Origin of the sequence: Mucilaginibacter dorajii, from assembly GCF_024808255.1 — a bacterium.
GTDB classification, from domain to species: Bacteria; Bacteroidota; Bacteroidia; order Sphingobacteriales; family Sphingobacteriaceae; genus Mucilaginibacter; species Mucilaginibacter dorajii.
On sequence record NZ_JANTYS010000011.1, the window covers coordinates 57,672 to 173,014 of the forward strand.

At 42.0% G+C, this 115,343-nt stretch carries 92 protein-coding genes (2 of these 92 cut by a window edge); 48 read left to right on the forward strand and 44 right to left on the reverse strand.

Features of this window, described 5'->3' with window-relative positions; translation table 11 throughout:
* Window positions 1–66 carry the 3' end of a Dph6-related ATP pyrophosphatase gene (locus tag FHS10_RS16105; RefSeq protein ID WP_259092368.1) on the forward strand. The gene continues 651 nt to the left of window position 1, outside the view, so 66 of the gene's 717 nt are visible here — the last part of the coding sequence; its start codon lies off the left edge, out of view; the stop codon is at window positions 64–66.
* Between the two features lie 229 nt (window positions 67–295).
* Here FHS10_RS16105 and FHS10_RS16110 read toward each other — a convergent pair whose 3' ends face one another.
* Together FHS10_RS16110 and FHS10_RS16115 are read right to left on the reverse strand one after the other, a co-directional pair.
* Window positions 296–544, reverse strand: a complete 249-nt coding sequence (locus tag FHS10_RS16110) for a hypothetical protein (RefSeq protein WP_259092370.1) — start codon at window positions 542–544, stop codon at window positions 296–298.
* 4 nt (window positions 545–548) lie between these two features.
* Window positions 549–1,187: a DUF3291 domain-containing protein gene (locus FHS10_RS16115; protein ID WP_259092371.1), complete on the reverse strand. Its 639-nt coding sequence runs from the start codon at window positions 1,185–1,187 to the stop codon at window positions 549–551.
* A 244-nt stretch (window positions 1,188–1,431) separates the two neighbouring features.
* On the opposite strand from FHS10_RS16115, the gene msrC reads away from it, so the two are divergent.
* The 6 genes from msrC to FHS10_RS16145 are packed head-to-tail and all read left to right on the forward strand — an operon-like array spanning window position 1,432 to window position 6,262.
* Entirely contained in the window at window positions 1,432–1,908 is a 477-nt protein-coding gene (gene msrC / locus FHS10_RS16120) for a free L-methionine (R)-S-oxide reductase MsrC (RefSeq protein ID WP_259092374.1), read from the forward strand.
* The gene (locus FHS10_RS16125; RefSeq protein ID WP_259092378.1) at window positions 1,908–2,558 is read left to right on the forward strand and encodes an alpha/beta hydrolase; all 651 of its coding nucleotides are present in this window, start codon (window positions 1,908–1,910) and stop codon (window positions 2,556–2,558) included. The genes msrC and FHS10_RS16125 overlap by 1 nt, the downstream gene beginning before the upstream one ends.
* Window positions 2,555–3,157 (forward strand): DNA-3-methyladenine glycosylase, encoded by a 603-nt coding sequence (locus FHS10_RS16130; protein ID WP_259092380.1) that lies wholly within the window; start codon window positions 2,555–2,557, stop codon window positions 3,155–3,157. The genes FHS10_RS16125 and FHS10_RS16130 overlap by 4 nt, the downstream gene beginning before the upstream one ends.
* Before the next feature lie 47 nt (window positions 3,158–3,204).
* A complete protein-coding gene (gene kynU, locus FHS10_RS16135) occupies window positions 3,205–4,491 on the forward strand; it encodes a kynureninase (protein ID WP_259092382.1) in 1,287 nt (428 codons plus the stop codon).
* A gap of 8 nt (window positions 4,492–4,499) precedes the next feature.
* Window positions 4,500–5,354 (forward strand): bestrophin family protein, encoded by an 855-nt coding sequence (locus tag FHS10_RS16140; protein ID WP_259092384.1) that lies wholly within the window; start codon window positions 4,500–4,502, stop codon window positions 5,352–5,354.
* A gap of 5 nt (window positions 5,355–5,359) precedes the next feature.
* Entirely contained in the window at window positions 5,360–6,262 is a 903-nt protein-coding gene (locus FHS10_RS16145) for a histone deacetylase family protein (RefSeq protein WP_259092386.1), read from the forward strand.
* Here FHS10_RS16145 and FHS10_RS16150 read toward each other — a convergent pair.
* From FHS10_RS16150 to FHS10_RS16165, 4 genes are read right to left on the reverse strand one after another with little or no spacing between them, the layout of a single operon-like run.
* A complete protein-coding gene (locus FHS10_RS16150; protein ID WP_259092389.1) occupies window positions 6,259–7,638 on the reverse strand; it encodes an MATE family efflux transporter in 1,380 nt (459 codons plus the stop codon). The two genes, FHS10_RS16145 and FHS10_RS16150, sit on opposite strands and share 4 nt — an antisense overlap.
* 52 nt (window positions 7,639–7,690) lie before the next feature.
* Entirely contained in the window at window positions 7,691–8,314 is a 624-nt protein-coding gene (locus FHS10_RS16155) for an AlbA family DNA-binding domain-containing protein (protein WP_259092392.1), read from the reverse strand.
* A 24-nt stretch (window positions 8,315–8,338) separates the two neighbouring features.
* On the reverse strand, window positions 8,339–8,782 hold the full coding sequence (locus FHS10_RS16160; RefSeq protein WP_259092395.1) for a GNAT family N-acetyltransferase: 444 nt from the start codon (window positions 8,780–8,782) through the stop codon (window positions 8,339–8,341).
* Between the two features lie 21 nt (window positions 8,783–8,803).
* A complete protein-coding gene (locus FHS10_RS16165; protein WP_259092398.1) occupies window positions 8,804–9,280 on the reverse strand; it encodes a DUF4442 domain-containing protein in 477 nt (158 codons plus the stop codon).
* Between the two features lie 205 nt (window positions 9,281–9,485).
* On the opposite strand from FHS10_RS16165, the gene FHS10_RS16170 reads away from it, so the two are divergent.
* The gene (locus FHS10_RS16170; RefSeq protein WP_259092400.1) at window positions 9,486–9,683 is read left to right on the forward strand and encodes a hypothetical protein; all 198 of its coding nucleotides are present in this window, start codon (window positions 9,486–9,488) and stop codon (window positions 9,681–9,683) included.
* A 65-nt stretch (window positions 9,684–9,748) separates the two neighbouring features.
* Here FHS10_RS16170 and FHS10_RS16175 read toward each other — a convergent pair whose 3' ends face one another.
* The 9 genes from FHS10_RS16175 to FHS10_RS16215 form a co-directional block, all read right to left on the reverse strand.
* Entirely contained in the window at window positions 9,749–10,543 is a 795-nt protein-coding gene (locus tag FHS10_RS16175; RefSeq protein ID WP_259092402.1) for an SDR family NAD(P)-dependent oxidoreductase, read from the reverse strand.
* Window positions 10,544–10,770: 227 nt separating this feature from the next.
* Window positions 10,771–12,018, reverse strand: a complete 1,248-nt coding sequence (locus FHS10_RS16180; RefSeq protein ID WP_259092404.1) for a tetratricopeptide repeat protein — start codon at window positions 12,016–12,018, stop codon at window positions 10,771–10,773.
* A 6-nt stretch (window positions 12,019–12,024) separates the two neighbouring features.
* Window positions 12,025–13,101 carry a tetratricopeptide repeat protein gene (locus FHS10_RS16185; protein ID WP_259092406.1) on the reverse strand — a complete coding sequence of 359 codons (1,077 nt, stop codon included), beginning with the start codon at window positions 13,099–13,101 and terminating at the stop codon, window positions 12,025–12,027.
* Window positions 13,102–13,149: 48 nt separating this feature from the next.
* Window positions 13,150–15,723, reverse strand: a complete 2,574-nt coding sequence (gyrA, locus tag FHS10_RS16190; RefSeq protein ID WP_259092407.1) for a DNA gyrase subunit A — start codon at window positions 15,721–15,723, stop codon at window positions 13,150–13,152.
* A gap of 163 nt (window positions 15,724–15,886) precedes the next feature.
* Window positions 15,887–16,285, reverse strand: coding sequence for a hypothetical protein (locus FHS10_RS16195; RefSeq protein ID WP_259092410.1), 399 nt, complete (start codon window positions 16,283–16,285; stop codon window positions 15,887–15,889).
* An 11-nt stretch (window positions 16,286–16,296) separates the two neighbouring features.
* Window positions 16,297–17,211: an oxygen-dependent coproporphyrinogen oxidase gene (hemF, locus tag FHS10_RS16200; RefSeq protein ID WP_259092413.1), complete on the reverse strand. Its 915-nt coding sequence runs from the start codon at window positions 17,209–17,211 to the stop codon at window positions 16,297–16,299.
* Between the two features lie 35 nt (window positions 17,212–17,246).
* The gene (locus FHS10_RS16205) at window positions 17,247–18,479 is read right to left on the reverse strand and encodes an MFS transporter (RefSeq protein ID WP_259092414.1); all 1,233 of its coding nucleotides are present in this window, start codon (window positions 18,477–18,479) and stop codon (window positions 17,247–17,249) included.
* A gap of 114 nt (window positions 18,480–18,593) precedes the next feature.
* Window positions 18,594–18,791, reverse strand: coding sequence for a cold-shock protein (locus tag FHS10_RS16210; protein WP_090650362.1), 198 nt, complete (start codon window positions 18,789–18,791; stop codon window positions 18,594–18,596).
* 134 nt (window positions 18,792–18,925) lie between these two features.
* Window positions 18,926–19,561 carry a peroxiredoxin gene (locus tag FHS10_RS16215; RefSeq protein WP_259092415.1) on the reverse strand — a complete coding sequence of 212 codons (636 nt, stop codon included), beginning with the start codon at window positions 19,559–19,561 and terminating at the stop codon, window positions 18,926–18,928.
* Between the two features lie 153 nt (window positions 19,562–19,714).
* Here FHS10_RS16215 and FHS10_RS16220 point away from each other — a divergent pair, with 153 nt between their 5' ends.
* Entirely contained in the window at window positions 19,715–21,499 is a 1,785-nt protein-coding gene (locus tag FHS10_RS16220) for a glycoside hydrolase family 15 protein (protein WP_259092416.1), read from the forward strand.
* A gap of 135 nt (window positions 21,500–21,634) precedes the next feature.
* On the opposite strand, the gene FHS10_RS16225 is transcribed toward FHS10_RS16220, so the two are convergent.
* Window positions 21,635–23,833, reverse strand: a complete 2,199-nt coding sequence (locus tag FHS10_RS16225; RefSeq protein ID WP_259092418.1) for a bifunctional alpha,alpha-trehalose-phosphate synthase (UDP-forming)/trehalose-phosphatase — start codon at window positions 23,831–23,833, stop codon at window positions 21,635–21,637.
* 183 nt (window positions 23,834–24,016) lie between these two features.
* Here FHS10_RS16225 and FHS10_RS16230 point away from each other — a divergent pair, with 183 nt between their 5' ends.
* The 4 genes from FHS10_RS16230 to FHS10_RS16245 all read left to right on the forward strand — a co-directional run bounded on the left by FHS10_RS16230 (window position 24,017) and on the right by FHS10_RS16245 (window position 29,265).
* Complete coding sequence (locus tag FHS10_RS16230) at window positions 24,017–25,666, forward strand: hypothetical protein (RefSeq protein ID WP_259092419.1); 1,650 nt, start codon at window positions 24,017–24,019, stop codon at window positions 25,664–25,666.
* A gap of 314 nt (window positions 25,667–25,980) precedes the next feature.
* Window positions 25,981–26,376 (forward strand): CPBP family glutamic-type intramembrane protease, encoded by a 396-nt coding sequence (locus tag FHS10_RS16235; protein WP_259092422.1) that lies wholly within the window; start codon window positions 25,981–25,983, stop codon window positions 26,374–26,376.
* A 125-nt stretch (window positions 26,377–26,501) separates the two neighbouring features.
* Window positions 26,502–28,289: a translation elongation factor 4 gene (gene lepA, locus FHS10_RS16240; protein WP_259092611.1), complete on the forward strand. Its 1,788-nt coding sequence runs from the start codon at window positions 26,502–26,504 to the stop codon at window positions 28,287–28,289.
* Between the two features lie 94 nt (window positions 28,290–28,383).
* Complete coding sequence (locus tag FHS10_RS16245) at window positions 28,384–29,265, forward strand: bifunctional 5,10-methylenetetrahydrofolate dehydrogenase/5,10-methenyltetrahydrofolate cyclohydrolase (RefSeq protein WP_259092424.1); 882 nt, start codon at window positions 28,384–28,386, stop codon at window positions 29,263–29,265.
* Between the two features lie 119 nt (window positions 29,266–29,384).
* Here the strand turns inward: FHS10_RS16245 and FHS10_RS16250 are convergent, their stop codons facing one another.
* From FHS10_RS16250 to FHS10_RS16260, 3 genes are read right to left on the reverse strand one after another with little or no spacing between them, the layout of a single operon-like run.
* The gene (locus FHS10_RS16250; RefSeq protein ID WP_259092426.1) at window positions 29,385–29,714 is read right to left on the reverse strand and encodes a Rieske (2Fe-2S) protein; all 330 of its coding nucleotides are present in this window, start codon (window positions 29,712–29,714) and stop codon (window positions 29,385–29,387) included.
* Between the two features lie 2 nt (window positions 29,715–29,716).
* Window positions 29,717–30,415 carry a hypothetical protein gene (locus FHS10_RS16255; protein WP_259092427.1) on the reverse strand — a complete coding sequence of 233 codons (699 nt, stop codon included), beginning with the start codon at window positions 30,413–30,415 and terminating at the stop codon, window positions 29,717–29,719.
* Window positions 30,416–30,440: 25 nt separating this feature from the next.
* Window positions 30,441–31,205, reverse strand: coding sequence for a hypothetical protein (locus tag FHS10_RS16260; protein WP_259092428.1), 765 nt, complete (start codon window positions 31,203–31,205; stop codon window positions 30,441–30,443).
* A gap of 211 nt (window positions 31,206–31,416) precedes the next feature.
* On the opposite strand from FHS10_RS16260, the gene FHS10_RS16265 reads away from it, so the two are divergent.
* The 4 genes from FHS10_RS16265 to FHS10_RS16280 all read left to right on the forward strand — a co-directional run bounded on the left by FHS10_RS16265 (window position 31,417) and on the right by FHS10_RS16280 (window position 35,221).
* Entirely contained in the window at window positions 31,417–32,040 is a 624-nt protein-coding gene (locus FHS10_RS16265) for a 7-carboxy-7-deazaguanine synthase QueE (protein ID WP_259092429.1), read from the forward strand.
* 39 nt (window positions 32,041–32,079) lie between these two features.
* Window positions 32,080–33,987, forward strand: coding sequence for an OmpA family protein (locus FHS10_RS16270; RefSeq protein ID WP_259092431.1), 1,908 nt, complete (start codon window positions 32,080–32,082; stop codon window positions 33,985–33,987).
* Window positions 33,988–34,068: 81 nt separating this feature from the next.
* Window positions 34,069–34,719 carry a carbohydrate-binding protein gene (locus FHS10_RS16275; protein WP_259092432.1) on the forward strand — a complete coding sequence of 217 codons (651 nt, stop codon included), beginning with the start codon at window positions 34,069–34,071 and terminating at the stop codon, window positions 34,717–34,719.
* A 22-nt stretch (window positions 34,720–34,741) separates the two neighbouring features.
* Entirely contained in the window at window positions 34,742–35,221 is a 480-nt protein-coding gene (locus FHS10_RS16280; RefSeq protein WP_259092433.1) for a hypothetical protein, read from the forward strand.
* An 82-nt stretch (window positions 35,222–35,303) separates the two neighbouring features.
* Here the strand turns inward: FHS10_RS16280 and recQ are convergent, their stop codons facing one another.
* Entirely contained in the window at window positions 35,304–37,496 is a 2,193-nt protein-coding gene (gene recQ, locus FHS10_RS16285; protein ID WP_259092612.1) for a DNA helicase RecQ, read from the reverse strand.
* 236 nt (window positions 37,497–37,732) lie between these two features.
* On the opposite strand from recQ, the gene FHS10_RS16290 reads away from it, so the two are divergent.
* Window positions 37,733–38,818 carry a mannose-1-phosphate guanylyltransferase gene (locus FHS10_RS16290; RefSeq protein ID WP_259092434.1) on the forward strand — a complete coding sequence of 362 codons (1,086 nt, stop codon included), beginning with the start codon at window positions 37,733–37,735 and terminating at the stop codon, window positions 38,816–38,818.
* Between the two features lie 114 nt (window positions 38,819–38,932).
* Here the strand turns inward: FHS10_RS16290 and rlmB are convergent, their stop codons facing one another.
* On the reverse strand, window positions 38,933–39,703 hold the full coding sequence (gene rlmB / locus FHS10_RS16295; RefSeq protein ID WP_259092435.1) for a 23S rRNA (guanosine(2251)-2'-O)-methyltransferase RlmB: 771 nt from the start codon (window positions 39,701–39,703) through the stop codon (window positions 38,933–38,935).
* Between the two features lie 294 nt (window positions 39,704–39,997).
* Between rlmB and dnaB the strand changes: the two genes are divergently transcribed.
* Window positions 39,998–41,560, forward strand: coding sequence for a replicative DNA helicase (gene dnaB, locus FHS10_RS16300; RefSeq protein ID WP_259092438.1), 1,563 nt, complete (start codon window positions 39,998–40,000; stop codon window positions 41,558–41,560).
* 130 nt (window positions 41,561–41,690) lie between these two features.
* On the opposite strand, the gene chrA is transcribed toward dnaB, so the two are convergent.
* Window positions 41,691–42,896: a chromate efflux transporter gene (gene chrA / locus FHS10_RS16305; protein WP_259092440.1), complete on the reverse strand. Its 1,206-nt coding sequence runs from the start codon at window positions 42,894–42,896 to the stop codon at window positions 41,691–41,693.
* A gap of 126 nt (window positions 42,897–43,022) precedes the next feature.
* Window positions 43,023–43,364, reverse strand: a complete 342-nt coding sequence (locus FHS10_RS16310) for a tetratricopeptide repeat protein (RefSeq protein ID WP_259092442.1) — start codon at window positions 43,362–43,364, stop codon at window positions 43,023–43,025.
* 46 nt (window positions 43,365–43,410) lie between these two features.
* Here FHS10_RS16310 and FHS10_RS16315 point away from each other — a divergent pair, with 46 nt between their 5' ends.
* The 4 genes from FHS10_RS16315 to FHS10_RS16330 all read left to right on the forward strand — a co-directional run bounded on the left by FHS10_RS16315 (window position 43,411) and on the right by FHS10_RS16330 (window position 47,473).
* Window positions 43,411–44,148 (forward strand): electron transfer flavoprotein subunit beta/FixA family protein, encoded by a 738-nt coding sequence (locus FHS10_RS16315; protein ID WP_259092444.1) that lies wholly within the window; start codon window positions 43,411–43,413, stop codon window positions 44,146–44,148.
* Window positions 44,149–44,183: 35 nt separating this feature from the next.
* Entirely contained in the window at window positions 44,184–45,161 is a 978-nt protein-coding gene (locus FHS10_RS16320; protein ID WP_259092445.1) for an electron transfer flavoprotein subunit alpha/FixB family protein, read from the forward strand.
* Window positions 45,162–45,187: 26 nt separating this feature from the next.
* Window positions 45,188–45,793, forward strand: coding sequence for a bifunctional nuclease family protein (locus FHS10_RS16325; RefSeq protein ID WP_259092446.1), 606 nt, complete (start codon window positions 45,188–45,190; stop codon window positions 45,791–45,793).
* 420 nt (window positions 45,794–46,213) lie between these two features.
* Window positions 46,214–47,473 carry a nucleoside permease gene (locus FHS10_RS16330; RefSeq protein ID WP_259092447.1) on the forward strand — a complete coding sequence of 420 codons (1,260 nt, stop codon included), beginning with the start codon at window positions 46,214–46,216 and terminating at the stop codon, window positions 47,471–47,473.
* Between the two features lie 100 nt (window positions 47,474–47,573).
* Here FHS10_RS16330 and FHS10_RS16335 read toward each other — a convergent pair whose 3' ends face one another.
* Window positions 47,574–48,287 carry a ThuA domain-containing protein gene (locus tag FHS10_RS16335; RefSeq protein ID WP_259092448.1) on the reverse strand — a complete coding sequence of 238 codons (714 nt, stop codon included), beginning with the start codon at window positions 48,285–48,287 and terminating at the stop codon, window positions 47,574–47,576.
* Window positions 48,288–48,496: 209 nt separating this feature from the next.
* On the reverse strand, window positions 48,497–50,206 hold the full coding sequence (locus FHS10_RS16340; RefSeq protein WP_259092451.1) for a GMC oxidoreductase: 1,710 nt from the start codon (window positions 50,204–50,206) through the stop codon (window positions 48,497–48,499).
* Between the two features lie 397 nt (window positions 50,207–50,603).
* Here FHS10_RS16340 and FHS10_RS16345 point away from each other — a divergent pair, with 397 nt between their 5' ends.
* From FHS10_RS16345 to FHS10_RS16380, 8 genes are all read left to right on the forward strand, one after another.
* Window positions 50,604–51,446, forward strand: a complete 843-nt coding sequence (locus FHS10_RS16345) for an MOSC domain-containing protein (RefSeq protein ID WP_259092454.1) — start codon at window positions 50,604–50,606, stop codon at window positions 51,444–51,446.
* Entirely contained in the window at window positions 51,443–51,721 is a 279-nt protein-coding gene (locus tag FHS10_RS16350) for an Rdx family protein (protein ID WP_259092455.1), read from the forward strand. The genes FHS10_RS16345 and FHS10_RS16350 overlap by 4 nt, the downstream gene beginning before the upstream one ends.
* Window positions 51,722–51,775: 54 nt before the next feature.
* Window positions 51,776–51,994 carry a hypothetical protein gene (locus tag FHS10_RS16355; protein WP_259092457.1) on the forward strand — a complete coding sequence of 73 codons (219 nt, stop codon included), beginning with the start codon at window positions 51,776–51,778 and terminating at the stop codon, window positions 51,992–51,994.
* Window positions 51,975–52,412 (forward strand): RrF2 family transcriptional regulator, encoded by a 438-nt coding sequence (locus FHS10_RS16360; protein WP_259092460.1) that lies wholly within the window; start codon window positions 51,975–51,977, stop codon window positions 52,410–52,412. The genes FHS10_RS16355 and FHS10_RS16360 overlap by 20 nt, the downstream gene beginning before the upstream one ends.
* Before the next feature lie 236 nt (window positions 52,413–52,648).
* Window positions 52,649–54,739 (forward strand): ferredoxin-like domain-containing protein, encoded by a 2,091-nt coding sequence (locus FHS10_RS16365; RefSeq protein ID WP_259092463.1) that lies wholly within the window; start codon window positions 52,649–52,651, stop codon window positions 54,737–54,739.
* Window positions 54,739–55,518: a uroporphyrinogen-III C-methyltransferase gene (gene cobA, locus FHS10_RS16370; protein ID WP_259092465.1), complete on the forward strand. Its 780-nt coding sequence runs from the start codon at window positions 54,739–54,741 to the stop codon at window positions 55,516–55,518. Before FHS10_RS16365 ends, cobA begins: the two co-directional genes overlap by 1 nt.
* Window positions 55,496–57,004 carry a siroheme synthase domain-containing protein gene (locus tag FHS10_RS16375; protein ID WP_259092466.1) on the forward strand — a complete coding sequence of 503 codons (1,509 nt, stop codon included), beginning with the start codon at window positions 55,496–55,498 and terminating at the stop codon, window positions 57,002–57,004. The genes cobA and FHS10_RS16375 overlap by 23 nt, the downstream gene beginning before the upstream one ends.
* Window position 57,005: 1 nt before the next feature.
* Window positions 57,006–57,716, forward strand: a complete 711-nt coding sequence (locus FHS10_RS16380) for a phosphoadenylyl-sulfate reductase (RefSeq protein ID WP_259092468.1) — start codon at window positions 57,006–57,008, stop codon at window positions 57,714–57,716.
* 329 nt (window positions 57,717–58,045) lie between these two features.
* Here FHS10_RS16380 and FHS10_RS16385 read toward each other — a convergent pair whose 3' ends face one another.
* Complete coding sequence (locus tag FHS10_RS16385; protein ID WP_259092470.1) at window positions 58,046–60,994, reverse strand: TonB-dependent receptor; 2,949 nt, start codon at window positions 60,992–60,994, stop codon at window positions 58,046–58,048.
* A 306-nt stretch (window positions 60,995–61,300) separates the two neighbouring features.
* Here FHS10_RS16385 and proB point away from each other — a divergent pair, with 306 nt between their 5' ends.
* The 9 genes from proB to FHS10_RS16430 all read left to right on the forward strand — a co-directional run bounded on the left by proB (window position 61,301) and on the right by FHS10_RS16430 (window position 77,944).
* Window positions 61,301–62,380, forward strand: coding sequence for a glutamate 5-kinase (proB, locus tag FHS10_RS16390; protein WP_259092472.1), 1,080 nt, complete (start codon window positions 61,301–61,303; stop codon window positions 62,378–62,380).
* 3 nt (window positions 62,381–62,383) lie between these two features.
* Complete coding sequence (locus FHS10_RS16395) at window positions 62,384–63,628, forward strand: glutamate-5-semialdehyde dehydrogenase (RefSeq protein WP_259092474.1); 1,245 nt, start codon at window positions 62,384–62,386, stop codon at window positions 63,626–63,628.
* Between the two features lie 1,990 nt (window positions 63,629–65,618).
* Window positions 65,619–66,707 carry a tRNA 2-thiouridine(34) synthase MnmA gene (mnmA, locus tag FHS10_RS16400; protein WP_259092476.1) on the forward strand — a complete coding sequence of 363 codons (1,089 nt, stop codon included), beginning with the start codon at window positions 65,619–65,621 and terminating at the stop codon, window positions 66,705–66,707.
* Window positions 66,708–66,967: 260 nt separating this feature from the next.
* Window positions 66,968–69,367: a type I DNA topoisomerase gene (gene topA, locus FHS10_RS16405; protein WP_259092477.1), complete on the forward strand. Its 2,400-nt coding sequence runs from the start codon at window positions 66,968–66,970 to the stop codon at window positions 69,365–69,367.
* Window positions 69,368–69,471: 104 nt separating this feature from the next.
* On the forward strand, window positions 69,472–69,876 hold the full coding sequence (locus FHS10_RS16410; protein ID WP_259092479.1) for a hypothetical protein: 405 nt from the start codon (window positions 69,472–69,474) through the stop codon (window positions 69,874–69,876).
* Window positions 69,877–70,181: 305 nt separating this feature from the next.
* Window positions 70,182–75,773 carry an alpha-2-macroglobulin family protein gene (locus FHS10_RS16415; protein WP_259092481.1) on the forward strand — a complete coding sequence of 1,864 codons (5,592 nt, stop codon included), beginning with the start codon at window positions 70,182–70,184 and terminating at the stop codon, window positions 75,771–75,773.
* Between the two features lie 132 nt (window positions 75,774–75,905).
* On the forward strand, window positions 75,906–76,490 hold the full coding sequence (locus FHS10_RS16420; protein ID WP_259092483.1) for a Crp/Fnr family transcriptional regulator: 585 nt from the start codon (window positions 75,906–75,908) through the stop codon (window positions 76,488–76,490).
* Window positions 76,491–76,561: 71 nt separating this feature from the next.
* Window positions 76,562–76,933, forward strand: coding sequence for a DoxX family protein (locus FHS10_RS16425; RefSeq protein ID WP_259092485.1), 372 nt, complete (start codon window positions 76,562–76,564; stop codon window positions 76,931–76,933).
* A 39-nt stretch (window positions 76,934–76,972) separates the two neighbouring features.
* Window positions 76,973–77,944, forward strand: coding sequence for a quinone oxidoreductase family protein (locus FHS10_RS16430; RefSeq protein ID WP_259092487.1), 972 nt, complete (start codon window positions 76,973–76,975; stop codon window positions 77,942–77,944).
* Between the two features lie 144 nt (window positions 77,945–78,088).
* Here the strand turns inward: FHS10_RS16430 and FHS10_RS16435 are convergent, their stop codons facing one another.
* The 6 genes from FHS10_RS16435 to FHS10_RS16460 form a co-directional block, all read right to left on the reverse strand.
* Window positions 78,089–78,979, reverse strand: coding sequence for a glycoside hydrolase family 16 protein (locus tag FHS10_RS16435; RefSeq protein WP_259092490.1), 891 nt, complete (start codon window positions 78,977–78,979; stop codon window positions 78,089–78,091).
* A gap of 97 nt (window positions 78,980–79,076) precedes the next feature.
* Window positions 79,077–80,132, reverse strand: coding sequence for a family 16 glycosylhydrolase (locus FHS10_RS16440; RefSeq protein WP_259092493.1), 1,056 nt, complete (start codon window positions 80,130–80,132; stop codon window positions 79,077–79,079).
* Between the two features lie 7 nt (window positions 80,133–80,139).
* On the reverse strand, window positions 80,140–81,036 hold the full coding sequence (locus tag FHS10_RS16445; RefSeq protein ID WP_259092494.1) for a PKD domain-containing protein: 897 nt from the start codon (window positions 81,034–81,036) through the stop codon (window positions 80,140–80,142).
* A gap of 11 nt (window positions 81,037–81,047) precedes the next feature.
* Window positions 81,048–83,144: a phage tail protein gene (locus FHS10_RS16450; protein ID WP_259092495.1), complete on the reverse strand. Its 2,097-nt coding sequence runs from the start codon at window positions 83,142–83,144 to the stop codon at window positions 81,048–81,050.
* A gap of 25 nt (window positions 83,145–83,169) precedes the next feature.
* Window positions 83,170–84,675 carry a RagB/SusD family nutrient uptake outer membrane protein gene (locus FHS10_RS16455; RefSeq protein WP_259092497.1) on the reverse strand — a complete coding sequence of 502 codons (1,506 nt, stop codon included), beginning with the start codon at window positions 84,673–84,675 and terminating at the stop codon, window positions 83,170–83,172.
* 18 nt (window positions 84,676–84,693) lie between these two features.
* Entirely contained in the window at window positions 84,694–87,816 is a 3,123-nt protein-coding gene (locus tag FHS10_RS16460; RefSeq protein WP_259092498.1) for a SusC/RagA family TonB-linked outer membrane protein, read from the reverse strand.
* A 408-nt stretch (window positions 87,817–88,224) separates the two neighbouring features.
* On the opposite strand from FHS10_RS16460, the gene FHS10_RS16465 reads away from it, so the two are divergent.
* Window positions 88,225–91,146: a triple tyrosine motif-containing protein gene (locus FHS10_RS16465; protein WP_259092500.1), complete on the forward strand. Its 2,922-nt coding sequence runs from the start codon at window positions 88,225–88,227 to the stop codon at window positions 91,144–91,146.
* On the opposite strand, the gene FHS10_RS16470 is transcribed toward FHS10_RS16465, so the two are convergent.
* Complete coding sequence (locus tag FHS10_RS16470) at window positions 91,136–92,008, reverse strand: LysR family transcriptional regulator (protein WP_259092501.1); 873 nt, start codon at window positions 92,006–92,008, stop codon at window positions 91,136–91,138. The genes FHS10_RS16465 and FHS10_RS16470 overlap by 11 nt on opposite strands.
* A gap of 86 nt (window positions 92,009–92,094) precedes the next feature.
* Here FHS10_RS16470 and FHS10_RS16475 point away from each other — a divergent pair, with 86 nt between their 5' ends.
* Window positions 92,095–93,066, forward strand: coding sequence for an alpha/beta fold hydrolase (locus FHS10_RS16475; protein WP_259092503.1), 972 nt, complete (start codon window positions 92,095–92,097; stop codon window positions 93,064–93,066).
* Between the two features lie 277 nt (window positions 93,067–93,343).
* Here FHS10_RS16475 and FHS10_RS16480 read toward each other — a convergent pair whose 3' ends face one another.
* From FHS10_RS16480 to FHS10_RS16510, 7 genes are all read right to left on the reverse strand, one after another.
* Complete coding sequence (locus FHS10_RS16480) at window positions 93,344–94,675, reverse strand: TldD/PmbA family protein (RefSeq protein ID WP_259092505.1); 1,332 nt, start codon at window positions 94,673–94,675, stop codon at window positions 93,344–93,346.
* A gap of 7 nt (window positions 94,676–94,682) precedes the next feature.
* On the reverse strand, window positions 94,683–96,320 hold the full coding sequence (locus FHS10_RS16485; RefSeq protein ID WP_259092509.1) for a TldD/PmbA family protein: 1,638 nt from the start codon (window positions 96,318–96,320) through the stop codon (window positions 94,683–94,685).
* Between the two features lie 32 nt (window positions 96,321–96,352).
* A complete protein-coding gene (locus FHS10_RS16490) occupies window positions 96,353–98,137 on the reverse strand; it encodes a hypothetical protein (protein WP_259092511.1) in 1,785 nt (594 codons plus the stop codon).
* 6 nt (window positions 98,138–98,143) lie between these two features.
* Window positions 98,144–100,261 (reverse strand): DUF4175 family protein, encoded by a 2,118-nt coding sequence (locus tag FHS10_RS16495; RefSeq protein ID WP_259092512.1) that lies wholly within the window; start codon window positions 100,259–100,261, stop codon window positions 98,144–98,146.
* Complete coding sequence (locus FHS10_RS16500) at window positions 100,254–101,765, reverse strand: BatA domain-containing protein (protein ID WP_259092514.1); 1,512 nt, start codon at window positions 101,763–101,765, stop codon at window positions 100,254–100,256. The genes FHS10_RS16495 and FHS10_RS16500 overlap by 8 nt, the downstream gene beginning before the upstream one ends.
* A 93-nt stretch (window positions 101,766–101,858) precedes the next feature.
* Window positions 101,859–102,737, reverse strand: a complete 879-nt coding sequence (locus FHS10_RS16505) for a DUF58 domain-containing protein (RefSeq protein WP_259092516.1) — start codon at window positions 102,735–102,737, stop codon at window positions 101,859–101,861.
* Window positions 102,738–102,885: 148 nt separating this feature from the next.
* The gene (locus FHS10_RS16510) at window positions 102,886–103,881 is read right to left on the reverse strand and encodes an AAA family ATPase (protein ID WP_259092518.1); all 996 of its coding nucleotides are present in this window, start codon (window positions 103,879–103,881) and stop codon (window positions 102,886–102,888) included.
* Window positions 103,882–104,045: 164 nt separating this feature from the next.
* Here FHS10_RS16510 and FHS10_RS16515 point away from each other — a divergent pair, with 164 nt between their 5' ends.
* On the forward strand, window positions 104,046–104,672 hold the full coding sequence (locus FHS10_RS16515) for a DUF4159 domain-containing protein (RefSeq protein WP_259092520.1): 627 nt from the start codon (window positions 104,046–104,048) through the stop codon (window positions 104,670–104,672).
* 184 nt (window positions 104,673–104,856) lie between these two features.
* Here FHS10_RS16515 and FHS10_RS16520 read toward each other — a convergent pair whose 3' ends face one another.
* Window positions 104,857–105,336 carry a hypothetical protein gene (locus FHS10_RS16520; RefSeq protein WP_259092522.1) on the reverse strand — a complete coding sequence of 160 codons (480 nt, stop codon included), beginning with the start codon at window positions 105,334–105,336 and terminating at the stop codon, window positions 104,857–104,859.
* Window positions 105,337–105,845: 509 nt separating this feature from the next.
* On the opposite strand from FHS10_RS16520, the gene FHS10_RS16525 reads away from it, so the two are divergent.
* The 4 genes from FHS10_RS16525 to FHS10_RS16540 all read left to right on the forward strand — a co-directional run bounded on the left by FHS10_RS16525 (window position 105,846) and on the right by FHS10_RS16540 (window position 110,593).
* A complete protein-coding gene (locus FHS10_RS16525; protein WP_259092524.1) occupies window positions 105,846–106,469 on the forward strand; it encodes an RDD family protein in 624 nt (207 codons plus the stop codon).
* 106 nt (window positions 106,470–106,575) lie between these two features.
* Window positions 106,576–108,210 (forward strand): TldD/PmbA family protein, encoded by a 1,635-nt coding sequence (locus FHS10_RS16530; RefSeq protein ID WP_259092527.1) that lies wholly within the window; start codon window positions 106,576–106,578, stop codon window positions 108,208–108,210.
* 6 nt (window positions 108,211–108,216) lie between these two features.
* The gene (locus FHS10_RS16535; RefSeq protein WP_259092530.1) at window positions 108,217–109,554 is read left to right on the forward strand and encodes a TldD/PmbA family protein; all 1,338 of its coding nucleotides are present in this window, start codon (window positions 108,217–108,219) and stop codon (window positions 109,552–109,554) included.
* 142 nt (window positions 109,555–109,696) lie between these two features.
* Window positions 109,697–110,593 carry an RpnC/YadD family protein gene (locus FHS10_RS16540; protein ID WP_259092531.1) on the forward strand — a complete coding sequence of 299 codons (897 nt, stop codon included), beginning with the start codon at window positions 109,697–109,699 and terminating at the stop codon, window positions 110,591–110,593.
* A 257-nt stretch (window positions 110,594–110,850) separates the two neighbouring features.
* Here FHS10_RS16540 and FHS10_RS16545 read toward each other — a convergent pair whose 3' ends face one another.
* On the reverse strand, window positions 110,851–112,542 hold the full coding sequence (locus FHS10_RS16545; protein ID WP_259092535.1) for a sodium:solute symporter family transporter: 1,692 nt from the start codon (window positions 112,540–112,542) through the stop codon (window positions 110,851–110,853).
* 392 nt (window positions 112,543–112,934) lie between these two features.
* Window positions 112,935–113,816 carry an inositol oxygenase family protein gene (locus FHS10_RS16550; RefSeq protein WP_259092537.1) on the reverse strand — a complete coding sequence of 294 codons (882 nt, stop codon included), beginning with the start codon at window positions 113,814–113,816 and terminating at the stop codon, window positions 112,935–112,937.
* Window positions 113,817–113,985: 169 nt separating this feature from the next.
* Here FHS10_RS16550 and FHS10_RS16555 point away from each other — a divergent pair, with 169 nt between their 5' ends.
* Entirely contained in the window at window positions 113,986–115,014 is a 1,029-nt protein-coding gene (locus FHS10_RS16555) for a LacI family DNA-binding transcriptional regulator (protein ID WP_259092539.1), read from the forward strand.
* Window positions 115,015–115,020: 6 nt separating this feature from the next.
* On the opposite strand, the gene FHS10_RS16560 is transcribed toward FHS10_RS16555, so the two are convergent.
* A protein-coding gene (locus tag FHS10_RS16560; protein WP_259092542.1) for a GNAT family N-acetyltransferase crosses the window boundary here: on the reverse strand, window positions 115,021–115,343 show its 3' portion. The gene runs 256 nt beyond the window's last position; the window shows 323 of its 579 coding nt (coding positions 257–579); its start codon lies beyond the right edge, outside the window; the stop codon is at window positions 115,021–115,023.

The following is a 115,343-nucleotide window of genomic DNA, read 5'->3' on the forward strand; positions in this document are numbered from 1 at the left end:
TCATGCGTTCCATCACAAGATCAAAAACCCTCCGGATTTTGGTATTACGACCTTTTACCGGCTTAACTTCCCATTTATTTGGCGAAATATTCGACAGAATAAGATTTTTTAATAGTTTATAACTAAAATGACTATCAGCATTTTATCATGATTTTACTTAACTAATAAATGACAGCCATCACGATTAATAGTTGCTATCGCACTCTAAAATGCAGTTTTTGCCAAATAAAATTCCGTTAACGAAATTTATGAAATTTAAAATACTATTAATCAATTACTTAATATATAAATCGTGTTAAAAATTATACCTGTAATAGCTATCCTTAAAGTCGGTGCGCATATCTATAAACCGGGTGCCAACCTTCTTTAAAAACTCGTCGTCGAGCAGTTCAAAAACACTGTTTACCCCATCGGTCAAATCCATTTCCGGGATCTTAAAAGTTTGCTCCAGGGTACCCTGTTCTATCTTGATAATAAACTTCTGGTTCATGCTTAGGATGGAGATCTTAAAATCGGGATGTGGTAGTTCGGCAATAATTCTCATATCGTTATTTATTCAATAGGTTATTCAAAGGATCCTGTCCGTTTAACGATCCAAAGCTGGCAATGAGCCTGAAACGGGCAAAAAGCTCTTCGCTATACCAGTTTTCGCTGCGGGTTAGTTTAATTACTTCAGCATGTTCGCGGCTCTTATAGGCAAAGTTTTTAACGTCATCTACACTCTCCCATATCGAGAAGGTAGCCTGTCTGTAAAAGGGAGCTTCACCTACGCCGAAAGAGGTTATATAGCCTGGTGCAGAGCTCATTATTCCAGCCACCTCATCTACATGGCTCCAAAAATTTTTCAATCGGCTAATCCTGATAGTCGCCCTGGTAAGCACCGCAACCGGCCCGGTATAATTTTGTGTATCGGGATTACCAAATGGCTCTTTACCATCCCATTTACCATGGCTTTGCAAAGGCTGGCACAATATGGTATATCCCTCATGACCAAGTACTTTCCACCAGTTAGCTATAAAAGAATGGTTATAAAACCGGTCAAAATCCTCTTTGGTTTCCCAGCAGGCCAGTAAACCCCATTGTTGCCAGTCGGGTTGCAGGTCAAAAGTGCCGTTTTTACCAGATCCAAGCAACTTGTAAAACGTGCAGCCCTTTTGTATTAGTAGTGGCAAGCGGTGTATAGCCATAGCTAAAAGCGCAAATGGGACAAACAATTTACGGTAACGAACGATAGTTAAACTAACAAACATGTACCGCTAAATAAAAGATTAAATGTGATATTTTGAGTATCAAGTATCAAGTAGTTAGTATCAAGTTCATAACAGCTTCATACTTTAATGAAGGTAGCGGTGCTTAGCCGGCTCTGTTATTCAACGGTAAAAAGAAAAATCTTGCTACCTGATACTCGTTGCTTGATACTATCTTTACACCATGGCAGAGGATTTAAACATAACTACATCAACCGATAAAACAGAACAGTATACCGCTTTAATCCCACAAATTGAAGCATTACTATACGGAGAGCCCGATCTTGTAGCCAATTTGGCTAACATCTGTGCCGCCCTAAAAGAGCAATTTAAATGGTTTTGGGTTGGCTTTTATATGGTGAAAAATGGTGAATTGGTTTTAGGCCCGTTCCAGGGACCTGTAGCCTGTACACGTATCAGCTTAGGCAAAGGTGTTTGCGGTACCGCATGGCAGAAGGCAGAAACATTGGTGGTACCTGATGTTGAAGCGTTTCCGGGGCATATAGCCTGCAGTTCGCTTTCGCAGTCGGAGATTGTAGTGCCTGTATTTCATAATGGCGAAGTTGTAGGTGTTTTGGATGTTGACAGCGAATTACTGGATCAATTTGATGAAACCGACGCGAAGTTCCTTGAGCAGGTCGTAAAGCTGATTCAGTTTTAATGAGTCGGATTTACCTCATAGCCGGCCTTGGTGCCGATACCAGGGTGTATAACAATATTGATCTTCAGGACCATGAAGTTATACCTGTAAATTGGATAGAACCCGACTTGCAGGATACTTTAGTTACTTACGCAAAAAAGCTTATTTATCAATATGATATAAAACCTAATTCAACTTTAATAGGTAATTCTTTAGGCGGAATTATTGCTGTTGAGATAGCCAAATTTATGCCTGTTAAAAAGGTGATCCTGATCTCCAGTATCAAAACCAATGACGAAGCCCCCGGCTATTTTAAGTTCTTCAGGAACTTACCAATTCAAAAGATCATCCCTGGTAAACTCTTTACTTCGGCAGGCTTTTTGGTGAAACCAATGTTTGGCCATATGAACGCCGAGGATGCCTGGCTGTTTAATGACATGCTAAAGCACACCTCGCCTGTGTTTGCAAAATGGGCTATGGATGCGGTGCTCCATTGGAAAAATGAGGTGATTCCTCCAAATCTTTACCACATAACCGGCGATAAAGACCTCGTATTTGACTATAAAAAGATCAAAAATGCAACCATTGTTAAAGGCGGTACGCACATCATGATCTTTGATAAGGCCAAAGAAATCAACAAATTACTCAAGCATATTCTCAACAAAAAATGAAATTAGGCGAGGATTATTACTTAGGCAACAATGTTGTAACTATCAGTAAAAACCTGTTAGGCAAGTATTTATTTACCTGTATTGATGGTGTAACTACAGGTGGCTATATTATTGAAACAGAAGCATATAATGGTGTCATAGATAAAGCATCACATGCCTATAGCAATCGCCTCACCACCCGAACCAAAACCATGTTTATGCAGGGTGGTATAGCTTACGTTTACCTCTGCTATGGCATCCACGAAATGTTTAATATCGTTACCTCTGTTGAGGGCGAGCCACATGCTATACTGATACGGGCCATTAATCCAACTGATGGCATCGAGACCATGCTGCAACGCCGTAATATGCTGATTGCAAAGCCAAACATTACCGCCGGCCCGGGTTCTGTAGCCCAGGCATTGGGAATTTCCAGGAATATTAACGCCATCAGTCTGCAAAGTGATACCCTTTGGATAGAAGACAGGGGGCTTTATTTTACGGATGATGAGATAACTATCGGCCCGCGGATAGGTGTTAGCTACGCCGGCGAGGATGCCTTTTTACCTTACAGGTTTTACGTAAAAGGTAATAAATTTGTAAGCAAGCCCAATAAATAAGCCTTTGCAGGCATGGATTAGCCACAAGCTTTTTGTAATATTGACCGATGGATTATCAAAATACCTTAGCGTTCGCGGTAGCGCAGGATGAACAAGATGTTTTAAAAGATTTCAGAAACCGCTTTTTTATACCAAAGCATAATGGCGAAGACGCTATATATCTTTGCGGCAATTCACTCGGCCTGCAGCCCAAATCATCTGCCCAATACCTTGCCGATCAGATGAAAAACTGGGAGAGTCTTGCTGTTGAAGGTTGGTTTCAGGGCGACGATCCCTGGCTGGAATATCACAAATCACTTTCAACGTCAATAGCCAGGATAGTAGGCGCTAATAAAAATGAAGTTTCCGTAATGAATTCACTTACAGTGAACCTTCACCTGTTAATGGTAAGTTTCTATAAACCAAATAGTAAGCGCTTTAAGGTCATCATGGAAGGTGGAGCTTTTCCATCAGATCAATATGCTGTAGAAAGCCAGGTAAAGTTTCACGGATTTGATCCAAAAGATGTTGTTATCGAGATCTTCCCGCGTGAGCGTGAGCTAACTTTACGCACAGAAGATATTCTGAAAACCATCGAAACCCACGCAGATGAACTGGCATTGGTTTTATTCAGTGGCATCAATTATTACACCGGTCAATTCTTCGATATTCAGGCCATCACCATAGCGGCACATCAAGCCGGGGCTTACGCGGGGTTCGACCTGGCTCATGCTGCCGGAAATGTGCCACTGCATCTCCACGAATGGGATGCCGATTTTGCCTGTTGGTGCTCATACAAATACATGAATTCCGGTCCGGGTGGCATTAGCGGCATTTTTGTACATGAAAAGCACTTTACAGATAGCGCGATGAACCGCTTTGCAGGTTGGTGGGGATACCGTGCCGACAAACGTTTTTTGATGGCTCCGGGCTTCGATCCCGCCTTAGGTGCAGATGGCTGGCAGGTTAGTACCAGTCCAATATTGCTCCTGGCCTTATTTAAGGCCTCTATGGCTATTTTTGATGAAGTAGGCAATATTGGTATGCTTCGAGAAAAAGGCGTGGCTCTGACAGGCTATTTGGAGTTTTTAATTAATGAGATAAATAAAACGAAAGGCGAGGAGGTATTCCGGATCATTACACCTGCTAATCCGGCAATCCGTGGCAGCCAGCTTTCGATAGTTTGTACACAAAATGCTAAAGCGATTTTTAAATACCTTGCCGAAAACGGCGTAATCGGCGATTGGCGCGAACCGGATGTGATCAGGTTGAGCCCGGTGCCTTTATATAATTCATTTAAAGATGTTTATAAAGCTGCAAAGCACCTTTCAGATGCCTTGGATGCTGTAAAATAATTATCGATATGGTTTATTACAATCCCAAAGAATGGTTTTCTTTCATATTTAAGATCAACAAGGCCGATACCTTGTGGGAGTTATTTCCGCTTATCTTATCGGTTGGCGCTTATGCAGGTGCGGTCACGTATCTGCTGATTGATTTTTGGCATCTGCCGGATACAAGCTTGCTCCGCAAGGTAAGCTTCATTCATCAAACTATCGGCTTTGTGTTTTCATTGTTGCTGGCTTTTCGCATCAATTCGGCTTATGATCGATGGTGGGAAGGCCGTAAAATTTGGGGCAGCATGGTAAACAACAGCCGCAACCTTGCTTTGAAACTTAAACATTTGGTTGATCCGACCGAGTATTCATTTTTTAGCTACGCCATACCCATGTATTCCCGGGTGCTTCGTGATCACCTGCGTGATGTTTATGTACATGAAGAACAGGATTTTATTGCTATCGACAGAAAAAAACATGTACCCAACCAAGTGGCATCGGCGATTATCGAAAACATTTACAGGTTAAATAAAGAAGGTAAGATCAACCCGGAACAATTATTTAGCATAACCGCCGAAATGGGGTCATTCACAGACAATTGCGGTGCTTGCGAACGCATCAGAAAAACGCCCATTCCTTACTCTTATAACGTATTTATCAAGAAATTCATTTTTACTTATATCATGACGCTGCCCTTTACCTGGGCATTTGATATGAAATATTTTACCATACCTATTATTGGTTTTGTGCTGTTTGTGTTTGCAAGTATCGAAATTCTGGCCGAGGAGATTGAAGACCCGTTTGGCTTTGATCCTAATGATCTGCCACTGGATAATATCTGCGAAAACATCCAAAAACACGTAGGGGAGATCCTCGGCTAATTGTTATGCTCAAAATAGCCTTCGACCCGATATACGCACACCCATTGCCTGAAGGTCACCGGTTTCCGATGCTAAAGTATGAATTGATACCCGCCCAATTACTGCACGAGGGTATCATCACCAAAGAAAACCTGTTTTCACCGGACCTGATCTCGGAGGATGTTATCCTTAAAACACATGAGCAGGAATATTGGCAACAGTTACGGGATCTTACTTTACCCGCAAAAGAGCAAAGGCGAATTGGCTTTCCATTATCTGCCCGACTTATTGAACGTGAAATGAGGATTGCAAAGGGGACAATTGATGGTTGTGAATTCGCTCTCGAAAATCGTGTTGCCTTTAACGTCGCTGGTGGTACCCATCATGCCGGATCAAATTGGGGCGAAGGTTTTTGTATGCTAAACGATCAGGCAATTGCTGCTAATTACCTGTTGGATAAAATTTCAGCTAAATCTATCTTAATTGTAGATTTAGATGTTCACCAGGGAAATGGTACGGCTCAGATCTTCGAAAACGAACTGAGGGTATTTACTTTTTCGATGCATGGCGATAAAAATTTCCCGTTTAGAAAGGAGCGGTCTGATCTGGATATCCCCTTAGCTGATGGCGTAGCTGATGAGGAATATCTTGATATATTAAAAAGGATATTGCCAGAGCTGATCAGCCGTCAACAGCCCGATTTTATATTTTACCTTGCCGGTGTAGATATTTTGAGTACAGACAAACTTGGTAAGCTGGCTTTAAGTAAAGAAGCTTGTAAAGAACGGGATAGGTTTGTTTTTCAGCAATGCATAAATAACAATATTCCTGTTCAGGTGAGTATGGGCGGCGGCTATTCGCCGCAAATAAAAGATATTGTAAATGCCCACTGCAATACGTTTAAAACAGCGACAGATCTCTATTTTTAATCATCTGCTAAAACTGAGAATGTTTTGTCCCGATGATGTTTGCTGATGATATTAAACCGAATAAACAGTAGGATAGAGGCAGTAACCAAGCCCAATACCAGGCCGTACCAAATGCCGCTCACACCCAAATTAAATTTAATACCAAGCACGTATCCAATCGGTAAACCAATTACCCAATAGGCTAAAAAGGTTATAAAAGTTGGAATGTTTACATCGCCCATGCCGCGCAAAATGCCAAGCCCTACAACCTGTGTGCCGTCAAACAACTGAAAGAATGCAGCAATGATAAGCAATTGACCTGCAATGTCAATTACGGTTTTATCCGAAGTGAAAATCCAGGGTAAGGCATGTCTTCCCAAGGCGAAAACTATCGCCGTAAAGGTCATAAATATTAATACGATGTGATAATTGGAAATAGCGCCAAGGCGTAAATTTTTATGATCGCCAATCCCAAAATAGTTTCCCGATTTTATGGCAGCAGCAGCACCTATACCGCTTGCCATCATGTAGGTCATCGATGCCATCGTAATAGTGATTTGATGGGCTGCCTGGCTCACATAGCCTATGGTACCAACCAATAACGCCGCGCCGCCGAAAGCGCTGATCTCAAAAGTGTACTGCATGGCTACCGGCGCGCCGATTTTTAATATATCAAGCGATCGTAATCTGTCGATATTTTTAATGGCAAAGTTTTTTAAGTAGGCTTTAAAATTTGCCGATCTGAATACATAAATCCCCATTACTGTTGCCATTAAACAGCGGTCTATTAATGTACTGTATCCAACACCTTTGATCCCCATAGGATGTACGCCAAACAGGCCTTTTACGAATACAATTCCTAAAAAGATATTGAGTACATTCCCCGCTACAGATATGATCATAGCTTGCATTGTAAAGCCCAGGCCTTCGGCAAACTGTTTAAATGTGTTAAATAGCAACAATGGAATGAGTGACAAACTAAGCAGTAGTAAATATGGCTTAGCCTCTTTGATAACCACCGGCGATTGATCAAGATGGCTGATTAAAAGTGTTGTGCCAAAATAGATGCCACAAAATAGAATCACTCCGCTAAGCATATTTAAAAACAAGCTGTTTGATAGCAATATGCCGCATTCTTTATAGTCCTTACGTCCATTGTTTTGGGCTATTAACGGAGTAAGTCCGTAAGATATACCCATGCCGATAACCAAAGGCATCATAAAAAGGCTATTTACAGTTGATATGGCGGCGAGAGATATCGTTCCTGCGAAATGACCAACAATAATAGTATCCGAAAGTTGAACCGTCATATGGCCCAGATTTGACAATACAACAGGGCCAGCCAGTTTTAAACTTTCATTGTAAAAGGTACGATATTTTTTATAAACGGCTTTCATGATTGATTTGCAGGGCTGCAAAAGTAATGATTAAGGCCGATAGTTGCTGTGATTAGCAAGCAGTATAGTATTCTTCTTTTTCGGTTGTGTTGATGCGAATAAGGCCGGAAAGTATCAAATCGACCAGGATTCGTTGTGTGCGCCGACGGCCCATTTTTAAAAGTTCACTACATTCTTTGATAGTAACACGTCCAACTTGCTCCAGGTGACTTAACAGCGTTTTTTCATTTTCAGAATATTCTATCAATACACCCTTGTCGCTGGCAGATCGTTTGAGAACTTCCAACACAATTTTGCTGGCAAGTACACTCTTGTCTTTTACCCTTACGTATGCCCACCATTTACCATCGTCGGCAAGTGCATAATGAGGTTTAAGATCGCTTGCCTGTGTGTTTACCACAAGCACCAATTTATCATCAACATAAATTTCTTCAAAGGTCGGCTCAAGAGCAGGTCGGGTAAACATATGGGCTGCACGGGTAATCATATAGCGCTCCTCATCTTCAGATTTTACGCCTTTAATAGTGCCGTCATCCGCCACGCCAATCAACAGCTTGCCCCCCTTGTTATTAGCAAAGGAAACCATTGTTCGTGCTATTTTTTCGCAGCTGGTAATTGTTTTTTTAAAGTCGAGTGTGACGCCCTCGCCCTCAAAAATTAGTTTTTTGATATTCATTATGGCTCCCTGTCCTTAAACTAATTATTGAGTTTTGTACGGTGTAAATATCTCCATCCATCGTTCGGGTTTTGTTATCTGGCTAAAACCAAACTGATTATATAAGCCCTGGGCATCTGCCGTGGCCAACGACCAGCGTCTTAATCCCCGCAGATCAGGATGATTAACAATGGTTTGAATTAACCATTTCGACAGTCCTTTTTTTCGGAAGCTTGTTAAAATAAATACGTCGCAAATGTAGGCAAAGGTGGCATTGTCTGTAACCACACGCGCAAAGCCGGCAAACTCATCACTCTCATATACCCCAAAACACATTGAATTGGCTATCGCCCTTTCTAATCTTTCACGTGGGATACCTTGCGCCCAGTAGGATTCATTATTTAAGTAGTTGTAAATTGTTTCAATATTTAACAAAGACTTATCGGTCGAGATCAGGAAGCCTTTTTTGAGAAAAGCTTCATCGTTCATAAAAGCAGCCATTAATTAAAATTACAAATTCGGATCGATAAAATCCAGGTTACGTACATAAACTTCGTTCATTAATGACACACAGATGTCGCCATTTTTGTCATAAATATCAATAGGGTGGTGCGCGGTATATTTACCGGTTGTATTTAATATATTTTCGGCGATTAAAATCTCTTCCTCACTTAACTTTATCCTGAAACTCAAATCGGTTAAGCTCGGCTTTAAGTATTTGATAGTTGCCGATTTTGACCAAACTTTAAGACGATAGCCCTTTTTGATAAATAACTGGTGGAATAACAGGGGGTAAAAAGGATCGGCGGCAGCAAAGAGCGTCCCGCCAAAAATAGATTTATTATAGTTTCTATTTAAAAAACTATTTTTGATCCTAACCTCAACACCCTTGTAGCCTTTATCAAAACCAACAACCCAGATGCGTTGAAACAGGAGAGGGGGGTAGATGCGCATTGCCCATTTTAACACTCCTTCTGATACTGCCATGGCGTTAAATATGCAAAAAATAAAATAAAACATCACTTACTTAAAGTCAAAAAAACGTTTTAATACTCTGGAAGGTGAATTAGATTAAAAAATAATTTCACGCCAATTATTTTACATAATAAGCAAACTCTTTTAAACAATACATTATAACTGTGGTTAATAGTATGTTCATTCGATAACGTTAAACAATCTATAACTCATAACTATGAAAAAGCAAATTTTAAATCTGGCACTTGTCGCGACAATGGTAGGTGCGATTGCAACCGGCTGTAGTTCAGAAAAAAAAGCAAGTAGCGGATCTGACAGCACTAAAATGGATTCGGCTTCAACAACGACCCCGGCAGCTACAACTGACACCGCCAAAACCGATACGATGAAAAAGGACACAGCTAAGAAAATGTAATTTTTTCAACGAAATAAAAAAGGTCTGGCTTAAAACCAGACCTTTTTTATTTGATTAATGTGTTATTAGAATGCTGTTTTGATAACACCGCCATCCGCCCGCAACGATGCGCCGTTGGTGGCAGCTGATAACGGACTGGCTATATAAGTTACCAGGTTTGCAATCTCGTCGGTTGTAATAAAGCGTTTTAAAATTGACGTGCCCCGCATATTGGCAAAAAAATCTTTTTCAATTTCGGCATTAGTCAAACCCTGATCTTTAGCTAATGATTCGATAAAATCGCCAACGCCCTCGGAAAGCGTTGGGCCTGGCAACACCGAATTTACAGTAACAGCTGTTCCTTTGGTGAGTTCGGCAAGGCCGCGTGCAACCGCAATCTGTGCCGTTTTTGTCATACCATAATGAATCATTTCAGCCGGAATCTGCAAGGCCGACTCACTTGAGATGAAAATTATCCGTCCCCAGTTTTTGCTGATCATTCGGTCAAAATAAGCACGTGAAAGGCGCACGCCGCTAAGTACATTTACTTCATAAAATTTAAACCAATCCTCATCGGTTATCGCTTTAAATTCTTTGGGTTCAAAAATACCTACATTATTTATTAAAATGTCAACTTCAGGTAGTTGCGTTATTAAATTTTCAATTTGTTTTTTATCCGAAAAATCGGCTGCGATTCCTTTAACATTTTTGTTGCCGGTTTCTTCAATGATTTTTTGGGCCGCTTTATCAACTTTATTCTGATCGCGACCATTAATGTACAACTGAACACCTTCGGTTGCTAATGACTTTGCTATAGCATAACCAATACCGGCGGTCGATCCGGTAACTAATGCGATTTTATTGTCTAATTTGAGATCCATGATTTTTGTTTATAAGTTTCAGTAATACCCACAACCTTGATACCGGGATCGGTGTTTGGCAGTATTTAAATATAAAGATTAAATCAGTTTGACAAATCTATGTATATCGTAGAAATGCAAGCCTTACAAATGTATTTTTTTATGTTAAATATATTTCTCATAATTAACATTATGTTAAATATGAGAAATAAAAGAAAAGGACTTTTTCAAGTCCCCTCTTATAATTTTTATTGTTTTGGTAAAGCGTCAATCTCCGCTTTCAACTTGGCAGCATTTGCATCATCTTTAACACCAAGGTAATAAGTTCTTAAATTTGTTAATGCATCAATTGATTTTGGATTTAACTCCTTAGCTTTTTGCAGATATGGTTTTGCAGCTTCAAACTGAAGTTTTGCTTTAGCAATGGCCGCATCGTATTCTTTTTGCTTGTTAGCTGGTAACTTATTGGCAGCGTTATATTCATCAATTGCCGGGTTAATAATAACGTAACCTAAATTGAGGTTAGCTTCAAAATAATTAGGGTCGATTTCCAACGCTTTTTTATACATTTCGGCTGCCTTGTTATAATTTTCTACCTTAGTTGCCTGTAGTTTGCTTTTAGCAGCGACATCTTTAGTTTTAGCTTGTTCTTTGATGATAGCCTCGGCAGTTTGTGAGTACGTTAAACCAGCGTAGTAATATAAAGTTTTGTTTTTAGGATCGGAGGCTAACGCGGTTTGAATTTTATCCAACACCTCTTTTTCTTTTCCTGTTTGCAGACTGATCTCTATTTCTCTTTTACGTAACTCAGAATTTGATGGGAATTTCGTTACCCCTTCAGAAACTGTTTTAAGTGCACTTGCGGTATCTGCTGTTAATAAATATACGGATGAAAGATCAAGGTATATGGTTTGTACCTTTGAAAATTTCATGGTAAGCAATTTATTATAGTTTGATATAGCAGCAGGATAATTTTTAGAGTTTGCCGCAGATAAGCCTGTGTAATAAATAGCATTGGTATCCTCTGGCAAAATGGTACGGTAATAATCAAATGATTTGTAGGCCAGGTCATATTTACCGTTACCATACTCGGCAACACCCTTAGTAAGCTGATATTGGGCCAGATTTAAATAAGCGGTTTCAATAATTTGTTTGTTTTCGCCTTTAGTATCAAGTTCTTTCGCTTTTTTCAACGCTTCTTCGGCAGTTGTAAATAAAGGCAATGATGTTGTTGCTACAGTATCAAGGTTAGCATAGGTTGAGTAAATCGCTCCCTTTAAAGCGTAAGTTTGAGGCAATAAAGCTGTTTTTTCATTAGCCGCTGCTTTGTCAATTGACTCTTTCGCAGTTGTAAGACTGGTTTTTGCTAAAGGTGTACCTCTTAAGCTTTCATACTTTTCATATTCTGTTTGCGCAGTTTTTAACTCGCCTTTTTGTGCAAACGTTGTTGCTGAAACGAAGCCCAAAAGGCCAGCCATCAAAAGTTTGATTTTCATGTTTTGTTAATTAGTAAGCTGTTTTAATTTATTGTTTATTCTGTCTAATTGATCTTTATTATTGGTTTTGGTATAAACCAATTGTAAGGCCTCCAGGCCTTTTATGTTATTTGGCGCTATCTCATTCGCTTTTTCAAGCCATTGAACTGCCATCCCTAAATTTCTGTTGCTTTCCCCCTCCTGCTTAGCAATCGCACTTTGTTTGAGATATAAAAGCCCTAAATTAAATGCTGGGTCATAAGCAGATACATTTAATTCAATGGTGCGCAAATAAAGTGATTCTGCCTGGTCGTATTTGTTTAAATGGTCATAACAATTGGCTGCAACAAATGCAATATCGGCGTTATTTGCATTAATATCAAGCAGTTGCCCCACCAATGGCTCTAAAGCTTTATAATCTTTTAAGTTATTGTAAATATTCGCTTCGTCCAGTAACAAAAATCTATCAGCAGGCAACAATCTCCTGCCTTTTTTTAAAATTTGAAGCGCTTTTGAAGTGTCGCCTAACGACTTATAGATGTTAGATGCGGTTTCGATATACTCCGTTTTAGTACTATCTATAGCTAAAAGATTGCTGTAATACTTCGCTGCATCAACAAGATTACCCATTTTATTATTTGAATACGCTATATAGTCGTTTATCTGGGTAAAGTTTGGAGCGTATTTTTTTGCATTTTCAAAAGACTGTCTGCCATTTGCAAAATCAGAGTGATTTACAAACTCAAAACCATTGCGAATATAGACATTGGCCAGGCAGCGCCTGGCATAGTCAATTTCGGGTTGATGATTATATATTTTAGCATTACCTGATAGCTTATCTATCAATGCAGCTGTTTGCGGCAGCAAAGTGGCCGGTTGACCTAAGGTATTTGCCGAATCAATATACAAGATACTTGCATTGATTAAAGCTCTGTAGGTATTCTTGGTTAAATCTGCCGAATCAGATTTGGTAACCACCAAGCTATCTGCCGACTTTTTTGCAGCTCTCAGATATTTCAGATCTTTTTTCTGTTTATAAAAAGCAAGATTATTTACCACAACTTTCAACGCTTCGGACTGAGCGAAGGCAAAAGTTGTGGTCATGAATGGTATTAAAATCGATAAAACAATTTTACGGCACTGCATAGTTATTTATTCAGTTGGTTCGTTAGTTGTTGGCTCCTCTCCTCCTTCAGTCGCTTCGCCTTCTTCGGTCGGGCTAATCTCGGCATTTTCATCAACTTCTTTCTCTTCGTCTTCGTCGTGCTCAATTTTTGCAACCGATGCAATTTCGTCGTTTCCTTTGAGGGTTATTAACCTTACGCCTTGTGTAGCCCTGCCCATTGTGCGTAGTTCGCTGATAGCAATACGGATAATGATGCCTGATTTATTGATGATCATTAAATCTTCTTTATCAGTAACACCTTTTATGGCAACAAGGTTTCCGGTTTTTTCAGTAATATTTAAAGTTTTTACACCTTTACCACCACGGTTGGTTACTCTGTAGTCGTCAATATCGGTACGTTTTCCATAACCTTTTTCAGATACTACCAATACTGTGGTTTCGGCGTCGTTAATACTGATCATACCTACAACCTCATCATTCTCATCGTCGAGCGTAATACCTCTAACACCTGTAGCGGTACGGCCCATCGGCCTAACAGTCGATTCGTTGAAGCGAATAGCCCTGCCCGATTTAAGCGCCATTACAATTTCGCTGGTGCCTGTAGTTAAAGTTGCCTCTAATAATGAATCGCCTTCATTGATATTAATTGCATTGATGCCGTTTGCACGCGGACGTGAATAGGCTTCTAACGAAGTCTTCTTGATGGTACCCTTTTTGGTACACATTATAATAAAGTTATTCTCCAGGTATTCTTTATCCTTAAGGCTGATTAGCTTGATGTAAGCTTTGATATTTTCCTCTTTAGGAATATTGATGATATTCTGAATGGCACGGCCTTTTGAGGTACGCGTTCCTTCCGGAATTTCAAATACACGCAACCAGTAACACTGGCCCGATTCTGTAAAGAACAACATGTAGTTGTGGTTTGATGCAACTAACAGGTGTTCAATAAAATCAGCATCACGACTGTTGCTGCCAATGGAACCTTTTCCACCTCTACCCTGGCGATGATATTCGGTTAAAGGCGTACGCTTAATGTAGCCTTCACGTGATATGGTGATTACTACATCCTCATCCTCAATAAAGTCTTCAGTTTGCATTTCTGCCGACGAGTGAACCATTTCGGTACGGCGCTCATCGCCATATTTTTCTTTGATCTCTGCAAGCTCATCTTTAATGATCTGCATTCTTAAGCCTTCGTCAGCTAAGATAGATTTCAAATAGTCAATCAGTTTCATCAACGCTGCGTATTCATCTTTGATCTTATCGCGCTCAAGTCCGGTTAACCGGCGTAGCGTCATATCTAAAATTGCACGGGCTTGTATGTCTGATAAACCAAACTGGGCTATCAATCCTTCCCTTGCCTCATCCGGCGTTTGTGAAGCACGGATCAGGCGAATCACCTCATCCAAATGATCCAAAGCGATCAATAAACCCTCCAGGATGTGAGCACGTTTCTCGGCTTCCGAAAGCTCAAATTTAGTACGGCGGACCACAACTTCATGCCTGTGTTCCACAAAGTGGTGGATCAGGTCCTTCAGGTTAAGCATCATTGGGCGGCCATTAACCAACGCAATGTTGTTTACACTAAATGAAGTTTGTAAGGCGGTGTATTTAAATAAGTTATTAAGTACGATAGCTGCATTAGCTTCGCGTTTTATCTCATAAACTATACGGATACCTTCCCTGCTTGATTCATCACGAATGGCAGATATACCTTCCAGTTTTTTGTCGTTAACCAATTCGGCAGTCCGCTCTATCATTAATGCCTTATTTACCTGGTAAGGTACTTCAGTAACAATAATGCGTTCCCTATCGTTACCATGGGTTTCAATTTCGGCGCGTGACCTGATCACAATTCTGCCACGGCCTGTTTCCAGTGCTTCTCTCGGGCCTTCAAAACCGTAAATGATGCCGCCTGTAGGAAAATCGGGACCTTTAACATATTTCATCAGTTCGGTAACCTCAATCTGGCGGTTGTCAATTAATGCAATGGTAGCATCAATAACTTCCGATAAATTGTGCGGGGCCATGTTGGTGGCCATACCTACTGCAATACCAGATGCTCCGTTAACCAAAAGGTTAGGGAATTTTGCAGGTAATACTGTCGGCTCCTCCAAGGAGTCGTCAAAGTTCAATTGAAAATCGATGGTATCCTTGTTGATATCAGCCAGCATTTCCTCGGCAAGTTTTTGTAAACGTGCTTCTGTATAACGCATTGCTGCAGGCTCATCGCCATCAATAGAACCATAGTTACCCTGTCCTTCAACTAACAGGTAACGTAAACTCCATTCCTGGGCCATACGTACCATGGTATCATAAACAGATTTATCACCATGTGGGTGATATTTACCCATTACCTCACCCACAATACGGGCAGATTTTTTGTAGGGTTTATTGGCATTTAAACCCAAATCAAGCATGCCGAATAAAACACGCCTGTGTACGGGTTTTAACCCGTCACGAACATCTGGTAATGCCCTTGATACGATAACCGACATTGAATAATCAATGTAGGCCGATCGCATTTCTTCATCAATATTTATCGAAATTATTCTGTCTTCCTTGTGTGAATTATCGTTTTCTGTTCCTTCGGCCATTTTTTATTTATTTGTGGAATCTTCTCTCTATAATTGCGCGTTAAAATTGATTTTTAAACGACCTGCGAAGTTAAGAAAATAGTTGATTAATGTGACAAACCGGCAAGGATAGCCATCTTTTTTTTATGCACATTAACTAAGTTGTTACCATTGCAGGTTAGTATTATTTGATCCTCACCCAGTGATCTTCTACTTTATTCCCGTTAGGCAAAATGCTGAGCAATTTAAGTGTATCATTACTAATAATATAAGTGTATTTTACGGTTTTATTAAGCAGATTAGAGGGTTGCAGGCTGTAGGTTTGGGTTTCGAAGCAGGTATCTCCCCTTAGCACATAATCTCCCTTTTCATAGATGACGTTTGCTTCGCCTTTTTCTTTTACAATGGCCTTATAGTGCTGCTTATCATAAGTGCGCTGCAAAATGTACCCAGCAGAGGCAGTATCGATCTTCCCATTAAACAGGCCTCCCCTATATTCCCAAACACCTTTTAAGGGGGCATCTCCGTTGTTAAATGAACATAAAACGGCAACAATTAAAACGGGTAGAATAAGCTTTTTCATAGGCAAAAGTTTTAAGCCCAATTGATACCTTTTTTTAATAAAGATAGGGTTTTTTCTTCTTCACTGCCGGCTGTAGGTTGGTAATTATATACCCATTTTGCTGTTGGCGGCAAACTCATTAAAATAGACTCAATGCGGCCGTTAGTTTCCAATCCAAATCGGGTACCTGCATCATAAACAAGATTAAATTCGGTATAACGACTGCGGCGCTGGTATTGCCATTGCTGATGGTTTTCAGTAAATGTTTTGATTCTGTTGCGATTTACCAGTTCGGTATAAATAGGGATAAATGACCGACCGAGCGCTTTTGAAAAATCAAAGATGTTTTCCCAGCTTAAGTCGTCGTTGGCTGTTAAGCGATCGTAAAAAACACCACCTATGCCCCTGGTTTCATTACGGTGTTTGATAAAGAAGTAATCATCGGCCCAAAGCTTAAAGCGATGATAAAAGTCGTGATAAAAAGCATCACAAACATCTTTGAGTCCTTTATGGAAGAATTTGGCATCTTCATCAATAACATAATGAGGCGTTAGGTCAATCCCCCCGCCAAACCATCTTATCGGTTTATCATTGCCGCCCATGGTAGATGGCATTTCAAAGTACCTGATGTTCATGTGAATGATGGGTACCATCGGGTGGTTGGGATGGATCACGATAGAAACGCCGGTAGCAAAAAAATCATCAGAATCAACCTGTAAGGCCCGTTTCATCGTATCTGGAAGCTGGCCATGTACCGCCGAAAAGTTAACTCCCCCCTTTTCAAAAATATCGCCGCTTTGAATGATACGTGTGCGACCGCCACCACCACCTTCCCGCTCCCACTTTTCTTCTTCAAACTTAGCTACACCATCGGTTTGCTCCAATGCTGCACATATCTCATCCTGTATCTGTTGGTAATCGGCAGCTATTTGTTCTTTGCTAATCATTACTGCAAATGTAATTTAATTTGAGAATTGGCAGATTAGCTTATTTCCACATAATCTAAATCCTTGCCGAACGACTCTTTTAATTGACTTAAAGACAATAGCGCAATAACAGTAAGTAATCCCATCATAACAAAGCCACTTGTTAACATCCCGTATCGCACGACAAATAAATTAAAAACAGAGTTTATCGGAATCAACGCACCACGCACAAAATTAGGTACTGTTGTTGTAACGGTTGAACGAATATTTGTACCGAATTGCTCTGCAGCAATAGTTACAAAAGTAGCCCAGTAACCAACGGTACATCCCATAAAAAAGCTCAGCCAAATAAACTGATGCGTGGTTATCCCTTTCGTTGTTAGATAAGCCGTTACGCTTACTACTGAAAGGAGTAAAAAAATCAGCATTGTTAATTTTCTTGATTTGGTTAACTGTGCTAAAAGTCCTGCAAATATATCACCAACTGCTATGCCTACATATGAATATAAAATGCCTTTGCCGGCACTTAAAACCTCAGGTGCACCTAATGCCTGGCCAAACTCCTTGGCTTGGGTTATTAGGATGCCTACCACATACCATAAAGGCGCTCCGATTAAAATACAATATAGGTATTTTAAAAAGCGCTTGCGGTCATTAAATAGCATCAGCAAATTTCCTTTTGATACATTGCTTTGTGCAACATTTTTATACATCCCAGATTCAAATGTGCCAATCCTTAGCAGTAGTAAAACTATACCAAGGCCTCCACCTACAAAATAAGCATTACGCCAACCATATGATGCAACATTTGCCGCAGCTACGGCACCAAAAAGACCAATAACCGCTACCACCATAGTTCCATATCCTCTTTTATCTTTACTTAAGGTTTCACTAACCAACGTAATACCTGCCCCTAACTCCCCAGCTAGTCCAATACCTGCAATAAACCGGATAATAGCGTAGGTATTAATATCATGCACAAGCCCGTTGGCGAAGTTTGCTATCGAGTATAAAAGTATCGATCCAAATAAAACTTTTATACGACCAAATTTATCGCCCACAACGCCCCAGATCAGACCTCCTAATAACAAGCCAAACATCTGCATGTTAATGATATACACGCCTTGAAGCCTGATAGCGGCCGCAGGAATACCTATTGCACCCAAACTTTCAACGCGTACTATAGAAAATAAAACAAGATCATATATATCAACAAAATAGCCAAGTGAAGCTACAAGAACCAGGAAAATCATGTTGCGGGTAGCTTTGGCAGCGGTAGTATCAGTCATAATTTAAAGTAATTGGTTGGCTAAAGTAGCAGAATTTTATATATAAAATCAAAAAAATGGCACAAAAAAAACCCCCACAATATGCAGAGGTCTCTTGCGAATAACTTTGGTTAACTATGCTTTTTTAACATTTACTGCCTGTAATCCTTTTCTGCCTTCTTCCACTTCGTAAGTAACGCTATCATTATCTTTGATGGCGTTTACGCCGCCCTGTACATCTTTGAAGTGTACAAAAAGATCTTTACCATCTTCGGTAACGATAAAGCCATAACCTTTTTGTGTGTTAAACCATTTTACTTTTCCAGTTTTCATAATTATTGTATTAAATTTTTGTTGTGAGATTAAAAACTAAAGCCAAACTGAAAATAAAATGGTTTTAATGTTCAGACGGAATAGATAACCCTATCTTTTTCAAATATATAAAATAATTAATAAACCAAATAAAATTATTTATTAGGTTGTGGAGTGGTGCGTAAATAGGGTTTAATGAGTGTAAAACCTTTTGGAAATTTGGCGGGGATGTCTTCTGTCTTGGTTGCTGGTACCACTACTACGTCTTCACCGTCTTTCCAATCAGCCGGGGTTGCTACTCCGTAATTGGCGGTCAATTGCAATGAGTCGATAACCCTTAAAATTTCCTGGAAATTACGACCTGTTGACGCGGGGTAAGTAATAATCAACTTAACAGCTTTATCGGGGCCTATGATAAACAACGAGCGCACAGTAGCATTTACTGAAGCATTTGGATGGATCATATCATAAGCTTCAGAAATTTTGCGGTCTTCGTCGGCTATGATTGGAAAGTTTACCTCTACACCTTGCGTTTCGTTAATATCGTTGATCCAGCCGGTGTGCGATTCAACAGAATCTACACTAAGAGCCAATACTTTAACATTGCGTTTAGCAAACTCATCTTTAAGTGCTGCCGTTTTTCCTAACTCGGTAGTACAAACAGGTGTATAATCGCCTGGATGTGAAAATAATACTGCCCAGCTATCACCAAGATATTTGTAAAAATCTATATCTCCTGCGGAGGTTTTTGCTTGAAAATTTGGGGCTTTATCGCCTAATCGTAAACTCATGACTTTTAAAATTTAAGTAGAATTAAAGTCTACTAAGTTAATATACATTAATTGACAAATCCAAATTAAACAGAAATTATGCAACAATTTACGCCAACATTACACAGGATATGTTGTTGAACAGTTTAATACGCTAAAAACGCAAGTATATATATGGAACGACATACCTACGATACCGGAATAATTGGAAATTGCGCCTTTCTGGCACACGTACATAAAAATACAAATGTGGAATGGCTTTGCTGGCCACGCTTTGACAGCACCTTCATTTTTGGAGGCCTGCTGGATAAAAAGAAAGGTGGTGAATTTTCCATACTCCCCGAAGGCGAATACACATCGCACCAGTATTACCTGGAAAACACCAATGTACTGATCACCGAAATAAGCCCGGCAAGTGGTGGTATGTACCGGGTTACTGATTTTGCGCCCCGTTTTTACCAGCACCAACGCTATTACAAACCGCTGATGCTAATCAGGAAAATTGAGGCTGTTGTTGGCTCGCCCCGGGTAAAAGTTAAATGCGAGCCGGTTTCTGAATACGGAGCGGTTAAATTAAAAGTTAACCGCGGTAGCAACCATATTCAATATTTAGGTGGCGAAGAAAATATCAGGCTTACTACTAATATCCCTATAAGTTATGTGTTTGATGAGCAGCCTTTTGTGCTTAATGAAATTAAGTATCTGGCCCTCACCTATGGCGAACCTTTGGAAGCACCTTTAAACTCGACAGCCGAGCATTTTCTGGCCGAGACTATTCATTACTGGCGTACATGGATCAAGCACTCGTCCATTGCTACCTATTTTCAACCTTACGTAATTCGCTCGGGCCTGGCCTTGAAAATACACCAGTTTGAAGATACAGGGGCCATTATTGCTGCAAGCACTACCAGTTTGCCGGAATCGCCCGGAAGTGGGCGTAACTGGGATTACAGGTACTGCTGGCTGCGCGATACCTACTATGTGATCACCGCGCTAAACCACATCGGGCATTTTGAAGAAATGGAGAAATATTTTAGCTATGTGACTGATATTTCATTTTCTGAAGATGAGCGTTACCAGCCGCTGTATGGCATTACCGGCAAAAAAGACCTGGTAGAAGAGATCCTGACCGATTTGGAAGGTTATATGGGCAACCAGCCGGTGCGGATTGGCAACCAGGCATCAGAACATATCCAGAACGATATTTACGGGCAGGTAATGATCTCGCTGCTCCCACTATATACAGATCATCGTTTTGTGTTTTCGGAGCGAAAGGATTCGGTTAAATGGATCGAATTTCTGTTAAGCAAGATAGAGCGTACGATCGACGAAAAGGACGCCGGCATCTGGGAGTTCAGGAATATGGCTAATATTCATTGCTACAGCAACCTTTTCCAATGGGCCGGCGCATCCGCGGCAGAAAAAATGGCGAGAACAATAGATAATAAAGAGCTGATTGACAAAGCTATCGCATTAAAAGACCGTGCGGCTGCACATATTGAAAGCTGTTACGACCCGGTTAGAAAAGTTTATACCAACTCGGCCGGCAGCTCAAACCTTGATGCAAGCACGCTACAGCTCATTATGATGAATTACCTCGATCCAAATTCCCAAAGAGCCAAGGATCACCTGATTGCATTGGAGAATGAACTAAGGGCGAGTAATGGCTTATTTTACAGGTATTTATATAAAGATGATTTTGGTAAGCCCAAAACCACTTTCCTTATCTGTGCGTTTTGGTATGTAGAGGCTTTAGCGAGTGTTGGCCGTATTGAAGATGCCCAACGAGAGTTTGGTAATCTGCTCAAATACTCAAATCACCTGCTGCTGTTTAGCGAGGATGTTGATGAAAACGACGGTAGCCAATGGGGTAACTTTCCACAGGCTTACAGCCATGTAGGTTTAATGAACGCTGCCTACCGGATAGCCATGAAACTGGATAGGCCAATATTTTTGTAATATGGTTTAATGTTGGAAGGTTTGAAAGTTGTAATGTTTTAAAGTGTTTTTAGCACTTTTAACATTACAACTTGTGAGCCTTCATAGTTAAACATTGCAACCTTTCAAACCTTCCAACATTAAAACCTTCTAACATTACAACATTTCAACGGCTGTATGCTTCGTAAAACTTGTAAGCAGCTTCCTAACCTCTTGCGGGTTGCGCAGGTAAAACTTAGCTGCCGATAAGTTGCTGCCTACCTTAATGGTGATAGCGGTATCCGGCAGTGCTTTAAAAATATCCTCATCGGTATAGTCATCGCCAAAAGCTATAATAAAATCATAATCTTTTCCTTCGGTTAATGTCAATGCGGCTTTGCCTTTATTGATATCCATATTCTTAACTTCCAATACCTTATCTCCAATCAGCAGTTGTAAACCTTTATCACTTGCCAGGTACTTCAGGTTGTTGATCAGTTCGTTCGCCCTAAGCTCGCCTAAGCCAGCCGGGGCCTTACGGTAATGCCAAACTAAGGAGTATGTTTTTTCTTCGATAAAAGAGCCAGGTGTACGGTCGACATAGGTTTCCAGTATCGGGTAAATATCGTGCTTCCATTGGTCGGTGAGGCCGGCTATTTTATGCCATGATGTACCATTTTGTTTAAACCATGAACCGTGTTCGGCAATCAGGTACATATCGGTATGACTAAACCATTCATCCAAATTTTCGTGCTTACGCCCGCTAATGAGCACTACCTGGTTGGCCGGATCTTCGGTAAGTTTCTGTATGATATTGTACAATTCCTTATCCGGACTTGCCTGTTCAATATTTGATCTGAAGCCTACCAACGTGCCGTCGTAATCTAAAAAGATGATCCTTTTTTTTGTTTTAATATAACGGTTAATTATGGATTGTTCAGTAGTGTTACTGGCATGCCTGGCCTGCATTGATCGTTGCATCAGCTTAACTTCTTTCAACCTATCCATAAAAATTTTAACCCAATGACTGATATTGAATTTTGCCACCAGTTGCCTCATTGGGATCATGCGCTTGCGCTGCTCTTCGGGTGGCATATTAATTGCCTGTAAAATAGCCCTGCAAACTTCACCTGTGTTATTGGGGTTTACTATAATGGCATCTATCAATTCTTTTGATGAGCCGGCCATCTCGCTCATAATCAATACACCATCATTATTTACCCTGCTGGCCACATATTCCTTGCTTACCAGGTTCATGCCATCGCGCATGGGGGTTACCAAACATACATCGGCGGTAGCATACAAAGCCGAGAGTGTTTCTATTGGAAAAGACCGGTAGTAATAATGGATAGGGCTCCAGTCCATAGTACGGTAAATAGAATTGATATTACCTACCTTTTTATCAATTTCGTCCCTTAAGTGTGCATATTGCGGCACCGTATCGCGTGAGGGTACCACGATCATATAAAGGGCGATGGTTCCTATACACTCCGGGCACAACTGCAATAATAATTCAAATGCCTGCAGGCGCTGCAAAATACCTTTGCTATAATCAAGTCTATCTACAGATAAGATCAGTTTAGTACTTTTAAAGTTGTCTTTAATTAGCTGTGCCTGTTCTTTTACATCATCCTGTAAAGGCAGCGAGGCATATTTTTTTTCGTCAATCCCCATCGGGAACGACTCAACTACAATAGACCGCTCACCGGTGGTGATAATGTTTGATGAAGTGGTAACCGGCAAAATGCGGGAGGTAGTTCCCAAAAAATGGCGTACATCATCAAACGTATGAAAACCAATCAGATCGGCACCAAGCATACCATCCAATAACTCCGACCGCCATGGGATCAACCGGAACATTTCATGAGATGGAAACGGAATATGCAGAAAAAAGCCAATAGAAACATCGGGCAAATCGTGCCTTACCAGCGCCGGTAAAAGTAATAATTGATAATCATGAACCCATATCACATCGCCCGGTTCGGCAACACTTAGGATCACATCTCTGAATTTTTTATTTACTGCCTGGTAGTAATCCCAGTTTGATTGTTTGTAGCTGGCGTAAGTTGACGAGTAATAATGAAAAACGGGCCATAACACTTCGTTCGAAAACCCTTCGTAGTATTGGTTTATTTCTTCCTGATCTAAAAAAACAGGGATAAGGCTCAGCTCTTTTAACTGTTGCGAAACTTTATCCTTATCATCCTGATCAGCAATCTCAACTCCAGGCCAACCTATCCATACGTTATTGTCTTGTTTATATATTGAACCTAAACCGGTGGCCAGCCCTCCCTCGCTTGATGATAAGCTATATTCGTCATCAGTTTTGGAAATTTTAACGGGTAATCGGTTAGATACAATTATGGTCTTGGGCATATATTAAGTATATTATTTAAACTAATACTTAATAAAGGCTTAAACAGCCAAGTTGTTTGCCAAAATCTTTTAATTACAGAACAGAAGCAAAGAACTCCCGAAGCTATACTGATTCATAATTATAGCAGCAGTAATAATTTACCTTTTAATTTGTAGATTAAGACCGAAAAATCAACAAAACAAATGACCATCCTTCTTAATTACAAGTATCTGAGCATTATTGCGGCTGTTGTGTTATTTGGGGGGCATTGCCGTTCGCAAAAGCTGTCCTCATTGAAAAATGATGAAAAAAATGTAAAGGATAGCGTTCACATTAGTAAATCTATTTTGAGTGATACTACTGCAATAGCGAACCCGGTAGCGCTGAAAAATATGTTTGGAATAAATGTTTATGAATGGAATTTTTTGCAGGATCCGGCAAACCAAAACCTTAAACATACCATTTATGAAAAAAATATGGCCATCATCAAATCATTCAGTTCGGTGCGGCACTATATAAACTGGAATAAGCTGGAAAACACCAAAGGAAATTATACCTATAACCCTACCAACAACGGTAGCTGGGATTATGATTTGATTTATACGCGCTGTAAACAGGACGGCATTTTGGTTTTAGCCGATTTAAAAAACTGCCCCAATTGGATGGAGAGCACCTACCCTTCTGATATGCAGGATAATGAAAATGTACCTGCACCATACGGCCTTGATAAAAGTAACCCGGCGTCGTACGCAGATCAGGCACGTACAGCCTTTCAGTTTGCAGCAAGATACGGTTACAATACTGCTGTAGATAGATCTTTAGTAAAAGTTGATTCCCGTCCCCGCTGGAATAATGATGAGATCAATGTAGTTAAAACAGGTATGGGGCTGATCAAGTATATTGAATGCGATAACGAACGCGATAAATGGTGGAAAGGCCCGGCCACGCAGCAAAGCCCCGAAGAATATGCAGCTAACATGTCGGCCTTTTATGATGGCAATATAGGTAAATTGGGTAAAAATGCGGGTGTTAAAACTGCCGACCCAAACATGCAGGTGGTGATGGGTGGCCTGGCTTCATGCGATGTAAACTTTGTAAACCGGATGATAGCCTGGTGTAAAACAAACCGTGGTTATAGGGCAGATGGCAGCATAAACCTGTGTTTTGACGTGATCAACTACCACTTTTATAGTAATAACGGCAATATTTTAAAACATGAACATGCCACTACCGGCGTAGCTCCAGAACTTTCCATGGCCGGACAGATAGCCGATTCATTTGTTAAACTGGCAAGCACTTTTAGTAAACCTGTGGAGGTATGGGTAACCGAATCGGGGTACGATATTAACCAGGGTAGCTATCAAAAAGCCACCTATATAGGTACCAGATCGCCAATAGAAACCCAGGGCGACTGGATATTGAGAACCTCGTTATTATATATCCGCCATGGGATTAAGCGGGTGTTTTTTTACCAGTTGCAGGATGATACACCTAATGTTGATGTACAATACGCCACCTCCGGGGTATCAGAAAACGGCAGGCCCCGCCCTGCTGCCGATTACATTTTGCAAACCAATAAGTTGATGGGTAACTACACTTATAAATCAACCATCAATGCCACCCCCCTGGTTGATAAATATGTTAACGGCAATAAGGTCATGTACGTTTTAACCATACCGGATGAAAAAGGTCGTACAGGTACTTATACACTTGATTTAGGCACTACTAAGGCGAATATTTATACTTTAAAAATCGGCGCATCATCGGCTGTTAAAACAACCGCTGTACCCGTTGCAGGTAAACTTGCGGTGGCGGTTTCAGAAACGCCTGTGTTTGTAGAAGGAATAAATTAAAGGTTTGCTTAACATATTGGGCTAAGTACTTTGTGTTCAATAGCATGTTTTACATTTTTCGATAACTCCGTTTATTGTTCAGGGCAAACGCATCTAATTGGGTTAACATAACTTAACATATTTTAAATATAAAACCATACAATTTCCTAATAATCAATATTTTATATTTTTACAAGGTTAACACTAAACTGATGTATCGCGCAATTTAGGCGCATCCAAATATTTGTGCCTGTTGTTGGCCAATACATTCCATTCGATACCCGGATTTACTTAAGCAAGCTGCTGCATTTTATGGAATTTGCATCATTGTGTGCATGTTTTCTGCATTCGTTGATGCATTTAACACCTTGGGATGGTCACTGGTGTTCGAAATTGTTTTTGCCGACACAGCGGTTATCTTCTTTGCTTACAATTGGGCCAAGAACAAACGCTTATTGGTGTGGCGAAACTTCTCCTGGCAAAAATTAGCGGCTTATGGCGGCATTGCTATGCTGGGCTCTTTTTTGGTGCATTATGCGGCAGGATGGTTAAATGTTACCATCTTTTCAAAAGAAGAGCATTACTACTCTTTTTTTGCCGGCAAATATGCCGCAATGATTTGGATCATATTTTTCACAGCCGTAACCCCTGCCCTTTTTGAAGAACTTGGGTTTCGGGGTTATCTTTTACAGATTCTATTGAAAGTAGTCGATAAGGATCAAGCTGTTTAAACAACCTGTTTATTTGAATTGTTAAAGGAATCCATCGCATATCCTGAACACTTAAATCAACGACATTGGGCTATTTAAAAACAGCCTATCAATTTATCATCCTAAAAAGCTATTTTTGCGGTTCAATGGAGCATATTCGTAATTTTTGTATCATCGCACATATTGACCACGGTAAAAGCACGCTTGCCGATAGGTTATTAGAATACACCAACACTATAACCCAACGCGAATCGCAGGCGCAATTGCTTGACGATATGGATCTGGAGCGCGAGCGGGGCATCACCATAAAAAGCCATGCCATTCAAATGGACTATGAGCTTGATGGTCAAAAATATATCCTTAACCTGATAGATACACCGGGACACGTGGATTTCTCATACGAGGTATCACGTTCAATAGCTGCCTGCGAAGGCGCATTGCTTATTGTTGACGCTGCCCAGGGTATCCAGGCCCAAACGATATCCAATCTTTATTTAGCATTAGAAAACGACCTTGAAATCATCCCGGTACTCAACAAAATGGACCTCCCAGGCGCTATGCCCGAGGAAGTTAAAGACCAGATTGTTGAGCTGATTGGCTGCAAACGTGAAGATATCCTTGCGGCATCCGGTAAAACCGGCATGGGTGTACATGATATCCTACGTGCCATTGTTCACCGGGTACCAGCCCCGGTTGGCGACCCTGAAGCACCATTACAGGCATTGATCTTCGATTCGGTTTATAACTCCTTTCGCGGTATTGTAGCTTATTTCAAAGTTGTTAACGGCGAGATCCGTAAAAACGATAAGGTGAAATTTTTTGCAACCGAAAAGCAGTACATTGCTGATGAAGTTGGTACCTTAAAATTAAAACAATCGCCCCGCGATGTGATCAAAACGGGCGATGTAGGTTATATTATCTCTGGTATTAAAGAAGCACGCGAGGTTAAGGTAGGTGATACTATTACCCGTGTTGACCGCCCTTGTGAAAGCGGCATCCAGGGTTTTGAAGAAGTAAAACCAATGGTATTTGCCGGTATTTACCCGGTTGATACTGATGAATATGAAGAGCTGCGCGAGTCGATGGCTAAATTGCAGCTTAATGATGCTTCGCTGGTTTTTGAGCCGGAATCATCGGCCGCTTTAGGCTTTGGTTTCCGTTGCGGTTTCCTGGGCATGCTGCATATGGAGATCATCCAGGAACGCCTGGAGCGCGAGTTTGATATGACGGTAATTACTACCGTACCCAACGTATCATACGTAGCTTACACCACCAAAGGCGAGCCGATAACTGTAAACAACCCATCAGATCTTCCCGATCCAAGTAAAATAGACTACGTTGAAGAGCCATACATCAAAGCCACCATCATTACAAAATCAGATTTTGTTGGCCCGGTAATGTCGCTTTGTATCCAAAAACGTGGCTACATTGTTAATCAATCTTACCTCACATCAGATAGGGTTGAATTAATATTTGAGCTGCCTATGGGCGAGATTGTTTTTGACTTTTACGATAAGCTGAAAACCATATCAAAAGGTTATGCCTCTTTTGACTATCACCAGATAGGTTACCGCAAATCAGACCTGGTGCGTTTGGATATCAGGTTAAACGCCGAGCCGGTTGATGCATTGTCATCACTGATTTTCAGAGGAAACTCTTATGATTTTGGTAAAAAGATCTGCGAGAAATTGAAGGAGTTGATTCCGCGCCAGCAATTCGAGATCATTGTTCAGGCCTCTATTGGTGCCAAGATCATTGCCCGCGAAACAGTTAAAGCTTTGCGCAAGGATGTTACCGCCAAATGTTACGGTGGTGATATTTCCCGCAAGCGTAAACTATTAGAAAAACAAAAAAAAGGTAAAAAACGCATGCGCCAGGTAGGTAACGTAGAGATACCACAATCGGCGTTTATGGCAGTTTTGAAACTTGATTAAGCCCCCCCGGCCCCCTGAAGGGGGAGTTAAGGAGGGTTATTAAATAATATTGCAAATCAAAAAGTTCCCCCTTTAGGGGGTTAGGGGGCTATACATGAGACTTCTCGACGGAAAATACGTATCAGAAAAACTTAAGGTTGAAATAGCCGAAGCAGCGGCAAAAATATTGACCGAAACAGGCCGGCAACCACACCTGGTGGCAGTTTTGGTTGGCCATGATGGCGGCAGCGAAACTTATGTTGCCAGTAAGATCAAAAATTGCGAAAAGGTTGGGTTTAAATCTACCCTGGTGCGTTTTGAGGATACGGTTACAGAAGATGAGCTACTTAAAAAGGTTGAAGAACTAAACGCTGATGCAGATATCGACGGCATCATTGTACAGCTTCCGCTACCTAAACACATCGACCCGGAAAAGGTAACCGAGCGTATTGACCATCGCAAAGATGTGGATGGTTTTCACCCGGTTAATTTAGGCCGTATGCAGCGCAACCTGCCTTCATTTATCCCGGCTACTCCCTACGGTATCACCTTGATGCTTAAAGAATACGGTATTGAAACCGCTGGCAAGCATTGTGTTGTTGTTGGTCGTAGTAACATTGTAGGTTCGCCAATGAGCATTTTGATGGCGCGTAACACTACCCCGGGTAACTGTACGGTAACCATTTGTCATAGCCGCACACCCGATATCAAAAAGTTTACGCTTGATGCCGATATTCTTATAGTTGCCATCGGTAAAAAGAATTTTATCACTGCCGATATGGTGAAAGATGGCGTGGTAGTAATTGACGTAGGTATGAATCGCGAAACATCAACCCTAACCAAATCTGGCTTTAAGCTTTATGGCGATGTTGATTTCGAAAACGTAGCCCCAAAAGCTTCCTGGATAACCCCGGTACCGGGCGGTGTAGGCTTAATGACGATTATAGGTTTGTTGAAGAACACGCTTTCTTCGGCAAATAAAGAGGTATATAAGTAAGTTTATTGGGTTAAGTAGATTGGATCAGGTTGATTGAGTTATTTATTTTAAGATATGCTAACTCAATCAACCTAATCTAACTCAATCAACTTAATCTAACTTATTCCATCCCAATCAACTCATCTAAAAACCTTATCCCAAAAGGAGCTGATTCCTACATAAATATCGTCATCCTTAATATTTACGGCATAGGTTTCTACAAAATCATTCTGCCCTTCCCCGCCCTTTCCGGTAGCCAATTCATAAGTATACCGATGGTAGGGACAAACAATTTTACCTTTCACGCATAAACCCTGGCTCAAATCAGCCCCGGCATGCGGACAGGCAGCAGCCATGGCATATATTTCTCCTTCAAAACCAACCAGGCAAACGCTTTTGCTACCTGCTTTTACTTTTTTAATAAACGGCTCTGTAGTAGGTTGAACTTCAGCGATTTTATACCACTTCATAATCAAACAAAACATGCTAAAGTAGCTTGTTTTTCTTCACTCCAGTAACCAATGTCATATATAATTCTGGATAGCATTGTTTTAATTGCTATGACATCTTTAACACCGTGCATAACCCATTTGTAAATCAGCAAATCTGCCTCAATGTCAGCTTTAAATCCCAAATTCACGAACAAATGAAGTTGACTCGATTCGAGATCGTCCGGATCATCCCCATCGACAAGATTACTTGCTTTCGTATAGATATTTAATATTTGTCCGGCCTCCATCTTAAAATCAAGATAAAACGGTTCTCCTCTGTGAGAAAAATTCAACCTCAATTTAGCAAACCTACCATCCCGTAAATCAAACAACGCATCATCAATATTTTGAGTATCGTTAAAATAGGTATTTGATTGTTTTCTTAATTGCCGAATTTCTTCTTTTTCTACAACAAGCTGTTCTTCCCAAAAAGCCTTTAAATAAATATCTTCGCCTGTCGAGTAAAAGTTCTGCATTCTTTCAAGACGGTTCTCTCTTTCATAAAAAGGATCTTTAAAACAATTGAGCATGTACAAGCGGCTATTCACCTTAATTAATGCCTGGCCATAGTGATGCACATTCAGATATTCGTGTTCCTTAATATCTTCCTGTATAAGCAATTCGAGCGATTTTTTCTCCGCCTCAAGCAATTCGATAAGTAAATCAAGTTCAGATTTCATTAAAACGGGCAAAAAAAGTCATTCGCTAAAAGTCAATCTTCAAATTCATCAGCGATGGATTTTTGATCACCTCGTCCATATTGGTGATCAGCGTTACGCTTTTTCTATCGGCAGATAATACCGCCTTGGAGTTATTGAGTCTTTTAATGGGCTTTGCAAAATTAAGGATCACTTTATAGGGCATATCTATCAGCATGGCTTTTGCCATCATAAAGGTTGATTGGGTTTTCTTTAAAAAAGCATTGAACTTGGCTTTATCAATGATGCGATAAAATTTGTGAGGGGTAATATCATAAGAGTAATAATCCTGCCCTACAATCATCTGTTTTGCATCTAAAGCTTTGCTGTTTTTAGCTCCGGTTGATAGGGCGCTCACCTGGCTGTTAAGTGCTATTTTGGATACGTTTTGAAGATAATATTTCAAATCGGCAGCGTCTTTTGCTGTATGGTTGATAGATACCTTCACAATACTTTTCTTAAGATTCATATTTACAGTAAGATCACTGCTTTTGGCCAGGGCAATTTCGGCAACACTCATCCGTTGCTGGGTGCTATCGGGCATGGCATTGTAAAAATTAAGTGAGGTATCTTTTACCAGGCTAAATTGCGGGGTTTGTTTTAAGGAGTCAGAAACCAGGTTAACCAACACAGAAACTGCCTTACTCATATCAAAACCGTAAACCACGCTACAGCTGCCATCGTTTTTAAAGGTATAATGCTCCTCGATATCAACGCATGAACTTAAACAGGTAATTGCCAGGAAAAGGATCAGGAAGTAAATTTTTTTCATGGCGGTAAAGGTTTTTAAGGGAGATTAAAATTTCATGACGCTAATTTACAATCCAAACAGATTACTTGCATGCTTACAATTGCTTAAATGTGAAATTTATTAATAATAATTCTAATCTGGCCGTTTCGTAGGGCAGCAGGCAAACGTTTTACGTTACGTTTACCATTCAGCTTTATGCTTTCGGCTTATTTAGGTACTTTTGCAAAATATTATGGCACACCAAATTCCAGACGACGGCACGCTGCTTCCTTTAATGGAAGAGTTTTACACGATACAGGGTGAAGGATACAATACAGGTAAAGCAGCTTACTTTATCCGCCTGGGCGGTTGCGACGTGGGTTGCCATTGGTGTGATGTTAAAGAAAGCTGGGATGCCGAGCTGCACCCGCTTACAGCAGCCGATATCATAGTGGCTAATGCATCTATACATCCGTCAAAAGCTGTTGTGGTTACCGGTGGCGAGCCATTGATCTATAATCTTGATTACCTTACAGATCAGCTCCACAACTTAGGTATTAAAACCTTTATCGAAACATCTGGTGCCTATCCCCTTTCGGGCGATTGGGATTGGATTTGTTTATCGCCCAAAAAATTTAAAGCGCCATTGCCACATGTAGCAGAGAATGCCCATGAATTAAAGGTGATCGTTTTTAATAAATCAGATTTTGAATGGGCAGAGTACCATGCTAAAATGGTTTCTCCAGATTGTAAATTGTACCTACAGCCCGAGTGGTCAAAATCAAAAGAGATGATTCCGCTTATTGTTGATTATGTAATGAACAATCCGCAATGGGAAATATCGCTGCAAACGCATAAATATTTGAATATCCCGTAATAATTGTAACTTACGGTATAAATTATCGTATCAAAACAGATGAGAATAGCTTTCCTCTCTATCTTGTTATTTTTCCTATCTGTTACAGCCTGGAGTCAGCAAAGGCAGTATTCTACCAAAAACAGCGAAGCCATAAAATACTTTGCCCAGGCAGGACAAAACATTGATGAGCATTATTACGATGATGCTATTGATAACCTGCTAAAAGCGATTAATGAAGACTCTAAATTTGTAGAAGCACACGCGCAACTGGGAGACGTGTACCGTACGCGCCATATGTACAAGCAGGCAATTGAGCAATACTTGAAGGTGATTGACCTTAATCCCGAATTTAATCGCGGTATCTACCTTAAAATTGGCGAAACAGAGATCTACGAAGCTAAATACCCCCAGGCGCAGCAGCACCTCGAAAAATACCTTACTTACCCTGATATCACACCTCAAAACAATGAGTTTGCGCAAAAGCTCATCACTGATGCCAAATTCAGTATCCAGGCTATACAGCACCCGGTTCCGTTTAAACCCATTAATATGGGACCTAACATTAATACCGCCTATGATGAATACCTGCCTGTTGGCACTGCAGATGAAAGCATGCTGATATTTACCCGTAAAATTAATAACAACGAAGATTTTTATAAAAGCCTGAAGATAAAAGGCAAATGGGACACCGCCACCTACTTAAGCAGCAGAATTAATACTGATCAATACAACGAGGGTGCGCAGTCGCTATCTCAGGATGGAAAATTCCTGTTCTTTACGGGTTGTAACCGCCCCGACGGACTTGGTCGCTGTGATATTTATATTTCAAAAAAACTGGGTGACGATTGGGGGAAACCTTTTGACCTGAGTGCTCCTGTAAATACATCGGGCTGGGAATCGCAGCCATCGATAAGTGCCGACGGACGCACGCTGTATTTTGTAAGCAACAAAAAAGGTGGCTACGGTGGGTACGATATCTGGAAGTCGACCTTAACAGACAAGGGCTGGGGCGAACCTGAAAACCTTGGGCCAAACATCAATACAGCTTATAATGAGCAGTCGCCGTTTATTCACCCGGACGATAGCACCTTATACTTTTGTTCAAACGGATGGCCGGGTTTGGGTAATAAAGATTTATTTGTTAGCAGATTGGGAAAAGATGGTAAATGGCAAAAGCCACAAAACCTGGGCTACCCTATTAATACCAATGGCGATGAAAACGGCCTCACGCTTACAGCCTACGGTACCTATGCTTTTTTCGCTTCAGACAATGCTAACCTGGGCGGCTTTGGCGGCTATGACATTTATACCTTTGAGTTGCCGGCAAATCTTCGTCCGCATATTGTTACCTATGTAAAAGGCAATGTGGCCGATGCAAAAACCAAAGAACCGCTGGAGGCGGCTGTGGAGATCATTGACCTGGAAAAAAACAAACCCGTTTACCAGGATTACAGCAACCAGGATGATGGCGATTTCTTAGCCACCCTAACAACAGGCAAAGACTATGCTTTAAATATCTCTAAAAGCGGATACCTGTTTTATTCGGCAAACTTTTCACTTATTGGTTATAAGGAGCAAAAGCCTTTTCACATCAAAGCATTGCTGGAGCCTATTGAGGTTGGCAATAAAGTTATCCTGAAGAATATTTTCTTCGATACCAACAAATTCGACCTCAAAAGAGAATCAAAAACGGAGTTAACAAAGTTGATAGAGTTTCTTGCTGTAAACCCAACCGTTCACATCGAGATATCGGGCCATACCGATAATGTGGGTGCCGATCTGGCCAATCAAATCTTGTCTGAGAACCGTGCTAAATCTGTTTATCAATACTTAATAAGTAATGGTATCCCTGCCGCGCGCCTGGTATATAAAGGCTATGGCAAAACGCAGCCTATAGCGCCAAACGTAACAGAGGAAGATAAAGCTTTAAACAGGCGGACGGAATTTATGATCATCGCTAAATAACGTCTTCAATATCGGGTGATGTTTTTATGCGATAGGTGCTTTTCTATCTGCTATATTAGCGCTATCAACCAAAGCTAAACCATGAAACCTCTTTTGCTTTTCGCAATTTGTATTGCCTTATTTTGCTGTGCTTTTATCGCCCAAACTACCAATGCCGGCAAACCCTGGCAAAATAAAATGCAACAACTCCCCGGTAAACTGGAATGCGAATTATATAACACCGGTGGCGAAGGCGTAGCTTATCATGATTCCGATAGTGCCAATAATGGCAGTGGTAAACTTAATCCGGCCAACGGGACTTTTTTAAACGAGTTTAGGATGAAGGAAGGGGTTGATATATCCTACACCAAAGCACATGACCATATTGATGATAATCCTTACAATAAAGTTAAAAGGGATATGAACCAATTTTACGTAGGTTGGACACAACCTGGTGAATGGATTAATTACACCGTTAAAGTAACCAAAACGGGCAGCTATCCTATCGGCCTAATGTACACTGCTAACGGCGATGGTGCTATATCCATTGATATAGATGGTAAAGATGCCACCGGCCCAATGAAGATCACCTCTACTCATAACGATCAGGACACCATAGCATGGAGGCAATGGCATCATTGGAACAGTTCGCCAGCGATAGGCTCAATTATGCTAACGAAAGGTATACACGTGCTTACCTTGCATATTGTAGCCAATGGAAATATGAATTTAGACTACCTGGAAATCAAATAGAAAAATAAAGAAGATATCAAAAATGCTAAAACTTTATAAACAATCAGGTGATCAAATTTTATATTGGGAAACCTGGGACAAAGATGCTAAAACAGGCATAGTACATTGGGGTATTGTTGGTACTCCAGGACAAAACAAAGAGGTAAAATCCAGACTATTATCGAGCAATAAAAAACAAATTCAAAGCGAGATAAATATGATGGTTAAAGATGGATACGAAGAAGTAGACATTGATGATCAATATACTTTACTCATTGAATTTAAGATCGATGGAATGGGCAATGCAGATGATATTGCTAAAAGAACAAGATTACAGAACAAAATGGATCACACCTTAGGTTGGACAGGACTTGGTCATTGCGATGGAGGAAGCATTGGTAGCGGAACAATGGAGGTTTGTTGCTTTGTGATTGATTTTGATATAGCAAAATCAGTTATAATCAAAGATTTGGAAAATACTGAGTTTTCTGACTATACTAGGATTTTCGACGAGAACGAATAGCTTCCTAATCATGTAACTTATCAAAACCAAAACACCTTTGAAAGTGAGTTCAAAGGTGTTTTGGTTTTATTTCATGTTAATATCAATTCCCCATTTCCGACAGGAATTTTATCCTCATCAATTGTACTTCTTCGCGGGTATAATCATCGTTGCCTAACTCGGCAAGAGCATCGTCGATAGAATCAGCTTCGGCAGTGCGGAAGTAATCAAAAACTTCTTCCTGCTTGTCTTCGTCTATCACCTCATCAATATAATAATTAAGGTTGAGTTTGGTGCCCGAGTTTACAATAGTTTCTACTTCTTTCAGGATCTCTTCGTAGGTTAATCCTTTAGATGCAGCTATATCATCCAAATTTAAATGACGATCAATATTTTGAATGATGAAAACTTTTAATGCCGATTTGTTCGCCGCACTTTTGATCACCATATCAACCGGACGGTCGATATCATTATCTTCCACGTATTTCTGGATCATATCCGTAAACGGCTTACCAAACTTAAGGGCCTTACCGGCGCCAACACCCGAGATATGTTTTAACTCTTCGGTATTGATTGGATAGTGCGTACACATCTCCTCTAACGATGGATCCTGAAAAATCACGAACGGTGGCAACCCCTTTTGCTTGGCCAGCCTTTTACGCAGGTCTTTAAGCATCTGCAATAATTGGGTATCCAATGCGCCGCCGCCTGTTTTAGGGCCATCGGCGTCATCATCGTCGTCGGTACCTTCTATTACCTGGTTCATCACAAAACGGATGCTGTGTGGATTTTCAATAAAGGAGTTGCCTAATTTGGTTAACCTGAGCAAGCCGTACTGGTCAATGTCTTTTGACAGGTAATTATTAAGCAAAGCCTGTCTTAAAAGGGAGTTCCACAAATTACGGCCGAGTTCTTTGCCCGATCCATAATAATCAAGCGCATCATGCTCGTAATTTTTGATCTGAGCATTCTCTTCCCCTAACAAAATGTTGATGATGTGGTGATCGTCAAACTTTTCGCCTATGTGTTTAATCAGGCTTAACGCTTTATGTAAATGCTCTTCGCCATCAAAATGCTCTTTGTGACCGCAGCAATTATCGCACATGTTATTACAGCCCGCCTCGTTAAAGTTCTCGCCAAAATAATGCAACAATTGTTTACGCCTGCAAACAGATGATTCGCAATAATCAATAACTTCTTTTAATATCTGGGTGCCTATTTCGCGTTCTGCAACAGGTTTATCCTTCATAAACTTTTGCAGCTTGTCAATATCTTTTTCAGAGTAAAAGGCCACACAAACACCTTCGCCGCCATCGCGGCCGGCACGACCGGTTTCCTGGTAATAGCCTTCCATACTTTTAGGCACATCGTGGTGAATTACATATCTAACATCCGGTTTATCAATCCCCATCCCGAAGGCTATAGTTGCCACAATCACATCAACATCTTCCATCAGGAATTTATCCTGTGTATCAGCACGCACTTTAGGGTCTAAACCGGCGTGGTATGGCAAAGCCTTTACGCCGTTTAAGTTAAGGGCTTCTGCAACCTCTTCAACTTTTTTGCGACTTAAACAATATATGATGCCAGATTTTCCCTGGTTTTGTTTTACAAATTTTACTATCTCTTTTATTACGTTACGTTTGGCACGTACTTCATAAAAAAGGTTCGACCGGTTAAACGACGATTTGTAGATGGTGGCATTGTTCATCTGCAGGTTTTTTTGAATATCCTGCTGAACTTTTGGTGTAGCTGTAGCTGTTAAGGCGATGATTGGGATATTTTCGCCAATATTACTGATCACCTGGCGAATCTTACGGTATTCGGGCCGAAAATCATGCCCCCATTCCGAGATACAATGCGCTTCGTCTACCGCTACAAATGATACCTGATTTAAACGTAAAAAGTCGATATTTTCCTGCTTGGTTAATGATTCGGGAGCTACATACAATAACTTTGTCTTACCGGCTAAAACATCTTCTTTAACGCGGCCTATATCGGATTTAGTAAGTGAAGAATTTAAAAAATGGGCTATACTATCTGAGCCACCGAAGGCCCTTAACTGATCTACCTGATTTTTCATCAGGGCGATCAATGGAGAAATTACTATTGCAGTGCCATCGCTCATTAGCGCAGGTAACTGGTAACACATTGATTTACCACCACCTGTAGGCATGATTACAAAGGTGTCATTGCCGCTCAGGATATTAGTGATAATCGCTTCCTGCTCCCCCTTAAAGTTGTCGAATCCGAAAAAATTCTGGAGGTTATCAAATAGCGACTTCTTAGTTTCTATCATTATCTTAAATAATCTAAAGTCCGATTTAAAAGTTTAAAGTAACAAAATTTTCTGAATAAACGAGGGATTTACTTTTAAATTTTATACTAATATGATTATTAAATGAAAAACATTTTGTTTACTTACCGTGTCCAAATTATTAACAAATTATATAGTTTTATTTAACAGGCAACTATCAGATTATTGTCCATTTTTGCGGCAACTAAACCAAATAATAATTCTTAAAATTACACATGAACAAAAACTACTATGCCATCATCATGGCAGGCGGAATAGGCAGCCGTTTTTGGCCCATCAGTCGCACATCGCACCCTAAACAGTTTATCGATATTCTTGGAACCGGCAAAACCTTAATCCAAAACACCTACGAACGTTTCCTTAAAGTTTGTCCTAAAGAAAATATTTACGTAGTAACCAACGAGAATTATACCAAACTGGTAAAAACGCAGCTTCCGGATATGGAAGATCAGCAGATATTGACTGAACCGGTAATGCGCAATACCGCACCCTGCGTAGCTTACGGCTGTTTTAAAATAGAAAACTTAAACCCCGATGCGGCCATCGTAGTAGCGCCATCTGATCAGCAGATACTGGATGAAGATGCGTTTGTAAACTCCATCCTTCGATCATTAGAAACCGCTACAGCAAACGATTGCCTGGTAACCTTAGGTATTAAACCATCAAGACCGGATACCGGTTACGGGTACATTCAATACACTGATAATACCATCAACGAAGATTTTCATAAAGTGAAAACCTTTACCGAGAAACCAACGCTGGAGATAGCCAAAACTTTCATCCAAAGCGGCGACTTTTTGTGGAACGCGGGCATCTTTGTATGGTCGGCCAAAGCGATAGTAAAAGCATTTGAGCAGTATTTGCCGGATATGCACGAGATTTTTGCAGATGCCCGCCCGGTTTACAATACAGAAAACGAGCGGAGCCATATCAACCAGGCTTACCAGCAATGTATCAATATTTCGATAGATTATGGGGTGATGGAAAAAGCGGATAATGTTTATGTATTACCATCAGACTTTGGCTGGAGCGATTTGGGTACCTGGGCATCCATTTATGATCTTGCGGAGAAAGATTATGTAGGCAACGCGGTGATCCCTTCAGAAAAGGTGATCATGTACGATTCATCAAATTGCATGGTAAATGTACCCGGCGAAAAGCTGGTGATACTAAAAGGACTGCATGATTTCATTGTAGTAGAATCAAATAACACCCTGCTCATTTGCCCCCGCGACCAGGAGCAAAACGTAAAACAGGTAGTAGCAGATGTAAAGAGCAAGTTTGGAGCGAAGTATATTTAGGGTTTAGTGAATGGTTGATTGGGTTGAATTGAGTTGATTAAGTTATTTTCTTTTGATAAATAAAAACAAAGGTATTCTCTAATTTTTCCAACCTAATCAACCTAATCAACCTAATCAACTCTTAACCAATCCCCTCTGCCTTATCGCTTCATATAAAATAACACCGGTAGATACCGATACATTCAATGATTCTATCTCACCAAACATAGGGATTTTGGCCAGGTGATCAGAGATGCGAATGATCTCGTTACGGATGCCATCTTCTTCAGATCCCATGATGATGGCGGTTGGCGCGGTATAGTCAGGAGCGTAGATATCTTCTTTTGTTTTTTCGGTACAGCAAACCAGCTGCAAACCCGATTCCTGTAAAAACTTAACAGTTTGCATAAAGTTATCGTGGCGGCAAACCGGGATCTTATATAAAGCCCCTGCCGATGTTTTAATAGCATCGGGATTGATCTGTGCCGATCCTTTGGCCGGGATCACAATGGCGTGCACGCCGGCGCATTCTGCAGTACGGGCTATGGCACCCATATTTCGTACATCGGTAATGGAATCTAAAACTAAAATCAATGGCACCTCTCCTTTTTCAAAAACCCCTGGGATGATATTCTCAATTTTTTGATAAACTATCGGCGAAATAAAGGCTACAGCCCCCTGGTGATTTTTTGCGGTAAGGCGGTTGAGTTTTTCGACAGGAACCTGCTGAGCAGTGATGTTGTATTCTGTAAGCAGTGCTTTTAGCTCATGCGATAAGCCGCCAGCCGCTCCTCTTTGGATATATAATGCCTCAATTTCTTTTCCCGAAGTAATGGCTTCCATGATGGCCCTGATGCCAAAAACCATTTGGTTACTTTCGCGCTGAGGTCTTTGATTAAATGTCATTTTTACTATTCTATATTTTGGCAAAAATAGCTATATTAATTGATTAAGCGGTTATTGAACTGAACTGCCATTTTGGTTTTTGAATAATGCCCAACAATTTTAAACTTTATTAACATAGGTTTAACGTGTTGTAAATCAGTGGTCGCTTTTGGTTATCCACATCTTGTTAACAATGTAGTGTTAATTTAATAGCTTAAATTATTAAATTGAGAATGATTGCTTTAGAAGTTGGATACACTATGTTAATTTAAAAGTACCCAACACGACCCATTTTTTGTATATTTTTGTCGCCTTATGAGTTTTGAGAACGAGAATCAGTACAAGCCTAATACAAACGAACGCCGTAGCCGCATCACTAACCCAACCCCATATAGTGGATTGGGCAAATTGCCCCCGCAAGCTACAGATTTAGAAGAAGCCGTGTTAGGCGCGCTGATGCTTGAAAAAGATGCCCTATCATCGGTAATTGACGTACTGAAAGCCGAAGTTTTTTACCGCGACAATCACCAAAAGATTTTTGCGGCCATTAAAGATCTTTTTGAAAAATCGCAGCCAATAGATATCCTTACCGTTACAGCGCAATTGCGTAAACAGGGCGACCTGGAAATGATTGGTGGCGCATATTATATCACCGAGCTTACCAGCCGTGTGGCGTCTGCCGCCAATATTGAGTTTCACTCGCGTATTATCATCCAAAAATACATCCAGCGGGAGTTGATCCGGATCTCTACAGAAACCATCAACAGCGCTTATGAAGATACCAGCGATGTACTCGACTTGTTGGATAAAGCCGAAAAAAATCTTTTTGAAATAGCCCAAAGCAACCTGCGCCGTGACGCCCGTAAAATGGACGACCTGGTACAGGAAGCGTTGAAAGATATTGAATCTTTAAAAGATAAAAAAGACGGATTAACAGGTGTGCCATCGGGCTTTACCGGGCTTGACCGTATGACTTCGGGCTGGCAAAAATCCGATCTTGTAATTATAGCTGCCCGCCCGGCAATGGGTAAAACGGCCTTCGTATTAAGTTGCGCCCGTAACGCGGCGGTTGATTTTGATAAACCTACTGTGGTATTTTCGCTGGAAATGTCGTCTGTTCAGTTGGTGAACCGTTTGATTGCTGGCGAGGCCGAAATTGAGCAGGAAAAGATCCGTAAGGGAACCCTGGAAGAATGGGAATGGCAACAGATCCACTCTAAAATTGGCCGGCTTGAAAAATCTGTCTTCATTATTGACGATACCCCGGCACTTAACATATTTGAATTCAGGGCCAAATGCCGTCGTTTAAAAGCACAGCACGATATTCAATTAATCATCATCGATTACCTGCAGTTGATGCATGGTAAAGCGGCTGATGGCAAAGGCGGCGGCAACCGAGAACAGGAAATTGGTAGTATTTCACGTGCGTTAAAATCGGTTGCAAAAGAATTAAACGTGCCGGTTATCGCACTGTCGCAGTTGAGTCGCGCGGTGGAGCAAAGGCCGGGTAACTCCAAAAGGCCGATGCTGTCGGATTTACGTGAGTCTGGTTCAATTGAGCAGGATGCGGATATGGTATTGTTCCTTTACCGTCCTGAATACTACGGTTTAACTGAGGATGAAGACGGTAACCCAACCCAGGGTGTGGGTGAGGTAATTATCGCCAAACACCGTAACGGTGAAACCGGTACGGTAAGGCTTAAATTCGTTGGTAAATACGTGAAATTTGCCAACCTGGAAGAAGGCATGGATGGCTTCCCCCCTCCTGCCGGCAACGCGTTTAGCGGCCTTGCCCCATCACAGGATTTTGAAAAACAAAGCAACTTCATTATTCGCCCATCACGAATGGATGATATTGATGATGAACCGCCATTTTAAAAGCGAGGCCCCCTAACCCCCTGAAGGGGGAATTTAAAAAACTTATTTATAACGACGTCCAATTTGTTTACAAATTGGACGTCGTTATTTTATGATTAGCATGCAAATCAAAAGTTCCCCCTTCAGGGGGTTAGGGGGCCAACAACCCTATCACTACCCCTATCACAATGATCAATGGTGCTTTTATCTTTGTGAATTTCAACAATAAAAACGTACAAATCATTAACAGATAAGCTATCCAATTACCGCCAAACGGTCGTACCAACAGGATAAACGCTGTAGCCATAAAACCTACGGCAACCGCGTTTATGCCGCTTAGTGAATTTTTGATACGGGTAATTTTCTTTAGATCTTCCCAAAATGGTACGATGAAAAGGATCAAGATCAAGCCGGGAGTGTTTACCCCTATTACGGCCACAAGGCTTCCAATGATTTGGCCACCAATCCCATATCCTTTATTACCTAAAGTGATACCACCTAAAAATGAAGTAAACGAAAATGTCGGGCCCGGCAAGGCCTGCTGCAAGGCGTAACCCGAAAGAAATTCGGAGTTGCTGAGGTAATGTTTTACTTCCACAAACTCGGTATACATTAGCGGAACCATCACCTGCCCGCCACCAAAAATCAATATGCCGTTGCGGTAAAAGTTTTCAAATAAACGAATGGGTAAACTAAAGGGCGAGGTTTGGTTGATGACAGCACCCAAAGCTGCAAAAAACAACAGGATCCCAATAAAATAAGCTACTTTATTGGGATTTACATTGGCATACAACCGTGTGCGCAGTTCGTTTTCTTGCGGCTGGGTCTCCATAGCCGACGATATGATGCCTCCCAACAAGATCAGTATTGGAAACGCGTAAGCGTTTTGCAAAATGAGTGTGGCAATAAGCGATGCCACAGCCAGCATGGTACTTATCCTTGTTTTTAAAAACTTAAACGCAAAGCTATAGGTAGCATAAGCAACAATTCCCACGGCTACCGGCTGGACATACGTTAAAACATGTGCGAATTTAGTCTGATTAGCAAATATTTTATAGCTGATTGCGGCCATGCCCATAATAGCTGCTGACGGCAGTATCCAAATAACAAAGGTGATTAAAGCTAACTGCAATCCGCCAACCTTCCAGGCAATACCAACCAAAGTTTGGGTAGATGAAGGCCCCGGTAATACCTGCGATAGCGCATTAAGTTCCATCAGCTCCTCCTCGGTAACATAGCGCCTTTTCTGCACAAACTCGCGCAGCAAAACAGCAATATGCGCCTGCGGCCCACCAAAAGCCGTAAACGTATAAATTAAAACATCCCGAAGAAAAAGCAGGTGGCGTTTGGTAATCATTTAGTTCATGGTTTATGGTTTATAGTTCATGGATCATAGCCGGATGCCCAGAAACTAAATTGCTGATTGTTATTTACAAATAGATGAAGCTTCTATGAACTATGAACCATCATCTATGAACTAAAATCAATAATCGTCATCATCTTCCTCAATTCCCATGGCTGCGCGGTATACGGCCTGTAATTCAGAAAACGAGTGATTATCGCGCTTTGCTTTGGTCACTTTCATGCCGTTTTCGTAGGTGGTAATGGCATCCTGTTTGCGGTTAAGGGCTTCGTAAAGCTTGCCCAAATGATAATAGGTGCCTACGTAATTGGGGTGGTTGTTCACCAGGTCCTCGTAATAAGTAAGGGCTATATCTACCTGATTAAGACGCAGATATTCGGTGGCCAGCGCGTATTTTAAAAACTCGTCGTTGGGTTCATTTTTTATAAATTCCAGTAGCTTATCCAATCTGCTCAACTCCATTTTAAACTCTATCTTTTTTAACTTAAATTTGCAAAAACCTATTGATATGAAGATCCTGGTATGTGTAAGTAATGTTCCTGATACCACCACAAAAATAACTTTTACTGATAATAACACCCAATTTAATACAAATGGTGTTCAATTTATATTAAATCCTTACGATGAGATAGCACTTTCACGCGCTATTGAACTAACCGATGGCGGTAAAGGTACAGTAACTGTAATTAATGTTGGTGAGGTAAATACAGAGGCCACCATTCGCAAGGCTTTGGCTATTGGCGCTACCGACGCGGTGCGCATAAACGCTAAAGCCCACGATGCCTGGTATGTAGCTTTCCAGATAGCGCAATATGTAAAAGCTAACCCATTCGACCTGATTCTTACCGGCCGGGAATCTATTGACTACAACGGATCGAAAGTGGCCGGTATGCTGGGCGAATTGTTAGACCTACCTTCGGTATCTATCATCAAAAAATTGGATGCTGCCGATAGCGAAGCCACCGTTGAACGTGAAATTGAAGGCGGCAAAGAGGTACTGACCATTCCCTACCCTTTTGTGGCTGGTGCTGCCGAAGGCGTTGCCGAACCAAAGATCCCTAACATGCGTGGCATCATGTCGGCCAGAACAAAACCCCTAACTGTTATTGAACCTGTTGAAGTAAAAACATTTTCAGACATCATCAGTTATGAAACACTGGCCCCACGTGGGCAGGTTACGTTGGTTCCCGCTGCCGATACAGCTAAACTGGTTGATCTTTTACATACCGAAGCACGCGTTATCTAATTTTACTCAAATCGATTTTACGAAACTCATTATATATGTCAGTTTTAATATATGCGGAAAATGCCGGCGGAACGTTCAAAAAGTCCATTTTTGAAGCTGTAAGCTACGCGAAGGCTATTGCCGATCAAAATAACACTAATCTTATCGCCATTTCTATCGGCAATGTAAGTGCCGGTGAATTAGCATCTTTAGGGAAATACGGCGCTCAAAAAGTGCTCAACGTATCTGGCGATAAACTTAAAAACTTTGTAAACCAGGCTTACGCCTCGGTAATAGCAGAAGCTGCCAAAAAAGAAGGTGCCAATATTGTAGTATTATCAAATACATTTTCCGGTCGTGGCCTTGCGCCACGTATTGGTGTAAAATTAGAAGCCGGTGTGGCCGATGGCGCCGTGGCATTGCCCGAGCAAAACGGCGGTAAGTTCACCGTTAAAAAAACGGCTTTCTCTGGTAAAGCCTTTGCCATTGTTGAGCTTTCATCAGCAAATAAAGTAATAGCCCTGGTGCCAAACTCTTATAAAGTAGTTGAAACAGGTGGCAGTGCGCAGATTGAAGATTTTGCTGCAGAAACCAAAGAATCTGATTTTAAAGCGATGATCAAAGAGATCGTTCGCTCAACCGATAAAGTATCCTTGCCCGATGCAGAGATCGTTGTATCGGCTGGCAGAGGCCTGAAAGGGCCCGAGAACTGGGGCATGGTTGAAGAGTTGGCTGGTTTGCTTGGCGCTGCCACAGCATGCTCAAAACCGGTATCAGATGCTGGTTGGCGACCACATAGCGAACATGTTGGACAAACCGGCATAGCTGTCAGTCCAAATTTGTATATTGCGATAGGAATTTCAGGTGCTATTCAGCACCTGGCCGGCATTAGTTCTTCAAAAGTTATTGTGGTTATCAACAAAGATCCGGAGGCTCCATTTTTTAAAGTGGCCGACTACGGTATAGTTGGTGATGCGTTTGAGGTAGTGCCGCAATTAATAGCAGCAGTTAAGGCATATAAGGCTTCAGCATAAAATATTTAGGTGCGATGGGTAACAACATGAAAAAAATTAAGCTGGATATTGTTGGGTTGTCATACAGCCAAACACAATCCGGTGCTTATGCTTTAGTTTTAGGCGAGGTTAGCGGCAGGCGCAGGTTACCTATCATTATAGGTAGTTTTGAGGCCCAGGCCATTGCTATTGAGATAGAAAAGATGACACCAAGCCGCCCGCTTACGCATGATCTTTTTAAAAGCTTTGCGCAGGCCTACCTGGTGGAAGTACAGGAAATTATTATTTATAACCTGGTAGATGGTATCTTTTATTCAAAATTGATTTGCAGCGATGGCAAACGATCTGTTGAGATAGATGCCCGTACATCTGATGCCATAGCGGTTGCTGTAAGATTTGACTGCCCTATTTTCACCTACGAGTTCATCCTGTCGACAGCGGGGATTGTAATTGAGGGGAACGATTTCGTTTACCTCGAAAACATCAACGAAAACCAGGAAGAAAAAACAGTTAATACCTCATCTGTAGGGAGCGGCTTTGCATCATTAAGCATTGATGAGCTAAAAACAAAACTACAGGAAGCGCTGGCCGAAGAATCATACGAAAAAGCGGCTAAGATCCGCGACGAACTCAACAAGCGTAAGGCATCGTAATTTCGGAATTGGGAATTTCGATATAAGAACTCCCAAATGTCATTTCGACGAACAGCGGATGGCTGAGTGGAGGGTGAGGAGAAATCTTATACGTTATGCAGTCCATCATAGCATACCGTATAAGATTTTTCGCTTCGCTCAAGAGATAGTTTCTCTTTCGCGCAACCGCTCAATCCGCCCTTGCTCAATCGAAATGACATACTTTTCTTGATTTACGGTAACCTTTTCTTATATCGAACTCACCTAATTTTAATATATTCAATATCAAATAATAACCCTCTTTTATAAACTCACCAGCAAAGCGTAACATTTAGGCTCATTTTACCAAATTCTATACCCCTTAGCTTTCTGATTTACATTTATTTCACTACTTTCCGTTTTTAATTTAACACTGACAAAATTATTTAAACCCAGTACTGTATGAATATTAAGTTCCGCTTAATACTGATGAATTTTATGCAATTTTTTGTGTGGGGGGCATGGCTGCTTACCGTAGGCGCATACTGGTTTCAAAACAAAGGATGGTCTGGTGCACAGTTTGGGGCAATTTTTTCAACTATGGGTATTTCATCCATATTTATGCCTGCACTTGCGGGTATCATATCAGATAAATGGATCAACGCCGAAAAATTGTATGGTACACTACATATTTTAGGGGCTATAACACTCTTTTGTGTACCATTGGTAACAAGTCCCACAGTGTTTTTTTGGGTGATACTGCTTAACATGATTTTCTATATGCCAACCTTGTCTTTATCTATAACAGTTGCTTACTCGGCATTAAAAGGTGAAGGTAAAGATGTAGTTAAGGTTTACCCTCCTATCCGCGTTTGGGGAACAGTTGGATTTATCGCGGCCTTGTTAGTGGTAGATGTCACCAAAAGCGAAACCAGTGCCAATCAATTTTATATCGCATCTGCCGTAGCGTTGGCGTTAGGTATATTTTCTTTCTCGCTGCCTAAATGCCCTCCTTTATTGGGTAAGGCAGGTAAAAAAACATTGCGGGATGCCCTTGGTTTAAATGCTTTTGAATTATTCAAAACACCCAAATTTGCTATCTTTTTCGGTTTCTCATTACTTTTAGGTGCAGCCTTGCAGCTTACTAATGCTTACGGAACCACCTATATTTTAGATTTTGCCAAAACACCTTCGTATAAAGGCTTATTCGCGGTAGAACATTCAAGCGCAATCATTTCCATTTCGCAGGTATCAGAAACACTTTTCATTTTGGCTATACCTTTCTTTTTACGCAAGTTTGGTATTAAAAATGTAATGCTGTTCAGTATGCTGGCCTGGGTTTTACGTTTTGGTTTATTTGCGTTTGGTAACCCTGCCAGTGGTTTATGGATGATCATCCTATCGTGCATTGTTTACGGTATGGCCTTTGATTTCTTTAACATATCGGGGTCATTATTTGTGGAAACGCAAACTACCCCCGAAATACGTGGCAGCGCGCAGGGCTTATTTATGATGATGGTAAACGGCTTCGGCGCTTTTTTTGGAAGTATTGCCAGCGGCTTTATTATTGATAAGTTTTTTATTCATGCCGATGGAAGTAAAGACTGGCATGGCATCTGGTTAACCTTTGCAGCTTATGCTTTAGTAATAGCTATTATATTTCCATTTGTGTTCCGCTACAAACATAACATAGCGCTTGAGCGGGCTATCCAACACGCTTAATGGCTGTATGAACCGGAATTTGTCGAATTATCAGAATTAATTGAATTTTATTTCATTCTGTAAATTCCTTAATTCGACAAATCCCAGTTCAGACAAAGCCTTACTTCTTCCCTATCGCATACTGAATGCCACCCAATAAATGTTTCAGGTATAATGGATCGGCATATGATTCGTCGGTATGGCCAAGTTCGGTGTAAAACGCCCTGCCACCGTCAAAGCTATGGTACCAGGCCATAGGGTGGTTATCGCCATTTTCGCCGCCGGTATAGCTTTTCTCATCAATTTTAATCAACACGTGCAGGTCGTCGCCCATCCATTTATAGTTATACCATTCGTCAAAGCGTTTCCAATCTTCAGGTAAGTGCTTAGTTGCAATAAAGTTACGGTCAACCACATGCAACGTAGCTTCCTGTTGTTTAGGGTGACTTTTAAAATAAGCGCCAACCAGTTTGCCATACCAGGGCCAATCGTATTCGGTGTCAGTAGCGGCATGCACACCAACAAAACCTCCACCGGCCTGGATGTATTTTTCAAAAGCCGCTTGCTGGGTATCGTTCAAAACATCGCCCGTGGTACTTAAAAATATAACAGCGGCATATTGCTTTAAATTGGCAGCTGTGAATTTTTCGGCATTAGTGGTACTATCCACATCAAAGCCATTTTCGGCACCTAACTTCATAATGGCAGGCACGCCAACAGCTATGGAATTATGGTGAAACCCGGCAGTTTTGCAGAATACAAGTACCTTGGTTTTGGCAGCTACATTAATAATAGTAGCGCCTATGAGTAAGCAAATAATGGTTATTTTTTTCATGGTATAGTTTTGGTTGATTTAATATATGGTGATGTAGATTGCCATATTCGTGACTTTGAACATGGAAAAATGAAAATATAAAACTATGTCATTGCGAGTAATAAATTTCGCGAAATTCTGAAGGTAGAATGACAATATAAAGCTATGTCATTGCGAGGAACGAGGCAATGACATGATCAATTTGTCATCTGAAACAAGTCATTCTCGCGTTACAAATTCCCTTTCTTCAATTCATCTGCGGCGAAATTAGCAGCGCGGGCAGTCAGCGCCATATAGGTTAACGATGGGTTTTGGCAGGCCGATGAGGTCATGGCTGCTCCGTCGGTAACAAATACGTTTTTGGCATCCCAAACCTGGTTGTGCTCGTTAAGTACCGATGTTTTAGGATCGCGGCCCATGCGCGCGGTGCCCATTTCATGGATGCCATCGCCTATATTGTGGCCTTTATCGTGTGTTTCAATATTTTTAACACCGGCGCTTTCCAGCATGGCTTTTGCTTCCTTCACAATATCTACCCGCATTTTCATTTCATTATCCCTGATCACGGCATCCATAGATAATATTGGCAAGCCCCATTTATCTTTCAGTGTTTTATTGAGGGTGATCTTATTATCGTGGTAAGGCAAAAGCTCGCCAAAACCGCCGATGCCTATCTGCCAGCCGCCCGGTTCGGTAATGGCATCCTTGTATTGCGCGCCTATATTCATTTCGGCAATTTCCCTGCTCCATCCGGTCCGGCTTGCAGCTCCCTGGTAACCAAAGCCGCGTAAGTAATCCCGTTTATCGCCAAACAGGTTGGCAAACCGAACTACATAAATGCCGTTAGCGCGGCGTCCGTAATAATATTTATCCTCAAAACCATCTACCGTACCAGATGCACCTAAATTATAGTGGTGATCCATAATGTTATGCCCCAACTCGCCGCTGCTACTGCCTAATCCATCGGGCCAAACATCGGTTGCAGAATTCATCAGCACCCAGGCGCTATTTAAAGCCGAAGCATTTACAAACACAATTTTGGCGTAGTACTCATAGGTTTTGTTGGTTTCGGCATCAAGCACCTCCACTCCTTTTGCCTTTTGGGTATCCTTATCGTAAATAATTTTAGTTACTATGGAGTATGGCCTCACTGTTAAATTGCCGGTAGCCAAAGAAGCCGGCAAGGTTGATGACTGCGTGCTGAAATAGCCACCAAAAGGACATCCCTCCCAGCACCTGTTCCTGAACTCGCATTTGGTACGGCCGGGTATCGCAGCTGTTAAATTAGCCGTGCGGCCGATGATCATATGCCTTTTACCACCATAATTTTTCTTGATGCGTTCGGCTACATCCTTCTCAACCCAGTTCATATCCATGGGTGGCAGGTAATGCCCGTCGGGCAGCTGCGGTAAACCCTCTAACGAACCGCTGATACCTGCAAATTTCTCCACATGATCATACCATGGTGCCAGATCTTTATATCGGATGGGCCAGTCAATGGCCCAGCCATCTTTGGCGTTGGCTTCAAAATCAAAATCGCTCCAGCGGTAGCTTTGCCTGCCCCATAAAATAGAGCGGCCGCCTAACTGGTATGATCGCCACCAGTTAAAGGGTTTAACTTCGTGATACGGCGCTTGCTGCTCATCAACCCAGTAATCCATAATGGCTTCCTGTGCTCCCCAGTTTCTTGAAATAACTGGCCGTTCCTTACGCTGGGCTTGTGTTACCGCGCCGCGGTGTTCAAAGTCCCAGGGATCTTTGGCGGCGGTTTTATAATCCTTAATGTGTTGAAAGTCGCGACCGCGTTCAAGCATAATAGTTTTAAGGCCTCTCCCGGTTAATTCTTTAGCCGCCCAGCCGCCGCTGATACCCGATCCTATAACAATGGCATCATAGGTATTACCTGCTTTGGCGCTGCCGCTTACATTGTTTAATGGCATAATTTCGCTAATTGGTTATGTAATTCAAGAAATGGTTGTGCAATTGGATAAAACAATATTATCAATTAAAATTAACTAAAGCAATGAATTGAAAATAAAAATACAATCGATTGAGAACACGATTTTTGGATTGAACAGGATTTCTTTTCTGTCCCCTTTACCGTGTCATAGGTAAGCTTCTGAGGGATCTCCGATCATCTCGCTTAAATGTGGCACTGATCACAGCAACCGGTATTGTAAAACCACAAGGTTCTCCTTTGAGAAACCCTGCGGGGACATGATCTCGCAAATCAAAAGTCCTCTCCTTTGGAGAGGATTATTCGTGTTTAATTTATTTTAGCGCTCATGAGGGCTTTGCCGTTTAGGTGAGGCCCTGTTTTTTACTTATTTTTGCACCATGCTGCAGGTAAGCCAACTCTTCATCTATCCCATCAAATCATTAGCCGGCATTTCGGTAAAATCGGCGGCGGTAACCAGTCGCGGGTTTAAGTATGACAGGCGGTGGATGTTGGTTGATAGCCAAAACCGATTCCTGACCCAACGGGAGCATTTTCAAATGGCTTTAATTAAGGTAAGTATCCAAAGCGACGGCTTGCTGGTTTCGCATCATGCAACCGGCTCTATTAACATTCCCTTTGCATATGATGCCAATAGTAAGCATGATGTAGTGATCTGGGATGATACCTGCATAGGCGTTTATGTAAGCGATGAGCTTGATGGATGGTTTAGCAGTACATTAGGTATCCCCTGCCGGTTGATTTATATGCCTGATGACAGTGAACGTGAGGTTGACCAACGATATGCCCAGCCAGGGATGATCACTTCTTTTGCGGATGCTTACCCGTTTTTATTGATTGGCCAGGCTTCACTGGATGATTTAAATAAACGCCTGCCGGAAGCCTTACCGATGAATAGGTTTAGACCAAATATTGTTTTTACAGGTGGCGATGCGTTTAGCGAGGATTTGATGAACCATATTAATATTGCGGGTATCAGTTTTTATGGAGCCAAGCTTTGCGCCCGCTGTATCATGACCACTATTGATCAGCAAACCGGTACCAAGGCTAAGGAGCCTTTAAAAACGCTTGCCAAATATCGGTTTAAAAATAACAAGATCCTTTTTGGCCAAAACCTGGTACACCAGGGCGATGGCACAATTACTGTTGGCGATGAACTTACCTTATTAAGCACCCACAGCGAAGAAAGATTTATTGTGGAACATAAACCATTGATTGCATGAAACCGACCATAACTATTGAGTATTGCCCTAAATGCGGCTGGATGATGCGAGCCGCCTATATGGCCCAGGAACTATTGACCACCTTCACTGATGATATATATGGTGTAACCCTGCACCCCAGCGAAATAAATGGCAGATATACCATCAGCGTAAATGACGAAGTTTTATTTGACAGGAAAAAAGAGGGTCGCTTTCCCGAAATAAAAGAGCTTAAACAGTTGATACGTGATAAAGTTAATCCTGAAAAAAGTCTCGGCCATTCTGATAAAAAATAAAATTTCAGCAATAAAAACAGATTAACGTTAAGTATTTTGTTAAATATTGAGTCTTTGAAAATTGAAAATGCAAATAAAATACAATTAGGGGAGCTTTATTGGTGTAAAAAGAACACCATTTTAATGCATTTTCAAAAAAGCCTGAAAATGAACCCGAATAAAAAAGGTAAACAATATGGTATAGTGGTACTCTATAGTATTACTGGATATTTTTATTTAATATTGTTTAACTTTGTAAGTTTTATTTTAGAAAATGCTTTCCAAAAAGACTAAGTACGCTATAAAAGCACTGGTGATCCTGGGTAAAAACATGGATCAGCCACCTATGCAAATTTCGAAGATCGCTGAGGCGGAACGTATCCCCAAAAAATTCCTGGAGCAGATCTTGCTCGATTTACGCAACGCGGGTTTCCTGTACAGTAAAAAAGGAGCCGGCGGTGGTTACAGCCTTAACCGCGATCCGAAAGAGATCTTCCTGGTAAGCATTATGCGCATTACCGATGGTCCAATTGCCATGGTACCTTGCGCCAGCTTAAATTTTTATCACAAATGCGACGAATGTCACCAGGAAACAACCTGCGGCATCCGCGATGTATTTGTTGATGTACGGGATGCTACCCTTAAAATCCTGAGCGAAACCAGCGTTGCCGATATCATTGCCCGCGAACAATCCCTCATTATCCGCACTTAAAAAAATCTCATCAAACTGTAAAATCGCGGTTATTTTCAATTTAATTCTACCATTTCCCTATACTATGTATATATTTGATGGATAAACATGAATATTTCAATTGCTGCCGGTCTATATATGTGCCCTCGTTGCTGTTTTACAGGCGATAAGGCAGGGCTATAAATTTGCAGCAAATCTCATACGCCTCTTTAGCCAAAGCCAAAGAGGCTTTTTTATAATTGATTAAAACATAGCATATGCAGAGCTTCAGAACAGAACTGGAGAACCCGATAGTTGAGCAGGATATCATCGATCTTGAAAAAAAGATCAGGGCTTTTCGTGAGGGTAAAATACATGATGAAAAGTTCAGGAGCTTGCGCCTGGCACGTGGTGTTTATGGCCAGCGCCAACCTGGTGTGCAAATGGTACGTATTAAATTGCCGTTCGGTAAAGTAACATTTAAGCAATTATTAAAAATTGCCGAGATCTCTGACGAATACGGAAGCCGCAACCTGCACCTCACTACCCGCCAGGATATCCAGATACATTATGTAAGTCTTGACCGCACACCAGAACTTTGGGCAAGACTGGAGCAGGATGATATTACTTTACGTGAAGCTTGTGGCAACACGGTAAGAAACGTTACCGCCTCTCCTACTTCCGGTATCGATCCGCAGGAGCCATTTGATGTTTCACCTTACGCCCACGCCACGTTTGAGTATTTTTTACGCAACCCGGTATGCCAGGAAATGGGCCGCAAGTTTAAGATCTCGTTTTCATCAAGCGATGCAGATACCGCTTTCTCTTATATTCATGATATTGGTGCTATTCCTAAAATAAATGCCAACGGCGACCGTGGCTTTAAGATCCTTTTAGGTGGCGGCCTTGGCGCGCAACCTTTATTGGCCAGTATAGTTGAAGAATTTTTACCTGAGGATCAGCTGATCCCCTACATCGAGGCTATCATACGTGTTTTTGATCGCTACGGCGAACGCAATAACCGTAACAAGGCCCGTATGAAATACCTGATCCAAAAACTGGGATTAGATGAAGTTTTACGCCTGGCTAAAATTGAAAGAACCGCTATCAAAGTAAAAAGCTACCCTATCAACCGGGATGCGATAGGTCAGCCTGAGCCTGCACCCGAAACTGCTTTTGCCGAAGTAAGCATCAGCAACCCGTTCCGTTACGAACAATGGCTGGCTACCAACGTTTTTGAACAAAAGCAACAAGGGTTTTACGGCGTATATATTAAAGTACCTGTTGGTGATATTTCATCTGATACCGCGCGTGAACTGGTTAAAATTTTAGAACCTTTGGTGGCTAACGAGATCAGGATCACACAAAACCAGGGCCTATTATTAAAATTTGTACGCAAGGAAGCTTTGCCTTCTTTATATGAAGGTTTGGCTAAACTGGAATTGGCTGCCCCTGGTTTTGATACGGTGGCCGATGTTACTACCTGCCCTGGCACCGATACCTGTAACCTGGGTATCAGCAACAGCATGACCATGGCCCGCGTACTGGAAGACCTGATCTATAACGAATACGAGGAATTTATATATAATCGCGAGATCAAAATCAAAATCAGCGGCTGCATGAACTCATGCGGACAGCATGGTTTGGCACATATTGGTTTCCACGGCAGCTCGTTAAAAGCCGGTACAAAGGTTTTACCTTCGGTACAGGTAATGTTAGGCGGCGGTACTGTTGGCGATGGTGTTGGCCGCGCTGCAGAACGTGTGATCAAAGTACCTTCAAAAAGGGCTACCCACGTGTTACGGGCTGTACTTGATGATTATAAAACCTTCTCCCCGGAAGGTGAAACCTTCCATGCCTATTATGACAGGCAGGGCAAAGACTATTTTTACCGCCTGCTAAAGCCCCTTGCCGATTTAACCACCCTTAAAGATGACGAATTTGTTGACTGGGGCCACCAGGAAACATTTGTTACTGCCATAGGTGTTGGCGAGTGTGCTGGTGTAGTAATCGATTTAGTTGCTACGCTGTTGTTTGAATCTGAAGAGAAAATGGGCTGGGCCAATGGTTCCTATCAATTAGGTAACTGGTCTGATGCTATTTACCATTCTTATAATGTGTTCATCAGCTCGGCCAAAGCCTTATTGCTTGATAAGGGAATTAACAGCAGTACCCAGGCCGGCATTATTAAAGAATTTGATGCTCAATACGTGGCTGCCGGTGAGTTTGAATTATCGGGCACTTTTAACGACCTTGTTTTACAGATCAATCAGAACGAACCATCGGAAGAGTTTGCCACCGCCTATCTGGCACAGGCCACCGAGTTTTTGAATAAGAGTAAAGATAAGAGAGAGGCATTGGTACAATAATGACTGATAAAAATATTAAAGAATCTAAAATAACCTTGGTGGGTGCAGGTCCGGGGGATGCAGATCTGATCACTGTTAAAGCCATCAAAGCCCTAAAAACAGCCGATGTTGTTTTATACGATGCCTTGGTGAACGAAGAGTTATTGGAATATGCTCCTGAAGGTGCTGTAAAGGTATTTGTAGGTAAGCGGTCGGGCGATCATACGTACTCGCAGGATGCCGTAAATAAGCTGATGGTTGATTATGCCATCAACTTTGGCCACGTTGTGCGCCTTAAAGGCGGCGACCCGTTTGTGTTTGGTCGTGGATTTGAGGAATTGGAATTTGCAGCATCGTTTAATATCCCGGCATCGGTGATCCCGGGTATCTCCAGCTCCATCGCTGTTGCCGAATTACAAAATATCCCTGTTACACACCGTGGATTAAGCGAAAGCTTTTGGGTGGTAACAGGCACTATATCCAACGGTAAAATATCACCGGATTTATATGACGCTGCCCGTAGCAGGGCCACAGTAGTTGTGCTCATGGGCATCAACAAACTGGCAGAAATAACTGAAATTTTCAAAAACGAAGGCAAAAACAAACTACCTGTTGCCGTTATTCAAAGCGGAACAACTGTAAACGAGCAGGTTGTTATCGCCACGGTTGATACCATTGTTGAGGCCGCTAAGGAAAATAAGATCGGCTCGCCGGCTATTATTGTATTGGGCGAAGTTGTGTCACTGCATCCAAAATACAAATTGATTCAAAATATCTATGACGTTGTTGCCCAGGGATAAAAGTTTAGCCAGAGTTGAGCATGAAGAGATCGGCGGCAACCAACTGTTCCCGGTTTTTTTGAAGCTGAATAACCTGCATACCGTATTGGTAGGTGGCGGTAACGTGGGCCTTGAAAAGCTTACAGCTATCCTGAATAACAGTAACTATGCTAAGGTTACCATCATCTCAAAAACCTTTCTTCCTCAAATACACGCGCTTGCGGCTGCTTATGAAGGATTAAACATAGTCCAAAAATCATTTACTGACGACGATTTGAACAATGCCGAAGTCGTGATTGCGGCCACTAACGACAGCGAATTAAATAAATATGTGCGCCAATCGGCACATGACCGCAAGCTACTCATCAATGTGGCCGATAAACCCGAGCTTTGCGATTTTTACTTAGGGTCGATAGTAAAAAAGGGTGATCTGAAGTTGGCTATTTCCACCAATGGTAAATCGCCTACGGTGGCCAAACGACTTAAAGAGGTTTTAAACGAAAGCCTTCCGGAAGAATTAGATACTACACTACAGCAAATGAGTGAGTTGAGAAACACCCTTAGCGGCGATTTTGCCGACAAAGTAAAAAAATTAAACAGCGTAACGTCGGTGTTGGTAGAACCGAAATCCATTGTGATCAAAAACTTCATCTGGCTTATATGGTCTACCATCATTGTTTCTTTGGCTATTGTTATCAGTGCTTTATATTTCAGGGAACCGGCTTTTAAGTCCTTTGTTGAAGGTGTAAATCCGCAATTTTATTATTTTTTAGGGGCCGGATTTATATTCGCTATGATAGATGGCGCCATCGGCATGAGTTATGGTGTTACATCAACTACCTTTTCACTTTCAATGGGTATCCCCCCGGCCTCAGCCAGTATGGGGGTTCACCTGTCGGAGATCATGAGCTGTGGCATAGCTGGTTGGATGCATTACCGCATGGGTAACATCAACTGGAAATTGTTTTGGCTATTGGTATTACCGGGTATTGTGGGTGCAATTACAGGTGCTTACATTTTATCGTCACTGGAGCACTATAGCATGTACACCAAGCCGGTAGTGTCTATTTATACTTTGATATTAGGTTTTATTATACTCTCCAAAGCCTTCAATATCAAGAAAAAGAAATCAGCTGATAAAGTAAAACGCATTTCCTTACTTGGTTTAGGTGGCGGCTTTATTGATGCCGTTGGCGGTGGCGGATGGGGCTCAATTGTGTTATCAACGCTGATAGCCGGTGGCCGCAGTCCTATATTTTCTTTGGGCACGGTAAAATTATCGCGTTTTTTTGTCGCGATAGCAGGATCGATCACCTTCATCACCATGGTAAGCAGTGGTCATTGGCAGGCTGTAGCTGGCTTAGTATTGGGCAGTGCCCTGGCATCGCCAATAGCAGCCAAAATTTCTAACAAGATCTCCACTAAAACCATCATGGTATCGGTAGGTGTCATCGTTATTTTGGTAAGTATTAAATCAATTGTTGCCTTTATTACAAAGGTTATTTAACATGAACAAGGAATTTGAACGTATAAACAACATTAAAGCAGGACTTGATCCGGCTGAAGCCTTGGCCAAACTGGCCGGGTTATACCCAGGTGAAATCACTTTTTCAACCAGCTTTGGCTGGGAAGATCAGGTGATCAGTCATATGATCTTTGCCAATAAATTGCCTATAAAGGTATTTACCCTGGAGACAGGTCGGCTTTTCCGTGAAACCTACTCGGTTTGGAGTAGTACGATGGATAGGTACAAACAACCTATTCACGCCTATTACCCCAACCAGGAGTTATTAGAGCAAATGGTGAGTACAAAAGGCCCCAACAGCTTTTACGAATCGGTAGAGAACCGTAAGGAGTGCTGTGGCATCCGTAAGATAGAACCGCTTAAACGTGCTTTAAAAGGTAATAAATTATGGATTACCGGTATCCGTGCAGATCAATCTGTTAACCGTCACGATATGCACGATGTAGAATGGGATGAACAGAACAACCTGGTAAAGTTTCACCCTATTTTTGACTGGACACTGGATGACGTTAAAGCCTACATCAAACAATATAACATTCCGTATAACTCACTGCATGATAAAGGCTTCCCAAGCATTGGCTGTATGCCTTGCACACGTGCTGTAGCCGAAGGTGAAGACTTCCGCGCTGGCCGCTGGTGGTGGGAAGATCAATCCAAAAAAGAATGTGGGTTGCATGAGGTGACAGCTAAGTAAAACACGATTTAAGGATTTTACAGGATTAACAGGATTTTTGCCGGTTGTATTTAGTACAAGCGGCTTTTCTATTTAATCCAAATTGACGTCTCTCGGTTTCAACACGGTAAATGAATAGTTGTGAGTGATATTGATTCTATCTCGTCCCCTTTGAAAGTCACGGCTTCAGCAAACTTCAAGGGCACTGCAGACCCATCTTAACCAGCAGCCGAAAGTCAAAATCCTATAAATCTCCCCTAATCATTAAATCGTGTCAAAAAAAGGCGGGTAAGGTTTTACCCCTACCCGCCTCAAAACTAATTATGAAAAACGTATTAAAAAGCTACTGATTATTTATTGTCACCTGCTAACAATCCATCCAAAGTAACCGATACATAGTATAAGCCACCGATTGTTGGGCCGCCGGCGTATTGGTAATAACGCTTATTAAATATATCGCTTGCACCTACTTTAAAGGTGGCATAGTATGCTGGTACGCGGTAAGTAACCTGTGCATCAAATGTGCCTATAGCTGGTACATTACCGGTTACCAGTGGGCTCTCCCACAGGTATGACTGTTGCCACTTGTACACAACGTTAAAGCCCACGTTTTTAGCAACCTCGCGGTTACCAAATGATACGTTACCAGACCACTCAGGCGTGTTAAAGCCGGTAACAAAAATATCCGATTTAGCCTGAGCCTTTAATTTATTAAAGCTTACGTTACCAGATAAGGTATACCTTTTATAAAAGTTATAACTGATACCGGCTGATGAACCGTAGTTGTTATAAATATTTTTAGCATTGGTATACACGCGGTAACGTGCCTGGCCCTGGCTGGCTGCATTGCTTGATGTGCCGGTAGTTGGGTCGCGATTAACGTCCAGCATGGCTAATACGGCCGCGTCAGTTCCTACGTTAACACCATTGGGTACAAATACCTGCACCTGGCCCAAAAAGCCGTTATAGCGGTTGGTATAGGCATCTATGTCGATAAATACCTTATTGTCGGCAACGATACCTTTGTATCCAACCTCATATGAGGTGATCTGCTCAGGACGTGCGGCCGGAAGATCGGCTTTTTGTAACAGGTTCCTGTTAGCAAGTGCAACCTGGTCGGTACCACCAGCCGCGTTTACAGCAGCGTTAAAGGCAACTACCGATGTTTGGGTATAGCTGTTATTTAGGTAACCCAGGCCATCGTTAATGAAAGGCAAGCTTCCTACCCTTTTCACACGACCATTGTTTACATAGGATAAAGCTTCGAACAACGAAGGGAAACGGTAACCATTCTGGAAGGTGAACCTGAAGTTATGATTTTCATTGACAGAATAAACCGCTGCCAAACGTGGTGTAAATTTAGGATCGAAATAAGGGTTATAATCCCACCTTACCGAACCGAATAATTTCAGTTTTTCATCGAAGAACGTTTTGGTAACTTGAGTGAAGGCACCATATTTTTTGTAGATCACATCTTTGCCAAAGCTGCCATCTGCCAATGGGGTATTCCTATCAGCAATAGGGCGGGTAAAATCAACAAAATTATTACCATCTGGTGTAATGCTGTATACCCTTACATCACCGCCAACTAAGAGGTCAACTACTTTTACTCTATCAGTTAAATCCCATTGGGCTTCGGCATTGTACATATTGCTTTTTTGAACCAAAGCGGCACCACCGGTTACCGGTGCATTAGGGATCAGGCTCGATTTAATATCCCAGTTATTGATACCAATGATGGTTTTCCTTAAAGCGTCAAACGCTGGAGTTCCAGGTTCCACACGACCAGCATCGGCTGCAGCCCTGGCAGCTTCTTCGGCAGCACCAAAATTAGCTGATGTTAAACCACCATGAGCACTGCCATAAGCGGTAAGGGCGTTTTTAAAGCTTGTACCCCAGGCCGAGTTGCTGGCGTGGTTAAGGTCAAGGTTATCTGCCAACGGTTTTACGTTGAACGAATTACCGGTATTTTCGATAGACTCATAAGCACGTACTAAAAACTCTTTACCCTTTAACTCCACCTTATGGTTTTGTACAGTTGCGCCCTGTAAAGAGATTTTGTTACCGCGTTGAAAAACACCATCTAACCTGCCGTAACGATAAGTGTATGATAATATCGTATTAGGTGTTAACTTATAAGCCAGTGTACCATCCAATTTTAAGTTGGTAACCTTGGGATCAACCAGGTCAACCTCGTTATAACCGGTACGGGCAACAGTAAGGCCAGGCATTGCCTTGCCATCTACGGTAAGGCCTTTTACAACTACGGTGTTACTGCCTGCAAGTGCGTCGTCACCGTATTTGTTCCAACCATCGTATGCCGGGTTATCCGTACCTGATACCGCTGGGAAAGCCGGGTTGGCTGTTTTAAGATTGTATGGGTTTTGATCTTTACGGGTATCTGATTGCCAGTCTTTACCTTGCAGGTAACTAACATTCAGTTTAAAAGCGAATTTATTGTTAAATGCTTTGGCATAACGCAAAGCGTCTTCAGTCATCGTGCTGGCACCCAGGCGGTCGTTACCAACATGGTTTAAACCCTGGCGGTGATAAAAGCTTAAGCCCTGGTATTTAAAAGGATCTTTAGTGAACAGGTTTGACAGACCGTTAATAGCGTTGGTGCCATATAAAGCAGCAGCAGCACCTGGTGTAATTTCAATGCTGGCAATATCCAACTCGGTTGGGCCAATAGCATTACCAAGCGGCACACCTAAGGTAGCCGACTGCATATCTACGCCATCAACCAATTGCATAAACCTAAAGTTGTTGGGACTGTTAAAACCGCGGGTATTAGGCACCTTAAGGGTGATACTGGTAGTAGTAACCTGTACACCTTTTACGTTTTCCAATGCATCGTAAAAACTTGGGCCAGGCGATTGTTTCAATGAGTTAATGCTTAGCTTCTCGATAGCTACCGGCGAGCGAAGCAGTTTTTCTTCCTTACGGGATGCGGTAACAACTACCTCGTTAATAAGTAAATTCTGGCTTGTTAACTGAATATTTAAAGCACTATTGGCGTTTTTAATAAAAAACTCCTGAGGCTGGAAACCTACCGCGGTAAAAACAAGGGTGTAAGGCAATTTTGCACTGGTAGTTAGCGAAAATTTACCGGTACTATCTGATGCTGTCTTATTGGTGGTGCCTTTAATGCTAACAGTAGTGCCTATAAGGGGCTGACCATGATCGTCTTTAACTACGCCGCTTAATATATAGGAACCGTTAAGCTGGGCATGACCGATGGCCGGGACAAGAACAAGAAAAAGCACAAGGAGCTTTATAGAATTGATGAAAGTCTTCATGAAAAAGGTTGAGATATTTTTTAAATGTTTGTATGTTGATTATTTATGTTTAGGTAGAATAAGGCATGGCCTCAACAACAACGCATCTGGTAATTTTCTTTTTTCAACAATGAAGAAGGGGTAATTGAGTAAATTTTATACATATTCTATGGAATTAGTCGACAAAAATATAAATTATTTGCTGACTGTCAACTGTTTTGCTTAAATTTCTATAAAGCCTACCAGCTTAGTGGTTATATTTTCAAATAATCGATCCCCTTTCGGCTTCAAATTCGTAATATTGGCCGTTCAACCTGTATAAGCCCAATGTCTTTCAATTACCAGCGCATAGTTATAAAAATAGGATCAAACGTACTTACCCAAAAGAATGGTTTGCCCGATCTTGAACGGATCAAACATTTAGTTGGACAAATTGCCGCCATCAAAAAACAAGGTAAAGAAGTGATCCTGGTATCATCGGGCGCGGTAGCATCCGGCCGAAGCCTGATTACCATATCAGAAAAATATGATGCCATAGCTGCACGCCAGCTTTTAGCATCTATAGGGCAGGTTAAGCTTATCAATACGTATGCTAATTATTTTGAAAGCTTCGGGATCCTCTGCTCCCAGGTGTTGGTTACCCGGGAGGATTTCAGGGACAGGATGCATTATCTCAATATGAAAAACTGCCTTGATCTGTTGTTGCAGCACCAGGTTATTCCGGTAGTTAATGAAAACGATGTGGTATCGGTTACCGAATTGATGTTTACCGATAATGATGAGCTTGCCGGTTTAATAGCATCAATGCTCAACGCGCAGGCTTTAATTGTGTTAACCAATGTTGATGGTATCTATAATGGCGATCCAAACGCCGAAGGTTCGGCAGTAATTGAGGAAGTAGCAGGATCCGTAGTTGATTTTGCTGAGTTTGTATCCTCGGGTAAATCGCAGTTTGGCCGGGGCGGTATGATCACCAAATCAACCATGTCGCAAAAAACCGCGCAATTAGGTATAGCCGTGCATATCGCCAATGGTACCCGTGAAAATATTTTGACAGACGTGTTAGATAACAACGTGATCCATACCCGTTTTATACCCAACAAAACGGCATCGGGCAAAAAGAAATGGCTGGCCCATTCAGAGAAGTCGGCAGTAGGCTCTGTCCAGGTAAACGAAGGTGCGAAAACCGCGTTGGTTTCCAATAAAGCTACAAGCCTGCTCCCTATCGGCATAGTTGATGTTTTAACTGATTTTAAAAAGGGCGATATCATCAAATTAGTTGATGATAGCCATAAATTGATAGGCCTTGGCATTGCCGAATATGGTTCTGATAAAGCACGGGAACGGATAGGCCAGAAAAACCAAAAGCCATTGGTACATTATGATTATCTTTATTTACAAGGCTAAGCCATGAATTATAACAGTTATTTTGAAAACGCTTTAATAGCCGGCCGGAAGGCTACCCTCGCTCCTGCCCTTATAAACCAGGTATTGAATGACGTGGCTGCCGAGGCCATTGCTCAAACAGCTTATATATTAGCCGAAAATCAGAAGGATCTTGATCTCATGGATCCAGAGGATCCAAAGTACGATAGACTAAAACTTACGGCGGCCCGTATTGAGGCTATTGCCGGCGATATGGTAAGCGTGGCCAACCTGGAAAGCCCATTGGGTAAGCAACTTTCAGAAACACATCGCCCCAATGGCCTTTCTATTACAAAGGTTAGGGTGCCCATGGGCGTCGTTGGCGTAATTTACGAGGCCAGGCCCAATGTTACCTTTGATGTCTTCGCCTTGTGCTTTAAAACGGGCAACATCAGCATATTGAAAGGCGGCAGTGATGCCGACCATTCAAATCGTGCCATCATATCTGTCATTCACCAGGTTTTAACCAAACATCAGATTGATATTAACGTGGCCACTTTGCTTCCTGCCGAGCGGGAAGCTACAGCTGCTTTATTGGCTGCCGTTGGTTATGTAGATGTGCTTATCCCGCGTGGCAGCCAGTCGCTTATTAATTTTGTGAGAGATAACAGCAAAGTACCGGTTATTGAAACAGGTGCTGGTATAGTGCACACCTATTTTGATCTGTCGGGCGATCTCGCTAAGGGAGCCGAAATTATAGCCAATGCAAAAACCCGCAGGGTAAGCGTTTGTAACGCCCTTGATTGTCTGATTATTCACGTCGATAGGTTAGTCGATTTGCCCCAACTTACATCGTTGCTGAAAGAAAAACAGGTTGAAATTTTTGCCGACGGAGCTTCGTATGCGGCTTTAGAGAATCACTATCCCCCAAATTTGCTAAACCACGCGTTGCCTGAACATTTTGGCACCGAATTTTTATCAATGAAGATGGCCATCAAAACGGTAGCTAACTTCAAAGAAGCTTTAGATTACATCGCCATAAATAGCTCCAAACACAGTGAGGCTATTATATCTGAAGATGCAGAGAACATCGCCACGTTTTTAAATGATGTAGATGCGGCGGCGGTTTACGCCAATGTGTCAACGGCTTTTACAGATGGCGCCCAGTTTGGTTTAGGTGCCGAAATTGGGATAAGCACCCAAAAGCTTCATGCCCGCGGCCCTATGGGTCTTGAAGAACTAACCAGCTATAAATGGATTGTTAAGGGAGATGGGCAAATTAGAAATTGATAAATGTTTAGAGCCTGTTTATAAATAAATAGGAGGTACGACGAAGATAACCGACCGAAGGGAGTTCATTAATTCCTATAAAAAACAATTATTATATTGAGAGCCCAGCGCACGTGGATCTAAAATGGGTTAACATAACTTAACATATTTCAGATAAGATACATTATAATTATCTAACAATCAATATTTTATATTTTAACAAGGTTAACACTCAACTGATGTATCGCGCAATTTAGGCGCATCCAAATACTTGACTGATTGAGCGCTCAAGATTCGCCTCATAGATCATATAAAATATTCTTCGAAGAAATTTAAACAGGCTCTAAGTGTTTTGGTTTGAAAACAAAAAAAGGCTTTCGCGATAATCAACTTCATAAAACCCTCTTCTTTTTTTTATTGAACATCAAAACCTATTCCACAAAAAAAGGTGCTTCTTTTGAAGCACCTTATTCGTTTCCGGTTGGGTGAAATTACTTAATCAGGTAGTTCGCAACGGCAACAAAACAAATGATCATCAGGATTACCCCCTGCAACTTTTGTTCTAACGTTAATTGGCTTATCATGTTATTTAAATTAATTAGGGTAAAGCAAATTTATATTGTAATCTGAATGTTACAATAGCCCCTTTCATTTTTACATTAATTTTAATAAATAATAGAAATCTATTTTAGAATGGTCAACCTCACATTTATTCTTTAAAAAATTGGCAATAAATTCGTTTTAACATTGAAATAGTGTTCCCGTAACACTGCTCTAAAACAGTTGTTTTTAGCTATAAAACGTCATGAAAATGCAATTCTTTTACCGTTCGGAGCAAAGCACTCATATTTACCGACCTTTTTAATTGAAAAATGTAATTGAAATTTCTTTTTGCTGCACGGGTTACGTATAAATGGTGCCCGCCTCTAAGAAGCTGTTTAAAAACGGTTCTGGAAAGATATTACAGTCAGAAAAATCGCATTGCTTCGTTGTTTACGTTCATGATGATGTATTTCGTTTTCTTGGTATCGGTAGAACGCTGGAGACGACTCACCCCGGCAGCGCTTCGCTGGCCGACCCTCTCTCCGGCTGAAGCCGCAAAGAGGGTAAAAACTGTTTTTATTTTCCGCCCCTCTATGCGACGCAGTCGGAGAGAGGGGAAGACGGGCGTAGCCTCGTCGGGGTGAGTCGTCTGCGCCTTGTTCACGTCATGCTGTCCTTCAGATATCGAAAATCTTACCAAAGGCAGTAACAATCTATTTTTCTTATTTTTAAACAGCTTCTAAGCATACTTCTTAATGAAGGCAGGTATACTGGTTTCTGGTTTTTAATTTAATGGTAGTTAAAGGTATTGCAACAGCATTTTATACCCGGTGTGATTGCCCAGGTAGCTGAATCTTATCTTCCTTTACACCATACCTCTCCTGACTTTTAGTCTTAATCGGTTAAATAATTATTTTTCAAAATACTTGACATGACTGTATCATTCCTGTTACATTTATCCAAATTATAAATCCAAAGATATGCCACAGCACATTTTTATTGTTTACCTCTTAGTAGCCTGTACTGTTGTAGGTATCCTCGTAAACTCAAACATTAAGCAACGACTTAATAAAAAGAGTTAGGCTATTGTTAATTACAAGATTATATATCCCTAATTAATAGCCCTGCAAAACCTTTCGCCCATTGTTATTACAATGGGCGTTTGTTGTTTATGCACAAGATCAGCGTTAAAGGCATATATGAAATTTTACTTTATATGAATGATGTAAATATTTGATATTTAGAATTAATTAACTATTGATTAATGTCAATTTGGTCTCTTTTACGATATCCGTAATCGTAATTTTCGGGCTAAAGCCTGTTGGTTTTCTGAATTTGCTAATTGATGCAACACCAACACTGCCAAAAAACAAGAGGCTAAACGACTAATGACAGCCGCCACAATTTACCCTATCCTGACCCAAAGCCATATCAACATCTAACGTAAAACCGTATCTTTGCGCCCATTATGAGTAAGCATGGCAGGATCTTGGTGGCAATGAGTGGTGGTGTTGATAGTTCGGTAGCGGCAGTAATGCTGCATGAGCAGGGCTATGAAGTTATTGGCCTTACCATGAAAACCTGGGACTACGCCTCCAGCGGCGGCAGTTCAAAAGAAACTGGTTGCTGCAGCCTTGATAGTATTAACGATGCCCGCGCGCTTGCTGTAGGTTATGGCTTTCCACATTATATATTAGATATCCGCAACGAGTTCGGCGATTTTGTGATTGATAACTTTGTTGACGAATATTTGGCCGGCCGCACTCCCAACCCATGCGTTTTATGCAACACCCACATTAAATGGGAAGCTTTATTAAAGCGTGCCGATAAACTGGATTGCGAATTTATAGCAACCGGTCATTACGCCAATATCCGTTTACAGGATAGCGGTCGCTATGTGATATCAAAAGGTAAAGACGAAAATAAAGATCAATCATACGTTCTTTGGGGCGTATCTCAAAAAAACCTTGCCCGTACTAAATTTCCTTTAGGGAGTTTCTCAAAACCCGAGATCAGGCAAATGGCTATGGATATGGGCCAGATAGAGCTTGCCGGTAAAAGCGAAAGCTATGAGATATGCTTTGTGCCGGATAACGACTACAGGGCCTTTTTAAGGCATAAAGTAGAAGACCTGGAAGAACGTGTTGCCGGTGGCAACTTTGTGCTTGCTAACGGCACCGTAGTGGGCAAGCACCAGGGATATCCTTTCTATACTATCGGTCAGCGTAAGGGATTGGGGATTGCATTAGGTCAGCCCATGTTTGTAACCAATATCGATCCTACAACAAATACTGTTGTTTTAGGCACTGCCGATGAGTTGGAACGCAAACAAGCCTGGGTTAAAAATCTTAACCTGGTTAAATATGCCAGCATCCCCGAGCCTATAGAGGCCATCACCAAGATCCGTTATAAAGATGCAGGCACCACCAGCAGCATTGTACAAATGGGCGAACATATGAAGGTTGATTTTCATCACAACGTATCGGGCATTGCCCCGGGCCAGTCGGCCGTGTTTTATGAAGGCAATGACCTTTTGGGCGGCGGTTTCCTGATGTAGTCTTCTTTGTTGGAAGGTTTTAACGTTGAAATGTTGTAAGGTTAGTTTTGCATATGCACTACTTCGCAATGTTTTACTTATGGATTTCGGCAGATTTTTTAAACGGTCCAACCTTACAGCATTCCAACTTTTCGGTATCCCAAACCGTCCAATATTTCAACTTTACAACATTCAAACCTTGCAACATTCCAACGTTTTTAGCAAAAACAAATTGGTGTTTCAACTACTTTATGTTTTATTTGCAAAAAATAACTGCTTAAATGGCCAAAAACTTACTGATAGTTGAATCTCCGGCGAAAGCCAAAACCATCGAGGGATACCTTGGTAAAGACTTTGTTGTAAAGTCGAGCTACGGGCATATCCGCGATTTGGTGAAGTCTGAAGATGCGATAGATATAGGTAACAACTTCGCTCAAAAATATGAGGTACCTGCCGATAAGAAACAGGTGGTGAGCGAGTTGAAGAAATTAGCTAAAGAAGCAGAAATGGTTTGGCTGGCATCGGACGAGGACCGCGAGGGAGAAGCCATATCATGGCATTTATTTGAAACTTTGGGTTTAAAAGACTCAACCACCAAACGCATTGTTTTCCATGAGATCACCAAGCCTGCTATATTAAAGGCTATTGATACCCCACGTAAAATCGACTACAATCTGGTGAATGCCCAACAGGCGCGCCGTGTTTTAGATAGGTTGGTAGGTTTTGAACTCTCCCCTGTTTTATGGAAAAAGGTTAAACCGTCACTATCTGCAGGCCGTGTTCAATCAGTAGCTGTAAGGCTTATTGTTGACCGCGAACGCGAGGTAAATAAATTTACCGCCGAGGCTGCTTTTAAAATAGTAGCCATATTTGGTAAAGGCAAGGAAGCTTTTAAAGCCGAACTTGCCGAGCGTTTTGCCAAACAGGAAGATGCCGAGAAGTTTTTACAGGATTGTATAGGCGCCGATTTTGATGTGCGCTCGCTGGAAACAAAGCCTGCAAAACGTTCACCTGCGGCTCCCTTCACCACATCAACCCTCCAACAGGAAGCCAGCAGGAAACTGGGCTATTCTGTAGCCAGAACAATGCAGGTAGCGCAAAGGCTTTACGAATCGGGGTATATCACCTATATGCGTACCGATTCGGTAAACTTATCTGAAACCGCTTTAAATGCTGCCCAAGAGGAGATTGTATCGGCTTATGGCGAAAAATACCACCAGCTAAGAAAATATAAAACAAAAAACGCAAGCGCCCAGGAAGCTCACGAAGCTATCAGGCCAACGTATTTTAATAACCATACCATTAACGGCGAATCAAACGAAAAGCGTTTGTATGAACTGATCTGGAAACGCGCCATAGCGTCGCAGATGAGCGAAGCCGCTTTTGAAAAAACTACTGCAAAAATTAGTATTTCTACCCGTAAAGATGAGCTGACAGCTAATGGCGAAGTAATGAAGTTTGATGGTTTCCTTAAAGTTTACCTGGAATCACAGGACGATGAGGAAGATGAACCACAGGCTGATGGCGAAAATGCCATGCTACCACCTTTAACCCGTGGACAGCGTTTAGCTTTACAGGAAATGTCAGCAACGGAGCGTTACTCTCGTCCACCGGCAAGGTATACGGAAGCAAGCCTGGTTAAAAAGTTAGAGGAGTTAGGTATCGGTCGCCCCTCTACCTACGCCCCTACTATCTCAACCATTCAAAACCGCGGTTATGTGGTTAAAGAAGAGCGTGAAGGCAAACAGCGCAACTTTAGGGTATTAACTTTAAAGGCAGCCCAGATCATCAAAGAACAAAAAACTGAAAATACCGGTGCCGAGCGTGGTAAGCTATTCCCTACCGATATTGGCGCTGTGGTAAACGATTTCCTGGTTCAATATTTTACTGATATTGTTGATTTTAATTTTACGGCCAGCGTTGAAAAACAATTTGACGAAATAGCCCAGGGCATGAAAGAATGGACGGCCATGCTGCACGACTTTTATAACCCTTTCCATAAGGAAGTACAAAATACTATTGAAACTGCCGATAAAGCCACCGGCGAACGCGAATTGGGCATGCATCCCGAAAGTGGTAAAAAGGTATCGGTACGTATAGGCCGTTACGGTCCGTTTGTACAGGTTGGCGAAAGCGCTACCGACGAGGATAAAGAAAATAAACCGGCCTATGCCAGTTTACGTGCAGGCCAGAGTATCGAAACCATTTCGCTTGAAGATGCACTTGAACTATTCAAGCTACCAAAGGTGGTTGGTGAGTACGAAGGTAAAGTAATGAAGGTGGCTATTGGCCGTTTCGGGCCTTATATCAGTCACAATAGCGCTTTTGTGTCCTTGCCTAAGGATATCGATCCACATGATGTAACTGAAGTTCAGGCTATAGAACTGATTGAAGCCAAACGTAAAAAAGACGCCGAAAAGCTGATCAAAGCATTTGAGGAAGATGCCGAAGTAAAAGTTTTAAACGGCAGATGGGGGCCATATATTGAATTTGGTAAACTAAATGTTAAGATCCCCAAGGATAAAGACCCGTTAACGCTTACTTATGAAGAGTGCAAGGCTTTAGCCGATGCCATGCCAAAAGACACTAAAAAAGGCCGCTTTGGTAAAACAGTAGCCGCCGCGAAACCGGTCGCTAAAAAAGCACCGTCGAAGAAAAAGGCGCCGGCGAAGAAGAAGTGATGTTGTTGGAATGTTGTAAAGTTGAAATGTTTTAAAGTTATTGCTAATCAAACTGCTAAGCAACATTTCAACCTTACAACATTTCAACCTTATAACAACAACAAATGATCAAAGACCTCCCCGATAATACAGTACAGGATATAGCCATTGCGGTTGCGTTGGAGCGGGAAAACGCCGAAAGCAAAATTTGGTATGTTTATCTGATCAACCTCAAGAGTGAGCCTATTGAAAATGTGCTGATCACCTCAAAGGGTTATGGCGAAAAGAATGGCGAGCAGGTAAAAACATCTGTTTTAAGGCACATGATCCCGGTTGTTGATGGCAAAAACTATAAGTTGATTGAGCCAATTGACGAGGAAACCTTTGGCCTCAACAATGAGTACTGGCTCAGTTATTATATCGGCACTAATATTTACGATAAAAAATTCATTTTTCTGCCTGAAAGCATTGTGGAGATGAATTTTATTAAACTCCCGGTACTCAATAAGCCAGGTGTTATGATATTGTGATGGGTTTGTTTTTGGTTGATTGAGTTGGATTTAGTTGATTAGGTTGATTGAGTTGGAATAAGTTGATTTAGTACGCTGTAGTTAAGGTTCTTCTTCAAAAATATTTTCAAGTTAATAAAACAAAGTATCTGGCGATTGCATTCCGACCTCAACCTAATCAACCTAATCAACCTAATCAACCTAATCAACCTAATCAACCTAATCAACCTAATCAACCCAATCAACCACTCACCACATAAATATTTCCCAATTAATTATTTGTTGTTATAAATTTTATACATTCATGAAATAAATAAACCTATTTCATGGAGAACGGATATACCAGGTTCCGCAAGCGTAAAAGCTTAATTACATTCGGTTCTGCGCTCGCAGTGCTGTTAGTTATAGCTTACCTTATTGTAAATGCCAACAAAAAAATAGTCGTTGATCCTGCCTTTAGTAAATATATTGAATCTTATACTACCGGGGTAATTTCAAAAGAAAGTACCATCAGAATCCGGTTGGCCAATACCGTGCAGGTTACCCATCAACAAAACGAAGAAGTTGATAACGACCTTATTGATTTCTCGCCATCAATAAAAGGTAAGGCCTACTGGGTTGATGCGCGCACCATCGAATTTAAGCCCGCCAAAAAACTCGATCCCGAAAAAAATTATATTGCCGATTTTAAACTGGGCAAACTGATAGATGTTCCATCTAAGTTCAATCGTTTCCGGTTCAACTTTGAGGTGGTTAAGCCCGATTATAATATCACCTTTAATGGTCTGCAAACTGCCACCAGCACATCAACAGATGAAATGAAGCTGGAAGGTAATATCCAAACAGCTGATACGGAGGATCCGGCGTTGGTTGAAAAAATCATCACCGTAAATTACATCTCGCCGGTAAAGATCAACTGGGTACATACTGGTCAAACACATACGTTTAAGGTCACCGGTTTAAAACGCCAATCGGGCGAGGTTGCTCCGCTTACCGTAAACTGGGACGGCGGCAGTTTGGATATCGATAAAAAAGGCGACCAAAAGTTTGAAGTGCCGGCTATAGGCGATTTTAAAGTACTTAATATCCGCGCAGTGCAGGATAACGACCAATACGTACAGGTGCAATTCTCAGATGCCATTGCGGTTGGGCAGGAATTGAATGGACTAATCGGCATTGGTAACATTAGCGATGCTGCTTATACCATTGATGGCAGCGTTGTTAAAGTATATGCTCCCGAGCGGCTGGAAGGTAATTACGGTGTATTTGTGAACGAAGGTGTTGAAAACATCTCCCATAAAAAGATCACCAAAACCTATAATGCCAACGTCTTCTTCGAAAACAGGCTACCCAACGTAACCATTCCCGGCAAAGGCGTAATCCTCCCCGACTCTGGCAAGTTGATGATGCCCTTTGAAGCTGTGAATCTTAAAGCGGTAGACGTAAGTATTATCAAGATTTACGAAAGTAACGTGCCGCAGTATTTTCAGAACAATGATTTCAACGGTGGCCAGGAGTTAAGGCAGGTTGGTAAACCTATAGTTCAGAAAACAATAAGACTTGATGCGGATAAAGGTATAAACCTGCATAAAAAGAACCGTTTCATGCTTGATCTTGATCAGATGATCCGTACCGAACCGGGCGCTATTTACCGGGTGATCATCGGTTTCAGACAGGAATATTCATTATATAATTGCAGCCTTGGCGGCGCCGTTAAAAAAAGTGATGGCGACGATGAATATGACGGCGGTGAGCAATACAGCGATAACGCCGGTAAAGTAAGCGATGAAGACGACGATTTTTGGAGCAGGTATGATAACTTTTATCCCGAAGGGTATAGCTGGCAGGATAAAGATAACGCCTGTACCCCATCCTACTACACCAAAACCCGCTGGGCCATCCGTAACATCATCGCGTCAAACATTGGTCTGATAGCCAAACGCGGTAATGATAATAATATGCTGGTTGCGGTAACCGATATCATGAGCGCCAAACCAATGGATGGCGTGGAATTGCAGTTATTGGATTATCAAAAACAAATCATCTTTAAAACCACTTCGGGATCAGATGGCCTGGCCAGTTTTTCGCTGAAAAGAAAACCATACCTGTTAGTGGCCAAAAAAGGTAGCCAGCGCGGCTATTTAAAATTAGATGACGGCAATTCACTTCCCCTCTCCCGTTTCAATGTAAGCGGCGAAGAAATACAAGGCAGCTTAAAGGGCTTCCTTTATGGCGAGCGCGGTGTTTGGCGGCCCGGCGATAGCATTTATATGACCTTTATGCTGGAGGATAAACTCAAAACCCTGCCTGCCGATCATCCTGTTGAGTTTGAGCTGAAAGACCCTAACGATAAGTTATATAAACGCATCACCCAAACCAAATCTGTTGACGGTTTTTACAGTTTCCATACGGCTACAGAAACCTCATCGCCTACCGGTAACTGGACGGCTAAAGTAAAAGTTGGCGGGGCCAGCTTTGAGAAGAAAATAAAGGTAGAAACCATTATGCCAAACCGGCTTAAGCTAAGCCTTACATTTGGCGGGGCCAATGAGTTAACCAAGGGCAACAATGCCAATGGCAAGCTTAGCGCTCAATGGCTTTTTGGTGGGGCAGCTCAAAACCTGAAAGCTAAAGTTGATGCATTTCTATCGCCACAAACAACCGCATTCAAAAATTATAAGGATTATGTTTTTGACGATCCTACCCTCGCTTTCAACACCCAAACCCAAACTGTTTTTGATGGTAAGCTAAGTGCCGATGGCAATGCCGATGTTGATGCTAATGTAAATGTAGAAAAACAGGCTCCCGGCCAGTTACGCGCTAACTTCCTGGTAAAGGTATTTGAGCCGGGCGGCAATTTTAGCATTCAGCAAGTTAGCATGCCTTACAACGTTTACCCGGGTTACGTGGGCATTAAAACGCCTACCGGCAGCGAATTATCGGGTATGTTGGTTACCGATAAAGACCACCAGGTTGATATTGCCGATGTGGATGTTAACGGCAACGCTTTTGCCGGTACCCGCAACGTTGAACTGGAATTATATAAAGTACAATGGCGCTGGTGGTGGGACCAAACAGGCGATGAGACGAGCAATTTTACCCAGGATAAGTATAACAAGCTCATTAAAACCCAAAGTATTCAGTTGGTGAACGGTCGTGGTAAATGGAACTTGCGTATTCCCAAGGCCGATTGGGGCCGCTACCTAATTAAGGTTAAGGACGAGCAAACCGGTCACTCTACCGGAAAGATCATTTATGTAGATTGGCCCAACTGGTCGGAAAGGTTACAGCAAAGCAACCCTACCGAGGCCGCTATGCTTTCTTTTACTTCGGATAAGCAAAGCTATAAGGTTGGCGAACAGGCCACTTTAACCATCCCAACCGCTGCTGATGGCCGCGCGCTCATCAGTTTTGAAAACGGCAGCAAGGTTTTAAAAACCACCTGGATAGATACTAAAAAAGGGCAAACACAGTACAGTTTTACGGTTGAGCCGGATATGGCACCTAATATTTTTGTAAACGTTACCTTGCTGCAAAGACACTCGCAAACGATTAACGACCTCCCCATACGTATGTATGGCGCAATCCCGTTAACGGTAAACAATCCCGAAACCATCCTGAAACCAGTGATTAGCATGCCGGATAAGATCAGGCCCGAAACAGAATCGGCCATTACGGTGTCGGAAGCATCGGGTAAGGAAATGACTTATACCATCGTTATTGTTGATGAAGGCCTACTGGATATCACCAATTATAAACTGCCAGATCCGCATGAAACATTTTATGCCCGCGAGGCATTAGGGGTTAAAACCTGGGATTTGTTTGATTACGTGATAGGCGCTTATGGCGGCGGATTGGAACGTATTTTAAGTATTGGTGGCGATGGTAACCTGGGCACTAACAAAAACGTGTCTGTAAACCGTTTTAAGCCGGTTGTTAAATTTATGGGGCCGTTCCACCTTGCGGCGGGCGATAAGCAAACCACGGCCTTTAAACTACCACAATACGTAGGCTCTGTAAAAGCCATGGTGGTTGCCGGGCACGATGGCAGCTACGGCATAGCCGAAAAGGCCGTTGCCGTTAAAAAGCCTTTAATGATACTGGCTACATTGCCGCGGGTGCTTGGCCCTTCAGAAAAGGTGCAGTTACCTGTTACCGTTTTCGCGATGGAACCTAATATTAAAACGGTTACGGTTTCTGTACAAAGCAACGCTTTTAGCAACCTGACCGGTAATAATACCCAAACCCTCACTTTTGCCAAAACCGGCGATCAGTTGGCTACATTTGACCTGAACGTGAAAGACTTTGTTGGTGTAGGCAAAGTGAAGATCATTGCCCGAAGCGGATCAGAAACAGCGGCTTATGATGTTGAACTAAATGTACGTAACCCCAACCCTCCTGTTACCCGTATTATCGAGAAGGAATTGAAACCGGGTGAAGTGTGGAGTGCGCCATTCCAGGCTATTGGTATCGCCGGTACAAATAAAAATACGATAGCAGTTGCATCAATTCCTCCTTTAAACCTGGATAAACGCCTGGATTACCTGATAGATTACCCGCACGGCTGTGTGGAGCAAACCACTTCGGCGGCATTCCCACAATTGTATCTCGATCAGTTGCTTGACCTGTCGCCAAGGCAAAAAGCCGAATCTGAAAGAAATATCAAGGCTACCATTGCGCGCTTAAACGGCTTCCAGGTACCAGGCGGCGGCTTAAGCTACTGGCCAGATGGCGGTACAGCCGATGAATGGGGAACCAATTACGCCGGTCATTTTATGCTTGCAGCACAGGCCAAAGGTTATAGTATGCCCTTAGGTTTTATAGAGCAGTGGAAAAAATTCCAAAAACAAAAAGCTTTAACCTGGGCACCCGATAGCAAAAGCTTTTATGGCGACGACCTTAACCAGGCTTACCGCTTATACCTTTTGGCACTTGCCCGTTCGCCGGAGTTAGGTGCTATGAACCGCTTGCGCGAGTTTAAATACCTGAGCATCGAAGCCAAATGGCGCTTAGCGGCAGCTTACAAACTTGCCGGCCAGCCCGAAATCGGTTTGCGCACGATAGCAGGACTGCCAACTATTATCAAACCTTATACAACCATGTTTGGCACCTACGGCTCAGATCTGCGCGATGAGGCTATGATCCTGGAAACCCTTACCCTGCTTGGCAAACAAGCCCAGGCGGCAAGCCAACTCAGAACAGTTGCAGCAAGGTTATCGCAGGATGATTGGTATAGCACACAAACCACAGCTTATTCATTGATCGCTATAGCGCAATATTGCGGGCAAAACCATTCGGCGGGCAAGCTTACGTTTAACTTCCAGTCGGGCGCTGTTAAATCTGATATCAGCTCGGCATCATACATTTGGCAAAGTGTGTTGGCAACTAATGGCGGTAAAGTAACTATTAAAAACCAGGGCACTAACCGGCTTTATTTAAGGTTGATACAAAAAGGGCAACCATCGTCAGGCTTAGATGTAAAAACCTTTATCGACCCTAATGTTTTACAAATGCGGGTTGGCTATTTTAGCTTAACCGGCAAACCTATTGATCCGTCATCCTTAAAACAGGGAACTGATTTTGTTGCCCAGGTAAACATCAAAAACCCGGGCAGGCGTGGCAGGTACGATAATCTGGCACTAACTCAGATCTTCCCGTCCGGATGGGAGATCCTGAACAGCCGGATGCTCAACAGCGATGAAGCTTTTAAATCATCCCCATCCGATTACCGGGATATCAGGGACGATAGGGTAAACACCTATTTCAGCTTATCCGAAGGACGGGAAGTAACCTATTACGTGATGCTAAACGCAGCCTATGCCGGGCATTATTATTTGCCTGCCGTATATTGCGAAGCGATGTACAACAGTTCCATAAATAGCCTGATTAAAGGACAATGGGTTGATGTGGTTAAATAGAGTTTTAGAAAAAAATAAGAGCCGAAAGACTTACGAAGTTTTAAAAACTTCGTAAGTCTGGGTTTTACGACATTTAGTCGCTTGCCTTGTTACGTGCCTAAATAAGTTACCTTAGCTATTACTTATTAAACAATGCTTTTCCATTTCAAAGATCAATTTCCGCAGTTAAAACCCTTCCTGGATAAGTACCTGGAGTTTTTGAAGCGACTGGAGGTTCCCACTAAAACGGTTTTGCTGGAAGAAGGTAAAGTATCTCAAAATTACATCTACATAGAAAAAGGTTGTGTACGGGCATTTTTCAATAATAACGGCGAAGCTAAAACGGTTCAGTTTTTTTTTGAAAATGAGGGCTTAACCTCATTTGAAAGTTTTATCAACAACTCCCCCAGCCTTTTAACCATCGAAACTATCGAGCCCTCAGTTGTCTACTTATTGCCAAAAAAGTATGTAACTGAATTAGTAAAAGAACTGGTCAACGAGCCGGAGTTTACACAATTGATTTTACAAGTTTCGGCAGGCAGACAAATGCATTATATGAACGAGTTTTTTTCCTTTATCCGCGATACACCCGAGCAACGCTATCAAAACCTGTTGAACAATCGTCCGCACATCATCCAGCGGGTGCCGCAGCATTATATTGCCTCCTATTTGGGCGTTACCACAGTGCATCTTAGCCGCATTAAACGTAAAATAGCCAAAGGCAAATCACATTTCTAAACTTGATAACATATGTTATCGCCCTAAAAAGACCTTCCGCGTAGTTTTGCCGGTGTTAAAAACATAGCAAAATGAGCACACAAAAAATAATTTATTGGGTAGCCACGGGACTGTTTTCCCTTTGGATGACATTTAACGCCTACGCCTACCTTTTTTCTGCCGAAGCGAGACGGATCTGTGTCCATTTTGGATTTCCAGATTACTTCAGGATAGAATTAGGTATCGCAAAAATTCTTGGAGTAATAGTACTCTTATTTCCTATCGTAAATTCAAGGCTAAAAGAGTGGGCCTATGCAGGCTTTACCATCACAATGATATCAGGCTTCATCGCTCATATCTCATCCGGCGATTCGATACGCTCTTCTTTACCTGCAATTGTGGCATTGCAAATACTATTAACATCTTATGTTATTTATCAAAGGTTGCAAGCCCCTAAAAACTAACATCTTTTCATTATCAATTACATTTAGAATTATATAACAATGAAAGCAGCAGTAATGTATCAAAAAGGTGAACTACCTCAATATGTAGATTTCGCTGAACCTACCGTTCAAAACGACGACCAGATATTAGTAACCGTAAAGGCAGTAGCCATTAAGCATTTTGACAAACGCACAGCTTCCGGACAACATTATTCAAGCGATGCACCAAAAGAAAGCGGCCGTGTAATTGGTGGCGATGGCGCTTGCGTACTTGAAGATGGAACAAGGGTTTACGGCATGGGCGTAAGCGGTATGCTGGCAGAACGCGCGACTATTCACAAAAGCAGAATAGTAAAAATTCCCGATGGCTTAGATAACGCTACGGCCGCTGCATTGCCAAACGCCGTTATTGGCGCCGCGATGGGGCTAAAATTCAAAGCCGATATTCAACCCGGTGACGTTGTTCTCGTTAATGGTGCAACAGGATTCACCGGCCGCGTGGCGGTACAAATAGCCAAATATTATGGAGCAAAAAAGGTGATAGTCACCGGCAGAAACCAGCAATCACTAACTGACCTCTTATCCCTTGGTGCTGATGAAATAGTTTCAGTGGCTCAAAGCGATGTAGATTTTAAAGCACAACTTGCAGCAATACATGCTAATACCCCTATTGATATCATTATAGACTATTTATGGGGACATACCGCCGAAATGATCCTGGCCTGCATAAAAGGAGATGGATCCTTTACCAATAAAATAAGATATGTATCTGTTGGCAGCATGATGGGCGATATGATCCAGCTATCTGCCGCAAACCTAAGGAGTGCTGATCTGCAATTAACTGGTTCTGGCTTAGGCGCATGGCCTAAACAGCAGGTTGGTCAACTTTTTAGTCAAATACTCCCCGAGATGTTTCAACTTACTGCCGAAGGCAAGCTAAAGGTGGATGTTACAGAGGTAAAGCTTGACAACATATCCGAACTTTGGGATATTGATGTACCCGGTGGTAAGCGGCTGGTGGTGACGATTTAAAAATTAAGAATAGATATATAAATCGTCATTGCGAGGAGGAACAACGAAGCAATCCCCTACTTACAGAGCGGATCTGCACAGTCGGGGATTGCTTCGTGCCTCGCAATTATGTGTTTTATTTTTTATTCGTGCGATGATTGCAAACTACTTATTCTGCGTTACCCTCACCCAATCAACCAGCATTTTGGCTTGATGATTTTTGATGAGTTTAACGGTTGAGGCCGGCAAGCCGTTATAAGGCTCTTTTACCCCATTTATTTTTTCGGGATAAGCGCCGCCTAAAGCATAGTCAAAAATGAGATACTTTTTGTTATCGAACGCCCATTTACCATAATGCTCGGCCATTTTACGGCTTACCCTAAACATTAGCTTACCATCGTATTTAAAATCCAGGTAGTCAGGTGTCCAATCCACGCCGTAAATATGCCATTTGGTAACATCGTTACTGGCATCAAAGTATAGCCTGTTTACAAATGGCGTTTCACCACTATACCCCGGGCCATGCACCGCGGCGCTCGCCCAATCTTTCTCGCCTATATATTCCATAATATCAACTTCACCTGTAGCGGGCCATTCACCGTTACCCAGCATCCACCAGGCCGGCCATAAACCCGCACCATCAGTTAATTTTATCCTTGCTTCGGCACTTCCGTAGGCAAAGTCAAACTTGCCTTTAGTATTTATCCTGCCCGATATAAAATCAAAATGCTGTCCGTCTTTCGTCACAAAGCCCGGCATCGATTGCGGGCGAATCAACAACGCTCCATTCTTAGCACCCTCGGCAGCAGCACCTTTAACTGTAAATATAGTCGCGTTGGTATCGGTGTAGGCCTGTAATTCGTTATTCACGTGCATACCTGTTATCTCAACGTTCCACTTACTTCTGTCAAGCTTATTGCCATTAAAATCGTCAAAAAAAACAATTTTACTGATTGTAGCTGCGGCTTTCTTTTTTTGCGCGAGGCATGCCGTCGACAGTACAAAAATGCCGCAAAATGAAAATATAAACGTGTACCTGTAATTTAGGTGTATCATAAATTTTATAATTATTAATTAGGGTGATTTGCCTTTATTGATGTGTATAAGCCAGCACTGTTCAAGTAAAATTGAACAGCACCGGCATATTTGAAATTTATTGATACAAGCGGATATAATCAACTTCCATTGTAGCATTGTTAAACGCGGGATCAACCGCGCCACCAAAATTGCCGCCCATGGCCACATTCAAAATAATGAAAAATTTGTGGTTAAACGGCAGGGTGCTATCATTAGGAACCGTGAAGTAAACCACGTCATCAACCATAAACTTAACAGCAGTGGCCGACCAGTCGAGCGCGTACCTGTGAAAATCAGTAGTCGCCCCGGTGATCATGGTGGTGCCACCAACTCCGTTAGCACCAGAATGACCGGGATAGTGTACCGTTCCGTAAATTTTATTAAGGCTATTACCCACGTGTTCCATAATGTCAATTTCGCCACAACCTGGCCATGGATTAGTGGCTATGTCATCGCCCATTGCCCATATAGCAGGCCAGGTACCGGCGCCGGCAGGTAGTTTAGCCCTGATTTCAATTTTACCGTACTTAAACGAAAACTTATTAAGCGTAAGGATTCTTGCCGACGTATAAGCGCTCCCCATATAAGCCTCTTTTTTGAGGTTTATTTTAAGTGTACCACCAGATACCACAGCATTGTCTGTCCGGTTGGTATAATATTCCAGCTCATTGTTTCCCCAGCCGTTGTTATTACCCAGGTCATAACCCCACAATGCAGGGTCTGGTGCGCCATCTGTATTAAACTCTTCTGCCCAGGTAGCACCTGATCCAGTTCCGCCGGTTGATGCCGTCAACGAAACCGATACCTGTGTAGAGGTCACGGTTGTTTGCCCGGTACTGCTTTTGGCGGTTACTTTTATGGTATAAGTACCTGCAGCGAGGTACCTATACGTTACAGAACCCGTTGTTGAAGTTTGAAAAAGGCCGTTGCCAAAGTCAAACTCGTAGCTAACCGCGTTTTTGGCAGTGGCCGTGAGGGTTACGTTGCCGCTGGCATCGGTACTTACCGTTGAGGTAAGCTTGAGTTCGGTAGGTGGATTATTGGGAGTGCCCGTACCGTCCCCACCCTTTTTGCCGCAAGCAGCAATCACCAACACAAAGAGCACTAAAATCGATAACTTTAAATATTTCATAGGTTTGTTATTTAACTTTTAGTTTTTGGTACCAGGCCAGGCCATCAATTCCTATATTACGTAAAGATATATTGGTATCGCTTATAGATAAAATTTCATAAGTGTTGGCGCCGGTACCAAAGTTAATTAAGCCATTGCCCGGCACCATAAACTGCACCATGGTTGAATTGCCCGAATTTGAACCCGAAGTAGCATCCATAAATACCAGTTTTTTAGAACCACTTTCGTCAATGTCGTAACAATTATCGCCACCGGCCTTGCCATAATAAGCAGTTGAAGCAGCTATTACGAATGATTGACCTTTGTTGTTAACGCTCATCAGAATATTTCCGTTAGCGTCTTTGGTAAAGGTGATTTCATCGTCATAAAGGCAATCAGCACGCTGGTTTGGTGTTGCAGCATAATAATCTGGCGTAAAGGTGTTAGTTGGTCCTACCCCTACGTGACCCGGTGCTTCTCTATCGGTAACCCAGGTACGCGACGAGCCACCGGTTAAACCCTCCACAATTGCCGGTGGAATGGTGTAAGCAACAAACACCGTGATCTTTTTACTGATGGTTGAAGTTGCCCCACCTGTGCCAACCGCGTTTACTGTAATGGTATAATCAAAGGTGCCAGGGTTGTTGTATTTATAAGTTATAACACCCGATGATACAATTTGCTTATTGCCATCGCCAAAATCAATATTATAGGTGATTGCATTTATAGCAGACACAGTGATAGCCACGGTGCCTGCTCCAGAGCCTGCCGGGTCGGCGGCGTCTACACCGGTTATTGTTGTAGTTAGTTTTAAATCGGATGGTGTTTTGATTTCGCCAAACGAATACTTTGTTTTAGTACAGCTGCTGTAAGTGATAACAGCTGCAATAAAAAACATCGCGATTAATTTTATTTTCAATTTCATGATCAGTTAAATTAATTAAGTGAAATATCATCAAACAACCAGGTGTAATTGGCCGTTCCGTCGCCATTGGTACCGTTATCAAATATGAGTACCACTTTTTGGTATGATTTTGAGGCGTTGATGGCGCTGTAATCAAACGTTAAGGTTTCCCAGTCGTTGGCTTTGATGGTTGGTACTTCTACCTGGTAGCTTACTGTACCATCGGTAAGGTTTTCAACTTTCAGCAATACTTTAGCGCCAACTCTTGGCGAGTACACCTTCATGGTAAAGGTTTTTTTGGTCGAAAAATCAATCGGCGATGGAAGGGTAAAGAAACTACCGCCGTAGTTTTGATCGTTGTATTTAACCATTTTACCTACTTTGTTACTTACATCGATGCCCGTTTTGTGCGGATTATCAACAACGGTAATAACACCGCCACCAAAATCTGTAGTGGCATAGCTTAAGGTACCTGATTCAAATGTAAGTGGCAGTGCCAACACTTCCGGCGCAGCGGCTAAAAACTTCACATCATCCCAATAGAACTTTTTGCCACTACCTGCAACGTTAAAATCAAAGAAGATGGATGCTTTATCGTACGTAGTTGAAAGATCCAAAGCAGGTGTGCCCGACGCGTTTTTAGTAAAATCAAAGGTCAAGGTTTCCCAGCCATTGGCCACCGTAGTTAACACATCTGTTTCAACAGATTTAGCGCTGTTGGTATGGTCCTCCAGTTTTAGTTTGATATCGATACCTGCAGCCGGTGAATACACGCGCACGCTCATTTTGGTAGCTGTAGCGGTAAGCGGCACTTTAGTAGCAAAGCCCGTTGGTGTACCAATAGTTACACCGGCCCAAACTTCGGCACCGCCTACTTTGGTTGTCAGTTTAACTTTATTGGCTGTATTGTCAGGATCAACGGCATCGGTAGTTTGATCGTTGCCAAAATCGGTTACCGTGTAATTAAATGTAGCATCATCAAAAGTAACCGGCAAAGCAATTTGTTTTAATGGCGGGGCCGATGGCACAAATTTGAGGTCATCGGCATAATAAGCTTTACCATCACCGGCGACACCGAAGTTGAAGAACAACGAAGCTTTATCATAAGTATAAGCGGCGTTTAGTACTGGTGTACCAGCAGCAGGCGAATTAAAGTCGAAGGTTAAGGTTTCCCATTTGTTGGCTACCGTAGTTTTAACATCAGTTTCAACCGCGTGCGTGCCATCGTTATGGTCTTCTATCTTTAGTTTGATATCTAAACCGGCGGCAGGTGAGTAAACCCTTACACTCATTTTAGAAGAGATAGCGGTAACCGGAATTTTTGTTGCAAAGCCCAAAGATGTACCGATAGTTGTACCTGCCCATACTTCAGATCCGGCGCCTTTAATGGCCTTTAAAACCTTATTAACAGCGTTGGTTGGGTCGGCCGCAACTGATGATATGTTACCTCCAAAATCGCTGGTGGTATAATCGTAGTTAGGATCATCAAACGTAACGGGCAAATCAATTTGTTTACCAACTTTAATGGTATCTAAATAAGTGGTAGTAGCCGCGCCACCGCTTAAAGCCACAATTTTTACAATGTAAACGCCTGCGCCGGCATAGCTATGCGTTATGGTTTGCCCTTCTAAAAATGATTTAAATGGTACAGGTGACATATTGGTGGAATCGCCATAATAAACTTTAAATAAAGTTTCATAATTAGCTGAGGCCGATACATTGATATTTAAACCGCTTATAGCTACTGTAGCTTTCAGGTTTTCGGGTGCGCGGAACGATACGGTTAAGGGTTGGCTAAACTCGGTGGTTTTGCCGTTAAGGCCATGGCCTACTACTTTTACGGTGTAATTGCCCTCGGCATAGGTATGTTGCACGTTTTTACCCGCCTGTACCTTAACATAGGTTGAACCGGCATCACCGTAATAAACATCGTACGATACGGTACCCTCGCCGTTGGGCGTTATGGTAACCAACCCGGTATTGTCCTGCGTAATATCAAACAGAACAGATAGTTTAGCAGGTGATGTTATGCCGTTTACAAAAGAGGTATCGGTATACAAATCTTTTTTACAACCGGCTGTAACAGCAAGTAACAATGCTATACTATAAAAATATCTTCTTGCATTCATGATTATTAATTTTAATAGTTAATGATTAGTACCCCGGATTTTGTGTTAAACCCGAAACATCCACTTCCGACTGCGGAATTGGGAATACTTCATTTTTACCCGTTTTAAAACCTGTAATTTTTGTAGCCGCCTGCCCGGTGCGTACCAGGTCAAAAAAGCGGTCGCCCTCCATGGCCAGTTCTAATCTACGCTCATCCCAAATGGCTTGTTTAAGCGCCGCGCCTGTTGTAGTGATGTTATGATTAGCATCGCCAAAAGCACGCTGACGAACCTGGTTCAAATAGCCTTGCGCCTTAACATCATTTGGCGTTGTTGAACGGTTATTAGCTTCAGCAGCCATCAACAAAACTTCGGCATAACGAATGGTACGGAAGTTATTGAGATAGTTTAACTCAACCTGTCCCGATGTTTCACCTTTACGTGGCAGGTACTTACCATTGTATAAACCTGTGTTTTTGTACGGTGCAACCTGGTAAGTGATTCCTAAAGAAGGATTGGCGTTTTTATAAGCCTCGATATCAAAAGTTGTTACCGCTTTACGCTGATCGCCCGCTGTGTAGGCAGCTGCAAGATTTTGACTTGGCAAATTTGTGCTCCAACCAGCCGCGTAAGGGATGTTACCGTTTAAACCACGAATACCGCATTGCTGTACCGAATAGTTGCCCTGGCCGCGTGTAACGCCGCCCCAGTTGTAATACGGCGAACCATTGGTATACTGGATTTCAAAAACCGACTCCGGACCGTTTTCGCCGGCTGCCAGGAATATCGAATTAAAATCGGGTACTAGGGTAAAGGCATTTGAAGCGATTACACTTTCCAGTACGGTTTTGGCATCATCAAACTTGTTTTCATATAAGTAAACTTTACCCAATAAGGCCTGGGCAGCATATTTGGTGATCCTGCCCTTCTGAGTTTGCACGGCTGGCAATACTGCAATAGCGCTGTTTAAGTCGGCCTCTATGGCTTTATAGACATCTGCCTTAGGTGATCTTTTTAGTGTGCGTGAATCGCTTACACCTAAACGCTTATCGGTAAACAATGGCACATCGCCAAACATCCTGACCAACGAAAAGTAATAGTACGAGCGTAGGAAGTAAACTTCGCCATAAAGGGCATCTTTACCAGCAAAAGTGATGCTTTGGCCGGCAAGGTTTTTATCCTTGTATTGGGTTAAATAATTGGCGCGATTGATACCCTCGTAAGCAACCTGCCAAAGATCCGTCATTGTAGAATTTATAGGGGTATTGGTATAATCGTCTATCTGTTGTAATGATAATACATCAGATGCGCTTTCGCCACCGGTAACCGAGTTATCTGAAGCGATGTCACCAACGGGAACCATTTGGTTTAACCATTGTAATGGCGAATACGCGCTGATCACCAGGCTACGGTAATCACTTTCCGATTTCAGGTAATCCTGCTCGGTAGTCACAAAATCTTCATGCGGATTATAATCCACAAACTTTTTGCAGGATGTAAGCGCGGCTACAAAAGCAACCATGCTTAATAATTTTATATATTTCTTCTTCATCGTTTGATCTTTAAAAAGTTATAGTTTGATATCAAGTCCGAAGGAATAGATCCTTGGTTGTGGATATTCTCCCCTGTCAACACCTGTATCTAAAATGCCGCCTGATATTTCGGGATCGTAACCTGTGTATTTGGTGATCACGAAGGCATTTTTAACCTGTCCATATACCCTTACACTGCTAAACACTTTGCCTGTAATTGATTTTGGAAAAGTGAAGCCCAGCTGAAGATTTTTGATCTTCACAAAAGAGCCATTCTCCACATACCGGTCAGATACGCGAATGTTGCTGTTAGGATCGGTAAATGAATATCTTGGGTAACGGGCATCGTTGGTAGTTCCAGGGCCTGTCCACCTGGCCAATACACTGCGGAATTTATTGGTGTAGTTACCATTACGCTCATACGCGCGGTAAATATCGTTACCAATAGAAGCGTATGTGAACGCGCTGAAATCAAACGATTTGTAGCTGATGCTCAGATTCCAACCCATGGTAAACTTAGGGAACGGGTCGCCTATTTTAGTTTGGTCGTTGGCATCTATCTTGCCGTCTTTGTTTACATCAACATATTTGATATCGCCTGGCTGCGCACCGGCCTGTATAGGCGAAGCCGCAATTTCCTGTGCCGATTGGAACAAACCATCAGTTTTATACCCGTAAAAGTAGCCCGGAGTAAAACCTTTTTGAAAAACAGTAACCGTTTGCGATTGACCGTTGAAATAACTGCCGCCATAGATCTTGGCAGAGTTATCGGTATTGGTAGCTGTTACTACGTTTTTTGCGGTTGTGAAGGTAATTGTGTTACCAATTTTAAAATCCTTACCTGCCATAGCGTTATACCCCACGGTAATATCAACACCATTTGTTTTGGTCGAACCGATGTTAGCCGTAGGAATAGGTACAGTACCAAGGTATAACGACGCGTTAGGCGTAAACAATAAACCGTTTACTTTTTTCTGATAATAATCTGCGGTTAAGCTCAGGTTGTTATTCAGGAATTTAATATCGAAACCAACATTTGATTGGATCTGGCGTTCCCATTTCAAAGCATTATTTGCCGCCGAACCCACCGTTGATCCCGGATAAAATACATTATCGAAATTGTAGCCGTTACTATTTGCCGTAGGGCCATAATCAGGACCACCCGTAACTATTTTTACATATTGCGGGTTCACATTTTCATTGCCGATAACGCCATAGCTACCACGGATTTTTAAGAAGCTGATTGCCGGAACGTTAAAGAAATCCTCTTTAGTAACCACCCAGCCCAATGAGCCTGAGTAAAAGTTACCAAACTTATTGTCAACACCAAAAGCATAAGAACCATCACGACGGGCGGTAAATGAAGCAAGGTATTTTTCCTTATAATCATAATTTACGCGACCGAAATAAGAGATGTTCCTGCGGAAGTACTGGTAATAAAAACCAGTAAGCGCATTGGTATTGGTTGCCGAATTAGTACCCGTTGCCGCTGTAAAATCAGCAAATTCCCAGGAGTTGAAAGGTACATCCTGCCTGCTTGCCCCATCGGCATTGCCAGATGTTCTGTAGAGTGAAAAACCCAGCGTGGTTTCAAAATGGTGGTCTTTGGCTATATCAAAGTTATAGTTGCCATAGGTTTCCCATGAGTAGTTAAAGTTGCTGTCCTTTTCATGCGATACGCTGTTGTGCATACCAGTTACCGTGCTGCCATCGGCATTCATGGTATTATCTACGTTTTGCGGACCGTAAAATACAAGGGGAGTAAATGTTTTTGCATTTGAATCGTATTTGGTGTAGCCAAACCTGCTGGTTAGGGTTAAATTATTGAGCAAGTTGTATTGCAGTTCGAATTTACCGTACAGCTTGTTGCCTACATTTTTATTGTAAGTATTATCGAGTTTGGTAAGTGGATTATAAACTTCAGATAGGATGAGGTTACTGAACCCATATTTGCCAACCGTGTTTGGTACATTGTTATAAACAGGAACGGTTGGATCAAAGTTAAGCGCGCTACCCAGAATACTATTGAATGAGTTTTCCTGTACGCCTTTTGAATTGAGGATAACATCAGTAGCGTTCACAATGAACTTTAGTTTTTTAGATAGCTGGAAGGTTAGGTTAGCGGTAAAGTTCCCCCTGTCAAACCTCGATTTATCAAGCCCGCCCACTATACCGCCCTGGCTTTGATAACCTGCCGATAGGAAATAACTTACCGCATCGCTTCCGCCTGTTGCCGATAGATTATAGGTTTGCATAGGCGCGGTATGAAATATCTGGCGCTGCCAATCGGTACCTACACCTAACGTACTCAGGTCGGGGAAGATAACATTACCACCCGATGATACGCTGCCCTCATTTACTATAGCGCCGTATTCACTGGCATTTAGTACGCCAATGTAACGCGCCACTTCTTGAACACCATAATTGGCATTCACGGATATCTGGGGCTTTTGATTTTTACGACCGGTTTTGGTTGTTACCACAATTACACCATTACCACCCTTTACACCGTAGATGGCTGTAGTTGCCGCATCTTTTAATACACTGATAGATTCAATGTCGCTTGGGTTTATCGAGTTAAAATCGGTTAAGGTTTGCTGTACCCCGTCGATGATCACTGTTGGATCGGTACCTGTAAATGAAGGGATGCCACGAATAAGTACTGTGGGTTTTGAGCCCGGTGAACCGCTTTGAATAACGCTTACACCAGATACCTGGCCTTGCAAAGCTTCCTCGGCACGGGTTGGGGTTAATTTTTGAATGTCGGCACTTTTGATAGTTGATATGGCGCCCGATACCTTGGTGACCTTTTGGGTGCCGTAGCCTACCACTACTACCTCGTTTAAGGCGTTTGCCGCATCATCTTCCAAAACAAAATTGACCACGCCGGCCGTTGTTACCGTTTTTTCAACGGCTTTCATGCCCAAAAAGGTTACCACTATGGTACCACCGCTTTGCGGTATCGATAACGAGTAATTGCCGCTAACATCTGTAACCGCACCGTTTGTTGTGCCTTTAAGCATTACAGAAGCACCCGGTAAAGGCTGCCCATCTGATTTTTGGGTCACTTTACCGGTTAATCGAATGTTTTGTGCAAAAGCACCGCTTACCAGGCATAAGAGTAAGGCGATGCTTAAACAAAACTTAAGTTTTAATTGCATACAAAGTTTAATTTTAGGTTTATAATTTATAGTTGGTTGCTGCAAACCCGGTTTAAAACCTCATTGCAGGTACACCTGGTTAGGGTGCGTTTTTAAGTTGAGCCTGTTTCAGGGTGGAAACTCCGGCGTTATTTTCCGGATATGGGCCGCATAGCATTCGCCACCGTATAACATCATTATACAGGGCATAGGTAAGCCTGGTGAATTCATGTACAAGTAAAAATTTTAATAATATAATTGGTTACGAAGCTCGAATTCGTTTTGTCAAATGTATATGCAGATGCTTGTTGTAATGAAAAAACGGACTACATCACTACCACACAGTTTGAAAAAATCATCGTAATAGTGGATATTCGTACTTATAGTTGATACATTTATCAAAATGTCGGCTACCGCATTATAACCCTTATGTTTCTACGTACCGTTTTTATCCTGTTAATGCTTAGCGGCGCACAGTCGCTGTTTTCGCAAACCTATATTGGCCAGCGTGAAACAGTAAATTTTGATAAAAAGCAATACAATGCCGGTACACAAAACTGGAAAATAAAACAGGACACCCAGGGTCGCGTATACTTTGCCAATAACGAAGGTGTTTTAGTTTTTGATGGCGCGTACTGGCAACTTTATCCCCTACCCAACAAAACCATTGTACGCTCTATAGAATTTGGAAAGGATAAAAAGCTATATGCCGGTGGCCAGGACGAAATGGGGTACTTCTCGCCGGGCAAAAATGGGCAACTTGCCTTTACATCGCTAAAAAGCCTCCTACCAAAAGCGGATCAAAATTTTTCGGATATATGGGACATTGTTACTTATGGTGATGATGTGTTTTTTAGGGCGCATGATAAAATTTTCAGGTACAGCAATAACAAGATCACCATTTATAACTCTTCATCGTGGCTGTTTTTGGGCCTGTACCAGGATCAGCTGATAGCCCACGATGAGCAAAAAGGAATTTTAGTTTTTAAAAACGGCAGCTGGCAACCGTTTATAGAGAAAAAGCTTTTACCTAAGGGTTTTTACATCACCAACATCTGCCGCTTTGGCGAAAACTCCAGCCTGGTAACCACCGCCAAAAACGGGGTTTATATTTTAAGCGGTAATCAACTTAAATACTTCAAACTATCTGGTTTTGATACGGATAACCAACAGGCCTTTTCGGCGGCGATAGCCATTGGCGATAACAATTATCTCATCAGCACTTATACCAACGGCATTTACCAGGTTGATGCTAACGGTACCGTAATTGAAAAGATCTCCAAAAAAGAAGGCCTGCAAAATACCAATGTACGTTGCCTGTTCATGGATGTTAACCGTAACATTTGGCTCGGGCTTGATAACGGTATAGATTTCATCGCATTTAATAACGCTGTAAAGCATGTTAACCCATTGATATTTAAGGATGGTAGCGGGTTCTCCATTGCGAAATACAACAACGACCTGTATTTTTCTATGTCGACAGGGATCTTCCAGTTGCCTATACAGGATATTGGTGATTTGAGCTATACTAAAAACGACTTTAAAACCCTTGCAGATGGTTTATCCTGGCACTTATCTGTTGTAAATGATGATCTGTTAGCCGGCAGGGATGATGGCTTATTCAGAATTTTTAATGGTAAGCTACAACCGATATACAACGCTACCGGTTTTTGGCTCTTTGAATCATTGCTCAACAAACCCGGAACGAATTTAATTGCAGCGGGCAATTACTTTGGTGTAAGGTTATTTGAGCGCGACGCTTCCGGTTTTATTGATAAAGGGAATATTGGCAAGTACTATGAATCGGCAAGGTTTTTAGCTATTGATGGCGAGAGTAATATCTGGACATCGCATCCCACCCGCGGTGTTTACAAAATAAGCACCGATAATTCGCAGGTTAAAATGTATACGGCGGCTCAGGGGTTGCCATCGGCATTAAATAACTTTGTTTTTAAGATCAAAAACCGGGTAGTTGTGGCTACGGAGAAGGGCATATATGAATATAATAGTGCGACAGATCAATTTCAGCCCGATGAAACCTATAAAAACATCTTTGGTACAAGGAGCTTAAGATATTTGAAAGAAGATCCATCGGGCAATATCTGGTTTGTGCAGGAAAAAAGTATCGGCGTAGTTGATTATGCAACCTCCAAACCCAATATCATTTACATCCCCGAGCTGACCAACAAAATACTGAGCGGCTTTGAAAACGTATATCCTATTAATGATAATAATGTTTTTGTCGGCAGCGAGAATGGTTACTACCATGTCAACTATGCAAAATACAAACAGAATATTCACCCTTTATCTGTTTTTATCCGTAAAGTTAAAGCTATAGCCGGTACCGATAGCTTGCTTTTCGGAGGATACTTTGGCCTTGTGAATGAGGATAATAAACAAACGTCAAGCACAACACAAGCACTTAGTTACCTGTGGAACTCGCTGCATTTTGAATACTCCTCGCCTATTTTTGAAGGACAATCAAATGTAAGTTACAGTTACTATTTAGATGGTTTTGATAAAGAATGGTCGGCCTGGTCAAAAAAAACGGAAAAGGATTATACCAACTTATCAGCAGGTACTTATACATTTAAGGTCAAGGCACGTAACCATCAAAATAATGAGTCGCCGGTTAGTTCTTATACATTTACTATTAACCCGCCCTGGTATTTAAGCATCTGGGCATTTGTAGCTTATGTAATGGCATTTGCCTATTTGTTATACTTTGTGTACCGGTTACAGGAGAAAAGGCACATCCGCAACCAGGAAAAAGAGCTTTTGATACAGCGGCAAAAGAACGAAGAAGAGCAAAAACAAATGGCTTACCTGCACCAGTTGGAGTTGGAAAGATCAGAAAAGGAGGTGGTTAAGCTTAAAAACGAGAAGCTGGAAAGCGAGATTGAATTTAAAAACTCAGAGCTGGCCTCATCGGCAATGAGCCTGGTACAAAAAAAGGAGTTTATTTTAAAAGTTAAGGACGAATTGCAGCGCATCAACAAGTCGGGCAAGGATGTGGTGGAGGCAGTGGAGATCAAGAAGATCCTGCGCCTGCTATCCGAAGAAAAAAAGGTGAACGAGGAATGGGAACAATTCAGCATCCATTTTAATAAAGTACATGCCGATTTTTTAACGGTGATCAAAGAACGGTATCCAAGCATTAATCAGCAGGAATTAAAGCTTAGCGCATATCTCATCATGAATCTTTCCAGTAAGGAAATCGCTCAATTGATGGCTATCTCTGTGCGGGGTGTGGAGATCAGCAGGTACCGATTGCGGAAAAAACTGCAGATCCCTACGGAGATCAATTTGTTTGAGTTCCTGTTTGATATTCAGCGTGAGATCATGAAATAAGTTCGGCCTTGTATAGGTCGATAAAGGCCCGCAACGCCCTTGATTGCGGTATATTTTTCCTGAATACCAATAGCGTGGTCATGGTACCCAGCTCTTTACTCATGACAAAAGTATTCAGTTTTCTACCTGCATAATGCTGGCTGATCAATTCGGCGGGTAAAATACTAATACCAAGCCCCGCTTCTACAAAATTGATGATCCCCTCAAGCGAGTTTACCACCATACTTTTATAATTGATGATGCCTTTTGCGCTCAACCAGGCCTCAAGCCTTGCCCTGAAGATGCAGCCCTGGTCGAAAACTATAATTTTAAGCGGCTGGACTGCAAGGATCTCGGTAAGTTTTGTTTTTTGTGCCGATGAAAAAATCACCAGTTGTTCTTCCTTAATATGGATCTGTTCCAGCTCGGGTGAGTTAATTGGGCCGGATACAAACGCGGCATCAAGTTTATAGTTGATCACATCGTTAATTAAGCCATGCCGCATTTCTGACTTAAACTCTAATTCAATATCCGGGTAAGCATCTGTAAACCGGTTTAAAATATCAGGCACTTTAAGGGCCATGGTTGTTTCTATACATCCAATTTTAAGCTGACCGCTAATTTGATTGGCTTTTTTGATCTCTTTTTTAGCCTCCTCAACCAAATGGCCTATCTGCTTGCAATAATGCATCAGGGTTTCGCCGGCTGTTGTAAGCGTTACCTTACGGGATGATCGTGTAAACAGATCGGCACCAAACTCATCTTCCAGGCTTTTGATGCGTGCCGTAACGTTTGATTGTACGGTAAACATCGCCTCGGCTGCTTTGGTAAAGCTGCCATAAAAGGCGACAGCCTCAAATATTTTTAGGTCGTTGGTATTCATAAATCACTAATTATGATTAATAAAATCACTATTAATCGTTTTTAATAATCAAATATCCACATTACTTTTGGATAAGCAAACAGCAAATGAAAATTAAAAAACTAATGAGGGCGGCAGTTGTAGTTGCGGGAGTAGGATTACTCGCAGGCAAAACATCGGCACAGTCTTCAACCTCAAAAAATCAAACCATGGAAACCAATTCAGTTCATTACCAAAACATTAAAGCCAATGGCTTAAACATTTTTTACAGGGAAGCCGGTGCTAAAGATGCCCCTACCGTATTGTTATTACACGGGTACCCTACCTCATCGCACATGTTCAGGAACCTGATCCCTATTTTAAGCAAACAATATCATGTGATAGCGCCGGATTTGCCGGGTTTTGGCTATTCAGACGCGCCCGCTCATGATCAGTTCGATTATACTTTTGATAACCTGGCCAAAACCATGCAGGCGTTTATTGATGAGCTGGGTTTAAAACGCTTTGCCATTTACGTATTTGATTATGGTGCCCCTACCGGTTTCAGGTTGGTTATGGCTAACCCCGAAAAGATCACCGGTATTATATCCCAAAACGGAAACGCCTATGAAGAAGGATTGAGCACCGGCTGGAACCCGATCCAGAAATACTGGCAAAGCCCTACCAAAGAAAACCGCGACGCGCTGCGTGGCTTTGTAGAAAATAAAGTAACCTTGTTTCAGTATTTTGAGGGTGTATCAGATCCATCGTTGATAGCTCCTGAATCTTATACCTTAGATCAGCACTTTTTAGACCGCCAGGGCAATGTTGAAATTCAGTTAGACCTGATGCTTGACTATCGCACCAACGTTGCCCTGTATCCAAAATTCCAGGCTTATTTCAGGCAGTATCAGCCTAAACTATTGGCCGTGTGGGGTAATAAAGACCCTTACTTTTTACCGGCAGGCGCCGAAGCCTATAAACGCGATGATAAAAACGCTACCGTTAAATTTTACGATACCGGCCACTTCGCGCTTGAAACCAATGTTGAAGAAATTGGACAGGATATCTTAGCCTTTTTAGCCGGCCTGCCTAAATAAATCAAACGCGTTACCGTATAGGCTTGTGAAACGTTTTTAAATTCAGCCTGTGGTCGGTGTTTCACCGCACCACTCCGATGATGAACGAATTAACACCCTATAACAAAACGCAAAAGAAAAATACACACAGAACTCATTATCAATAACTTAAATGTTAACATTTTTGAATTATGTTAAGTTATGTTAACCCAATTCACGTTGTTAACAGCACGTATAACATCCAACAAAAAGGGGATATATCTTAAATGACATATCCCCTTTTTACTGTTTACCAGGACTAAACCGCGTCTGATAACGAACTAAACGTAAAGTCCCTGATCTTCATTGGCGGGATGAGATAGCTGCGGTAGCTCTCCACACTAATGCTGCGCTCCTGCTTACCTAATGCTTCCAAATTGTTAAGCATAATTACCGGGCTTTCATTGAAGCGGAAGTTTTTGACCGGGAATTTGATTTTTCCGTTTTCGATATAAAAAGTACCATCACGGGTAAGCCCGGTTAACAGCAACGATTGCGGGTCAACCATGCGGATGTACCACAGGCGGGAAACCAAAATACCGCGCTCTGTACTTTTAATCAGGTCTTCTAAACTGGCGTCACCACCATCCATAATGATATTGCCGGGGCCAGGCAATGGTTTAACACCTTTTTTATCAGCCCAATAACGGCTGTAGCTTAAGTTTTTCACCACACCTTTATCAATCCACATTGTTTTTTCACGCGAAAGCCCTTCGCCAGTCCAGGTTGATGAAGGCAAGTCTGGATTAAAAGGATCAGAGTAGATATTTACTTTTGGGTCCATCAGCTGCTCGCCTAAGCGGGTTCCTCCACCCTTTTTGCTCAAAAAGCTGCGTCCTTCTTCGGCACTGCGTGCATCAAAGCGGAACATATTTTCGAGCATATATGTTGCCGCAACGGGTTCTAAAATTACCGTATACTTACCTGGTTCAATGGCCTTTGCCCCGGATGAGCTTATGCATTTGCCGGCAGCGACTTTGGTAGCGGCAAAAGTGTCCATTTTATTAACATCGGTAAACCCTCTGGCGGCATAGCCTGAAGCTGTACCTTCCTGGTTACGCGTGGTTACCGAAAAGGTAAGATCGCTGCCTTTATTATAAGCAAACAGCCCTTTTGAATTGATCACCGAATTGAAACTGGTTGAATTTTCAAGAAAACCTGCCGCGGTAAGTTTAGCCTCTTTAGTAACCGATAAACTTTTAGCTACCATATCGGCACGGCTATCGGGCGTCATGGCTGCGGTATTGGCGTTGTAGGTAATAGAATCTGGAAAGTTTTGCGGACCTAACAGCGGCATATATTCGGGGTTGGCGGGTGCCAGCTGGGCTAACTCTTCAGAACGGCGCACAACACGCTCCAGGGCGGCGTCATCAAACTCATCAATAGTAGCGGTTCCGGCTTTTTTTCCAAAAACCGACATTACCGCTAAACTCATGGTGCTGATATCGCCAGCTGTTGAAACGGCATTCAGCGCGTAACGGATATTTCCACCTTCGCTGCCGCTTAAAGTAACCTCACATTCTTCGGCTTTTGAAAAGGCTAATACCTTTTTTAATAAAGCCTGTGCTTCTTCTTTATTTAATATTGGCATAATTCAATTATCCGATCTTTCTTTTAGTGTTGATTACATTTACTCCTTTAAACAACGCGGTAGACGCGCCGTGCGATACCGCGCTTGATTGCGAAGGCTGACCTTTACCATCATTAAACGCGCCCCCTAAACGATAATCGCGCTCGTCGCAAACCTTGGCGCATGAGTTCCAAAACTCCTGCGTGTTGGCCTGGTAAGCCACATCGTTAAGCATTCCGGCTATTTTACCTTCTTTGATCTCGTAAAAAAGCTGACCGCCAAACTGGAAGTTGTAGCGTTGCTGGTCGATAGAGAATGAGCCATCACCAATGATATAAACACCTTTTTCTACATTTTTGATCATCTCATCAACGCTTAAAGGATTTTTGCCCGGCTGTAAAGAAACATTTGGCATCCGTTGGAATTGTACGTCCTGCCAGCTTTGTGAGTAGCAACAGCCCTGTGATTCATTTAAGCCGATAATATGCGCCTGATCACGAATGGCCTGGTAGTTAACCAACACGCCATTTTTAATGATATCCCATTTTTTACATTGAACTCCTTCGTCGTCATAACCTACCGCGCCTAATGAACCAACCTGGGTTTTATCGCCAACAATATTTACAGCATCGCTGCCGAATTTAAAGTTGCCCGATTTCCATTTATCTAAGGTAAGGAAACTGGTACCTGCAAAGTTGGCCTCGTAACCCAATACACGGTCCAACTCTGTTGGGTGACCAACGGACTCGTGGATGGTTAACCAAAGGTGCGATGGATCTAATACCAAATCGTATTTACCCGGCTCAACAGATTTTGCTTTTAGCTTATCTCCTGCTTGTTGGGTAGCAAACTTGATGTCCTCCAACATATCATAACGTTTTTTGTAGCGTGGCGTTACGCCTAAAACCTTTTCGGTAGCCAAAGGATCAAGATATTCATACCCCATACCAACCGGCGAGCTTAATGATCTGCGGGTTTCAAATGAACCAGCTGTAGGATCAATTTTGGTAACTGTAAAGCTTGGGTACAAACGGTGTACGTCCTGATCGATGTAGGAACCATCTGTTGAGGCAAAATATTTTTGCTCGTTAACTGCAAACATAATAGAATTAACAAAGTTGGCACCACCTGCCATGGCAATACCATTGGCATTAAGCAATAGGTCTACCTTTTCTTTAATGGGCACTTCAAAGGCATTTTTAGTTAGCGGTGTTTTCCAACTCACCTCGCCATATCCTTTTTGAGGGGCAAGCTGTACAGGCGCGCCGCCAATTTTAGCGTTGGCTTTGGCAACAGCAACCGCTTTTAGCGCGGTTTTGGCCATGCCCTCCTTGGTTACATCATTTGTAGCCGCAAAGCCCCAGCAACCATTAGCAATAACGCGGATCCCAATTCCGTACGATTCGGTGTTGGCCACGTTAAGCACCTTGTTTTCGCGGGTAACCACAAACTGGTTAAGGTAACGGCCTATCCGCACATCGGCATAGCTTGCACCGTTTGATTTGGCTGTGTTTAAAGCAACATCGGCCAGTTCCTTTTTGATCTTTGCATCAACGCCTTCCAGCGCCTGTAAAGGATCGATCGTTTTAGCAAGTGCGTTCATGCCGGGCAGCATCATAGCGCCCGCGCCCATACCTGTTAAATAAATAAAGTCGCGTCTTCTCAAAGTATATTCCTCCTTTTAGTACTTATTTGTGCCTACAGAAATTTAGCCTCCACCCACAGAAACACACAGGCTATTAATAGCAAAACATAAAAATAAATTTTACTTACAGCAATCGTAGCTTTTTCATGTATCTGTTTTGTTACAAGGCTGTTTAAATGATTGGTTTCGATGTAATTCCTGGTGTCCAACTGCCTGTTTGCTGCACGGATGCCGCTCCACTCGTTATCCTTATAAACATAAAACCAATTTACCAATCCACCTGCCTGCTGCACAGACTGCCAACCTGCTGCCCCGGGCCAATAATTAACTTCCCATTCAAAGGGCAATAAGCTATGTTGCGCTGACGCTATTGAAACATCGTTGATTTTTACGTTTAATGGGGCTACAGCGTTTTGTAACAGTAATTGCAGAGGTTTTGACATAGTTGGAATTGCCGATAGCGTATTCCAGTTTTCTGTCACCGGTAACCTGCGCGCTGCTTTGCCAATTAATAACGACCATAAATTGGTATAATCATTTTTATCGCCATTAAGCATCCAACTGAACGTGTTGTTTAGCGGCGTAAATACCAGTTTCCCACTTCCGGCCAACGCTGTAGCTGCAAAAACATGCGCACGCTCATCGGTTACCAGGCTTTGTGTATTACCCCCGCTTTTTATATAAACCAGGCCAGCGTTAAATTTATCGGTTTTGGCCAGTTCACCCTGAAGAAGCAGCGGAACAGGGAGCGGCTCTTTTAGGGCCAATCTATCGGTTGGGAAATCACGCTGCAGCCAGGAGGTTGAATGCGTGGTAGTATCCCCTTTAATGATAATGCCTAATCCTTTTTGTGTTACTTCCTGTTGCAGGGCCGATGCCTCGCCCCCATTTAGAGTTTTCAAAACGGCCAGATCGCCAATTAATACGTCAAATTTTGCCAATGTGGCCTGTGAGAGGTGATCTATAGGAAATTGATCAAGGTTGATGAACTCCTTATTGAATTTATCTTTACTGATAGCCGAGCGTACTGCCACTGCATAACCGCTTTGGGATAGCCAGTTTTTTAAAAACCGGCTTTCAAAATCGGGCGATGCCGTAAGCATCAACACCTTTAAAAGTTTAACAGGTTCAATTTGTACCGGCAGATCTTCCTTTTCAATGGTATCTGTGCCAACTATGGCTAAGAGGTTAAAAACATTTTTGCCCGTGTTTTTAGGAATGGTGGTTAATTGAAAGGGATTATCACCATCCGCGTTGCTCATTACTGAATCAAGCCCGGTACTTAAACCTTTCAATACCAGTTTTACTTTTTTTGCTGATGCGTTTTTGAAGTTGCCCTGTATGGTCAATGGTTCGCCTGCTTTAAGCTTTTGCGCCCAGGCGGCGGCCGTAATACCTTGTTTAACAGAAGCAGGATAAAAAACTATAGGTAAGCCATTTAACTGCTGCAATTCTTCTTTATCCAACCCATCACCTAAAATACGCAATCGGGTAACAGTTGAATCGGCCACGATTTGATCAAGGCTGCTTAACAAAACAGCTTTTGCATTTTCCTTTTTTATTTTTTCATCTAAAGTGAATGTTTTGACTGTAGCATATTGCTTTAGGCTATCTGTGTTATATCCCTGTGTTAGCAATATAACCTCGTTCTTATCCTGTTTAACAATATCCCTTTGATAAGTTAACGGCAGGGCGACGCAAGCCAATGCCAGTACAGCCAGCAAAGCGGCAATCATGCGTAATACTAAACGCGATTTATTGACGCGCGCATACTCCTTCCAAACCGCAAATGCTGCCAGTAAAATGCAAACTATCATAACAATGCTATTCCAGTTCATTTGCTGTTAGTTAACGGTTTTAAGGTTTTTATAATAATCGCGCGATAAGCCCAGATCTGTAGGCGCAACGCCGGCGGCAGGTGTTTTAATCGCATTGATCAATGTTTTTTGAATCGCTTTTTCGACCAAGGCGACGTCAGTTACATTAACTCCTTTTTGATTCGACAAGATTCTGCGCATGGCACTCAAAGCAGGCAAATAGGCTCCCGGCTGCGCAGATGCCTTTAAGCTAAGTTGCTGACTGGCTAAGGCTAACACATGTTTATCTGCATCATTTATTTGTCCTCTGGTTTTTAATTGCTCTAATACGATTACCGCCTTTTTCAGGTTTTCAAACTGATCCGTACCTGGTTTAATATCCTGTTTAAACAAAGGCTGATCTATTTTTGAGAGATCGCCACTTAACCGTTTCTCCATTTTTAAAGCCGGTGGATTATAAGCCGTTTTAGCCACGTAAACCCTTGATTTTTGTTGCAGATCTTTTAGTAAACGCAAGGCCTTGTACTCAAATGGCAAAGCATTCTGGGGTTTATATAGCCGCAATTGCAGTTCGGCTTTCCACATTTCGGTAAGAGTGGCTTTGAGTTGTTTTTTTAATTCGGGGTCAAAAAATTGAGCATCTTCGGCATTGTCATGCTTATCGGTATACTTATCCAATACCACGGCTGCGTTGCCATAATTTTTGATGTCACCTACCGGATCGTTTTTATCATCGGCAGGATTAATGTCCGATTCTGATTCTTCGCCTAAAAACTTACCATAACGCAGGCGCAGCAACTTTTGATCAATACCAAGGTCGTTACTCCGGTTATTAAATTGCTCTACGCTGATGCTGTCTTTATCCTTCAATAAATGTTCGGTATCTACGATGATCTGCCGCTCGCTTCTGAAAAATTCGGGCTTTTGGTTTACGCCGGTCAACATGCCATCCATGCTCAATAGCTGCGCGGTATCCTGTATGGTAACCGTGTATACATCTGTTCGGCTTTGTTGTTGATGGGTATCAGTAGCCTGCACATAAAAATAAAGCTCATCGCCCGGCTCCATCTTTAAATCGGGCAGGTTGATTAGCTTTTGCAAATCGTATTGTGGATGATGACCGACAAAGGAACTTGAAAAATTCAGCTTATACTCTTTAAATTTCACAGCCTCCCCACTTCCTTTGGCAACTGTAGCAAAGATCAATGCGCTACTTACGCCATAATCATCATTAATAGCTGTATTGATATTTATTTTTTGCGCCTCGCCCGCATCTATATACGTATATTGTTTTGGGGTTTTGATTCGGACAACCGGCGGCTGATCTGTAATTACCTGTACCTGGTATAAATCGGATAGCTTGCCATCTACATTTACCTGGTAAAACCCCGGTTTGCTGATCACTTTATTAACCTGCCATTGTGTATTATCAGTATTTTTAAGTTTGATAACCTCTTTATCGTTAAATAGCAAGAATATCTGCTTAACGGCTATATTGGTAGTGATATGCCAGGTTACGGTAGCGCCATCCTCTACATTTAAGATGAATTTATCCTGTTGCCGTGTTGCTTTGCCAGTGTATAATGGTGGCGCAACGTGTACGTTAACAGCAGAAATTTGCGGTAAGATCTTTTCCGGAACAGCTGTTTTTTCTGCAGATAATCTCTTACCATCTGTATAATGAACTTGTTTGGATACGCTGCCAGCTAACCAACTTACTGCTAAAGCTATTGCAAGTAACAGCAGCGCCAGTTTTATTCTTTTGAAAAAGGCTTTATGAGGTAGTGGGATCTCCTGTAATTCAGCTTCAACTTTTTGCAATTGTAAGGTTTCGAGCAGGTTTAATTCTGCCGCAGGTTTTAAAGTGAGCGTGCTGCTTTCTTCAAGTTGCGGATATTGGCGGTTTAGGAAGTTGGCTATCGAAGTGTTACTTATAGCCCAGGTCTTATAAATAAACACAAAAACTAACAAGCTTGCCATAAACACTGGTACTGCCCAAAGTAAGGCGATATGCAGACTGTAGTTTACTATCGTGATAATGACAATAGAGAACGCAGCCGCAAAAAGCACATCGGCAATTAGCTGATATACGATGTACGTTTTGCGTATCGCGCTGATCTTATGTATCCCTGTTTGCTCAGCCATGCTTTACTAAAGGTTTATTTTTATGAACCAGCCATCGTTCTATCAAGAACACAACAACCAATATCAGCCAGAAATAATGCGCCAGATCGGTTTGTTCAATTACCTTACTACTGCTATTATTATGTGCTGACGAAATTATATTTGGCATTAGTTGCCTATGATCAATAGTGTCTCTGTTGCTAATTATAATCCATTTATTATCAGAATTATATAAAATTAAATTCAATAATAACTTAGGAAAATTATCGCTCCAAACCAGGTCGTTCCAGGTGGGATTGAAGTGCGAATAGAAATGATATGAAGTTGATTCTTTAGTTAAAACCGGGTTGCCAAAACCATCAACCCAAAGCGGGGTTGCATTATCATTTGAACTGTTTTTGATGAGCTTATATAAAGCTATTGGTCGCTCCTGCCCGGCTATAGCATATGGCCCATCAGTTTTAATCCACGAGGTGGTATTGACTGCCATTCCTGTCTTGTAGCTAAACATATGAACTCCCTTTTTTATGGGTTCAGTATCAACAGGCTTATCCGCCAACCAAAAGATCCAATCATACCCTCCCTGAATTTGGCTTGAATCGGTATATAGTTTGGTGGTTATTTTACGCTGGCTAAAATTGCCTACTGCCGATAACGCCGCCTTCAGATAAGCGGCATCAGTATTATACTTGTCAGTATAAATAGCTATTTTTAAAGTAGTTGTATCTATTTGTATTAACTTTTGCTTAGCATTTTTAAAACCGACAACCGGGTTGCCATGGTTGATATCAACTGTAAACGGCGATTTAGGATCACCTTCGGATTGGATGATATAGTTGGTAAAATAAGTTCCGGATGGTTTGCTGTTACCTTCAATCACCTTAATAGAATTCGTATTGGTAAACCAGGCACTTTGGATCCATTGGCTTACCGAATCGGCTGGTGTATAGGTTTGCCAGTGCAGGTTAAGTGATACCGATGGTTTGCTCCCGCTAAAATACCTGGATTGGTTTGGGCTGAACAGGTACACCGGGATATTTTCGGGTAGTGTTTTATTCAGCATCGATATCAAACTCCAATAATTTTTTACTCCACGTTCATTTTTTAGTGAAGTATCTGTTAATGCCTTATTTAGTTCAAACTTTGAGAATTTTTGATCAAAAAAATGAAACTCATAGCCACTTTTTGATAAAGAATCGATAACAGGTTTGAATTGATGGTAAGTTTCCGTTAAGTTATCTTTTGGGAGGAGTATCCAGCCTTTTGTAGCGCTTAAAGATTGGTACCGTTGCCATATTGGTGCCGCCAATAAAAAGGCCAGGACGATTAAAAAAAGACACCGAACCAAAAACAACAACACGTCGTTCAGCCTAAAACTACGACTGCTTTTTTGAGCGGCAGCGGTGATCAAAGCGATGCTGCCTACTTTTAAAGTTTTGCCCGGCTTTATATTCCACAGGTGTATAATTACCGGGATACTTACCGCGGCAATAGCAAACAACCATATGGGATTTAAAAACTGCATGCCCGTCCTAAATCCTCCCCTGAAGGGGAGGACTTTTTATTTTGTTAATATATAAATGTCCGTAGCGAGGGGTTTTAAACCCATCACTATCTATTAAAATTTACTTTTGTTGCGTTGAACCAAAAAGTCGCGTAAGGCTTCGTCTAAAGGTTGGGATGTGCTCAGCATCCGGTAATAGATATGTTTGCCTAATAACTGCATCCTGATATCCTCTAAATGAGCTTTAAGTTTTGCCTGGTATTCCGCGGCTTGTTGGACGTTCACATCCACCGTTTCACCTGTTTCCAGGTCCTCTAACGTGGAGTATCCACTAAAATCAAATTCAAGCTCATTTTTGCCCATCAGGTGAAATACTATTACTTCATGTTTCAGGGCTGATAAGGAGTCAAGTAGTCTGCTGATCTCCCCTGCCGACTGGTACATGTCTGTAATAAACACTAATAATTCCTTACGGCCATCCCCGGCAAACAGTTCTTTATAATGGATGGGGTGCGTAAATGTGCCCGATGGTTTTACCTGCTGCAAATGGTATAACAAGCGCTGCAAATGCTGAGGATCAGGTTTGGAAGCCAGCGAAAACAAGCCCCCATCCTCTAAAACATATAAACCAACCGAATCGCCCTGCAAGTTTGATAGCCACGCTAACGAGGCAGCCAGGAAGCGGGCATAATCTATCTTTTTAATGCCGTTATCATCATGGTTCATGGATGCGCTGGCATCCACCAAAAACCTTACAGAAATACTCGTTTCAACCTCCGATTCGCGGATATAGTATCTATCGCTCCGGGCAAACATGCGCCAATCCAGCCATCTTAAATCGTCACCCGGCTGATAGCTGCGATACTGGCTAAATTCCAATCCGGGCCCTTTTACTTTACTTTTGTTAAAGCCATTCATAAAGCCATCAATAACCGTTTTCGCCAGTAATGGCAAATCCTTAATGGTCATTAATACTTTAGGATCAAGCTGCATGTATTTCGGAATTGGGATTTTCGATTTCGGATTTATTTTTTTTGCCGGTGTTTATTACCACCGTCATTGCGAGGTACGAAGCAATCCCTAACTATACAGAGCGAATCTGCAAATCGGGGATTGCTTCGTACCTCGCAATGACGATGAACTATATTGTTTTCGTACGTGATACCACCTTTATCAACTCCTCCGTCACCCTATCCGAAGTTATCCCCTCCGCCTCGGCTTTAAAGTTGGTTAAAATGCGGTGACGTAAAACGGCCGGGGCCATGGCGTGGATGTCTTCCATTAAAACGGCGTACCTCCCTTTAAGCAAGGCCCTTGCTTTGGCTGTTAAGATCAATGCCTGCCCTGCTCTTGGACCTGCTCCCCAGCGTACCCATTCTTTTACGTAATTAACCGTAGTTGTATCCGGGCGGGTAGCGCGGATTACCTGGCTTACATATTTAACCAGGTCTTCGCTGATGGTTACCTGGCGTACTAAAGCCTGTGCCTGGATGATCTCTTCGGCGGTAATTACCGCTTTAATATCTGCTTTTTTAGTACCTGTGGTGCGGTTCAATACTTCAAACTCTTCCTGCTCGGTTGGGTAGCCAATTTTTATCAGCAGTAAAAAGCGATCTAATTGTGCTTCGGGCAGTGGGTATGTACCGGCCTGCTCAATTGGATTTTGCGTAGCGAGGATGAAAAAAGGCTTATCTAAGGGATACGTTTGTCCGCCATAGGTTACCTCAAACTCCTGCATAGCCTCTAACAAGGCCGATTGTGTTTTCGGCGGCGTACGGTTTATTTCATCGGCCAATATAATATTGGCAAACAAGGGGCCTTTATTAAATTTAAAGAAACGTTTACCGGTGGCGTGGTCTTCTTCTAATATCTCGGTGCCGATGATATCTGTAGGCATCAGATCGGGTGTAAACTGTATGCGCCTGAAGGCCAGGTGCAATGCCTGCGACATGGTTTTTACAATGAGTGTTTTGGCTAATCCCGGTACGCCCTCCAGCAAACAATGCCCGCCCGCTAAAAACGCGACAAGCAATTCGTCCAAAATAGCATCCTGCCCAACAATTACCTTCTGGATCTCGGTTTTTAGCTGCGGCAATTTACCAAGCAGCGCTTTTATATTATTTTCGGTCAGTTCCAACTTAAAATACGTTTTTAATGTACCCTCACAATATATTACCCTTTTGAGTAATAACCACTATTTTTTATCAAAAATTAAATAAAGTATCCAAAACTTTACAAGCAATGCAAACAAAAGTAAGTTAAGCAAAAAATATTGTACTAATTTTAAGGTTTTTAATACAGATGGCATTTAGCGGAAAATTCACATTTATGAGGTTAAGTTACCACTCCGGCGATTGGGATACCGATCAGCGGATGCCATCCAATATCCTCAATTCATTATTGGAGTATACTACTATACCAATTGATCAACAAGAAAAAGTGATCCCGCTAAGTAGTGATGAGATCTTTTCATACCCGTTTTGTTACATGAGCGGCCACAAACTGGTGCAATTTGATACCAGGGAACGCACCAATTTTAAAAAGTATGTAGAAAACGGTGGCTTTGTTTTTGTTGACGATTGCAACCACGATATCGACGGCTTGTTTGCCAAATCGTTTGAGGCGCAAATGACCGCGTTATTCGGGCCTACAGCTTTAAAAAAAATCCCCAATAACCATAAGATCTACCATTCCTTCTTTTCGTTTGACAAAGGTCCCCCTACCACCAGTTTTGAACTCAACGGCTGGGGCGACGACCTTGTGCATGATTACCTTAAGGCGATAGAAATAAATGGCCGCATAGCCGTGCTGTACAGCAGCAAGGATTATGGCTGCGAATGGGACTATGATTACCGCAACAAACGCTTCCTGGCAGAGGATAATACCAAATTTGGGGTGAATATCATTATGTACGCGCTGAGTTATTGAATCTTATATAAAGATCAGCCCGAGCCCTCATCGGTTATTTAGCCTATAGTCGGTGTTTCCACCATAGCCATCCAATGTCGTCATAACCTCAATCACCGTTTGCAAAATTCCTGTATGAAGTATTGATAGCTTAACATATTAAAAAAGGCACAAATTCACATGGGCTGCAATTATCACCGAAGCATCAAACATGCTTTTTACAGAGGCTATTGATATCTTTACGTAAATTTTCCAGGTCAGATTCTGCAAGAATTGAATTTTCCCGCCAATATTTAACGCTGATCGGATAAAATTCATCAAGCGTAATTCTTTTATTTAAAAACGAACATGAATTGAGATATACATTGTAAACATGCTTTACATTATATCGCATTTTCTTTTGCTGTGAAATGCTCCATCTTTTATTTAAATCACCTTCCAAGTCGATATTCCCGTAGTTGAACCCTGTTACCCTGGCATAGTCAGAAACATTGTACGCAAAACTTTTGAAATCAAGAGAGTCCAAATTTAATATCCAACCTTTCATAAAAACAGTGTCGTTAGTTTCCCAAGCTTTATCTAAGTAATTCGAATCGTAGTTAAATTTTATAGCTGGATTATTTATGTACCTACAATTCATCAACAGGATAACTATTAACGAGCTGGCAAAAAAACCTTTTTTCATTTTTAATTCTTAAATATTTACCAAAGTAGGCGAAATCCCATTGCCTTCCTTCTATTTTTTCACCCTCTGCATTGCGATCCATAATATGTGAAAATGTATAATTTTTTCATTGTTATCCAATAAAAGGTACAATTTTTTCCGGACAGCCGGTATTCGCAAAATTGATAGGTATAATAGACAGTTCAATATTTGCAGACCTGTAGAAGAACATGGAGCCGACTATTTAGCCTATGGTCAGTGTTTTCACCGCACCATCCCCTGTCGTCGTAACACCAATGTTAGTGTATACCCTTAATACCTTTTTCGCTTTAATTCGACTCTTATCATTTATAAAAGGAAGAAAGCGATGATTGCTCATTAGTTGGATCACGCGTAGCCACGACAAGCATCGGCGTGGTGCGGTAAAAACACCGACCACAGGCTGTATACTATATCTCAGAACTGCTTTTTTTCAATTTTGCTTTTATTCCAATTTTCGTTAATTTCCCAAAACCTAAACGGATCTGTTAATGATAAACGAATATTACATTTTAAAACATGGCAACCAGGAAGGGCCATATACACATACACAGTTGATGGATATGGGCATTGGCTCCACCGATTTTTTGATCTCGCCGTTGGCGGATGGGCCTCAACAAGCTGCAGACCTGCCCGAATTCCGGGAATATTTTATATCAGTGGGCATTTATATGCCTACTCCGCAAAATGTAGCCACTTTTTGGTGGCGGCTGCTGGCTTTTATTATTGATTATATTATTGTTATAGTCGGCCTGGTTATAGGCTTCGGCGCCATTGGCGTTTTTATTGGCTTAACTCACAGATCGGTTGATTTTGAATCACCGGATTTGGATCTCTTTTACCGGGTTTTATTCTTTTTGGCCCTGGTGGCCTATCATTCCACTTTTGAAGCTACAACGATGCAGGGCAGTATTGGCAAATTAATTTGTAAACTTATTGTTGTTGATCCGGATGGCTATCGGTTAACTTTTGGAAAAGCCTTGGCGCGCAATTTTAGTAAATTGCTATCCAGCCTGCTTTGCGGTATTGGCTTTTTAACCATTTTGTGGAACCCCATGAAACAAGCCTGGCATGACCAGGTTGCCAAAACCTATGTGATCAGGAAAGGGCAATAAGAAGCCTGTTTTTTTAACCAATAACCTGTAACAAGAAACTATATTTTTTATCCTACAGAAAATACAAACTCCGCTCATTATATTTAAGAACTAAAACTGACTGACCTTGAAAAGAAAAGATTTCCTTTACCTAACCGGAATGGGCATTAGTGCATCCATGCTTAGCAGGATCCCCGTTTTTGGTTCGCCCGTTTTGCCCGGCCATGATATGAGTCCGGTTGACGTGGCCCTTAAAAAACGAATGGCCGATGTGGTTTTAAATGCCGCCCGTGCCAAAGGCGCTACCTATACCGATGTGCGGATAGGCCGCTACCTTAACCAGTTTGTGGTTACCCGCGAAAACAAAGTTGAAAACATTGTTGATACCCAATCATATGGTATGGGCATCCGTGTTATTGCCAATGGATGCTGGGGATTTGCCGCAACTGATAAACTGGATACCGATAGCATTGCCAAAGCAGCCGAGCTTGCCGTAGCCATCGCCAAAGAGAATGCCCGCATTCAAACCGACCCAGTTCAGCTGGTGGCGCAGAAAGGCCATGGCGAAGTAAGCTGGAAAACACCTATCGAAAGAAATGCTTTTGAGGTACCCATCAAAGAAAAAACCGACCTATTGCTTTCTGTAAATGATGCCGCCATGAAAGGCGGTGCCAATTACGTAAACTCCATCCTGTTTTTAGTTAACGAGCAAAAATACTTTGCATCAACAGATGGTTCTTATATCGACCAGGACATTCATCGCATCTGGCCATTATTCGCAGTTACCAAAATAGATGCCAAAACTGGCAAGTTTGAAACCCGCCAATCCCTGAGCGCTCCACGTGGTATGGGTTATGAATACATGACTCCGCGTGAGAGCGACAAGATCAAAGGTGTAACCACACTTTACAGGGACCGTTACGACATGGTGGAGGATGCCCGCGCGGCCGCCACCCAGGCCGATCAAAAGCTTAAAGCAAAATCTGTTGAAGCCGGTAAATACGATTTGGTTTTAGATCCAAGTCACCTTTGGTTAACCATCCACGAGTCCGTAGGTCACCCTACCGAGCTTGACCGTGTTTTAGGCTATGAAGCCAACTTTGCAGGTACCAGTTTCCTTACTTTAGATAAGTGGGAATCAAAAAAATTCAACTTCGGGAGTAAAAACGTAAACATTGTAGCCGATAAAACACAGGTTGGTTCATTAGGTGCTGTTGGTTACGATGACGAAGGTGTTGAGGCCAAAAAATGGGACATTATTAAAGATGGCGTATTGGTTAATTACCAGGCCATCCGCGATCAGGCCCATATTATTGGGTTAACCGAATCACAAGGATGTTGCTACTCACAAAGCTGGCAGGATGTGCAATTTCAGCGTATGGCCAATATTTCCTTACAGCCGGGTAAAGTACCAATGGGTGTAAACGATATGATCAAAAACGTTGAAAAGGGCATCTACATCATTGGCGATAGCTCATTCTCTATCGATCAGCAGCGCTACAACTTCCAGTTTAGCGGTCAGCTGTATTATGAGATCAAGAACGGCAAAATTGTAGGTATGCTTAACGATGTTGCTTATCAGTCAAATACGCAGGAGTTTTGGAACTCGTGTGCCGCAGTTTGCGATGCCAATGATTACCGTTTAGGCGGGTCATTCTTTGATGGCAAGGGCCAGCCTATGCAGGCCAGCGCGGTATCGCATGGCTCATCAACGGCGTTGTTTAAAGGAGTTAACGTAATTAATACAGCAAGAAAAATCTAAAGATATATGGCTATTTTAACTGAAGATGAATGCCGCGCGATATTAAAAAAAGCGCTTGCCTATTCAAAAGCCGATGAATGCGAGATCAATTTTGGCGGATCAGACTCGGGTAATATCCGTTATGCCCGCAATACCGTGTCAACCAGCGGAGCAGTAAGTTCAACCAGTATGGTTATATCTTCTGCATTTGGCAAAAAATTGGGTGTAGTTACTACCAATGAGTACGACGATGCCTCGGTTGAGAAAGCCGTGCGCCTGTCTGAAGAACTGGCACAGCTTGCACCGGAAAACCCCGAATTTGTTTCCTTTTTAGGGCCGCAAACCTATGCGCCGCGTGCAAAAACGTTTGTGCCGGAAACCGCCGCTATTACGCCCGCCATCCGTACAGATATGGTTGGCCAAAGCCTAAAAATTGCGAAAGACAATAAGCTAATAGCCGCAGGCTACCTTGATAACAGCGCGGGCTTTAGTTCAATAATGAACTCGCATGGGTTGTTTGCCTATAACACCTCTACCAATGTTAATTTTTCGGTAACGCTACGTTCCGAAGATGGTACAGGCTCGGGTTATTCAACCAAAGGCTTTACCGATGTAAGCAAAATGGATACGCTGGCATTTACCAAAATAGCGGCCCAAAAAGCCGCCGGATCAAAAGGCGCTAAAGCTATTGAACCGGGTAAATATACCGTGATATTGGAGCCTGCAGCAGGTATTGTGTTACTGGAGCAACTATACGGCGGTCTTGACGCGCGTAGTGCAGACGAAGGCCGTAGTTTTTTGAGCAAAGCTGGTGGCAAAACCAGGCTTGGCGAAAAAATGGTTGATGAGCGGGTAAACATCTACTCTGACCCATCACATCCCGATTTACCAACCAGCAGTTGGGCCGGCGATGGACAGCCACAAATTAAAAGAAGCTGGATTGAAAAAGGTGTGGTTAAAAACTTTAACTATTCCAGGTACTGGGCGCAAAAACAAGGTGTTAAACCAATACCCAACCCGGATAGCATCATCATGGAAGGTGGCTCGGCCACTTTGGAGGAGCTGATTAAAGGAACAGAAAAAGGTATCCTGGTAACCAGGCTGTGGTACATTCGCCCGGTTGATCCACAAACGCTGCTTTTTACAGGCCTTACCAGGGATGGTACTTTTTATATCGAGAACGGACAGATCAAATTCCCGATCAAAAACTTAAGGTTTAATGAAAGCCCGGTTATTATGCTCAATAACCTTGATGCCTTGGGCATATCAGAACGTACGGTAAGTGGAGAATCCGGGCAAAATGCGTTGATCCCGCCGATGCGAATACGTGACTTTACGTTTACATCGCTATCAGACGCGGTATAACTAATCACAAAATAATTAAAAACAAAGCCCGGACTTTAACAGGCCGGGCTTTGTTTTGAGGTAGTTTATCTACGTATATAAACAACGATGCCGTCGCTTTAGTCAAAATTAACTTTGTCGATCATATTTATATTATTGTTTAATGAGAAGAAAAGACGACATTTTATGGAAAGGTATCCTTGAAGATGTTTTTGATGATTTTTTACGGTTTGTAAATCCGGAAGCGTCGGCTATATTCGATTTAGACAAAGGTTTTGAATTTTTGGATAAAGAATTAGAACAGGTTTTTCCGCCCGAAAATGATGAGTATTCTCCAAGGGTGATTGACAAGCTGGTTAAAGTATTCACCAAAAATGGTAAAGAGGAATGGGTTTTGGTACATGTGGAAGTGCAGAGCCAGTATCAAAAAGATTTTGCCCAACGTATGTATACCTATTTTTACCGGATATTGGATAAATATCAAAAGCCAATAGTTGCCTATGCCATTTTCACCGAAGCCAATACCAAAGAAAGGCCCGATTATTTCGCGATAGATTTTATGGGCACCAGTTTGCGTTATACGTTTAACCCTTATAAAATTGCTAACCAAAACGATGAGACGCTAAAAGCCAGCAACAACCCATTTGCTTTGGTGGTACTTACAGCAAAGACTGCATTTGCCGGCAAAAATCTAAAAAGTAGTACAGAACGTGATGAATTACTGTTGAACTTAAAGCTCAATTTAACCAGGTTACTATTAACCAAGAAAATTGTAAAGGAAAAAATACGGGTGTTAATGAATTTTTTAAGGTTTTACATACGCTTTGAAAATCAGGATATAAATACTAAATTTGAACAACAGGTAGAAATTTTAACCGAAAGGAGTACCACAATGGGAATAGAAGAACTTTTGTTAGACAGGGCCGAGAAAAAGGGTGAGAAAAAAGGCGAAATAAATAGCAGGAAAGATATCGCCCGCGAAATGAAAAAAGATGGCTTCCCTGTTGCCCAGATTGAAAAACTCACCAAACTTTCTGCTGAAGAAATAGAAAAGCTTTAGGTTTAAGGCAATTATGCCGCCTGCCGAATTTTTGTTAACCTTATTCTGGGATACTTTCAGTTAGTTATTATTTATAAGACCCCGAATGCCCACTTCTCTCGGCATCAAGGTAGGCAGGTACCACAATAAAGTTATTTTTGTAGAGAGGCATCATGCGTCTCCCCCTTTACAGAGCCAATATAAAATTTCGCTTAGATTTGTATACGAGAGACACATCACATGTAATGTGCCTCTACAAAAAATCATCCTTAGGCAACCTACCAGAACCTGATATAAATCGCTGATAAAAACAACAGGATCACCCCTATCAATACTACAGATGATGCTTTTAATTTAAACATCCCTTTATCAACCTCGATAGCTTTTGCACTAACAACCGGCCCAGCCAAACTAACGCCTATCATCACCAGGAAGGTGATCAGGAACGACCAGCTCAGGGAGATAAAAAACGGAATTTCCATTTGGCCCTGCGCGTTGGTAAATGCACTGTATAGGATGGTTTCGGGACCGAAAACTTTAACTGCAAACTGGTTGAAAAATACCGAGGATGCAAAGCCGGTCAGGATGCCGATGATAGCGGCTTCGCCGGTGGTGCGTTTCCAAAACATCCCCAACAGGAAGGTTGCCAACACACCCGGACTAACAAAGGCCGAATATTTTTGAACAAAGGTATAACCACCCTCCCCGCTAATGCCCAGCATATCGTTCCAGGTAAAGGCAACGGCTATGATCAGGCTACAGGCAATAGCAATACGACCGGTCCAAACCATATTACGCTCGCTGGCATTTTTGTTCATGTAGTTTTTATAAACATCAAGCGTAAAAATGGTTGAGATACTATTTACCTTACCGGCTATCGAGGCTACTATCGCCGCTGTTAAAACCGCTAACGACAGGCCTTTTAAACCCGAAGGTAAAAACGACAGAATAGCGGAGTAAGCACCGTCTTTTTTCCCATCTACCAGCATTGGCAAATCGCCATGTTTGTACAGTACATAAGCTACAATACCTGGCAGCATAACAATAACGGGCATTAATATTTTTAATAAACTGGCAAACAGGATACCGGTACGCGCGGTGTGCAGGTTGGCCCCCAACGCTCTTTGAGTAATGTATTGGTTACAGCCCCAGTAATTAAGGTTGCTAATCCATTGACCGCCAGCATACATGGCAAAGCCGGGCAAAATGAGGTATTTGCTAATGGTTGCTATCGGGGCGTTATGAGATGGCTTTTTAAAGATGAGGTGAAAATGATCTGGCGAATCTTTCAGCAACAGCTTAAAACCCGTTATGGCGTTTTGCCCAAATCCAAACTTATCGCTCACAATAGTTAAAGAAAGATAGGTAATGGCAAGGCCACCTATGATCAAAACAGCCACCTGCACCACGTCGGTGTAACCAACCACCTGCATGCCACCTAAGGCTATGATCACACCAAATATTGCCAGCCCGATCATTACCTCATGGAAATATCCCCCACCTAATAAACCGTTAATTGCCAAAGCACCTAAATACAGGATAGCAGTAAGGTTGATGAACACATATAAAAACAACCAAAAGATTGACATGGTTAAGGCTACACCATTATTATACCTATTTTTAAGGAATTGAGGCATGGTGTAAATCTTATTTTTGATATACACCGGCATAAAAAACACAGCTACAATAATCAACGCGGCTGCCCCTACCCATTCGTAAATAGCTACAGCTATGCCGGCAAAAAAGCCATCGCCACTCATGCCAATAAATTGCTCGGCAGATATATTTGACGCGATGATGGATGCACCGATGGCCCACCAGGTTAATGAACCTTCGGCCAGGAAAAAGCTGTGCGAACTGGAGTTGGTTTCATTTCTTTTACGGCGATAAACCATGTAACCGTAAACGGCTACCAATAAGAAATAAACAAAAAATACGATTAAATCGCCTACGGAAATGTGATTCAGCATGATTGTTTTTTGTAACGGGAATAGGTTATACCCGGTTCAGGTTTCAAATCTATAAAATAAATTGAATTGGCAGCTGCAAAAGCATTGCTTTAAATGTCAATATAACATTACAATAAGAAGGTTGATTGATGTTTAAAGAAGCATCACAATATCTCATGTCATTGCTTCCATCCTGCTCATGACGTTTTTACAAAACGTTTGTCATCCTGAACGCAGTGAAGGATCTTCTTCGCCTTGAAAGTTTGCGATGAGCAGGGCGAAGAAGATCCTTCGTTCCTGGATGACAAATCTTTTTTTGTAGATTCAGACTTACGAAGTTTTTAAAACTTCGTAAGTCTTTCGCCGCTTAGTCGCAGTTGTATTCCATTAACCTACTCACTATTAAGCTCTTACTAAAACTTTAACGTTGATGGCAGGTATTTTGCCACCAGGTCTTCGTAATACGGGCGTAGTTCTGTCCAGTTTGGTGGCACCGGGCTTTTGCTGTATAAATCGTATGGATTAAACTGGTTAACGGCCTTAAACAACTGATGGTCATGCGGAGTCATCAAATGGCTGTAGGCGTTTTCACGGTGTTGTGGGTAAAATGAGTGATAACGAAGCATGTATAGGGCCTGCTCTGGCAGGTAGGGCTTCATCATATGATAAATGTATTCATCATGCCCCCAGGTCATGTGCACATTATCTAAACCGCAATTGGGTTCGTAAATGCCATATTTAGTGTTGTAGCGGGGATCGTAATAATCCTTGTTATCTTTAAAATATTGTGAGAAAATAATCTTATCAGAAAAAGCGCAACCTACGGGGTAGCTATCTCCTACCACAGCCCACTGTGGTTCGCCAAATAAACAAAGTACCTTACCCAAATCATGAAACAAACCGGTAAGCACCATCCAATCCGGTCTGCCATCACCACGGATAGCTTCAGATGTTTGCAGTAGGTGTTGTAACTGATCGAGATCGGTATCCGGATCAGAATCATCTACCAGCTGATTTAAAAAATCAAATGCATCCCAAACCGACATTTCCTTTTTGTCAAAAGTTAAATACTGCGCCTTTTTCTGGATTACAAAATCATAGGTTTGGTTAATGTGTTGCAGGCGATAAAACTCCCTTACGGTATCTTTTAAATTGTTTTCATAATCGCGATAAGCCTCAGTATCGCGGCCCGCGGCAATAGAATCAGCATCGGGATAACGATCTAACAGATCATCTTCCCAGTCGTCAAGTGAATTTAAAGGTCCCTGGTTGTTTGTGTTGCTCAACTCGCTCATAACATGAAATTTTAGGCGGATATGTAATTGGTAAACAATCCTTTGTTAATGTGTTATCCAAATTTCTTTATTAAAACCATCACATTTATTAAAACCACGGTATTTATTTGCTTAAACGTTTAACTAAAACAGGTACTTTTTATTAACCAAATCATTTAAATTAGCACCCATGGCTAATGAACCTCAAAGCGACAAAATAAACATGAAGGCCTTAGCCAAGGCGCTTAATGTATCCATCGCAACCGTATCCAAGGCGCTAAGGGATAGCCACGATATTGGGCCCGAAACTAAACTGAGGGTAATTGAGGCCGCAAAGAAATTAAATTATGTGCCCAATGCCTACGCCAGCAGTTTGCGTAAAAAGGCCAGTAATACTATCGCTATTATAATCCCTGAAATTGCCGATAGCTTTTTTAGCCAGGCTATAAATGGCATTGAAAGTATTGTGGCTGTCAAAAAATACCATACGCTTATTTACCTTACGCATGACAGCTATGAGCGGGAAGCCTATATGTTTGGCGAGTTGGCGAGCGGCCGGGTTGATGGCGTGATCATGTCTGTAGCCAGTAATACAGAAGATACCAGCCATATTAAAGCTTTACAGCAAACTGGTATACCAATTGTATTTTTCGATAGGGTGTTTGACGATGTGCGATCAATAAAAATAACAACTGATGATTTTAACAGTGCCTATATAGCCACCAATCATTTGCTGGATGCGGGCTGTAAAAATATCTCGCTTATTACCATCAAAGGCTATCCATCTATTTTATCTGCCCGGGAACAGGGATATCATAAAGCATTATCAACAAGAGGAATCAACCACAAAGAATCCAGCGTGGTTACCTGCTCAAATAAATACAACAACGAAAATGTTGATGTAATTGCAGCGCATTTGATTACAGTAAAACCCGATGGTATTATAGCCACGGTAGAGCATTTGGCAACATCCACTTACCTGGCTTGTGGCGAATTAAAACTTAATATCCCAAAGGATATTAAAGTAGTTTGCTTTACTAACCAAATTACCGCCCCTATCCTTAACCCACCGCTTACTACTATTTTGCAACCGGCTTACGATATGGGCAAACAAGCAGCACAATTGTTGTTTGATCATTTAGCCGGGCGAACAGATAACGTTAACAAAGAATTTGTTTTGCCGTCGAAACTGATTGTAAGGGAGTCGACGGCATTTTAATTTCTTTTATCTATTCCTGATATCCCAGGCCACCACATTCCAATCCTCTAACCCATCGTTATGGGTGCTAACAACCTCGAAGCCCATTTTTTGATGGATAGCTAAAGATTTAGTGTTTCTAACCGCTATTTCGGTAACACACAATTCATAGGCAGAGCCCACCAGGCCGGCACTGGCATTGTATAATTTGCTTAGCAAGCCCAAGCCACGAAAATCCTTATCAACGCAAACCTGTCCACCTACAAAAAACTGGTAATCGGTTAAAACCCTGCCCTTATATTCCGCTTTATGAAACTCCCTGAACATAGGTTCAAGGCTGGGCAATTCTG

Bases quoted from the DNA above. Each gene is read 5' to 3' on its own strand.
- proB (WP_259092472.1), top strand. From the start codon at position 61,301: ATGTCTTTCAATTACCAGCGCATAGTTATAAAAATAGGATCAAACGTA.
- FHS10_RS16380 (WP_259092468.1), top strand. From the start codon at position 57,006: ATGAACAAGGAATTTGAACGTATAAACAACATTAAAGCAGGACTTGAT.
- FHS10_RS16480 (WP_259092505.1), bottom strand. From the start codon at position 94,675: ATGCCAATATTAAATAAAGAAGAAGCACAGGCTTTATTAAAAAAGGTA.
- FHS10_RS16465 (WP_259092500.1), top strand. From the start codon at position 88,225: ATGTTTCTACGTACCGTTTTTATCCTGTTAATGCTTAGCGGCGCACAG.
- FHS10_RS16555 (WP_259092539.1), top strand. From the start codon at position 113,986: ATGGCTAATGAACCTCAAAGCGACAAAATAAACATGAAGGCCTTAGCC.
- msrC (WP_259092374.1), top strand. From the start codon at position 1,432: ATGGCAGAGGATTTAAACATAACTACATCAACCGATAAAACAGAACAG.
- FHS10_RS16350 (WP_259092455.1), top strand. From the start codon at position 51,443: ATGAAACCGACCATAACTATTGAGTATTGCCCTAAATGCGGCTGGATG.
- FHS10_RS16425 (WP_259092485.1), top strand. From the start codon at position 76,562: ATGAGCACACAAAAAATAATTTATTGGGTAGCCACGGGACTGTTTTCC.
- FHS10_RS16345 (WP_259092454.1), top strand. From the start codon at position 50,604: ATGCTGCAGGTAAGCCAACTCTTCATCTATCCCATCAAATCATTAGCC.
- FHS10_RS16275 (WP_259092432.1), top strand. From the start codon at position 34,069: ATGAAACCTCTTTTGCTTTTCGCAATTTGTATTGCCTTATTTTGCTGT.
- FHS10_RS16325 (WP_259092446.1), top strand. From the start codon at position 45,188: ATGAAAAAAATTAAGCTGGATATTGTTGGGTTGTCATACAGCCAAACA.
- FHS10_RS16525 (WP_259092524.1), top strand. From the start codon at position 105,846: ATGATAAACGAATATTACATTTTAAAACATGGCAACCAGGAAGGGCCA.
- FHS10_RS16250 (WP_259092426.1), bottom strand. From the start codon at position 29,714: ATGAAGTGGTATAAAATCGCTGAAGTTCAACCTACTACAGAGCCGTTT.
- FHS10_RS16375 (WP_259092466.1), top strand. From the start codon at position 55,496: ATGACGTTGTTGCCCAGGGATAAAAGTTTAGCCAGAGTTGAGCATGAA.
- FHS10_RS16290 (WP_259092434.1), top strand. From the start codon at position 37,733: ATGAACAAAAACTACTATGCCATCATCATGGCAGGCGGAATAGGCAGC.
- FHS10_RS16505 (WP_259092516.1), bottom strand. From the start codon at position 102,737: ATGCAGCTTGATCCTAAAGTATTAATGACCATTAAGGATTTGCCATTA.
- FHS10_RS16445 (WP_259092494.1), bottom strand. From the start codon at position 81,036: ATGAAATTGAAAATAAAATTAATCGCGATGTTTTTTATTGCAGCTGTT.
- FHS10_RS16365 (WP_259092463.1), top strand. From the start codon at position 52,649: ATGCAGAGCTTCAGAACAGAACTGGAGAACCCGATAGTTGAGCAGGAT.
- kynU (WP_259092382.1), top strand. From the start codon at position 3,205: ATGGATTATCAAAATACCTTAGCGTTCGCGGTAGCGCAGGATGAACAA.
- FHS10_RS16110 (WP_259092370.1), bottom strand. From the start codon at position 544: ATGAGAATTATTGCCGAACTACCACATCCCGATTTTAAGATCTCCATC.
- FHS10_RS16210 (WP_090650362.1), bottom strand. From the start codon at position 18,791: ATGAAAACTGGAAAAGTAAAATGGTTTAACACACAAAAAGGTTATGGC.
- FHS10_RS16515 (WP_259092520.1), top strand. From the start codon at position 104,046: ATGGCATTTAGCGGAAAATTCACATTTATGAGGTTAAGTTACCACTCC.
- FHS10_RS16225 (WP_259092418.1), bottom strand. From the start codon at position 23,833: ATGCCCAAGACCATAATTGTATCTAACCGATTACCCGTTAAAATTTCC.
- FHS10_RS16540 (WP_259092531.1), top strand. From the start codon at position 109,697: ATGAGAAGAAAAGACGACATTTTATGGAAAGGTATCCTTGAAGATGTT.
- FHS10_RS16420 (WP_259092483.1), top strand. From the start codon at position 75,906: ATGCTTTTCCATTTCAAAGATCAATTTCCGCAGTTAAAACCCTTCCTG.
- FHS10_RS16430 (WP_259092487.1), top strand. From the start codon at position 76,973: ATGAAAGCAGCAGTAATGTATCAAAAAGGTGAACTACCTCAATATGTA.
- FHS10_RS16165 (WP_259092398.1), bottom strand. From the start codon at position 9,280: ATGGCAGTATCAGAAGGAGTGTTAAAATGGGCAATGCGCATCTACCCC.
- chrA (WP_259092440.1), bottom strand. From the start codon at position 42,896: ATGATTACCAAACGCCACCTGCTTTTTCTTCGGGATGTTTTAATTTAT.
- FHS10_RS16140 (WP_259092384.1), top strand. From the start codon at position 4,500: ATGGTTTATTACAATCCCAAAGAATGGTTTTCTTTCATATTTAAGATC.
- FHS10_RS16155 (WP_259092392.1), bottom strand. From the start codon at position 8,314: ATGAATATCAAAAAACTAATTTTTGAGGGCGAGGGCGTCACACTCGAC.
- FHS10_RS16440 (WP_259092493.1), bottom strand. From the start codon at position 80,132: ATGAAATATTTAAAGTTATCGATTTTAGTGCTCTTTGTGTTGGTGATT.
- FHS10_RS16130 (WP_259092380.1), top strand. From the start codon at position 2,555: ATGAAATTAGGCGAGGATTATTACTTAGGCAACAATGTTGTAACTATC.
- FHS10_RS16545 (WP_259092535.1), bottom strand. From the start codon at position 112,542: ATGCTGAATCACATTTCCGTAGGCGATTTAATCGTATTTTTTGTTTAT.
- FHS10_RS16415 (WP_259092481.1), top strand. From the start codon at position 70,182: ATGGAGAACGGATATACCAGGTTCCGCAAGCGTAAAAGCTTAATTACA.
- FHS10_RS16335 (WP_259092448.1), bottom strand. From the start codon at position 48,287: ATGAAAAAAATAACCATTATTTGCTTACTCATAGGCGCTACTATTATT.
- FHS10_RS16490 (WP_259092511.1), bottom strand. From the start codon at position 98,137: ATGAACTGGAATAGCATTGTTATGATAGTTTGCATTTTACTGGCAGCA.
- FHS10_RS16395 (WP_259092474.1), top strand. From the start codon at position 62,384: ATGAATTATAACAGTTATTTTGAAAACGCTTTAATAGCCGGCCGGAAG.
- hemF (WP_259092413.1), bottom strand. From the start codon at position 17,211: ATGATTAGCAAAGAACAAATAGCTGCCGATTACCAACAGATACAGGAT.
- FHS10_RS16435 (WP_259092490.1), bottom strand. From the start codon at position 78,979: ATGATACACCTAAATTACAGGTACACGTTTATATTTTCATTTTGCGGC.
- FHS10_RS16170 (WP_259092400.1), top strand. From the start codon at position 9,486: ATGAAAAAGCAAATTTTAAATCTGGCACTTGTCGCGACAATGGTAGGT.
- dnaB (WP_259092438.1), top strand. From the start codon at position 39,998: ATGAGTTTTGAGAACGAGAATCAGTACAAGCCTAATACAAACGAACGC.
- FHS10_RS16450 (WP_259092495.1), bottom strand. From the start codon at position 83,144: ATGAATGCAAGAAGATATTTTTATAGTATAGCATTGTTACTTGCTGTT.
- FHS10_RS16535 (WP_259092530.1), top strand. From the start codon at position 108,217: ATGGCTATTTTAACTGAAGATGAATGCCGCGCGATATTAAAAAAAGCG.
- FHS10_RS16115 (WP_259092371.1), bottom strand. From the start codon at position 1,187: ATGGCTATACACCGCTTGCCACTACTAATACAAAAGGGCTGCACGTTT.
- FHS10_RS16460 (WP_259092498.1), bottom strand. From the start codon at position 87,816: ATGCAATTAAAACTTAAGTTTTGTTTAAGCATCGCCTTACTCTTATGC.
- cobA (WP_259092465.1), top strand. From the start codon at position 54,739: ATGACTGATAAAAATATTAAAGAATCTAAAATAACCTTGGTGGGTGCA.
- FHS10_RS16230 (WP_259092419.1), top strand. From the start codon at position 24,017: ATGACCATCCTTCTTAATTACAAGTATCTGAGCATTATTGCGGCTGTT.
- FHS10_RS16470 (WP_259092501.1), bottom strand. From the start codon at position 92,008: ATGAATACCAACGACCTAAAAATATTTGAGGCTGTCGCCTTTTATGGC.
- lepA (WP_259092611.1), top strand. From the start codon at position 26,502: ATGGAGCATATTCGTAATTTTTGTATCATCGCACATATTGACCACGGT.
- FHS10_RS16205 (WP_259092414.1), bottom strand. From the start codon at position 18,479: ATGACTGATACTACCGCTGCCAAAGCTACCCGCAACATGATTTTCCTG.
- FHS10_RS16410 (WP_259092479.1), top strand. From the start codon at position 69,472: ATGATCAAAGACCTCCCCGATAATACAGTACAGGATATAGCCATTGCG.
- FHS10_RS16455 (WP_259092497.1), bottom strand. From the start codon at position 84,675: ATGAAGAAGAAATATATAAAATTATTAAGCATGGTTGCTTTTGTAGCC.
- FHS10_RS16475 (WP_259092503.1), top strand. From the start codon at position 92,095: ATGAAAATTAAAAAACTAATGAGGGCGGCAGTTGTAGTTGCGGGAGTA.
- FHS10_RS16125 (WP_259092378.1), top strand. From the start codon at position 1,908: ATGAGTCGGATTTACCTCATAGCCGGCCTTGGTGCCGATACCAGGGTG.
- FHS10_RS16340 (WP_259092451.1), bottom strand. From the start codon at position 50,206: ATGCCATTAAACAATGTAAGCGGCAGCGCCAAAGCAGGTAATACCTAT.
- FHS10_RS16385 (WP_259092470.1), bottom strand. From the start codon at position 60,994: ATGAAGACTTTCATCAATTCTATAAAGCTCCTTGTGCTTTTTCTTGTT.
- gyrA (WP_259092407.1), bottom strand. From the start codon at position 15,723: ATGGCCGAAGGAACAGAAAACGATAATTCACACAAGGAAGACAGAATA.
- FHS10_RS16270 (WP_259092431.1), top strand. From the start codon at position 32,080: ATGAGAATAGCTTTCCTCTCTATCTTGTTATTTTTCCTATCTGTTACA.
- FHS10_RS16180 (WP_259092404.1), bottom strand. From the start codon at position 12,018: ATGAAAATCAAACTTTTGATGGCTGGCCTTTTGGGCTTCGTTTCAGCA.
- FHS10_RS16220 (WP_259092416.1), top strand. From the start codon at position 19,715: ATGGAACGACATACCTACGATACCGGAATAATTGGAAATTGCGCCTTT.
- FHS10_RS16260 (WP_259092428.1), bottom strand. From the start codon at position 31,205: ATGAAAAAAATTTACTTCCTGATCCTTTTCCTGGCAATTACCTGTTTA.
- FHS10_RS16175 (WP_259092402.1), bottom strand. From the start codon at position 10,543: ATGGATCTCAAATTAGACAATAAAATCGCATTAGTTACCGGATCGACC.
- FHS10_RS16235 (WP_259092422.1), top strand. From the start codon at position 25,981: ATGTTTTCTGCATTCGTTGATGCATTTAACACCTTGGGATGGTCACTG.
- FHS10_RS16255 (WP_259092427.1), bottom strand. From the start codon at position 30,415: ATGAAATCTGAACTTGATTTACTTATCGAATTGCTTGAGGCGGAGAAA.
- FHS10_RS16185 (WP_259092406.1), bottom strand. From the start codon at position 13,101: ATGACCACAACTTTTGCCTTCGCTCAGTCCGAAGCGTTGAAAGTTGTG.
- FHS10_RS16215 (WP_259092415.1), bottom strand. From the start codon at position 19,561: ATGAGTTTACGATTAGGCGATAAAGCCCCAAATTTTCAAGCAAAAACC.
- FHS10_RS16310 (WP_259092442.1), bottom strand. From the start codon at position 43,364: ATGGAGTTGAGCAGATTGGATAAGCTACTGGAATTTATAAAAAATGAA.
- FHS10_RS16315 (WP_259092444.1), top strand. From the start codon at position 43,411: ATGAAGATCCTGGTATGTGTAAGTAATGTTCCTGATACCACCACAAAA.
- FHS10_RS16160 (WP_259092395.1), bottom strand. From the start codon at position 8,782: ATGAACGATGAAGCTTTTCTCAAAAAAGGCTTCCTGATCTCGACCGAT.
- FHS10_RS16320 (WP_259092445.1), top strand. From the start codon at position 44,184: ATGTCAGTTTTAATATATGCGGAAAATGCCGGCGGAACGTTCAAAAAG.
- FHS10_RS16330 (WP_259092447.1), top strand. From the start codon at position 46,214: ATGAATATTAAGTTCCGCTTAATACTGATGAATTTTATGCAATTTTTT.
- FHS10_RS16280 (WP_259092433.1), top strand. From the start codon at position 34,742: ATGCTAAAACTTTATAAACAATCAGGTGATCAAATTTTATATTGGGAA.
- FHS10_RS16500 (WP_259092514.1), bottom strand. From the start codon at position 101,765: ATGCAGTTTTTAAATCCCATATGGTTGTTTGCTATTGCCGCGGTAAGT.
- FHS10_RS16520 (WP_259092522.1), bottom strand. From the start codon at position 105,336: ATGAAAAAAGGTTTTTTTGCCAGCTCGTTAATAGTTATCCTGTTGATG.
- FHS10_RS16495 (WP_259092512.1), bottom strand. From the start codon at position 100,261: ATGGCTGAGCAAACAGGGATACATAAGATCAGCGCGATACGCAAAACG.
- FHS10_RS16195 (WP_259092410.1), bottom strand. From the start codon at position 16,285: ATGAAAAAGCTTATTCTACCCGTTTTAATTGTTGCCGTTTTATGTTCA.
- rlmB (WP_259092435.1), bottom strand. From the start codon at position 39,703: ATGACATTTAATCAAAGACCTCAGCGCGAAAGTAACCAAATGGTTTTT.
- FHS10_RS16150 (WP_259092389.1), bottom strand. From the start codon at position 7,638: ATGAAAGCCGTTTATAAAAAATATCGTACCTTTTACAATGAAAGTTTA.
- FHS10_RS16265 (WP_259092429.1), top strand. From the start codon at position 31,417: ATGGCACACCAAATTCCAGACGACGGCACGCTGCTTCCTTTAATGGAA.
- FHS10_RS16360 (WP_259092460.1), top strand. From the start codon at position 51,975: ATGCTTTCCAAAAAGACTAAGTACGCTATAAAAGCACTGGTGATCCTG.
- mnmA (WP_259092476.1), top strand. From the start codon at position 65,619: ATGAGTAAGCATGGCAGGATCTTGGTGGCAATGAGTGGTGGTGTTGAT.
- topA (WP_259092477.1), top strand. From the start codon at position 66,968: ATGGCCAAAAACTTACTGATAGTTGAATCTCCGGCGAAAGCCAAAACC.
- FHS10_RS16550 (WP_259092537.1), bottom strand. From the start codon at position 113,816: ATGAGCGAGTTGAGCAACACAAACAACCAGGGACCTTTAAATTCACTT.
- FHS10_RS16245 (WP_259092424.1), top strand. From the start codon at position 28,384: ATGAGACTTCTCGACGGAAAATACGTATCAGAAAAACTTAAGGTTGAA.
- FHS10_RS16145 (WP_259092386.1), top strand. From the start codon at position 5,360: ATGCTCAAAATAGCCTTCGACCCGATATACGCACACCCATTGCCTGAA.